General features: G+C 71.3%; 87 protein-coding genes, 2 tRNA genes and 4 pseudogenes (2 of these 93 running past the window's edge). 45 read left to right on the top strand and 48 right to left on the bottom strand.

Annotation, left to right across the window (positions count from 1 at the left end; all coding sequences use genetic code 11):
* From AC3CH1_RS12150 to lanKC, 4 genes are all read right to left on the bottom strand, one after another.
* On the bottom strand, positions 1 to 1,171 hold the 5' portion of the coding sequence (locus AC3CH1_RS12150; RefSeq protein WP_488462910.1) for an ATP-binding cassette domain-containing protein. 602 nt of this gene lie to the left of the window's left edge; only the first 1,171 of its 1,773 coding nucleotides appear in the window; its start codon is at positions 1,169 to 1,171; the stop codon falls past the left edge of the window.
* 62 nt (positions 1,172 to 1,233) lie between these two features.
* Positions 1,234 to 2,994, bottom strand: a complete 1,761-nt coding sequence (locus tag AC3CH1_RS12145) for an ABC transporter ATP-binding protein (RefSeq protein WP_488462909.1) — start codon at positions 2,992 to 2,994, stop codon at positions 1,234 to 1,236.
* Between the two features lie 334 nt (positions 2,995 to 3,328).
* Positions 3,329 to 3,442, bottom strand: coding sequence for a SapB/AmfS family lanthipeptide (locus tag AC3CH1_RS12140; RefSeq protein ID WP_488462908.1), 114 nt, complete (start codon positions 3,440 to 3,442; stop codon positions 3,329 to 3,331).
* A 90-nt stretch (positions 3,443 to 3,532) separates the two neighbouring features.
* Positions 3,533 to 6,160 carry a class III lanthionine synthetase LanKC gene (lanKC, locus tag AC3CH1_RS12135; protein ID WP_488462907.1) on the bottom strand — a complete coding sequence of 876 codons (2,628 nt, stop codon included), beginning with the start codon at positions 6,158 to 6,160 and terminating at the stop codon, positions 3,533 to 3,535.
* Positions 6,161 to 6,415: 255 nt separating this feature from the next.
* On the opposite strand from lanKC, the gene AC3CH1_RS12130 reads away from it, so the two are divergent.
* Positions 6,416 to 8,974: an FtsX-like permease family protein gene (locus AC3CH1_RS12130; protein ID WP_488462906.1), complete on the top strand. Its 2,559-nt coding sequence runs from the start codon at positions 6,416 to 6,418 to the stop codon at positions 8,972 to 8,974.
* Between the two features lie 210 nt (positions 8,975 to 9,184).
* Here the strand turns inward: AC3CH1_RS12130 and AC3CH1_RS12125 are convergent, their stop codons facing one another.
* The 6 genes and pseudogenes from AC3CH1_RS12125 to AC3CH1_RS12100 form a co-directional block, all read right to left on the bottom strand.
* Complete coding sequence (locus AC3CH1_RS12125) at positions 9,185 to 10,402, bottom strand: sensor histidine kinase (protein ID WP_488462905.1); 1,218 nt, start codon at positions 10,400 to 10,402, stop codon at positions 9,185 to 9,187.
* Between the two features lie 275 nt (positions 10,403 to 10,677).
* Positions 10,678 to 11,949: a TIGR02679 family protein gene (locus AC3CH1_RS12120; RefSeq protein WP_488462904.1), complete on the bottom strand. Its 1,272-nt coding sequence runs from the start codon at positions 11,947 to 11,949 to the stop codon at positions 10,678 to 10,680.
* Entirely contained in the window at positions 11,946 to 16,193 is a 4,248-nt protein-coding gene (locus AC3CH1_RS12115; protein ID WP_488462903.1) for a TIGR02680 family protein, read from the bottom strand. Before AC3CH1_RS12115 ends, AC3CH1_RS12120 begins: the two co-directional genes overlap by 4 nt.
* A 52-nt stretch (positions 16,194 to 16,245) precedes the next feature.
* On the bottom strand, positions 16,246 to 17,577 hold the full coding sequence (locus tag AC3CH1_RS12110) for a TIGR02678 family protein (RefSeq protein ID WP_488462902.1): 1,332 nt from the start codon (positions 17,575 to 17,577) through the stop codon (positions 16,246 to 16,248).
* Positions 17,574 to 19,298: a TIGR02677 family protein gene (locus AC3CH1_RS12105; protein WP_488462901.1), complete on the bottom strand. Its 1,725-nt coding sequence runs from the start codon at positions 19,296 to 19,298 to the stop codon at positions 17,574 to 17,576. The genes AC3CH1_RS12110 and AC3CH1_RS12105 overlap by 4 nt, the downstream gene beginning before the upstream one ends.
* A gap of 208 nt (positions 19,299 to 19,506) precedes the next feature.
* Positions 19,507 to 19,743 (bottom strand): annotated as a pseudogene (locus AC3CH1_RS12100) (DUF5635 domain-containing protein); the annotation flags it as partial.
* Positions 19,744 to 19,842: 99 nt separating this feature from the next.
* Between AC3CH1_RS12100 and AC3CH1_RS12095 the strand changes: the two are divergent.
* Positions 19,843 to 21,072 carry a damage-control phosphatase ARMT1 family protein gene (locus AC3CH1_RS12095; RefSeq protein ID WP_488462900.1) on the top strand — a complete coding sequence of 410 codons (1,230 nt, stop codon included), beginning with the start codon at positions 19,843 to 19,845 and terminating at the stop codon, positions 21,070 to 21,072.
* Between the two features lie 382 nt (positions 21,073 to 21,454).
* Positions 21,455 to 21,700 (top strand): hypothetical protein, encoded by a 246-nt coding sequence (locus AC3CH1_RS12090; RefSeq protein WP_488462899.1) that lies wholly within the window; start codon positions 21,455 to 21,457, stop codon positions 21,698 to 21,700.
* Between the two features lie 43 nt (positions 21,701 to 21,743).
* Here AC3CH1_RS12090 and AC3CH1_RS12085 read toward each other — a convergent pair whose 3' ends face one another.
* The 3 genes from AC3CH1_RS12085 to AC3CH1_RS12075 form a co-directional block, all read right to left on the bottom strand.
* Entirely contained in the window at positions 21,744 to 23,141 is a 1,398-nt protein-coding gene (locus AC3CH1_RS12085) for a DNA-binding protein (RefSeq protein WP_488462898.1), read from the bottom strand.
* Between the two features lie 630 nt (positions 23,142 to 23,771).
* Positions 23,772 to 24,260 carry a DUF6650 family protein gene (locus AC3CH1_RS12080; protein WP_364985974.1) on the bottom strand — a complete coding sequence of 163 codons (489 nt, stop codon included), beginning with the start codon at positions 24,258 to 24,260 and terminating at the stop codon, positions 23,772 to 23,774.
* 107 nt (positions 24,261 to 24,367) lie between these two features.
* Positions 24,368 to 24,847 carry a hypothetical protein gene (locus AC3CH1_RS12075; RefSeq protein WP_488462897.1) on the bottom strand — a complete coding sequence of 160 codons (480 nt, stop codon included), beginning with the start codon at positions 24,845 to 24,847 and terminating at the stop codon, positions 24,368 to 24,370.
* An 88-nt stretch (positions 24,848 to 24,935) separates the two neighbouring features.
* On the opposite strand from AC3CH1_RS12075, the pseudogene AC3CH1_RS12070 reads away from it, so the two are divergent.
* A pseudogene (locus AC3CH1_RS12070) lies at positions 24,936 to 25,942 on the top strand (site-specific integrase).
* Positions 25,943 to 26,037: 95 nt separating this feature from the next.
* Here AC3CH1_RS12070 and AC3CH1_RS12065 read toward each other — a convergent pair.
* From AC3CH1_RS12065 to AC3CH1_RS12055, 3 genes are all read right to left on the bottom strand, one after another.
* Positions 26,038 to 26,111, bottom strand: a tRNA-Pro gene (locus AC3CH1_RS12065).
* A gap of 28 nt (positions 26,112 to 26,139) precedes the next feature.
* Complete coding sequence (locus AC3CH1_RS12060; RefSeq protein ID WP_488462896.1) at positions 26,140 to 26,916, bottom strand: Pr6Pr family membrane protein; 777 nt, start codon at positions 26,914 to 26,916, stop codon at positions 26,140 to 26,142.
* Positions 26,917 to 27,333: 417 nt separating this feature from the next.
* Positions 27,334 to 28,272 (bottom strand): metallophosphoesterase, encoded by a 939-nt coding sequence (locus tag AC3CH1_RS12055; protein WP_361873840.1) that lies wholly within the window; start codon positions 28,270 to 28,272, stop codon positions 27,334 to 27,336.
* Positions 28,273 to 28,371: 99 nt separating this feature from the next.
* Between AC3CH1_RS12055 and AC3CH1_RS12050 the strand changes: the two genes are divergently transcribed.
* Complete coding sequence (locus tag AC3CH1_RS12050) at positions 28,372 to 28,836, top strand: GatB/YqeY domain-containing protein (protein WP_488462895.1); 465 nt, start codon at positions 28,372 to 28,374, stop codon at positions 28,834 to 28,836.
* 126 nt (positions 28,837 to 28,962) lie between these two features.
* On the opposite strand, the gene AC3CH1_RS12045 is transcribed toward AC3CH1_RS12050, so the two are convergent.
* Positions 28,963 to 31,209 (bottom strand): transglycosylase domain-containing protein, encoded by a 2,247-nt coding sequence (locus AC3CH1_RS12045; protein ID WP_488462894.1) that lies wholly within the window; start codon positions 31,207 to 31,209, stop codon positions 28,963 to 28,965.
* A 740-nt stretch (positions 31,210 to 31,949) separates the two neighbouring features.
* On the opposite strand from AC3CH1_RS12045, the gene AC3CH1_RS12040 reads away from it, so the two are divergent.
* The gene (locus AC3CH1_RS12040; protein ID WP_488462893.1) at positions 31,950 to 32,300 is read left to right on the top strand and encodes a WhiB family transcriptional regulator; all 351 of its coding nucleotides are present in this window, start codon (positions 31,950 to 31,952) and stop codon (positions 32,298 to 32,300) included.
* A gap of 109 nt (positions 32,301 to 32,409) precedes the next feature.
* On the opposite strand, the gene bagB is transcribed toward AC3CH1_RS12040, so the two are convergent.
* On the bottom strand, positions 32,410 to 33,873 hold the full coding sequence (gene bagB, locus AC3CH1_RS12035; protein ID WP_488462892.1) for an ATPase BagB: 1,464 nt from the start codon (positions 33,871 to 33,873) through the stop codon (positions 32,410 to 32,412).
* On the bottom strand, positions 33,870 to 34,844 hold the full coding sequence (bagA, locus tag AC3CH1_RS12030) for an ATPase BagA (RefSeq protein WP_488462891.1): 975 nt from the start codon (positions 34,842 to 34,844) through the stop codon (positions 33,870 to 33,872). The genes bagB and bagA overlap by 4 nt, the downstream gene beginning before the upstream one ends.
* A gap of 72 nt (positions 34,845 to 34,916) precedes the next feature.
* On the opposite strand from bagA, the gene sp36 reads away from it, so the two are divergent.
* The 4 genes from sp36 to AC3CH1_RS12010 all read left to right on the top strand — a co-directional run bounded on the left by sp36 (position 34,917) and on the right by AC3CH1_RS12010 (position 37,578).
* Positions 34,917 to 35,075, top strand: a complete 159-nt coding sequence (gene sp36 / locus AC3CH1_RS12025; protein ID WP_003967454.1) for a Sp36 family protein — start codon at positions 34,917 to 34,919, stop codon at positions 35,073 to 35,075.
* Positions 35,075 to 35,545: a RidA family protein gene (locus AC3CH1_RS12020; RefSeq protein ID WP_007450324.1), complete on the top strand. Its 471-nt coding sequence runs from the start codon at positions 35,075 to 35,077 to the stop codon at positions 35,543 to 35,545. Before sp36 ends, AC3CH1_RS12020 begins: the two co-directional genes overlap by 1 nt.
* A 264-nt stretch (positions 35,546 to 35,809) precedes the next feature.
* Complete coding sequence (locus tag AC3CH1_RS12015; RefSeq protein WP_488462890.1) at positions 35,810 to 36,745, top strand: NUDIX hydrolase; 936 nt, start codon at positions 35,810 to 35,812, stop codon at positions 36,743 to 36,745.
* A complete protein-coding gene (locus AC3CH1_RS12010; protein WP_488462889.1) occupies positions 36,742 to 37,578 on the top strand; it encodes an MBL fold metallo-hydrolase in 837 nt (278 codons plus the stop codon). Before AC3CH1_RS12015 ends, AC3CH1_RS12010 begins: the two co-directional genes overlap by 4 nt.
* A 118-nt stretch (positions 37,579 to 37,696) precedes the next feature.
* On the opposite strand, the gene AC3CH1_RS12005 is transcribed toward AC3CH1_RS12010, so the two are convergent.
* Complete coding sequence (locus tag AC3CH1_RS12005) at positions 37,697 to 38,371, bottom strand: Crp/Fnr family transcriptional regulator (RefSeq protein WP_003967450.1); 675 nt, start codon at positions 38,369 to 38,371, stop codon at positions 37,697 to 37,699.
* A 370-nt stretch (positions 38,372 to 38,741) separates the two neighbouring features.
* Between AC3CH1_RS12005 and nth the strand changes: the two genes are divergently transcribed.
* The 3 genes from nth to AC3CH1_RS11990 all read left to right on the top strand — a co-directional run bounded on the left by nth (position 38,742) and on the right by AC3CH1_RS11990 (position 41,887).
* The gene (gene nth, locus AC3CH1_RS12000; RefSeq protein ID WP_488462888.1) at positions 38,742 to 39,722 is read left to right on the top strand and encodes an endonuclease III; all 981 of its coding nucleotides are present in this window, start codon (positions 38,742 to 38,744) and stop codon (positions 39,720 to 39,722) included.
* 103 nt (positions 39,723 to 39,825) lie between these two features.
* On the top strand, positions 39,826 to 40,590 hold the full coding sequence (locus AC3CH1_RS11995; RefSeq protein WP_488462887.1) for an NUDIX hydrolase: 765 nt from the start codon (positions 39,826 to 39,828) through the stop codon (positions 40,588 to 40,590).
* 91 nt (positions 40,591 to 40,681) lie between these two features.
* Entirely contained in the window at positions 40,682 to 41,887 is a 1,206-nt protein-coding gene (locus AC3CH1_RS11990; protein WP_488462886.1) for a MarP family serine protease, read from the top strand.
* 80 nt (positions 41,888 to 41,967) lie between these two features.
* Here AC3CH1_RS11990 and AC3CH1_RS11985 read toward each other — a convergent pair whose 3' ends face one another.
* From AC3CH1_RS11985 to acs, 5 genes are all read right to left on the bottom strand, one after another.
* Positions 41,968 to 42,171: a hypothetical protein gene (locus tag AC3CH1_RS11985; RefSeq protein ID WP_488462885.1), complete on the bottom strand. Its 204-nt coding sequence runs from the start codon at positions 42,169 to 42,171 to the stop codon at positions 41,968 to 41,970.
* Positions 42,172 to 42,286: 115 nt separating this feature from the next.
* Complete coding sequence (locus AC3CH1_RS11980) at positions 42,287 to 43,291, bottom strand: alpha/beta fold hydrolase (RefSeq protein WP_488462884.1); 1,005 nt, start codon at positions 43,289 to 43,291, stop codon at positions 42,287 to 42,289.
* Positions 43,288 to 43,842 carry a phage holin family protein gene (locus AC3CH1_RS11975; protein ID WP_488462883.1) on the bottom strand — a complete coding sequence of 185 codons (555 nt, stop codon included), beginning with the start codon at positions 43,840 to 43,842 and terminating at the stop codon, positions 43,288 to 43,290. The genes AC3CH1_RS11980 and AC3CH1_RS11975 overlap by 4 nt, the downstream gene beginning before the upstream one ends.
* Positions 43,843 to 43,882: 40 nt before the next feature.
* The gene (gene nhaA / locus AC3CH1_RS11970; protein WP_488462882.1) at positions 43,883 to 45,298 is read right to left on the bottom strand and encodes a Na+/H+ antiporter NhaA; all 1,416 of its coding nucleotides are present in this window, start codon (positions 45,296 to 45,298) and stop codon (positions 43,883 to 43,885) included.
* Between the two features lie 284 nt (positions 45,299 to 45,582).
* Positions 45,583 to 47,580, bottom strand: a complete 1,998-nt coding sequence (acs, locus tag AC3CH1_RS11965) for an acetate--CoA ligase (protein ID WP_488462881.1) — start codon at positions 47,578 to 47,580, stop codon at positions 45,583 to 45,585.
* A gap of 446 nt (positions 47,581 to 48,026) precedes the next feature.
* Between acs and AC3CH1_RS11960 the strand changes: the two genes are divergently transcribed.
* The gene (locus tag AC3CH1_RS11960) at positions 48,027 to 49,568 is read left to right on the top strand and encodes a polysaccharide deacetylase family protein (RefSeq protein WP_488462880.1); all 1,542 of its coding nucleotides are present in this window, start codon (positions 48,027 to 48,029) and stop codon (positions 49,566 to 49,568) included.
* Between the two features lie 189 nt (positions 49,569 to 49,757).
* On the opposite strand, the gene AC3CH1_RS11955 is transcribed toward AC3CH1_RS11960, so the two are convergent.
* Positions 49,758 to 50,753, bottom strand: coding sequence for an ATP-binding protein (locus AC3CH1_RS11955; RefSeq protein ID WP_488462879.1), 996 nt, complete (start codon positions 50,751 to 50,753; stop codon positions 49,758 to 49,760).
* 108 nt (positions 50,754 to 50,861) lie between these two features.
* On the opposite strand from AC3CH1_RS11955, the gene AC3CH1_RS11950 reads away from it, so the two are divergent.
* Positions 50,862 to 51,689, top strand: coding sequence for a Fic family protein (locus tag AC3CH1_RS11950; RefSeq protein ID WP_488462878.1), 828 nt, complete (start codon positions 50,862 to 50,864; stop codon positions 51,687 to 51,689).
* Positions 51,690 to 52,332: 643 nt separating this feature from the next.
* Here the strand turns inward: AC3CH1_RS11950 and AC3CH1_RS11945 are convergent.
* The gene (locus tag AC3CH1_RS11945) at positions 52,333 to 53,178 is read right to left on the bottom strand and encodes an HAD family hydrolase (RefSeq protein WP_003967438.1); all 846 of its coding nucleotides are present in this window, start codon (positions 53,176 to 53,178) and stop codon (positions 52,333 to 52,335) included.
* A 501-nt stretch (positions 53,179 to 53,679) separates the two neighbouring features.
* Here AC3CH1_RS11945 and ssd point away from each other — a divergent pair.
* The 7 genes from ssd to AC3CH1_RS11910 all read left to right on the top strand — a co-directional run bounded on the left by ssd (position 53,680) and on the right by AC3CH1_RS11910 (position 59,361).
* The gene (gene ssd, locus AC3CH1_RS11940; RefSeq protein WP_488462877.1) at positions 53,680 to 54,816 is read left to right on the top strand and encodes a septum site-determining protein Ssd; all 1,137 of its coding nucleotides are present in this window, start codon (positions 53,680 to 53,682) and stop codon (positions 54,814 to 54,816) included.
* Positions 54,813 to 55,961: a TadA family conjugal transfer-associated ATPase gene (locus tag AC3CH1_RS11935; protein ID WP_488462876.1), complete on the top strand. Its 1,149-nt coding sequence runs from the start codon at positions 54,813 to 54,815 to the stop codon at positions 55,959 to 55,961. The genes ssd and AC3CH1_RS11935 overlap by 4 nt, the downstream gene beginning before the upstream one ends.
* Positions 55,958 to 56,881 (top strand): type II secretion system F family protein, encoded by a 924-nt coding sequence (locus AC3CH1_RS11930; protein WP_488462875.1) that lies wholly within the window; start codon positions 55,958 to 55,960, stop codon positions 56,879 to 56,881. Before AC3CH1_RS11935 ends, AC3CH1_RS11930 begins: the two co-directional genes overlap by 4 nt.
* A complete protein-coding gene (locus AC3CH1_RS11925) occupies positions 56,878 to 57,720 on the top strand; it encodes a type II secretion system F family protein (RefSeq protein WP_488462874.1) in 843 nt (280 codons plus the stop codon). The genes AC3CH1_RS11930 and AC3CH1_RS11925 overlap by 4 nt, the downstream gene beginning before the upstream one ends.
* 180 nt (positions 57,721 to 57,900) lie before the next feature.
* Complete coding sequence (locus tag AC3CH1_RS11920; protein ID WP_398064836.1) at positions 57,901 to 58,167, top strand: DUF4244 domain-containing protein; 267 nt, start codon at positions 57,901 to 57,903, stop codon at positions 58,165 to 58,167.
* A 94-nt stretch (positions 58,168 to 58,261) separates the two neighbouring features.
* Positions 58,262 to 58,627, top strand: a complete 366-nt coding sequence (locus AC3CH1_RS11915) for a TadE family type IV pilus minor pilin (RefSeq protein WP_488462873.1) — start codon at positions 58,262 to 58,264, stop codon at positions 58,625 to 58,627.
* 101 nt (positions 58,628 to 58,728) lie between these two features.
* The gene (locus tag AC3CH1_RS11910) at positions 58,729 to 59,361 is read left to right on the top strand and encodes an Rv3654c family TadE-like protein (protein ID WP_488462872.1); all 633 of its coding nucleotides are present in this window, start codon (positions 58,729 to 58,731) and stop codon (positions 59,359 to 59,361) included.
* On the opposite strand, the gene AC3CH1_RS11905 is transcribed toward AC3CH1_RS11910, so the two are convergent.
* Positions 59,324 to 61,792 carry a DEAD/DEAH box helicase gene (locus AC3CH1_RS11905; protein WP_488462871.1) on the bottom strand — a complete coding sequence of 823 codons (2,469 nt, stop codon included), beginning with the start codon at positions 61,790 to 61,792 and terminating at the stop codon, positions 59,324 to 59,326. The genes AC3CH1_RS11910 and AC3CH1_RS11905 overlap by 38 nt on opposite strands.
* A gap of 79 nt (positions 61,793 to 61,871) precedes the next feature.
* On the opposite strand from AC3CH1_RS11905, the gene AC3CH1_RS11900 reads away from it, so the two are divergent.
* From AC3CH1_RS11900 to AC3CH1_RS11845, 12 genes and pseudogenes are all read left to right on the top strand, one after another.
* Positions 61,872 to 62,225: an STAS domain-containing protein gene (locus AC3CH1_RS11900; RefSeq protein WP_003967428.1), complete on the top strand. Its 354-nt coding sequence runs from the start codon at positions 61,872 to 61,874 to the stop codon at positions 62,223 to 62,225.
* Between the two features lie 199 nt (positions 62,226 to 62,424).
* Complete coding sequence (locus AC3CH1_RS11895) at positions 62,425 to 62,895, top strand: ATP-binding protein (protein WP_488462870.1); 471 nt, start codon at positions 62,425 to 62,427, stop codon at positions 62,893 to 62,895.
* Positions 62,896 to 63,441: 546 nt separating this feature from the next.
* A pseudogene (locus tag AC3CH1_RS11890) lies at positions 63,442 to 65,870 on the top strand (sodium-translocating pyrophosphatase).
* 325 nt (positions 65,871 to 66,195) lie between these two features.
* Positions 66,196 to 66,843 carry a small secreted protein gene (locus AC3CH1_RS11885; protein WP_488462869.1) on the top strand — a complete coding sequence of 216 codons (648 nt, stop codon included), beginning with the start codon at positions 66,196 to 66,198 and terminating at the stop codon, positions 66,841 to 66,843.
* 195 nt (positions 66,844 to 67,038) lie between these two features.
* Complete coding sequence (locus AC3CH1_RS11880; protein ID WP_488462868.1) at positions 67,039 to 68,565, top strand: DUF7059 domain-containing protein; 1,527 nt, start codon at positions 67,039 to 67,041, stop codon at positions 68,563 to 68,565.
* Positions 68,566 to 69,102: 537 nt separating this feature from the next.
* Positions 69,103 to 69,300, top strand: a complete 198-nt coding sequence (locus AC3CH1_RS11875) for a hypothetical protein (protein ID WP_488463482.1) — start codon at positions 69,103 to 69,105, stop codon at positions 69,298 to 69,300.
* A 281-nt stretch (positions 69,301 to 69,581) separates the two neighbouring features.
* The gene (gene topA / locus AC3CH1_RS11870; protein ID WP_488462867.1) at positions 69,582 to 72,488 is read left to right on the top strand and encodes a type I DNA topoisomerase; all 2,907 of its coding nucleotides are present in this window, start codon (positions 69,582 to 69,584) and stop codon (positions 72,486 to 72,488) included.
* A 252-nt stretch (positions 72,489 to 72,740) separates the two neighbouring features.
* Positions 72,741 to 76,115 (top strand): dTMP kinase, encoded by a 3,375-nt coding sequence (tmk, locus tag AC3CH1_RS11865; RefSeq protein ID WP_488462866.1) that lies wholly within the window; start codon positions 72,741 to 72,743, stop codon positions 76,113 to 76,115.
* Between the two features lie 147 nt (positions 76,116 to 76,262).
* Entirely contained in the window at positions 76,263 to 77,468 is a 1,206-nt protein-coding gene (locus AC3CH1_RS11860; protein ID WP_488462865.1) for a DNA polymerase III subunit delta', read from the top strand.
* A 79-nt stretch (positions 77,469 to 77,547) separates the two neighbouring features.
* Complete coding sequence (locus tag AC3CH1_RS11855; protein ID WP_488462864.1) at positions 77,548 to 79,077, top strand: alpha/beta hydrolase; 1,530 nt, start codon at positions 77,548 to 77,550, stop codon at positions 79,075 to 79,077.
* A 124-nt stretch (positions 79,078 to 79,201) separates the two neighbouring features.
* Positions 79,202 to 79,275: transfer RNA gene (locus AC3CH1_RS11850), tRNA-Thr, on the top strand.
* Positions 79,276 to 79,543: 268 nt separating this feature from the next.
* A pseudogene (locus AC3CH1_RS11845) lies at positions 79,544 to 79,961 on the top strand (transposase family protein); the annotation flags it as partial.
* Between the two features lie 119 nt (positions 79,962 to 80,080).
* On the opposite strand, the gene AC3CH1_RS11840 reads toward AC3CH1_RS11845, so the two are convergent.
* The 5 genes from AC3CH1_RS11840 to AC3CH1_RS11820 all read right to left on the bottom strand — a co-directional run bounded on the left by AC3CH1_RS11840 (position 80,081) and on the right by AC3CH1_RS11820 (position 84,373).
* Complete coding sequence (locus AC3CH1_RS11840; RefSeq protein WP_488462863.1) at positions 80,081 to 81,133, bottom strand: 3-oxoacyl-ACP synthase III family protein; 1,053 nt, start codon at positions 81,131 to 81,133, stop codon at positions 80,081 to 80,083.
* A gap of 52 nt (positions 81,134 to 81,185) precedes the next feature.
* The gene (locus AC3CH1_RS11835; protein WP_488462862.1) at positions 81,186 to 81,998 is read right to left on the bottom strand and encodes an arylamine N-acetyltransferase family protein; all 813 of its coding nucleotides are present in this window, start codon (positions 81,996 to 81,998) and stop codon (positions 81,186 to 81,188) included.
* Between the two features lie 26 nt (positions 81,999 to 82,024).
* Positions 82,025 to 82,837, bottom strand: a complete 813-nt coding sequence (locus AC3CH1_RS11830) for an arylamine N-acetyltransferase family protein (protein WP_488462861.1) — start codon at positions 82,835 to 82,837, stop codon at positions 82,025 to 82,027.
* 6 nt (positions 82,838 to 82,843) lie between these two features.
* The gene (locus tag AC3CH1_RS11825) at positions 82,844 to 83,842 is read right to left on the bottom strand and encodes an amidohydrolase family protein (RefSeq protein ID WP_488462860.1); all 999 of its coding nucleotides are present in this window, start codon (positions 83,840 to 83,842) and stop codon (positions 82,844 to 82,846) included.
* 126 nt (positions 83,843 to 83,968) lie between these two features.
* Entirely contained in the window at positions 83,969 to 84,373 is a 405-nt protein-coding gene (locus AC3CH1_RS11820) for a YybH family protein (RefSeq protein ID WP_488462859.1), read from the bottom strand.
* Positions 84,374 to 84,590: 217 nt separating this feature from the next.
* Here AC3CH1_RS11820 and AC3CH1_RS11815 point away from each other — a divergent pair, with 217 nt between their 5' ends.
* Together AC3CH1_RS11815 and AC3CH1_RS11810 are read left to right on the top strand one after the other, a co-directional pair.
* Positions 84,591 to 85,271, top strand: coding sequence for an NAD(P)H-dependent oxidoreductase (locus AC3CH1_RS11815; protein ID WP_488462858.1), 681 nt, complete (start codon positions 84,591 to 84,593; stop codon positions 85,269 to 85,271).
* A 356-nt stretch (positions 85,272 to 85,627) separates the two neighbouring features.
* The gene (locus tag AC3CH1_RS11810; RefSeq protein WP_488462857.1) at positions 85,628 to 86,326 is read left to right on the top strand and encodes an NAD(P)-dependent oxidoreductase; all 699 of its coding nucleotides are present in this window, start codon (positions 85,628 to 85,630) and stop codon (positions 86,324 to 86,326) included.
* An 81-nt stretch (positions 86,327 to 86,407) separates the two neighbouring features.
* Here AC3CH1_RS11810 and AC3CH1_RS11805 read toward each other — a convergent pair whose 3' ends face one another.
* Both AC3CH1_RS11805 and AC3CH1_RS11800 read right to left on the bottom strand, forming a co-directional pair.
* Positions 86,408 to 87,376: a 3-oxoacyl-ACP synthase III family protein gene (locus AC3CH1_RS11805; protein ID WP_488463481.1), complete on the bottom strand. Its 969-nt coding sequence runs from the start codon at positions 87,374 to 87,376 to the stop codon at positions 86,408 to 86,410.
* A 330-nt stretch (positions 87,377 to 87,706) separates the two neighbouring features.
* Entirely contained in the window at positions 87,707 to 88,369 is a 663-nt protein-coding gene (locus AC3CH1_RS11800) for a TetR/AcrR family transcriptional regulator C-terminal domain-containing protein (RefSeq protein ID WP_488462856.1), read from the bottom strand.
* 239 nt (positions 88,370 to 88,608) lie between these two features.
* On the opposite strand from AC3CH1_RS11800, the gene AC3CH1_RS11795 reads away from it, so the two are divergent.
* The 6 genes from AC3CH1_RS11795 to AC3CH1_RS11770 all read left to right on the top strand — a co-directional run bounded on the left by AC3CH1_RS11795 (position 88,609) and on the right by AC3CH1_RS11770 (position 96,026).
* Complete coding sequence (locus AC3CH1_RS11795) at positions 88,609 to 89,259, top strand: NAD(P)-dependent oxidoreductase (protein WP_488462855.1); 651 nt, start codon at positions 88,609 to 88,611, stop codon at positions 89,257 to 89,259.
* A gap of 733 nt (positions 89,260 to 89,992) precedes the next feature.
* A complete protein-coding gene (locus tag AC3CH1_RS11790; RefSeq protein WP_488462854.1) occupies positions 89,993 to 91,246 on the top strand; it encodes an IS701 family transposase in 1,254 nt (417 codons plus the stop codon).
* Between the two features lie 264 nt (positions 91,247 to 91,510).
* On the top strand, positions 91,511 to 92,683 hold the full coding sequence (locus tag AC3CH1_RS11785) for a 3-deoxy-7-phosphoheptulonate synthase (protein ID WP_488462853.1): 1,173 nt from the start codon (positions 91,511 to 91,513) through the stop codon (positions 92,681 to 92,683).
* Positions 92,684 to 92,727: 44 nt separating this feature from the next.
* Positions 92,728 to 93,498, top strand: a complete 771-nt coding sequence (locus AC3CH1_RS11780; protein WP_488462852.1) for a 2,3-dihydro-2,3-dihydroxybenzoate dehydrogenase — start codon at positions 92,728 to 92,730, stop codon at positions 93,496 to 93,498.
* 33 nt (positions 93,499 to 93,531) lie between these two features.
* Positions 93,532 to 94,155, top strand: coding sequence for an isochorismatase family protein (locus AC3CH1_RS11775; protein WP_488462851.1), 624 nt, complete (start codon positions 93,532 to 93,534; stop codon positions 94,153 to 94,155).
* The gene (locus AC3CH1_RS11770) at positions 94,152 to 96,026 is read left to right on the top strand and encodes an anthranilate synthase family protein (protein ID WP_488462850.1); all 1,875 of its coding nucleotides are present in this window, start codon (positions 94,152 to 94,154) and stop codon (positions 96,024 to 96,026) included. The genes AC3CH1_RS11775 and AC3CH1_RS11770 overlap by 4 nt, the downstream gene beginning before the upstream one ends.
* 89 nt (positions 96,027 to 96,115) lie before the next feature.
* Here AC3CH1_RS11770 and AC3CH1_RS11765 read toward each other — a convergent pair whose 3' ends face one another.
* The 11 genes from AC3CH1_RS11765 to AC3CH1_RS11715 form a co-directional block, all read right to left on the bottom strand.
* The gene (locus AC3CH1_RS11765; protein ID WP_488462849.1) at positions 96,116 to 97,510 is read right to left on the bottom strand and encodes a nitrosuccinate lyase; all 1,395 of its coding nucleotides are present in this window, start codon (positions 97,508 to 97,510) and stop codon (positions 96,116 to 96,118) included.
* Positions 97,507 to 99,474, bottom strand: a complete 1,968-nt coding sequence (locus AC3CH1_RS11760) for an FAD/NAD(P)-binding protein (protein WP_488462848.1) — start codon at positions 99,472 to 99,474, stop codon at positions 97,507 to 97,509. The genes AC3CH1_RS11765 and AC3CH1_RS11760 overlap by 4 nt, the downstream gene beginning before the upstream one ends.
* Complete coding sequence (locus tag AC3CH1_RS11755) at positions 99,471 to 100,658, bottom strand: FAD-dependent oxidoreductase (RefSeq protein ID WP_488462847.1); 1,188 nt, start codon at positions 100,656 to 100,658, stop codon at positions 99,471 to 99,473. Before AC3CH1_RS11755 ends, AC3CH1_RS11760 begins: the two co-directional genes overlap by 4 nt.
* Positions 100,655 to 102,238 carry a class I adenylate-forming enzyme family protein gene (locus AC3CH1_RS11750; protein WP_488462846.1) on the bottom strand — a complete coding sequence of 528 codons (1,584 nt, stop codon included), beginning with the start codon at positions 102,236 to 102,238 and terminating at the stop codon, positions 100,655 to 100,657. Before AC3CH1_RS11750 ends, AC3CH1_RS11755 begins: the two co-directional genes overlap by 4 nt.
* A 124-nt stretch (positions 102,239 to 102,362) precedes the next feature.
* Positions 102,363 to 102,917: an SRPBCC family protein gene (locus AC3CH1_RS11745; protein ID WP_488462845.1), complete on the bottom strand. Its 555-nt coding sequence runs from the start codon at positions 102,915 to 102,917 to the stop codon at positions 102,363 to 102,365.
* A gap of 200 nt (positions 102,918 to 103,117) precedes the next feature.
* Positions 103,118 to 104,104, bottom strand: coding sequence for an NADPH:quinone reductase (locus AC3CH1_RS11740; protein WP_488462844.1), 987 nt, complete (start codon positions 104,102 to 104,104; stop codon positions 103,118 to 103,120).
* Between the two features lie 139 nt (positions 104,105 to 104,243).
* Complete coding sequence (locus tag AC3CH1_RS11735) at positions 104,244 to 104,648, bottom strand: GntR family transcriptional regulator (protein WP_488462843.1); 405 nt, start codon at positions 104,646 to 104,648, stop codon at positions 104,244 to 104,246.
* A gap of 45 nt (positions 104,649 to 104,693) precedes the next feature.
* Positions 104,694 to 105,668, bottom strand: a complete 975-nt coding sequence (locus AC3CH1_RS11730; RefSeq protein ID WP_488462842.1) for an ABC transporter permease — start codon at positions 105,666 to 105,668, stop codon at positions 104,694 to 104,696.
* The gene (locus AC3CH1_RS11725; RefSeq protein ID WP_488462841.1) at positions 105,665 to 106,609 is read right to left on the bottom strand and encodes an ABC transporter ATP-binding protein; all 945 of its coding nucleotides are present in this window, start codon (positions 106,607 to 106,609) and stop codon (positions 105,665 to 105,667) included. Before AC3CH1_RS11725 ends, AC3CH1_RS11730 begins: the two co-directional genes overlap by 4 nt.
* A 96-nt stretch (positions 106,610 to 106,705) precedes the next feature.
* On the bottom strand, positions 106,706 to 107,350 hold the full coding sequence (locus tag AC3CH1_RS11720) for a LuxR C-terminal-related transcriptional regulator (protein WP_056701592.1): 645 nt from the start codon (positions 107,348 to 107,350) through the stop codon (positions 106,706 to 106,708).
* Between the two features lie 8 nt (positions 107,351 to 107,358).
* A complete protein-coding gene (locus AC3CH1_RS11715; protein ID WP_488462840.1) occupies positions 107,359 to 108,738 on the bottom strand; it encodes a sensor histidine kinase in 1,380 nt (459 codons plus the stop codon).
* A 134-nt stretch (positions 108,739 to 108,872) separates the two neighbouring features.
* Here AC3CH1_RS11715 and AC3CH1_RS11710 point away from each other — a divergent pair, with 134 nt between their 5' ends.
* The 3 genes from AC3CH1_RS11710 (at position 108,873) to otsB (ending at position 113,288) form a co-directional block, all read left to right on the top strand.
* Positions 108,873 to 109,676, top strand: a complete 804-nt coding sequence (locus AC3CH1_RS11710; protein WP_488462839.1) for an ABC transporter ATP-binding protein — start codon at positions 108,873 to 108,875, stop codon at positions 109,674 to 109,676.
* The gene (locus AC3CH1_RS11705; protein WP_488462838.1) at positions 109,670 to 112,252 is read left to right on the top strand and encodes an FtsX-like permease family protein; all 2,583 of its coding nucleotides are present in this window, start codon (positions 109,670 to 109,672) and stop codon (positions 112,250 to 112,252) included. Before AC3CH1_RS11710 ends, AC3CH1_RS11705 begins: the two co-directional genes overlap by 7 nt.
* Before the next feature lie 184 nt (positions 112,253 to 112,436).
* Positions 112,437 to 113,288: a trehalose-phosphatase gene (gene otsB / locus AC3CH1_RS11700; RefSeq protein ID WP_488462837.1), complete on the top strand. Its 852-nt coding sequence runs from the start codon at positions 112,437 to 112,439 to the stop codon at positions 113,286 to 113,288.
* Between the two features lie 245 nt (positions 113,289 to 113,533).
* Here the strand turns inward: otsB and AC3CH1_RS11695 are convergent, their stop codons facing one another.
* Positions 113,534 to 114,946 carry an alpha,alpha-trehalose-phosphate synthase (UDP-forming) gene (locus AC3CH1_RS11695; RefSeq protein WP_488462836.1) on the bottom strand — a complete coding sequence of 471 codons (1,413 nt, stop codon included), beginning with the start codon at positions 114,944 to 114,946 and terminating at the stop codon, positions 113,534 to 113,536.
* 64 nt (positions 114,947 to 115,010) lie between these two features.
* Positions 115,011 to 115,343 carry the 3' portion of a glucosyl-3-phosphoglycerate synthase gene (locus tag AC3CH1_RS11690; RefSeq protein ID WP_488463480.1) on the bottom strand. It continues 618 nt past the right edge of the window, so the window shows 333 of its 951 coding nt (coding positions 619-951); its start codon lies beyond the right edge, outside the window; its stop codon occupies positions 115,011 to 115,013.

Raw genomic sequence — 115,343 nt, 5'->3', positions numbered from 1 at the left:
CGGCCAGGGTGGACTTGCCGATTCCGCTCGGGCCGACCACCACGAGGTGTCCTCCTTCCTCCAGTAGGAGGTCGAGGTCACGGAAGACGGGATCCGCGTGCGGGCCGTAGCCGAAGGTGACGGCGGTGAGCTCGATGGCGTACGCGATGCCGTAAGCGATGTCGCGGGTGGGGGGATCGGGGGAGGCCGCATGCGGCAGCCGCCGCCCGTCGGCGGTTGCGCGGAGCACCGGCCCGGCGGGTGCGGCCGGCCGTGGCGACGCCTCGTGGATCCGGCGCAGGGCCACCGCCAGGCGCAGGCCGCTGCCGCCCAGGCCCTGGATGAGCGAGCGGACCGCGGGTTGCAGCCCGCCGGTCACGTAGGTCGCCGCGCCCAGTATGGCGCCGGTGGTCAGGCCGTCCGCGCGGAGGCCGGGCGCCGCCGCCAGGAGCAGGATCAGCGGGAGCCAGCCCGCGACGGCCAGGCACAGCACCCGTACCGGCATCAGGGCGGCGAGGCGCCGGGCGGCGGACTCCTGGGCGCGGACGCGGTCCGACAGTTCCGCCCGTACCCCGTCCTCGGCGCCGCAGGCCACGATGTCCCGGCCGGCCGAGTGCGCGGCGCCCGCCGCCTCCGCGATGTGTTCGTCCGCGACGATGACATCCCGCTGGGCCGAGCACATGCGGCGCAGCAGCACCAGGAAGAGACCGAGCCCGGCCAGGAACGGCGGTACGACGAAGAGCAGGGCGGGCGGGGCGAGGAACACCAGGCCGAAGAGGGCTCCGCCCACGGTCAGGAGAAACCCGCGGACGACCATGAGCACGCCCGCGTACGCCTCGCGCACCATCTCGACCTGGAGGGTGAGCCGGGAGACGCCCGACGCGTCGACGGGCCGGCCCGACACCGCCTGGTCCAGGGAGCTTTCGGTGACCTGGCGCACCAGGTCGTCCCGGAAGGGTTCGACCACGTCGGCGAGGAGCGGGTACGCCTGCCGGGTTCCCCACGCGCCGACGAAGATGCCGACCCCCATCACGGCGAGCCAGGCAAGGCCGGTCAGCGGGGCTTCGGCGGCGAAGCCGTGATCGACCGCGCGGGCCACGAGATGACCGGCGAGCAGGGCGGGAGCAGCCTCGACCAAGGACCACAGCACCAGGCTGACCAGGAGGCCGGGGCGGGCCGTGAGGGGGGCCACGAGGAGGGGGATCAGCGCCCCACTCCGGGTTCGGTTCCCCGCTTCCTCCCGGGGCTCCCTTCTCAACGGGGCACTTCCCCGGCCGCGGTGGCGCCGCGGAAGACCAGCCGGTAGTCCGGTTCCGTGCGCCAGAGTTCGCGATGCGGCCCGATCCGGCGCACCCGGCCGCCGTCGAGCCATGCGACGGTGTCCGCGCGGGCCGCGGTCGCCACGCGGTGAGCGACGACGATCCGGGTCCGGTCCCGCAGGGCTTCGGCGATCACTGTGCCGACGCGGTGCTCGGTGACCGTGTCCAGGCTGGATGTGGCGTCGTCGAGGACGAGCAGCCGTCCGGAGTGCGCGAACGCCCGGGCAAGACCGATGCGCTGCGTCTCGCCTCCCGAGAGGGCGACCTCCGCGAGAGGGGTCGCATAGGCGTCCGGCAGCCGACGGACGAAACCGTCCACGTCGGCGGCGCGTGCCGCGAGCATCGTCCGGGCGGCCGGCACGCCGTGTGCCGTCCGGCCGGTTCCCCGCGCGATCGCGTCGCCCAGCGTCTCCCCGAAGAGGACCGGCCGCTCGAAGGCATGGCCGACGGCAGCCCGCAGGTCGTGATGGGTGAGCCGGTCCAGCGGTACGCCGTCGAGAACGACCGTTCCGGCCTCCGGGTCGGCCAGACGGCCGGCGACCGCGGCGAGCAGTGTCTTCCCGGAGCCCGATCTGCCGACCAGTGCCATGCACGAGCCTCCCGGGACCGTCAGGTCGACCCCGTCCAGGACACGTCGGCCTCCGGCGGTCACCTGGACATCCCGCAGTTCCAAGTGGCCCGGCCCCGGTCGCAGTCGCAGGTCGCCGTACTCCATGGCGGGCTGTTCCAGGACCCCCCGGATCCGCTCCGCCCCTGCCCGGGCCCGCGCCAACCTGCCCAGGAGCATCGTCGTCATGCCCAGGCCGCTCCCGATGGCCACGTACTGTGCGGCGGCCAGCATCTCGCCCACGGTGATGCGCCCGCCGGAAAGGGCGAAGCCCGCCACGGACAGGACCCCGATCTCCAGGAGCGGGGTGATCACGGCGGACCGTCCGGCCACCTGGGTCTGGGCCTGCCACGTCCCACGGCCCAGTCGGCCGAGTTCGGGCAGTACGCGCAGGACTCTGTCCACCTCCGCCTGCGCCGTGCCGGCGGCGGCGATGGTGCGGCGTCCCGCGAGGGCTTCCAGAAGAGCGGTCGCGAGGCGCCCCTGCGTCTCCAGGTACCGGGTGGACACGTCGGAGATGCGACGGGTGAACGTACGCAGGAGCCAGATGACGGCCGGAAAGCCGAGCAGGAAGGCGCCGGCGAGCCAGGGATCGATGAGCCAGAGGGCGACGACACTGCCGACGGCGGGCACGACCGACAGCGCCGCACGCACGAGCACGGCGGCGACGCCGCCCGCCTCCCCCGCCGCCCCCACCAGGCGGTTCACCATGTCACCCGTGGTGGTGCGAGGCCGTCCGGGGCCGGTCCAGGTGAGCAGAGGCCCGAGCAGCGACTGCCGCAGCCGGGCCGTGCCACGTGCGGCGGCGATTCCGGCGGCCCTTTCGAAAAGGGCGTCGGCCAGGACCATGGAGGCGATGGTCACGGTGCAGGCGGCCACCCAGCCGCCCGTGCCGTTGTCGGAGAGTGCGGAGTCCAGGGCCTTGCCCAGGAGGGCCGGGAACAGGATCTGCGCGGCAGTGGAGACGACGGCCGTGACGAGCAGGACGACAGTCCAGACGCCGCCTTCCCGGGCGGTCCGCAGCAGAACGCGGTCTGCCGCGCGGTCCGGTCCCCGGGATACGGTGGGCGTCGGATGACTCGCGGTCAATGCTCTGCTCCCTGGAGGAGGACCGAGGTGTCGCTGGACGGAACACGGCCCGGCCGGCGGGTGATTGCGACACCCGCCGACCGGAACCGCTCACGGCCCACAAGCCGTGCATGACGTTCTCAGCCCGCTGTGCACGGGCCCGGGACGGCTGGGTTTAGCAGAAGACCCAGCTGGCGTCGGAGCAGTGCTGGCTCTGGCCGCTCCCGAGCAGTTCCGCCTCGGGAGACTCGACGGGCAGTTCCATTTCCTGGAGGTCGAGCACGGACATGATGCTTCCTTTCGTCGATGTTCATCGGATTCGAGGTGGGCCGACGAGCCGGCCCGATGTGCCGGTTCAGCAGAAGACCCAGCTGGCCTCGGAGCAGTGCTGGCTCCGGCCGCTCCCGAGCAACTCCTCCTCCACGGAATCGGTGGGGAGCTCCATCTCCTGCAGGTCGAGCAGAGACACCTTCGAATCACCTCCTTTCGGCGCGGATGCGCGTGCCCGCGTGGCGGGCGCCCTCCGTCATCGGCGGGCAGGTCCGGGTGGTGCGGGGGTTCAGACGGCCCGGTCGGCGGCGTCGGAGCCGACGCCGCCCGTCTGGCGCGGGCGGAGGAACGGCAGGTGGACCGGGTTCGTGTGAAGTGCCGACCCGAGCGCGAGGAGCACACCGGCGGATCCGGTCGCCAGGTCCATCGAGAGCCTCAGCAACTGCTCTCCGGGGAAAGCGAGATGACCCTGGTACTCCAGCGCGTGCCAGTTCAGCGCGTCGATCTGTGCGGCTACGAGCGGATCGGCGGCGGGCGTGGGCCCCGGTGACACGGCGGCGAGATGGGCGAGGATGCCCGCGCGGCCGTTGAAGAGGCCCGACTGGACGTAGAACTGGGAGGCCGACGAGATCAGCGCGCCGGACGCCGCCGTCCGGAAGCGCTCGTCGTCCCGATGGGCGAGGTACTCGTGCACCGCCATGGCCACGCCCGCGCTCCCCCCGGCGAGGTACGGCAGCGAGCGCCAGCCCTCGTTGACGTGGAGCGCGCCGTCGTCGCGTACCACGCAACGGCGGAGGTCCTGGCGGAGCGCCGTCGCCGCGAGGTCGAGGAACCTCTCCTCACCGGTGGCTTCGTAGCAGCGGACGAAGAGCAGGGCCGGGCCCGACGAACCGTGCATGAGGCCCGCTCTCGGGTGGGGCCCGCCGCTCGTTTCGGGAACGTCCGTCTCCGAGCCGATGCGTTCCGCCACGGTGCCGGCCACGTCGAGGGCGGCGTCCCGGAGAGTGGTGTCGCCCGTAACCGCCGCGAAGTGGAGGAGGTTGAGTCCGACCCCGGCCAGGCCACTGAAGAGGTCCGTGCCGAGGCGTTGCCACTTCTCGGCCGTACACCGGTCCAGAACGCGCCGGGCGTCGTCGCGGTGTCCCAGGTGGTCCAGGGCGAAGGCCACCCCGTGAAGTCCGTCGTAGAAGCCGATCCTGGCCCGCTGTTCCCTGCGCAGCGCTCGTTCGAGAAGCCATCTCCCGTGCTCGGGCCGGTGGTCGGCTCCGGTGACGTCGAGCGCGTACAGGACGCCCGCCGCGCCGTGGGCCATGTTGAGCGCCCCGGTGGTGAACTGCGCGATGTCACCGGGGAACAGACGGTCGTCGCGGTCCACAGTGGCACTGGCCAGAATTCCCGCCGTCAGTGAGTCGCGTACGGAGGGCCAGCTCTCCCGGTCGGCTCGGGGGCGGGGCGACCGGGAGAGCCGGCCCGTGACGCCGCCGTGGACGCCCTCGTCGGCGTCCGCGGCGGAGCTCGCGCCGAGGATCTTGCGGACAGCGGAGTCCAGGAACTCCCTCGGCACCGGGAACCGTGCGGCGATCTCGTCGGCCAGTTCCGCGGCCTTGCGCAGGTCGTGCCGGAGCAGCGCGGTCAGCGGCAGGAACACCGCGAGTTCGATACAGCCCAGGGCGTAGGTGTCCGCCGCGAACCCCTCACGGTCCCGGGGCGCGGCGTACGCGGGGTGCCCCAGCATCCGGGTCGCTCCCGCCTCGGCCGGAGCCGCGACCTCGAAGTCGATCAGCCCCACCCTGCCGTCGTCGCCCACGATGATGTTGTACGGATGCAGGTCGCCGAAGACGATGCCGCGCTCGTGCACCGAGACGACCGCGCGTTCCACGGCCCGGCAGACGGCCATCGCCCATTGCGTGTACGCGGCGAGCTCCGCCGGATCGGCCCGTGGTCCGGTCTCCGGATACTTCAGGCCGAAGAACTTGCTCAACGGGCGTCCCTCGATGAGCTCCTGGGCGAGGAAGTGGTGGCCGTCCACCGTGAAATAGCCCAGCACCGCCGGAACGGCGTCGAGGCCGGCCAGTTGCTCCAGGACGTCCCGCTCCTGCTGGAGCCGGCTGACCGCGTCCCTCCCGTCGGCGGTCAGCCCCGCGTACGGGCGCGCCTCCTTGAGGATGACCTCTCTGCCGGTGCGGGTGTCCTCGGCCAGGTAAACACCGCCCCCGTTGGAGAAGTGCACCGGGCGGCGGACGGTGTACGGCAGGTCGGCCAGAGAGGTGGCGCGCCGGGCCTCGGCGTGCGGCTCCAGGAACTCCGGCAGGGTCACCCAGTCCGGGACGTGGAATCCGGGAAGGCGGCGATCGGGTACGAGCGTGCCGTCGGGCCGCTCGATGGCGGGCTCCAGGACGCCTTTCCCGGAGACGACGTGGCGCTCGACGAATCCGCCGTAACGCACGTACAAGGGGCCCTGGTTCCAGCGCAGATCGCTCAGGATGTACGGGCCCGGCTCGCCACCGACCACGGTGTCGATCCCGTCGAGCACCTCACGGAGCTCCGCCTCGTCCGCCGGGTAGATCGTGACCAGCTTGCCGCTGGCTCCCCGGGTCGCGTACTTCATGTTCCGCAGCTGCAGGATGTGCCGGCCGCGCAGGAACTTGAAGGGAATGCCACGGGGGACGCAGTGGTTCCAGACGGCGTCGAGGATCTTCTCGGCGTTGTCCCTGTGCCCGGAGGCGTGAACCTTCCAGCCCTGGGCCGGCCGGCGTGCGCCCTCCGGCGTGCAGACGAGCCAGTCGTCCTGACCGGCCCTCCGCCACCCGTGGGGGAGTTCGCGGCCCGCGGCGGTGAAGGCGTGTCCGTCGTCCTGCGCCGTCGAGGGCGAGTCGAAGAACGTCCGGTCCACCATGCAATACGCCTCGTACCGCATTTCCGCATCCCCCGTATCTCTGGCACCTGCATGCGAAGTCACCTGCATTCGATTTACTCGAACGACTTGAAATCTGTCATGGGTGAAATGGCTCCGCCAGTACACAACACACAATTCAAACCGTGAAGAACGCATGGTCCGGAGTGATGGAATCAGCCAAATCCCATGGTCCACAAGGGGGGTTGATGAATATGCTCACGGGCTTCGGTAGGCTACCGCTACCCGGATCGGGAGAATCCATTTTTGCCTCGAGAGGTGTCTGTGTTCCGACTCGCATGGCGGACCCTTTCGGGCCGCAGGGCAAGCTGGGTGGCGAGTTTCGTTGCTCTTGTCCTCGCGCTGGTCATGACGACGGCATGTGCCGTTCTCCTTGAGTCGAGTACGCGCGGAAGCTCTCCCACCGAGCGGTATTCGGCGACGGACGTGGTCGTGTCCGGGCAGCCCTTCGTACCCCGGGCCGAGCAGCTCGGTGCGGCGCTGGAAGGGCTGCCGGGCGTCGAGCGGGCCGTGCCCGAGCTGTCGTTCCCCACCACGGCGGTGGACGGATCCGGTGAGCTGGTCGAGGCGCCGTGGGGCGGCCCCTCCCTGGGGCACTCGTGGGACAGCGCGGTCCTTGGCTCCTTCGCCCTCCGGCAGGGACGGGCCCCCGCCGGGGACGAAGAAGTCGTGCTGGACGGCGCCCTCGCCGAACGCCTCCGTAGCGGCATCGGGGACTCCGTGCGGCTGGCCGGCCCCGACGGGCCACACGTGTACCGCGTCGCCGGTATCGCCGACCCACCGGGCCGTCTCGCCCGCCAGTACGCCGTGTTCCACGCGCCCGGTGCGGCGGAGCGGCTCGCGGACTCCGCCGAGCCGGTCCGTGCCGTCGGCGTCCTCGCGACCGCGTCGACGGATACCGAAGCACTCCGGCTCCAGGTGGAACAGCAGGTCGACCGCTTCTACGGGGACAGCGGCGCGGGTGTCGTGGTCGCCTCCGGGGCGGACAGGGCGGAGGCGGAGTTCTGGAACGTGCCGGACCCTGGGTCGGTACTCTCCTCCCTCGTCGGGACGTTCGGGGCGCTCGCGCTGTTCGTGGCGGGCTTCGTCGTCGCCGGCACCTTGTCGCTCGCCGTCGCCGGCCGGATGACCGAGATCGGTCTGCTGCGGGCCGTCGCGGCCACCACGGGCCAGATCCGCCGGATGATCGCCGCCGAGGCGCTCCTGGTGACCGTGGCGGCGGCACTCGTCGGCGTACCGGGCGGCATCGGTCTCGCGCTGCTCCTGCACCGGCTCTTGGTGGACGGAGAGGTGCTGCCCCCTTCGTTCGCCCTGTCCGTGGGGCCGGTCGCCCCCTGGCTGACCCTCGCCCTGACCGTGATCGTCGCCCAGATCGCGTCGCTCGCGGCAGCCCGGCGCGCGTCCCGGGTGCGCCCGGTCGAGGTGCTGCGTGAGTCGGCCGCTCCCGTGTCGGCGGTCGGGTGGCGGCGTGTGCTGGCCGGGGTGTGCGTGCTCGCCGCGGCGGCCGGCGCGCTGGGCGCGGTGGCCACCGGACGCCTGGACGGTGACGGCGGCACGGCCGAGAGCATGGTCCTGGTCCTGATGGTCGGGGTGACGCTCCTGGCACCCCCGATCTGTCGGGGCGCGGGCGCGGCGCTGCTTGTTCCCGTACGTCCGTTCCTGCCGAGGGAAGGCCGCTGGGCGGTACGGAACCTGCGGGGGCAGAACGCACGGCTCACCTCCACCGTGTCGCCCCTGGTGCTCGCGGTCTCCCTCACCGGAACGCTGCTCTGTGTCCCGCTGATCACTTCACAGAGCGTGGAGCAGGCGGAACGGCAGCGTCTCCTCGCCGACCATGTCGCGACGTCGACGGGCCAGGCGATCGCACCGGAGTTCGCGGAGCGCGCCGCCCGGATTCCCGGAGTGGCAGCCGCCTCGGGGCAGCTGTCCGTGGACGGCGCGCTGCGGCGCGCGGACGCCGACGAGAGCGACGCCCGCTCCGTCATCGGCGGCCGGCTGGTCGCGATGCGCACCGATGCCGTCCCGCGCCTGCTCGACCTCGGTGTCCGTACGGGCTCGATCGACCGGATCGACGCGAAGTCCCTGGCACTCGGGGCCGGCGCGGCCCGGGACCTGGGTGTCGGGGTCGGTGACAGGGTCCGTGTCGACTGGGACGACGGCGCCCATGACACGTTCCGCGTCGCCGCCGTCTACTCCCACGACCGTGGGTTCGCCGACGCACTGCTCCCCCGTGCCTCGGCGGTACGGCACGCGGCAGCCCCCCTGGAGGACACCGTCCTGGTCCGCACCGCGGCGGGCGCCGACCGGGGTGGCGTCGAGCGGCGGCTGACGGCCCTGGCGGCGCAGTACCCGGGGGTCCGGGTCGACGACGGAACAGGACAGACCCCGTCGAGCGCGGACGGCGACGCCGGGGCCGCCGACCTGTTCGTCCTGCTGCTGCTGATGATGATCAACGTGTTCACCGCCATCGCCGTCGTCAACACCCTGGGCATGGCGACGGCGAACCGTCGGCGGGAGTTCGCCCTGCTGCGGCTGGCCGGCGCGCAGCCGGCCCAGGTCCTGCGCATGCTCGCCTGGGAGGCCGTGCTCACCTGCGTCGTCGCGCTGGCGCCGGCCGCGCTGATCTGTGCGGCGGTGCTGGTCCCTCTCAGCCTCTCGCTCACCGGCTCGGCTGTTCCGGCCCTGGCCGGATGGCCGTTGGCGGCGCTGGTGACCGGAGCGCCCGTGGTGACCGCCGCGACAGCCGTATGCGTCGGGAGGGCGGTCATGCGGCGTGTTACGACCGCACCCGGCGGGCTGGCCAAGGCCGTCTCCTGACCGGGGGCCCTGTGCAGGCCCTCGACCGGGAGGAACCTCGGGCAGGGACCCTGCCCGAGCAGGGTCGACCGGGAGGAACCTCTGGCAGGGGGGCGCAGCAGGGTCGACTGGGTGGGACCTCTGGCAGGGGGGCGCAGCAGGGTCGACCGGGTGGGACCTCTGGCAGGGGAGGGGCGCAGCAGGCCGTGCTGCGGCGGCCCCATGCCTCGGTCACCCCTGTCTGGACACCCCGTCCGGCCTCATGGCCCGGGCGCCGAGGCCGCTGTCGGGACGCGCGTCCTGGCTCGTACGAGGCAGCGTGACCGAGAGCCGGAACTCACCGTTCCCGTCCGCCCCGGCGGTGAGCAGGCCTCCCTGCTCCGCTGTCCGCTCACGCAAGTTGCGCAGGCCGCTTCCGCCAAGGCCCTCGGGCAGGGCGCTGCTGGGCGCGACGGGCCCCTCGCCGACGGGGGCCCCGTCGTTGGAGACCTCCAGACACACCCAGCCACGGTCGTGCAGCCCGTCGCCGACGGTGAGGCGAATACCGCAGTGCCGGGCCTTGCTGTGCCGCAACACATTGGTGACGGACTCCCTCACCACGATGGCCAGCATCTCCCAGGCCTCCCCGGACATGGGGCTCCGGGCCAGGTCCACATCGACGGCCACACCGAAGGATTCGAGCAGTTCGGCCGCCGACCGCGCCTCCCGCTCCAGGGACAGCACCCGGTACCCGGCGGAGACGGCCCGCATCTCGGAGAGTGCCTGCCGCGCGAGATCCTGCGTCCGGATCAGCTCCTTCTCGGCACGATCGGCATCGCTGCGGACGAAGCGCTGGATCCCCTCGCACTGGAGGGCGACGGCCGTGAGCGAGTAGCCGCCCAGATCGTGCAGATCACGAGCGAATCGCAGCCGTTCGTGGTCGACGGCTCGCTGTGCCAGTTCGGACCGGGCGGCCTGCAACTCCTCGGCCAGGTCCGCGAGACGCGCCACTCCGAAGAGGGCCAGGCCGCCAACGGCGTGGGACACCGCCGCGTTGAGGCCCTGGCCCACGGTCTCTCCCAGCGCGAGAGTCAGCGGAGCCTGGAGACACACGAGCGCGCCGAACCCAGTCCATGCGTGAGGCAGGGGTGTGGTCAGAAGGACCGCGGCGGCGAAGGACCCCGGGATGCCGACCCAGGTGTCCTGGAAGAAGAAGTACGGGGCATAGGTCACGATTCCATGGGCGACGAGCGACCAGGGCCACCACGGTTTCCGGCGGCGGACGGTCACGCGGGCGGAGTGTCGCAGATGAAGACCCAAGGTCGCCGCCAGAATGGCCGAGGAGGCCACCAGCGGCCCGAGCCCCTCCCTGTTGGCGGCCGTCGCCGCCACCGCCGCGATGCAGAAGCCGACAGCGACCAGGCACACGATGACCCGCGCAAGCCGCGGACTGTTCCCGTCCTCCAGCACGTTTCCCCCTCGGCGTTCCCTGCCGCAACACTGGCGAGGATACGCAACGAGGCCTGACGGTCAGCAGAGGTTGAACAGGCTTATATCTGAGGGGCGTTCCTCGTCTGTGGGGCCGTGGCGGCCCGCATGGCGAAGACACTCCGGCCCGCGCCGGAGGCGATGTCGGAAGGGAGCGGGACGGTCGTCGCGGCGTGGCGTCGTACGCCGGGGACGGCGAGCACGCCGATCACCGCCGGCGCGAGCGGGACCGGCCCAGGCCGGCCACTTCACCTCCCCTACGGGGCGCCCCGTAGATCGCTCACCAGCAGGTCGAGCGTCGCCTCCTCATGGAGCGCCACCCCGAGCGCCGCCATCACAGGGGCGAGCCCCGCGTCCCAGACCGCGCTGACGGGGTGACCGACCAGCGGCAGCCGGGGGATTCCCCCGGCCCGGCTGCGCGTGGCCAGGTGCTCGTAATCCTCGGCGCCCATACGCCACGGCCGGGCTCCGTAACGGCGCATGATCCGGTTCGCCAGAGCGATGCCCGGCCAGTCGAAGTCGCCGTGGTAGGCGAAGCGACAGTCGGTGGAGGCGAGAACGTCCAGCAGGGTGAGGACCACCGTCGCGGCGCTGCCGGAGGTGCAGACCAGGGGGTGCGTACAGCCCGCGTCCGCTGCGGCCTCCACCACACGTGGGTTCTCGCAGATGTGCACGGTCGTACCGGCTGGCAGGCGAAGCCGCACGTCGAGCAGGTCCCGGGCCGTCAGGTGGGTCTCCGCACGGTGCTCGGCCCGCTCCCGCAGCGACCTCGCCCGCCAGTCCTCGCCGAGGGGCCGGAGGCCGTACGTCAGCACGGTGCTGGACACCTCGTCCGGGGTGACCGAGACCAGCCGCCACAGTGCCCGTCGGCCGGCCGCGTCGCCGGGAAGGTCCGTGTCGTGGGCCAGGGCGATGCCGCGCTGGACGAGGCGGGCGAGCCAGGTGCCGTCGTCCAGCCCGTGCGCCGAGCCCGTGACCGAAGCGGCCAGCTCGCCGCGGCCCTGCGCGTCGGTACGGTGGGGGTCGAGCAGCACGCCCAGCACCTGGACCGCCTGCTGGAACGTCCGTACGGCGGCTTCCGGTGCGACCCCTTTCGGGACGCCGGTGCGGCGCAGCACATCCGACCACCGTTCCACCCACTCCAGCCCGGCCAGCGGGGACGCGTCGAGGGATGAGGCGAGCGAGGCCCGGATACGCTGCCGCTCTGCCGCGTTCTCCTCGCGGGCCGTACGTCGGTCGACGAGCGGAGGGCCGAGTTCCTCCAGGACCTCCCTGAGCCCGAGCCCGGCGGCCGAGGACCGCAGCCGTTCGTCGAGGGCGTCGAGCCTCACGGTCACAGCCGTGCCCGTGAGGGGCTTGCCCAGCAGGAGTGACAGGTCGTTCCGTTCCTGGGCGCTCATCGCTGTCAGCCGGAGGGAGCCGGTGGACCGCATCCCGTTGCTCTCCAGGCGTTTACGCGCGCCACTCCAGAGCCGCCCGAGAGCGGGACCCGCCAGCCAGTCGCGGGTGGCGGGCGGAAGGGCGCTCATACCGACGCCGGACGCCGGTGGCGACCGTTCCACGTGTAGTGCAACGTGGCCACTCCGCGTACGTGAGGGTCGCGCAGGCACTCGTAGATGTGCAGGGAGGGGACCTCGGCCCAATTGCCCATCAGGCGCTCGCTCGTGAGCACGAAGTCCAGGTCCAGATCGACCAGAATGCGGCCCAGGCGCCCGTGCGTGGGTTCGTCGACCTTGGCGAAGGCGTCGTCCAGGAGAATCAGCCGGGGTGCGTGCGGGGCCGAGTCGGCGAGGCTGGTGAAGTGGGCGGCAGCGGCGGCGAAGAGCACGAGGTACGAGAGGACCCGCTGCTCTCCCTGGCTCAGGCCGGTGCGGCCGGTCAGCTTCCTTCTGCGCCCGGGGGCGGCGTCCTCGACCACGAAGGTGTGGAAGGTGAACCAGGAGCGGTAGTCCAGCGCGGTGCGGAGGTGGGCCGTGTAACCGGCCGACGGGTCGGCGCGTCGGGCGTCCTCGATGCGGCGTTGCGTCACGTCGCGGAGCTGCTCGGTCTGCTCGCGCGTCCGCAGGCTCGACGGGCTGCGCAACAGGTCGACGGCCACCCGCACGTCGGCGTCGGCGTCGTCGTTCAGTTTCCAGAGGAGCTCCACGCCGAGGCCGTGCGAGGTCCGTACGGTCTTCAGCGTGTCGTTGAGGGCCGCGACCAGGTTGGCCGCCGTGACGACCTGCTCGGAGAGGTGGTCGCCGAGCTCGCCGGTCAGGAAGCGCTGGAACACCTCGCTCTCGCGCTCGGTGAGCCGTCCTCGCGCCTCGGCGGCCTCCACGGCGATCCGCTCGCCCACGACCGCGACATCGTGCGAACCGTGGTCGTCGAGCAGACGGCACACCTTGATGCCGTCGTGTTCGTCGAGCTGTGCGTCGTAGCCGCCCGCCAGTTGATCGCGCAGCGTCGTGTGCCGTTTCAGGAGAAGGCTGTCGGACACCACTTCCCGGTCACGGCCGAGACTCCGGTCCACCGCTTCCGCCAGTGCCCGCAGCGCGCGCAGGCGGTCGCGTGTGTCGGAGCCCGGGTCGTCCGGTACCTGATCGGGGAGGGACGTGCGATCCAGCCCCGCTCCGATGACGACCTCCGGACGGTGGAGAGCACCGCGCAGAGCGCGGCCGGTCTCGATCACGGCTGCTTCCTGGTGTGCCAGTTCCTCACGCAGGCGCCCCTCGTTCTCCTCCGCCCGCACACGTTCGTCGCGCAGTCCGTTGTGGTCGCGCTCTCTCGCCGGGATGGCGCCCACGGCGTTCGCGATACGGTCCTTGGCCGCCTGTTCGTCCGCGAGGATCTTCTCCTCGGAAGATCCGACGGCGGCCTCCCGGGTCCGCAGATCCTGCTGCGCGGTGTGCAGTTGCCGGTGGCGAAGCCGATAGCCCTCTTCCGCCTCCGTCCGTTTCTCGCGGGCCCCCGCGTACCGCCGGTCGTCCGCCCGGCTTCCGCCGAGCCGGGCGACCGTACCGTCGACCGCCCTGCGCAGGTGGCCGACGCCGGTGAGCAGCGAACCCAGCGCGGTGCGTACGCGGTCCAGTGCGACGGTGTCGGTGGGCAGGTCATGGGCGGTCGCGGTGGCGTCGGCATCGGAGCGCGTCGAAACGGCCAGAGCACGGGCCGCCTCCGCCCGGCGCGCCGCCTCGGCCGCCTCGGCGGAGAGTGCTCGCGCCGTCCGCTCCCGCGCGGCATGCGTGTTCCAGGAGTCGGAGAGCCGCTGCGCCCGGGGGAAGTCGCGCTCCGCTTGCGTCAGGGCCCGGCGCCGGGAATCGGCCGCGGCGAGTTCGGTACGGGCTGCGGCCAACTGTCGTTCCGTCTCCCCGAGCCGGTCGGCCAGCTCGGCCAGGGCCCGTCGCCGGGTCTCGGCCCGCACCGCCGCGCCCACGTACTCGGCGGCGGTCTTGCGGTGCCGGCCTCGGAGGACACCCAGCCGCCAGCTGCCGTCGAAGTGCACCGCACTGGCGGCCGTCGTCCCCGCGACCGGTGCGAGCACGATGGCTGACAGCAGGTGCTCCACCTGCTCGGACGTGATGCCGCTCTCCGGCCGTGCGACCGGGCGCAGGGCCGAGGCGAGGGTCTGCGCCACCGGCAGCGGGCCGTGGGCCGGAGCCGCATCGAGAAGGGCGTCCCCGGAGAGCGGATCGAGAAGGGCGCCGCCCGCGCTGACCCACGCGTCGAGAAGGCCGCTCGCCTCCAGGGCCGCCTCCAGACCGGCCCGGTCGGCGGGGGTCAGGTGCTCGGCGAAGTCCACCAACCGGTAGAAGGGTGTGCCGCCGACCGGGTCTCTCGTCGCGCTGCGGTGGTACGGGGCCGGAGGCTCGGGGTCCGTACGACGTTCCCAGGCCAGCCTCCGCTGTGCCAGGCGGTCGGTCTCCTCGCCGAGCCGGCCGACGCCGACCGCCAGGGTGTCGCGGTGCCGGGTGAGGGCGTCGGCGTACGGCTCCAGGACCAGGTGTGCCGTCTGCCGCGCGTGGGTGTCGACGCCGGCCGGGAGGGTGCGAACGGAGAACGCCGCGTCGGAATCGGCCGCGCAAGCCACCTCCGAGAGGACGGCGTCCAGCGGCGGGCACGCGGGTCCCGCCGCGGTCCGCGTCTCGCGCACCCACAGGGCGACCGCGTCGGCGTACCCCCGGCTCTCCTCGGCGACCTTCTGCCGGCTGACTTCGAGACGGGTGGCGGCCTCCTCCGCCTCGCCCTCCAGCCGTTCCCGTTCCTCGTCGGCCCGCACCGCGCCGCCACGCGCCTCGTCGGCCCGCGAGGAGAGCCGGGCCACGTCCTGCACCATCCGCTGTCGGTTCCGTACGACGGTCTCGGCGGCTCCCAACTGCCCCTGCCAGGACCGCAGCCCGGCCTCCGTCGCCGCCGTGTCCACGCGCACCACCGGGCGGTGCCGTACGGTCCGCGGTTCCCCGTCCGGGCCGGCCAGATCCGTCTCCGTCGACGCGGAACGAGCCGTGCGCGGCAGAGCGACCGCCTCGCCGAGATGCGCGGCGGGAAGTACCGCCCGCTCCGCCTGCACCAGTAGTTCCCGGTGCTCCGTGGCCAGTTCGGTGAGCCGGGCTCCCAACTCCTCGACGCCCTCGTCCAGCCGCTCGGCCGCGCTCTCCTCCGCCTCGTGCGCACCGCGCAACGCGGCGAAGGCGGTCATGGCCGTGGTGTGCAGGGCCTCCACCGTGCTGCGGCGCTCCGACAGCTCGCGCAGGCTGCGGTAGGCGTGGCTGCCGTGCAGAGCGGCGAGTTCGGTCCGGGCGGTCTCCTCCTCCTCGCGGAGGTCCCTCAGCCCCTCCTCCGATGCCTTCTCGCGCTCCTTCAGGAGGCTCGTGTGCTGGGCGGCGTCCCCGGCGTTCCGGCGGCGCTCGGAGAGAGTGTCCAGTTCCCGGCTCACGTCCCGGGCCGCCGAGCGCAGGATTCCGGCGAGGTAGCGGCGGTAGTCGGAGAGAAAGGTGCGCAAGGCCGCGTCGGTACGTTCCGTGCGCCCCAGTTCGGCCCGCACGGTGTCCAGATCGTGGAGGTTGCGGGCCACCTTCTCGACCACGTCCTCGTCGAGTCCGGGCAGGGTCTCACTCAGCAGGACGGCCAGGCCGCCGTGCTCGATGCGGTCCCCGACCGTGGGCCGCCGCAGCCGGTGGAGGAGCTGGGTGAGGTTGCGGTAGCGCGTCGCGTCCGTGATCCCGAAGAGGTCCCGGGCCACGCGGGCACGGTGTTCGACCGCTCGGTCCGTCCAGTCGCCGGAGCCGACGATCTCCTTGAGCCGGTCGACGGCAAGGGGTCTGCCCGCCTCGACCAGGGGCAGGTCCTCGCCGACGCGCAGCGGGGTGACGAAGAAGGTCGGCACCGCCTTCTGCGCCGACTTCGAGGCACGGATCGCGGCCCCGAGTGTCAGAAACCGCTGGTCGCCGGCCTCGTCGGTCCCACGGAACTCCACCCACAGATAGCCGAGGCGGTTGGTCTGCTCGAAACCGTCCAGCATCAGCCAGGCGAGCGTCGTCCGCCCGGTGCCGGTGGCATCGAGGGCCCGGGAGTCGCCGTCCAGGAGGTACGGGAGCAGCATCTCCAGGGCCTTGGACTTGCCCGCCCCGTTCTTGCCGCGCAGCAGCAGCCGACCGTCACCGAAGGCGAACTCCTGCTCGTCGTACTGCCAGACGTTCTGGATGCCCGCCCGGTGCAGCCGGAAGCGGGTGCTCGCCGTCGGCGCGTGCCCTGAACGCGGAAGCGGAACGAGACCACGGGCATCGGCGGTCATAGCGGCGACTCCTGCTGTGTGCGGAAGCGAACGAGACCACGGGCCTCGGCGGTCATAGCGGCGACTCCTGCTGTGCGTCGGTGCGTTCGTGTCGGCGGTCGGGCGCCCGCACGGTGACCCGGGTGGCGTAGCGGGCCGCCGAGGCGAGCAGGACCCAGCCCGCGCCGCCCTCGTTGGGCCGGGCCGCCCGGACGTCGGTGACCTGGCGTCCCTCCGGCAGCTCGCCGGCGTGCTGCTCCGGCAGCCCCGCCCCCTCGGATCGCAGCGGACCGGCCGGGGCGATCAAGCGCATGCGGGAGAGCAGGTCCAGCACGGCTTCACGCAGGGCATCGGGGTCTTCGAGGTAGCCGCGCTGCCAGTTGCCGCGCTGCCCGTACTCGGCGACCAGCTCGGCCAGAAGCCCGTCCACCGCACCGTCCGGAACGGCGACCCCGACGACGAGAACTCCGCCGGTCGCGGGGTGTCCGGGCTCCGCCGGGCGGAGCCGCTCCACCAGCCGTTCCACCAGCAGCAAAGCGGCCTGCGCGACCGTCCCCGTCCCGGGCAGGTGGATGTCGGTCAGCTCCTCCTCGGGGTCGACCAGGGCCACTCCCTCGGCGCGGATCTCCGTCTCCAGGCCGAGGAGTTCGAGGAACGCCTGGCCCTCCCGTCGCTGGCGGGTGCGGAGCCAGTCACGTTCGGAGTCGGTCAGTTCGTCCAAGTGGACGACAGGGGTCTCGACCAGCATCCGGCGCACGTAGGTGCGCGGCCCGCCGAACCCCGGGTCCGCCGCCCGCCGGACCAGGTCGGCGCCGTCCCGCGACTGGGCGAGCGGTCCGGCCACGATGACGCGGGCGAGCTCGCGGTCGACCGTGATCAGCGCCTCCCCGTCGGCCTCCTGGGCGATGACGCCCACGTGACCGTGGGTCTCGATCAGGACGCCCCACTCGACGAGCTGCCGCAGGGCCGCGACCAGCGTCCGCTTCCCGGCCGCCCGTCCGGTCTCCTCCAGCTCGACGTCCGCGTCGGCCGCCGCGGCCCGGATGTCGGCGACGAGCCGGGACAGCAGCAGCTGCTCCGGCGCGGTGACCAGCACGGACAGGGCCAGAGCCAGACAGGCGTAGGTGTGCGGGGTGAAGGGTGTGCCGGTGGACCGTAGGAGCCGGTGGCCCGACCGGGCTCCGAGCCCGGCCTTGAACAGCCGGGCGTAGGAGCTGTCGACCAGGAGGCGGTAGCCGAGCACCTGCTGGAACCGGCCGCGCAGCCAGTCGGCGTGCCTGCGGACCAGCGGAAAGAGGTCGGCGTGCGGGCCGTCCGACGTGACCAGCGGGTGGGCGAGCAACAGCCGTGCCGCGGTGCGGCGTTCGGTGGCAAGAGCCACGTCGTGGGCGGAGGGGAGCGTCATGACACGCTCACCTCCTTCCTACCGTCGGCGGGCGCACCGCGCGGCTGCGTGGAAGGCGCCTCGCTCCCGGTCGGCTCCCTTCCCTCCGGCGCGGCGGCCGTCCTGTGGACCACCAGCTCCAGGTCGTCCAGGAGCAGATCCCCGTCGGCCGAGTGGAGGAGCGTGCGGGCTCCCGCCGTACGGTGCACGGTGAGCCGGATGCCCAGGTCGGCGTCCTCGCTCCACGCGGCGTCCAGCCCGAAGCCCCGCTCCTCCTGCTCGCCCGCCCCGGCACGCCACCTGAGCTGCGCGTTCCCGAGCGCCGTGGCCAGCAGCTCCAACAGCAGGCTGAGCGCCGCCGAAGTGAGCCGTACGCCGTCGAAACGGGCGGACGCGCTGCACAGCTCGTCCGCCGCGGCGCTTCTGCCGGCGGCCCGCTGACGCGCCGCCTCCAGCAGTCGTTCCTTCTGGGCGGAGTGGTCCTCCACCGACGCCGTCCGGCCCCGCTGGGCGCGGCTTCCCCTCTCGCGCAGCGCGACCGGTACCTCGACCACCGGGCCCGTCCACCAGCTGGTGTAGGCGGGCACCACCTCGTCCGCGGCGGGAGGTATGCCCAGATGGCGCGCGCCGTACAGCCCGAAGGCGGCGACGGCGATGTCGTGCGCGTCCTGCGGGGCGGCCTCGTCGAACCACCGGGCCAGCCGCAACAGGTCCCGGCGCCGCGACATCTCGCCGGTCGCCGAGCGCAGCATCCGCTTGGCGTTGGCCAGCAGCGACTGAAGGGCCCGCAGGGTGGCGTCGCGCAGCTGGTCGACCTGGCTGCCCTGCCCGTCGGTGTCCCTGAACCAGCCCCGCAGCCCCTCCCAGTCCGCGAGCTCGCGACCCCGGCTGCGCTGCACACGGGTCTCCGTACGCCCCTCGCTCTGCGTGCGCCCCTCGCTCTGCGCGGGCAGCGTGGCGAGCCCTTGCGCGTGAGCGTCCAACTGGCTCAGCAGGCCCGGAAGATGGGGCCACAGCGCGTCCAGCGCCGCCGAGATGCGGGGGCCGCGGAAGGACACGTCCTCCGTGATCGCCTCGACGTAGTCCAGGAGGAGTTCCTTGAAGCCCTGGTACTCGCCGCTGTCCAGGTCGTACCGGGCGAGCACCTGGCCGAGATAGGCGTAGAAGTCCCGGACGGAGTCCGCGAACCCGGCGAACTGCACGAACAACGTGCTGACCCGCTCCAGCCCGTCCTGCGGTGCTGTGCCGCCCGGCCCGGCCACCAGCTCGGCCAGCTCCCGCAGCCCCCGCTCGACCAGGGCGAGCAACTCGTTGCTCACCTCGCGGGCGGCGTCGGCCTCGGCCAGCACCCCGTCGGCGTCCCGCTGGACGCGCTCGCCCAGCCGCGAAAGCTGGTAGCGGGCACGCGAACGCTGGTACTCCGTGATGCTCGAAGCCTTCACGGTGTGGCTGCCACGCAGCAGGTTCCCCCACTTCACCAGCTGTTCCAGCCGCGCCGTGAGAGGTTCGGCGTCGAGCCCGGCGGCGGTCCCGCCACCGTCCCGCACCTTCGCCATCACGTCCGGGACGGCCAGGTCGGCCAGGAGCGTGCCGCAGAAGACCCGCATGATCGTGAGGTACTCCAGCCGCTCCGGCGCGCTGAGGTACGCGTACGCGTCGAGGCGGCGGCGCGTCTCATAGGCGTCGGGTGCCGCGTGCGCGTCGCCGGGTTCCGGCAGTGTGCCGGGCGTGGGTTCCTCCATGTCCGCGAGGTTACGTGGAGGGTCCGACAGGCGATGCGGGGTGGCCGGAACTGGTTGCGGGGCCATCGCCGATTCAGCTACGGACGCACCGGGACAGGCGTGCGGACCGCACGTACCCCCGGCCGGGCCGGTACGGGGACGGGCCCCGGCAGCTGTCTCGCCGAAAGGCCGAACGGCTTCGTGACCCGGTGAGCGAGCGCTCTGGTCGTCACGCAGTACGGTCTGGTGCCTGCTTCAGACCGGGCCCGGCGATGAAGCGAGAGATGTGCGCGCCGCGTCGTCGAAGTTCGTCACGGTCGGTGACAACCTCTAGTGCTGCGACCGCAGCGTCCGAGAGAACCCAAACGTCCTTGTATTGGGCTAGAAGTGGTTCGTCGCCCACGAGGCATTCAGCTGCTGCCTCCAGGGCTTCGGCCGCCTCGTCCGAGCTTCTCCGAAGCACCCCGGCAAGGCGGGACGGGCGAGGTGCTGGCGGGGAGTGCGGCCGGCGTCGGCGCCCTGGGGATCACGGACACATGAGCACGAAACGAAGGGCTTGGACACCATGACAGAGAAGACCTCCCGTGCCTCGGGCGAAGGGGCGGCCCGGACCTCCGCGCCGGCCGCCGCGTCGGATGCTCCGGTCATCCTGAGCAACGAGCCCGGTTCGTTCGCCTGGGGTGTGCTGGCCAAGCGGCACCCTGCCCTTGTCCAGCAGGTGCGAGACGCCTTCCCGTACGGCCGGCCCCAGCACGAGGCCCTCGACGCCCTGCTGGACGAGATCACCAACGGCGTTGTCGAACAGCTCGCCCCCGAGGAACGCGACCACGAGCGCTGGGCGACCTCGGGGCGGGAGCACTTCGGCCGCTCCTGGTACGACGCTCCCTTCCTGTGGGCGGAGAGCTACTTCTACCGCAGGCTCCTCGGGGCGGTCGGGTACTTCGGCACCGGCCCATGGCAAGGAGTCGATCCGTTCGCGCCGTTCAAGAAGGCCGAACTGGGAGGCGAAGCGGTGGAAGAGGAGCTGCGCGCCCTGGACGCGCTCGCGAACGTGCCGGCCGAGGAGCGCGCCACGGCCCTGCTCCACGCCTCGCTCTGGGGCAACCGCGCGGACCTCGGCTTCCGCGTCGCGGCGGGGGAGCCGGAGGCCGGAGACACCGCCGCCCCCGCGTTGGTCGCCGATGACAGCGCCCTGCTGTGGCAGCTCCTGCCCGTCGGATCCGCCACCACGGTCGCCGTGGTGGCGGACAACGCGGGTCGAGAGCTGATCCCCGACCTGATCCTCATCGACCATCTCCTCGAACACCGCCGGGCCGACCGGGTCGTGCTTCACGTCAAGCCCTACCCCTACTACGTCTCCGACGCCATGACGGCCGACGTCGTCGACTGCCTCCGTCGCCTCATCGAGGCGCCGGGTGACGCCGGCCGGATCGGCGGCCGGCTGTGGAAGGCCATGGGGGCGGGATACCTGGAAATCCGCACCCACCCGTTCTTCTGCGCCCCGCAGCCGTACGGGGAGATGCCGGAGGACCTGCGCGGCGAGTTCGAGAGCGCCGCGCTCACCATCCTGAAGGGCGACCTCAACTACCGTCGCCTGGTGGGAGACCAGTTGTGGGACGCCACGGCGTCCTTCGCCGATCTCACCGCCTACTTCCCGGGGGCCGTGGCGGCGCTCCGGACCCTGAAATCCGACGTCGTCGCCGGCCTGGAGGAGGACACGCTGGACGCTCTCGAGCAGTCCGGGGACGCCTGGCGTACGAGTGGTACGCACGCGCTGATTCAGGTGCGACAGTAAGGAGGGCGAGGCACCCAACCGGTTGGCCCTCTTCTCGGACACTCACGGCCCCCGGACACGCTGGCTCCGCAAGCCGCTGAGGGCGCGGCCGGTCGCGCTCGGCAAAGGGCGGCGGGCCGGCCCGGCAGACCGCCCCGACGAGCACGTGGACGGCATCTCCGGCACTTCGGCACCTCCGGCGGAGCGGTGGTAACGCAGATAGACACAAACGCTGTGCGAGGAGAGCCAGTTGATCGCCTGCCGGGTGCCGGATGCGGTGTTCTCGTTACATCGCCCCCGCACCTCGTGGGGCACCATCCAAGGGAGGCGCCATGCAAACGCAGCTGGCGCCCCCGTCGCCACCGACCCGGTCACCGGACCGGTCCGTTCCCCCCGTGACATCGTGCCGGCGGACAACTGGGAGAAGCGGGTCTGCCTGCTGATGCGGGACTACCGGGACTACCCGTACGACTCCGTCATGGCTACCCGTGTCCTCGGACAGGGCTACGCCTACCTGCTCACCGCCATGTCCCTCCGGGGTCAGGGGCTGGGACTCGCCCCGAGGAAGCTGGCCGACATCGGCGCCCACGCGATCATCCTGGTCACCGTCGCCTACGCCGAGCTGTGCGACGAGGGGCGCGGGGCCTGATACAGGGCCCCGATCACGGCGGGCTGAGGGCCTCATAGGGCTCTCAGCCCGAGAGGGTCCGGAGCTCGTCCTCGCGCAGGCGCTGGTCCGGGTCGGCGGCGCCTCCGTCGAAGTGCACGCCTTCCCCGACCAGCACGGACAGGGCACTGTCCGTGCGCGAGGGATCAGGCCATCGGAAGCCGGAGCTGACCTTCCCCGCGGCCGTGAGGACGCGCCAGGGGTTGGGGCATCGGCCGCAGGTACTGAGGTGCTGGCCTATGGGGACGGCGTGGCTCCCGACCACCGCCGCCAGGTCCCCGTAGGTGGTCCACCGTCCGCTCGGGACTCCGCTCAGCAGAGTGTGCAGCCCGGTCCAGTCCTTGTGGGTGCCGCTGAGCTGCCTGGCCAGAGCGGTGAGGTCGGATCCTGCCAGCGTGGCCCATGCTTCGGGGTCGATGTCGGCGGGCACCTGGGTGGTGTCCACGTCCCACCACGTCGTTCCCTGTATACCGTCCACGCTGCGTCCGGTCACGCTCGTGAAGATGTGGTTGGCGAGCCCGGTAGGGGAGTAGGAGGTTCCGTCAGCGTCCCAGACCAGTGGCTTGGCGGTGTCATTGGTCCAGGTCGCGACAGCTCTGGTGGTGTCCTGCGCGACCCATGACCGGATCTCGGTGCGGATGGCATCCGTCACGCCATGGCGCGGTGTCATCAGCAGCCTGGTCCCGTCGGGCAGCAGACCCGCACCGATGAGCACATGGACGGCGTTGCGTGAACGCGAGCGCTCCTGCAACTTCTTGGCAGCCGCCTCGCCTTCGACCCGGGCCGGGGCGAGCGTGAACTCCTCGACCTCCGGCGTCGGATAGACCTTGGTGAACCCGGCGACGAGGCTGCCCTCAACCCGCCACAGACCGACCTGAACGAGGTCGATGTCGATGCCCATCTCCGACAGCCAGACCACGGAGTGGGTGACCTGCTTGGGGAAGTCGGCGGCGATGATCACCTGCCGGGGCCGCTGGAGCAGTTCCGGACTCCACTCCCCGTCCACGTGGTCGAGCAGCCGCTGCCTGCACCCGTCGATGTCGAGGGCCTGCCCCCTGCGCGACAGGAAGCCACGGTGCGCCTGGGCGAGGGTGTCGAGGTCGAAGCGGGACACCAGGGCGGCGTAGGTGATCGCCTGGAGGTGCACGTCCCGGTCGGCCGTCCCCCGCTTCAGCTCGACCACGACGAGGCGCCCGGTCGCATCCAACCCGAGCACGTCCAGCCGGTCGCGGGCCGGAACCCCCTCGGTGTCGGCCCACCGGTCGTACTCCGCGGTGATCACGAGTACCGACTCCCCGAGCACCTGGGGATGGGCGATCACCCACTCCTGGAGATGCTGCCGCTCCAGCAGGCCCTCGGCGGCGAGCCCGGTCCGCGATATCGGCGTGGCCGTCCGGCCGTCGACAGTGAACAGATGATCCACGGTGCCCCCCTCGTGCGCCCGGCGCGGTGGCGTCAGACGTCCAGAGCGTACGTGGGCGGGGTCACCCTACGAGAGCAATCGCGCCGAATCATCGCGACACCAAAAAGCTACGGGAGCTAACGGGGAGCCGGATTCCCGGGTTGGCTCCCAAATGGCTCCCAAGACACCCCCGGGAACGATTCAGGGGCCTGATCCACTAAGTGGATCAGGCCCCTGACCTGGTCTTACAGCTGTCGGAGTGGCGGGATTTGAACCCACGACCTCTTCGTCCCGAGCAACTTGGAACGCTCACCGTCCTCGGGCTGCTGCGGCCATCACCTGCACTGATTGGTCCGCTGACGTCCACGGTTGTTCGTGGTCGTGCGTCGCGGTTGTCACGCAGTTAGACACTCACCGTGTCGTGTGGGAGGAGCCGTGGTCGCAGCCCGCTGGAGGAACTGCCTGGGCATCGACTACCCACTCCGGGCATACGGCTGGGCATGTTCGCACTGATCTACACCTCGCACGACACCGCACGACACCGCACGACGCTGTGGGCCTTCGTGGGTGCCATTCTTGTCCTGTGGGCCGGCGCTTGGTACATCCGCCGCCGAGTCAGTTGAGAGTCCCCAATTGCTTGGCCGATGGGTCCTATTCGTCGTCGGTGTCGGACGCTGGAAGAATACTTTCCAGATCTTCCGACAGCTCGATCTTGTAGCGGGCAGCGATGACACCAAGCTGAATCCCGAAAACCGCGCGTAGTTCTCCCAGCGCCGCACCGAAAGTGGCGCTCTCGAAGCGGTTGTGAACGTCTCCCGAGTGGTTGGGGCCCGCAGCGTTTAGGAAGCGTCGGCAAGCGGCTCGCATTGCCTTCAGGTTCTCTGCCAGTTCGTCCCCAGCGTCAGGTTCCATCAAGATCTGGGTCAACGTCTCCCTGATCTGCAGGACTGATGCGACACAGTGCCCTGGCTCCTCGACTGCGTGGATGACGGCACGGGGCATTGTGAGGACTCTGCGGTCCTCCAGGTAGACAACAACCTTCTCGGCAACGGCCCGCTGGGGAACCGGTAGGTCCCAGTCAACGCCGCCCAGCGGTGTGCTGAAGCCTTTGATTCGTCGCATGATCTCCAGAACCTTCACGCTCGGCATCCTAGAGGCCCGAGAGCGGCTGAGCTCGAAACAGGTCGGGTGCCTCGAAGCAATAGCGCACGATCTACCGCTGTGTTGCTGTCCTGCCGGGCTGCGTGTCATCGTGCCGTGATCGACGCGGCCGCTCCAAGGTCAAGGCGCATGACGGTGCGGAGCTCGGCCAGGGCGGCATCGAACCGCTCCTCCAACGCCACATAGGCCGCGTCGTCGACCGAGGCACCTGCCACGAGCAGGTCTCGGGTGTCCCTCAGGACGACGAACGCTGATCGTGAGGCTTCCACGATCTCCGGTGGTGCGACGATGGCCAACTGGTGGCGGATCTCGTACGCACCAGGCGTCAGGAACACTTCACGGACTCTCCGCGGTCGCTCGGCGGCTGGGAGGTCCTCCTGGGCGCACTCATTGAGCGCTGTGCGGATCCGTGAGAGCGCAGCGGTGTAGTCGGCATACAACTGCCTTCGCACATTGAGGTCCTGGTCGGCACGGTCCCTGCGCCACCTGGCCCGATCGGCCAACAAGGTGGAGCCAACCCCGATTGCCGCACCAAGTGCCGTACTGACCAGCGGTATCCACTCCATGACAGGAGGCTAGAACCTTCGCCCGCCGGCCGCCCGGCAGTTATGACTCACCGCTGCCAAGACGGAGGCGAAGAACAAGCTCAAGGAGGTGCTGCGCGACCACGAAGACGGTCTGGCCATCGCGCCGACCAACTACACGGTGAAGGACGCCGTCACGGACTGGCTCTCCTATGGTCTGGCCGGCCTTGACCCGAGCACCGTCGCGACGACCACGCTCCTCAGCGAGAAGCACGTCATCCCGTCGCTCGGCGCCCGCAAGCTCCGCGATCTCAGCGCGAAGGGCGTTGACCGCTGGCTCGCCAAGAAGTCCAGGACGCTCAGCACCCGCACCCTCCAGGGCCTTCACTCCTGCCTGAACCGGGCGGTCAAGCGGGCCATGGCCCGGGACAAGGTCAAGCGGAACGTCGTGGAGCTGTGCTCGGTGCCTCAGGGGCAGTCCGGACGCCCCTCAAAAGCTCTCACCTTCGCCCAGGCGGAGGCCGTTCTCCGGGGAGCTGAGGGAACCTCGATGTACGCGTACATCGTCGTCGCCCTCCTGACCGGCGCTCGCACCGGGGAACTGCGGGCCCTCACCTGGAACCACGACTTCCTCAAGGGGCGGCCCGACCTGGTCCCGGCGCAGCCTCCGCACATCGCCGTGTGGCGGTCGGTCCGGCGGAGCGGCGACACCAAGACCCGCAAGTCCCGGCGCACGCTCGCCCTGCCGTCACGCTGTATCGATGCGCTCTGGCGGCAGTACGAGGATCAGGGGTGGGATCGGCTCGCCGCCGGTGACGAATGGGAGGAGCACGGGTTCGTCTTTTCCTCGGCCGTCGGCAAGCCGCTCGACGCCGCCAACGTCCGCCGCGCCTTCCGCCAGGCGCTCAAGGACGTCGACGGGGTCGACGCGGCCGAGTGGACGCCCGGGAGCTCCGGCACAGCTTCGTGTCACTGCTCTCCGACCGGGGCGTCCCCCGGGAGGAGATCTCCCGGCTCGTCGGTCACTCGGGGACGGCCGTGACCGAGGAGGTCTACCGGAAGCAGATCAGGCCGGTGATCCAGACGGGAGCCGTCGTCATGGACGGCATCTTCGGTGCGGACCCACGGAAGCCGTAGGCACGCAGGAAGCGATAGTCACGCAGATAGACACACAGCAACGTCAGAGGGCCCTTACCGATTCGGTAAGGGCCCTCTGACCTGGTGCTTAGCTGTCGGGGTGGCGGGATTTGAACCCACGACCTCTTCGTCCCGAACGAAGCGCGCTGCCAAGCTGCGCTACACCCCGATGTCCACCGGACTCCCGGCGACATCGATTACTTTAGCCCACCGGCGGCCGGAGGCGAAATCCGGTTTCTCCGGTGCTGGAACCGCCCCGCCACGTTCGGCCGGAGGTGGTCCGCGGTGGTGATCAGGACGCCCAGGGCGGCGAAGAGCAGGCCGAGGGCGAGGGCCTGGGTGATGGTCCCGCCGTAGCCGTACGTGTCGACGTCGAGGAACGGGTACGGGTAGCGGGCCGGGGCGTCGGGGGAGAGCAGGGCTCCGCGGGTCAGGACGATGCCCAGGTAGGCCGCGGGGGCGGACAACCAGAGGGGGATGTGGGCCAGGCGCAGGGTGCGGGGGGCGGTCAGCAGGAGCCAGTCCGCGGCGACGGCCGAGGGGGTCACCGTGTGGAGCAGGAGGCTCGCGGTGGTGGCAGTGGGCCAGTCGGCCCCCGGGTCCGGACCGGCGCGGGAGGCGCTCATCGGGGAGCCGCCGTGGTTCACCAGCACCAGGTGGTACATCAGGGCGGTGATCGCGGCGAGCAGGAGCACCCCGCCCGACAGTCTCGGCGACAGCGGCGGCCCGCCCCGCCAGGAACGTACCGCCGACCATCCGAAAGACCCCGCGATCAGCAGGTTCGCCAGGACCGTGAAGTGGATCAGCGCCGGCGACGCGTAGCCGGTCGCCAGGGCGATGACCGGGCCCGTGGCCGCCGCCCCGCACGCGGTCGCGCGCAGGGTCGTGGCCCACGGGCGGCGGGGCGCTGCGGGGTCCGGGAGCACCTCTGCCGCCCGGGGGCGGGGGAGCAGGGTGGTCCGGGGCGGGGTCATGGTTCGTACCGTAAGCGGGTGGGAAGACCCCCGCGATTCGTCCGCCCGCCGTGCGTGGCCCTCGCTCGGACGCCTCGGCGCCAGTGCCCCGGCCCCGCCTCGCGTCTGCCGCGCTGCGGCCCGGGGCCCCGCGTGCCCCCGCCTCGCGTCTGCCGCGCTGCGGCCCGGGGCCCCGCGTGCCCCCGCCTCGCGTCTGCCGCGCTGCGGCCCGGCCCCGCGTGCCCCGGCCCGGCCCCGCGTGCCCCGGCCCGGCCCCGCGTGCCCCGGCCCGGCCCCGCGTGCCCCGGCCCGGCCCCGCGTGCCCCGGCCCGGCACCGCGTGCCCCGGCCCCGCGAGGCGTGCCCCGGCCCCGCCTCCCCCCGCCCCGCGTCCGTCGCGCGCTGCGGGCCCAGCCCCGCTTGCCCCCGGGGCGCCTGCTCAGGCCTTCGGTGTCAGCGTCAGCAGGGTGACCTCGGGCGGGCAGGCGAAGCGGACCGGGGTGTAGCGGTTGGTGCCGCAGCCCGCGGAGACGTGGAGGTAGGCGCGTCGGTCGCCGACGGTGTGGCTGGACAGGCCCTTGACCCGGTCGGTGTCCAGGTCGCAGTTGGTGACCAGCGCCCCGTAGAACGGGATGCACAGTTGTCCGCCGTGCGTGTGGCCCGCCAGAATCAAGGGGTAGCCGTCGGCCGTGAAGGCGTCCAGGGAGCGCAGGTACGGGGCGTGGACCACGCCGATGGAGAGGTCAGCGCCGCTCACAGGGCCGCCCTGGACCTCGGCGTAACGGTCCCGCTTGATGTGCGGGTCGTCCAGACCGGTGAACGCCAGCTCCAGGCCGTCGAGCTTGAGCCGGCCCCGCGTGTTCGACAGGTTGAGCCAGCCCGCCTCGTCGAAGGCGTCGCGCATCGGCTCCCACGGGTTGTGGACGACGCCGACCGCGGGGGCGTTGCCGTTGAGGCCGTGCTTGCCCCGGGCCTTCTCCAAGAGATAGCGCGCGGGGTTGCGGAGCTTGGGGCCGTAGTAGTCGTTGGAGCCGAAGACGTACACCCCCGGGAACTCCATCAGCGGGCCGAGCGCGTCGAGCACCTCGGGCACGGCCTTCGGATCGGAGAGGTTGTCGCCGGTGTTCACGACGAAGTCGGGGCGCAGGCCGGCGAGCGACTGGAGCCAGGCGCGCTTCTTGCCCTGGCCGCTCACCATGTGGATGTCGGAGACCTGGAGCACGCGCAACGGACGTGCTCCGTGCGGGAGTACGGGGACGGTGACCCGTCGCAGGCGGAACGAGCGGGCTTCGAACCCGGCGGCATAGGCGAGTCCGGCGGCGCCGACCGCCGCGCCGACTGCCGTGACTTTCAGGGGTACTCCGTAGCGTGCGCGCATGCGCCCATCGTCGCAGAAGCGGAACCGTGAGCGGAAAGCCGGTGGGGCGGCCGGAAAACCGGTGGGCGGCCCCGGCCCCGTACCTGTCACAATCGCGGCATGACCACGCTCAAGTCCAAGCTCAAGGAAGACCTCCACACGGCCATGAAGGCGCGTGACGAGCTGACCTCGTCCACCCTTCGGCTCACCCTCACCGCGATCACCAAGGAAGAGGTCAGCGGCACGGCGGCGCGCGAGCTCTCCGACGACGAGGTGCAGAAGGTGATCGCCAAGGAGGCCAAGAAGCGCCGTGAGGCGGCCGAGGCCTTCGCCCAGGGCGGCCGGACCGAGCAGGCCGAGCGGGAGAAGGCGGAGGGCGAGCTGCTCGACGGCTATCTGCCCCAGCAGCTCTCCGACGACGAGCTGAACGCGATCGTGGCGTCCGCCGTCGAGGAGGCGAAGGCCGCCGGGGCCGAGGGGCCGCGTGCGATGGGCGCCGTCATGAAGATCGTCAACCCGAAGGTCGCCGGGCTCGCCGAGGGCGGCCGGGTCGCCGCCGCGGTGAAGAAGCTCCTCGCCGGCTGAGGCACACGCGGAGCAGACGCAGAAGACGCAGAAGAGGCAGAAAAGGGTGGGCGCCCCGGTCCTGGACCGGGACGCCCACCCTTTTTCTGTCCCTACGGGTGCGGGAGGCAGGGGTACGGATACGGGTCAGGGGCCGTTCTGGCCCCGCCCGCCGCCACCGCCCGCTCCGCCGACCACGCCGTCCGGGAGTTCGATGCCGGGGAACCGGTTGCCGTCGTCGCCGGGCTTGGCGTCCTCGCGGTCCTCGTCGTCGCGGTCGCGCTCCCGATCGCGCTCCCGGTCGCCCTTCTCCTTCTTCTCCTTGCCCCGGGGGACGGCGACCGGGTTGAACCCGGGAGTCTCCGCCGCGTCCAGGGCTCCGGTCATCGCGATGCGCCAGATCGGACCGGGCAGGCAGCCGCCGCAGACCTTGTCGTAGTACTGGCCGCCGATGGTGACACCGAACATCGAGCTCTTCTCGCCGACGTCGTCACCGACCCACACCGCGGTGGAGAGGTTCGGCGTGTACCCGACGAACCAGGCGTCCTTGCGGTCGTTGGTCGTACCGGTCTTGCCCGCGTTGTCCCGGTCGCTGAGTCCGGCCTGCGTACCGGTGCCGTCCTCCACGACGCCCTTGAGCATCTGGTTGATCGTGTCCGCGGTCCTCTCGCTCATCGCCCGCGAGCAGGACGTCTTCGGCACGGAGATCTTCTTGCCCTGCGGGTCCTTGATGGACTCGATGGCGATCGGCGTGCAGTAGGTGCCCCGGTTGGCGAACGCGGCGTAGGCGCCGGCCATGGAGAGCGGGGTGCTCACCTCACTGCCGAGGGTGATCGACGGGTTCTCGACGACCTTCTTGCCGTCGCCGCGCTCGTAGCCGACCTTCTTGGCCATCTCCACGGTCTCGCAGAGGCCGGCCTTCTGCTCCAGCAGCGCGAAGTAGGTGTTGATGGACTTGCCGAGCGCGCTCGTCATGTCCCAGGTGCCCTTTTCGGACTCCAGCTCGTTCTGCAGGGCCCAGTCCGCGTGACCGGCCGGGGAGCCGCTGCAGTTCCGGAAGTCCCGCTCCTCGAGCGTCATCTTCCAGTCCGTCGAGAACGTCGTCGCGGGGCTGATGCCCTTCTCCAGCGCCGCCGCCGCGGTGAACGGCTTGAAGGTCGAGCCGGTCTGGAAGCCGTACGTGCTGCCGCCCATCCTGTTGCTGACGGCGAGGTTCAGCACGGTCTCGTTCTGCTTCTGGTCCAGGCCGTACGGGCGGGACTGGCCCATGGACAGGATCTTGCCGCTGCCGGGCTGGACCTGCACCACGGACGCCGCGAACTTGTCGTCCTTGTTGACCCTCGCGGTGGCGGCCTCGTTGGCGGCCTTCTGGGCGCGCGGGTCCAGCGTGGTCCGGATGGTCAGACCGCCGAGGTTCCAGAGCTTGGCCCGGTCCTCGTCGGTCTTCCCGAAGGCGGGGTCGGTGAGGATCGTCTTGCGGACGTAGTCGCAGAAGAAGCCGGAGCCGCTGACGGCGGTGATGCAGCCGTTCTTCGGCCGGGAGACCTCCAGCTTGATGGGCGACTTCATCGCCTTGTCGGCCTCGGCCTGCGAGATGGTCTTGACCGCGGCCATCCGTGCCAGCACGATGTTGCGGCGCTTGGTCGCTTCCTCCGAGTCGTTGACCGGGTCGTAGCGGCTCGGCGACTGCACGAGGCCGGCGAGCAGCGCGGCCTCCTCCAGCTTGAGGTCCTTGGCGCGCTTGGAGAAGTAACGCTGGGAGGCGGCCTCGACGCCGTACGCCTGCTGGCCGAAGAACGTGATGTTGAGGTAGTTCTCCAGGATCTTCTTCTTGCCGAGCTCCTCCTCGACCTGGATCGCGTACTTCAGCTCGCGGACCTTGCGGCCGAGCGTCTGCTGCGTGGCCTGGGCGACCTTCTCCGGGTCGTCGCCCGCCTCCTCGACGAAGACGTTCTTCACGTACTGCTGGGTGAGGGTCGACGCACCCTGCGCGGCCCCGCCCGCCTGTACGTTGCGGTTCATCGCGCGGAGGATGCCCTTGAGGTCGACCGCGCCGTGCTCGTAGAAGCGGGAGTCCTCGATCGCGATGATCGCGTCCTGCATGTACGGCGAGATGTCCTTGAGCGGGACGACCGTGCGGTCCCGGGAGTAGACCGTGGCGATGGTGCCGCCGTCGCGGTCCTGGATCGTGGTCCGCTGACTGAGCGGTGGAGTCTTGAGGTTGGACGGGATCTCGTCGAACCCTTCGACCGTCCCCTTGGCGGCGAGCCCCAGCGCTCCGGCTGCGGGCAGCGCGATGCCTGCCAGGACAGCTCCGGAGAGCGCGGCGACACCGAGGAACTTGGCGGCCTGCTGGGTCGTGGTGAGACCCCCGCCCGAGCGCTTCTTTGGCATAGGGGGCAGCCTAATCCGTAGTGATGAACGTGTCGCAGGAGCAGGGCCCCTCGGAGCGTTCGGGTACCGGACCGTGACATCCGGACGGGTTCGCCGTGAGGTCCGAAGGGGCTGGCCGTGACATCCGGACGGGTTCGCCGTGATGTCCGAAGGGGCTGGCCGTGGCGCGTCCGTACGGTCGGCCGTGGCGTCTGTACGCGAGCCGTCGTGGCGTTCGAACGGGCCACGCCCCTGTCTTACGGGGCCTGCCGCGGCCTTCCGGCGAGAGTGTGCCGGGCGTCGTGGCACGGGCGCGCGGGCGCGGACCGCCTACGTTCTCATTCGCCGGACAGACGGAGAGGCCTTGGCCTAAGCTGCTCTCAACTGTCACAGCAGACCGGTTCCGTATCAAGCCCCCTGCAACCCCATGCGCATCTTCTGGTCATTCTTCACCCGGCGGATGAGCAACCGCATTGCTCTTCACGTAGCCATCGAGGCGCTCCCGAAATCGCCCCGTATGTCGCGAGAAGTCCCTTGCAACTTGAGTGCACTGTCCCCTTTTCACGGAGATAGTCGCGCATGTCCTCGGCTCACTCCCCTGGGTGATCTGCCGCATACGCATAGTCCGTTCGGACCATTCAAGATTGGGCCCGAAGGGGGTGTTGTGCTGTCCCCACCTTCCGTAACGTCCTCAACTGGCAGCGGTGAATATGCCGCTACCGCCGTGGGGGAGCCTCGATTCGGGAGAGGACGGCGCCGGGATGGGCTGGGTAACCGACTGGAGTGCGCAGGCAGCCTGCCGCACTACCGATCCGGATGAACTATTCGTACAAGGGGCAGCGCAGAACAGGGCCAAGGCGGTGTGCACCGGATGTCCGGTGCGGACCGAGTGCCTGGCCGATGCGCTCGACAATCGCGTCGAATTCGGCGTGTGGGGTGGGATGACGGAGAGGGAGCGCCGCGCACTGCTGCGGCGCCGGCCCACCGTCACGTCCTGGCGCCGACTGCTGGAGACCGCGCGCAGCGAGTACGAGCGGTCCACCGGTGTTCTGCCCGGGGGCATCGGGCTGGAGGACGAGGAGCTGCACGAGCCGTACGCGGCCGTCGGGTAGGTGCCGGCACGGCCTGGTCGGCCTGTATGCCGCCAGGCCCGGCGGGTGGCGTCTACGCGCTCCGGCAGAGGTTGGGATGTCTACGCCGTTCCGGCAGGGGTCGGGGTGTTTACGCCGCTCCGGCGGGAGTCGGGGTGGAACCGTCCGCCAGGCGGTCGCCGATGGCCCGGAGGCCGTTCAGGTCGTGTACGTCGCCGGGCAGCGCCGCCACGGCCGTCACCGGCACCTCGGGGTGCAGCGCGGTGAAGCGGTCGCGGGTGCGGTGCTCGCGGGCGACGATCTGCATGCGCTCGGCGTGCAGACGCAACAGACCCGACGTCAGTTCCTCGACGCCCACGGCCTCGTCGGCGATCGCGTCGGTGGAGTCGGACGTGTCCGCGGGGCTCGTCGCGTCGTCCGGGCTCGTCGCGTCATCAGAAGTGTTCGCGGATGTCGCGATGTTCTCGTAGGGCGGTTCGTTCTCCGTCGTGTCCTCGTGCTCGGCTGCGGGCTCGGGGCCGGACGCCTGCCCTGCCTCGGGGGAGAGGGGCGGCTCGGTCGGTCCGGAAGCGGTGACCGCCGGGTCGGGGGCTTCCTGGTCACCAAGGCCAGCTTTCCCGGCCCTCTGATCCACAATGCGGGTGTCGTCAAGATTTTCTGCGGCGGCCAGTGCCTGCTCGGCGGAGAGCCGTGAAGCCTCGCTGCCGTGCACACGGTTGAGGACCAGACCGGCCAGCGGCATCTTCTCGGCGGCCAGCCGCTCCACGAAATAGGCCGCCTCACGCAGCGCGTCCTGCTCCGGCGTCGCCACCACGAGAAAGGCCGTGCCGGGCGCCTGGAGCAGCTTGTACGTGGCGTCCGCGCGGCTGCGGAAGCCGCCGAACATGGTGTCCATCGCGGCGACGAACGTCTGGACGTCCCGCAGGAACTGACCCCCGAGCAGTTTGCCCAGCGTTCCGCTCATCATCGACATGCCGACATTGAGGAACTTCATCCCGGCCCGGCCGCCCACCTTCGCGGGCGCCATCAGCAGCCGGATGAACTTCCCGTCGAGGAACGATCCGAGCCGCTTCGGCGCGTCCAGGAAGTCCAGCGCGGAGCGCGAGGGAGGCGTGTCGACGATGATCAGGTCCCACTCGTCGCGCGCCCGCAACTGCCCGAGCTTCTCCATCGCCATGTACTCCTGCGTACCGGCGAACCCGGCCGACAGGGACTGGTAGAAGGGGTTCTCCAGGATCGCCCTGGCCCGTTCGGCGTCCGCGTGGGCCTCGACGGTCTCGTCGAAGGTCCGCTTCATGTCCAGCATCATGGCGTGCAGTTCGCCCTCGCCGTCGATGCCGTCGACCCGCCTCGGCACGTTGTCCAGCCGGTCGATGCCCATGGACTGGGCGAGCCGACGGGCCGGGTCGATGGTGAGGACGACGACCTTCCGGCCGCGCTCGGCCGCCCGTACGCCCAGGGCGGCGGCGGTCGTGGTCTTGCCGACCCCGCCGGAGCCGCAGCACACGACGATCCGGATGCCCGGGTCGTCCAGCAGCGCGTCCGTGTCCAGCCCCGCCACGGACGGGCCCCCACCGGCTGTGTTCGCCGTCATGCCTCTCCCTCTTCCCCCGCGCCCTGCTTACGGAGCTCCGTGGCCAGGTCGTGCAGCGCGGCGAGGTCCACCCCGTCGCCGATCAGCGGCAGCTCCGCCGCCGGCAGGCCGAGGCCGGCCAGCACCGCGCGCTGCTCCCGCTCCAGGCCGACCCGCTCGGCGTGCTCGGCCGCCTGCTCGACCAGGGGCCGTACGAGCGCCGCGGAACCGGTCACTCCGGCCCGGGTCAGCGCTTTGGCGATCTCCTTGCGGCGGCCGCCCGCGGCGGTGCGCAGGGAGTCCTCGTCGAGGAGATGCGGGCGGACCATGTTCACGAACACGCTGCCCACGGGCAGTTCGGCGGCGCGCAGCTCCGCGATGCTGTCCGCGGTCTCCTGGACCGGCATCTCCTCCAGGAGGGTCACCAGATGGACGGCGGTCTGCGGGGACTTCAGGACCCGCATCACGGCCTGGGCCTGGTTGTGTATGGGGCCGATCCGGGCCAGCCCGGCGACCTCGTCGTTGACGTTCAGGAAGCGGGTGATCCGGCCGGTCGGCGGGGCGTCCATGATCACGTGGTCGTAGACGAACCGTCCCTGCTTGTCCTTGCGGCGTACGGCTTCGCACGCTTTGCCCGTCAGCAGGACGTCCCGGACGCCGGGAGCGATGGTGGTGGCGAAGTCGATCGCGCCGAGCTTCTTCAGCGCCCGGCCGGCGCTGCCGAGCTTGTAGAACATCTGGAGGTAGTCGAGGAGCGCGCGTTCGGCGTCGATCGCCAGCGCGTACACCTCGCCGCCGCCCGGCGCGACGGCGATCTTGCGCTCCTCGTAGGGGAGCGCCTCGGAACCGAAGAGCTGGGCGATGCCCTGCCTGCCCTCGACCTCGACGAGGAGGGTGCGCCTGCCCTCGGTCGCGAGGGCGAGCGCGAGGGCGGCGGCGACCGTGGTCTTACCGGTGCCGCCCTTGCCGCTGACGACCTGGAACCTGCTCACGTATTCGAGCCTAACCAGTCCGGCCCCGGGCTACGCACGGGACCGTACGTGCCAGGCGTTACAGTCGGGCCCATGACCAAGTGGGAATACGCGACCGTGCCGCTTCTCGTGCACGCGACCAAGCAGATTCTGGACACCTGGGGCGAGGACGGCTGGGAGCTGGTCCAGGTCGTTCCCGGCCCGAACAACCCCGAGCAGCTCGTGGCCTACCTGAAGCGGGAGAAGGCGTAGTGGCGGGCGCCGTCGAGGCGCGGCTCGCCGAGCTGGGCCTGACCCTGCCCGCCGTCGTGCCGCCGCTGGCCTCGTACCAGCCGGCCGTGCGGTCCGGGGTGTACGTGTACACCTCGGGCCAGCTGCCGATGGTGGACGGCAAGCTCGCCGTCACGGGCAAGGTCGGCGCCGAGGTCACGCCGGACGAGGCGAAGGAGCTCGCGAAGACCTGCGCGCTCAACGCCCTGGCCGCCGTGAAGTCGGTCGCCGGCGATCTGGACCGGATCAAGCGGGTCGTGAAGGTCGTGGGCTTCGTCGCCTCGGCCTCCGACTTCACCGGCCAGCCCGCCGTGATCAACGGCGCCAGCGAGCTGCTGGGCGCGGTCCTCGGCGACAAGGGCGTGCACGCCCGCAGCGCCGTGGGCGTCGCCGTGCTGCCGCTGGACGCGCCGGTCGAGGTCGAGGTCCAGGTGGAGCTCGACGACGCCTGAGAAACCCTTCTCGCCCCGCCTTTCGATCCCGCCCGGTCCCCGCGACCGGGCGGGATCGTCTGTGTACCGGGCTTGGCCGGCGTGTACGGGCGTGGCGGGCGGTTTCGGGGCACGGCCGGCGTGTACGGGGCTTGGGTGGCATGTACGGGGCTTGGGCGGCGTGCACGGGGCTTGGGGGGCGTGTACGGGGCGGGTGGGTCACCGCGACGATGCGGGGGCCGGGAGCCCCTCGAACATCGGCGCGGTTCCGGATAGCCTCCGGCCATGTCCCAAGGTCAGTGGTACCCCCCGGAATGGCCCGACCGGATCCGGGCCCTCGCCGCCGGTGAGCTGACGGCCGTGACACCCCGGCGGGCCGCCACCGTGATGCTGCTCCGCGATCCGGGCGGGCACGAGGCGGGCGGGACGGGCGGCGATCCGGGCGGGACGGGCGGCGCGTCCGGTGGCCCTGTCGTGCACATGCTTCGCCGCCGGACCTCCATGGCCTTCGCCGGGGGCGCGTACGCCTATCCGGGTGGCGGGGTCGATCCGCGCGACGACGACCGGCTGATCGGGTGGGCCGGGCCCCCGCTGGAGGAGTGGGCCGCCCGGCTCGGGGTGGCGACGGTCACCGAGGCGCAGGCCGTCGTCTGCGCGGCGGTGCGCGAGACGTTCGAGGAGGCGGGCGTCCTCCTCGCCGGGCCGACCGCCGACACCGTGGTCGGCGACACGACCAGGGACGACTGGGAGGCCGACCGGGAGGCGCTGGTCGCCCGGGAGCTGTCCTTCGCGGAGTTCCTGGACCGGCGCGGCCTGGTGCTGCGCTCGGACCTGCTGGGCGCGTGGGCGCGCTGGATCACGCCGGAGTTCGAACCGCGCCGGTACGACACCTGGTTCTTCGTCGCCGCGCTCCCCGAGGGGCAGCGCACCCGGGACGTCTCCACCGAGGCCGACCGCACGGTGTGGATCGCCCCCGCCGACGCGGCCCGCCGCTACGACCGGGGCGAGCTGCTGATGATGCCGCCCACCGTGACCACGCTGCGAGCCCTCGCGCCGTACAGGACGGCCGCGGAGGCCCTCGGGGCGGCCTATGGGCAGGACATGGCCCCGGTCCTCGCGCAGGCCCGTCTGGAGGGCGGCGAACTGGTGCTGACCTGGCCGGGGCACGACGAGTTCACCAAGCACGTACCCGCGGCGGGCCCGGCAGGCGGTGGAGCGTGAGCGACGCGGCAGCCCTGCCCGGACAGCCGCGCGGAACCGTGGCCTCCGGCCCCGCCACCACCCGTACGGTCAACATCCTCGCGCCCAACCCGTCCGCGATGACGCTCGACGGGACGAACACCTGGATCGTGGCCGAGCCGGACTCCGACCTCGCGGTCGTCATCGATCCCGGGCCGCTCGACGACGTACACCTGCGGGCCGTGATCGGGGCTGTGGAGCGGTCCGGGCGGCGCGTGGGCCTCACGCTGCTCACCCATGGCCACCCCGACCACGCGGAGGGCGCGGGCCGGTTCGCGGAGCTGACGGGGACGAAGGTGCGAGCCCTGGACGCCGCGCTGCGGCTGGGCGACGAGGGCCTCGCGGCGGGCGACGTGATCACCACCGGCGGCCTGGAGCTGCGGGTCGTACCGACGCCCGGGCACACCGCGGACTCGCTCTCGTTCCATCTGCCCGCCGACCGGGCGGTGCTGACGGGCGACACGATCCTCGGCCGCGGCACGACGGTGGTCGCGCATCCGGACGGGCGCCTCGGCGACTACCTGGCCTCGCTCAGGCGGTTGCGGTCGCTGACGGTCGACGACGGCGTCCACACGGTGCTGCCGGGCCACGGCCCGGTGCTGGAGGACGCGCAGGGGGCGGTGGAGTTCTACCTGGCCCACCGCGCGCACCGGCTCGCCCAGGTGGAGACGGCGGTGGAGGCCGGGCACCGTACGCCGTCGGAGGTGGTGGCGACGGTGTACGCCGACGTGGACCGCTCCCTGTGGCCGGCCGCCGAGCTGTCGGTGCGGGCGCAGCTGGAGTACCTGACCGAGCACGGGCTGATCCAGAGCTGATCCGGGCCCCGCGCGGCGAAGGGCCTCGCGCGGCGAAGGGCCTCGCCGACGGACGTACCGGAGTGCGTACTCCGGTACGTGCCCCGGTCGGCGGGGCCCTTCGCGTACGGAAACGAGGTCAGCGCGAACGCTTCGCCAGCCGCTCCACGTCCAGCAGGATGACCGCACGGGCCTCCAGGCGCAGCCAGCCGCGGCCCGCGAAGTCCGCGAGCGCCTTGTTGACCGTCTCGCGGGAGGCGCCTACCAGCTGAGCCAACTCCTCCTGGGTGAGGTCGTGCACGACGTGGATGCCTTCCTCGGACTGGACGCCGAAGCGGCGCGACAGGTCCAGGAGGGCGCGGGCGACACGGCCCGGCACATCGGAGAAGACCAGGTCGGACATCTGGTCGTTGGTCTTGCGCAGTCGGCGGGCGACCGCGCGCAGCAGCGCGGTGGCCACCTCGGGCCGGGCGTTCAGCCAGGGCTGCAGGTCGCCGTGGCCGAGGCCGAGGAGCTTGACCTCGGTCAGCGCGGAGGCGGTCGCCGTACGGGGGCCCGGGTCGAAGAGCGACAGCTCCCCGATCAGCTCGCCGGGGCCGAGCACGGCCAGCATGTTCTCGCGCCCGTCGGGTGAGGTGCGGTGGAGCTTCACCTTGCCCTCGGTGACCACGTACAGGCGGTCACCCTGGTCGCCCTCGTGGAACAGCGCGTCTCCGCGCGCGAGGGTCACCTCACTCATCGAGGCGCGGAGCTCCGCGGCCTGCTCATCATCGAGCGCCGCGAAAAGCGGGGCGCGCCGCAGAACGTCGTCCACGAGTTCTCTCCTTGTCGGCCTGTTCAGGGAACCGTGGTCCCCATCATGCCGGACGGTAAAACAGTGCGATCAATCACAAACCAGTTTGACGCACGGGCGGGCCGGACCCTACGGCAGGGGGCCGATCGGGGGCGGATACGCCGTGACGGCGGTGGTTGTCGGTGCCTGGCTCTAGGCTGGCCGGGTGTCCAGAACGCCGGGGAGAGCGCAGGCCCAGGGGGCTGAAGCGGCCTTGCAGGGCAGCGATTCCGCTGTGGGCGAACAGCCCTGGCCGCGCCCGAAGAATGCCGCGAATGGCCCCCTCGGAGGGGCGCACGGCTTCCCCGGCGAGCCGGGGGAGTCGCTCCGGAAGTCGGCCAGGAGGTCCGCAGTGTCATCGTCGTCATCGCCAACGCCCGCCCAATCCGCCCAACCCGGCGAATCCAGCAAATCCGGCAAATCCGATAAAAAGGCCAAGCCTGCCACGGGGCGCGAGGCGGCCAAGGCCACGGCTGCCACGGCTGCCACGGCTGCCACGGCGCGGACGGCTGCCACGGCCAAGGCGGCCACGGTACGCAAGGCGCCCAAGGCGGCCAAGGCGCCGAAGGCGGAGTCGCACCTCGCGATGGTCCGCCGGGCCCGCCGGATCAACCGGGAGCTCGCCGAGGTCTATCCGTACGCCCATCCCGAGCTGGACTTCCGTAACCCGTTCGAGCTCCTCGTGGCCACGGTCCTCTCCGCCCAGACCACGGACCTGAGGGTCAACCAGACCACCCCCGCGCTCTTCGCCGCCTACCCCACCCCCGAGGACATGGCGGCGGCCGTGCCGGAAGAGATGGAGGAGATCATCCGGCCGACCGGGTTCTTCCGGGCGAAGACCAAGTCGCTGCTCGGCCTCTCGACCGCCCTCCGGGACGAGTTCGGCGGCGAGGTCCCGGGGCGGCTGGAGGACCTGGTGAAGCTGCCCGGCGTCGGCCGCAAGACCGCCAACGTGGTCCTGGGCAACGCCTTCGGCGTCCCCGGCATCACCGTCGACACGCACTTCGGGCGTCTGGTGCGGCGCTGGAAGTGGACCGACGAGGAGGACCCGGTGAAGGTCGAGGCGGTCGTCGCCGGGATCTTCCCCAAGAGCGAGTGGACGATGCTCTCGCACCGGGTGGTGTTCCACGGCCGCCGGATCTGCCACGCCCGCAAGCCCGCCTGCGGCGCCTGCCCCATCGCCCCGCTCTGTCCTTCGTACGGAGAGGGCGAGACCGATCCGGAGAAGGCCGGGAAGCTCCTCAAGTACGAGATGGGCGGCTATCCGGGCCAGCGGCTCAGCCCGCCCGCCGACTACCCGGGAAAGCCCGCCCCCGCGCTCGGGGCGGGGTGAGGGCGACGCCCCGCGCACGCCCCCCCCGCACTTCACCCCTCAGGACGGAACGGCTCGGAACGAAATGGCCGATGACAGGCGTTGTGACTCGACGGGGGTGCCTATGACGCACGCGCACACGCACACACACGGCACGACGCACGCCGGGAACGACCTCGCCGAGGGGCCGGGTCGCGGCGTTGGCGGCCGCGCTCCCGACCCGGCCGTCGCCATCACCACGGACGGCCTGCCCGCGTGGCTCGACCCCGTCGCGGCGGCAGCGCGCAGCGTCCAGCCGCAGCAGCTCAGCCGCTTCCTGCCGCCCGAGAGCGGGGTGGGCCGGCAGTCCGCCGTCCTGGTCCTGTTCGGCGAGGGGGAGCGCGGGCCCGAACTGCTGCTGATGGAGCGCTCCGTGACCCTGCGCTCCCACGCCGGGCAGCCGTCCTTCCCCGGCGGCGCGCTGGATCCCGAGGACGGCGACCAGGCCACCACCGGGCCCCTGCGGGCGGCGCTGCGCGAGGCCGAGGAGGAGACCGGGCTCGACCCCCGGGGCGTACAGCTCTTCGGCGTGCTGCCCCGGCTCTACATCCCGGTCAGCGGTTTCGTCGTGACGCCCGTGCTCGGCTGGTGGCGTGCGCCCAGCCCGGTCGGGGTGGTCGATCCAGCCGAGACGGCCCGGGTCTTCACGGTCCCCGTGGCGGATCTCACGGACCCCGCGAACCGGGCCACGGCCATCCACCCGAGCGGGCACAGCGGCCCGGCATTCCTGGTCGAATCGGCCCTGGTCTGGGGTTTCACCGCCGGAGTGATCGACCGGATTGTGCACTACGCGGGATGGGAACGCCCCTGGGACAGGGCCAGACAGGTGCCGCTCGACTGGCGCGCATGACACGCTGGCTGTCCTGCTGCGCTGTTCCGGGCCCGGCCCGGACCCCGTCACCACCGACGGGCCAGGTGACGAAACTGCGAGGCTACAGACGGTGAACGTGCTGGACATCCTGCTGCTGCTGGCTGCCGTGTGGTTCGCGGTCATCGGCTATCGCCAGGGTTTCGTCGTCGGCATCCTGTCGGTGATCGGCTTCCTCGGGGGCGGTCTCGTCGCCGTCTACCTGCTGCCGGTCATCTGGGACCGGGTGACCGAGGACGCCGAGGTCTCCACCGCCGTCGCCATCGGCGCGGTCGTCATCGTGATCGTCTGCGCCTCGGTCGGCCAGGCCTTCACCACCCACCTGGGCAACCGGCTCCGCCGGTACATCACGTGGTCGCCCGCGCGCGCCCTGGACGCCACCGGAGGCGCCCTGGTCAACGTGGTGGCCATGCTGCTGGTGGCCTGGATGATCGGCCTGCTGCTGGCGGGCACCTCGCTGCCGACCCTCGGCAAGGAGGTCCGCAACTCCTCGGTGCTGCTCGGGGTCGACCGGGTGATGCCGGAGCAGGCGCCCAGCTGGTTCCAGGACTTCTCCTCCGTCCTCGCGCAGAACGGCTTCCCGCAGGTCTTCAGCCCGTTCGCCAACGAGCCGATCACCGAGGTCAAGGCCCCGGACCCGGCGCTCGTGGGCAGCCCGGTGGCCGCCCGCGCCAAGAAGTCGATCGTCAAGGTCGTGGGCACGGCCCCGAGCTGCGGCAAGGTCCTCGAAGGCACCGGCTTCGTCTTCTCCGAGCGCCGGGTGATGACCAACGCCCATGTGGTCGGCGGTGTGGAGGAGCCCACCGTGCAGATCGGCGGCGAAGGCCGGCTGTACGACGCGAAGGTCGTCCTCTACGACTGGCAGCGCGACATCGCGGTCCTGGACGTCCCCGATCTCCGGGCCAGGCCACTGCAGTTCACCGGCCCGGACGACGACGCGGAGACCGGCGACAGCGCGATCGTCGCGGGCTTCCCCGAGAACGGCGCGTACGACGTGCGCTCGGCCCGCGTCCGCGCCCGCATCGACGCCGACGGCCCGGACATCTACCACCGGGGCACGGTGCGCCGCGATGTGTACTCGCTCTACGCGACGGTGCGCCAGGGCAACTCGGGCGGCCCGCTGCTCACTCCGGACGGAAAGGTGTACGGAGTGGTGTTCGCCAAGTCGCTGGACGACCCGGAGACCGGTTACGCGCTGACGGCCGACGAGATCCGCGAGGACATCGAGATCGGCCGCGAGGCCAACCAGCAGGTCGACAGCCAGGGCTGCGCCCTCTAGGGCCGGAACGAGCACTCTAGGGCGTGTCCGACATCCCTGCCGGACACCCCTGGCGTCCGGCCCGGCCGGGCCGGTGAGGGTCAGTTACGGGGGTGTCGGAGCCGTGCCGAGACCCAGCGGGCCCGACGGCGGAGGATGCGCGGAATCCCGAGGCGGGAACGGTGAAGGTCATGCACACCGTGCACCCGGCCCCGGAGGCCGCCCCCTTCATGAGTGCTCACACCGGCTGACGCGGTGGAGCGGCGGTTGCGTGCTTCGTCAGTGAAGTCGTGCGTCCAGCCCATACCCCGACGTCTGCCCGTGACCCAAGGTCGGTAATCGTGCGAGAGTCAGCCAATTGGCCTATGCGGCGGGCAATTGGCTGTTCGTCGGACACGCGTGCCCGTGACGGGCGGGCGGCTACCGGTCGGGCTCGGGGTCCTTGAGCCAGTTGATGAGTTCGGTGGAGAAGCCGATCGGATCCTCCTCGTGCGGGAAGTGCCCGACACCGTCGAAAAGTCGCCACCGGTAGGGCGCCTCGACGTACTGGCCGGACCCGGCCGAACTACGGGTGCGGACCGCCGGATCGAGCGACCCGTGCAGGTGCAGCGTGGGCACCCGGACCGGACGCTTCATCCGCCGGTTGAACTGGATCCCGTCCGGACGCGCCATCGACCGCACCATCCAGCGGTACGGCTCGATCGAGCAGTGGGCGGTGGAGGGGATGCTCATGGCCCGCCGGTAGGCGTCCAGGGTCTCCTCGTCGGGAAAGTCCGGGGTGCGGGGGCCCGCCCAGTCCTGGATGAGGCTCCCGACCAGCGCCGCGTCGTCCGCGAGGAGCTGACGCTCCGGAAGCCACGGGCGCTGGAAGCCCCAGACGTACGAACCGGCCCGCGACTGCGCGAAGTCGGACAGCATCGACGAGCGCCAGCGGCGGGGGTGCGGCATGGAGGAGACGGCGAGCCGGCGGACCAGCTTGGGGCGCATCACGGCGGCCGTCCAGGCGAGGTAGCCGCCGAGGTCGTGGCCGACCAGGGCGGCGTCGGGCTCACCCAGGGAGCGGATCACCCCGGTGACGTCGAGGGCCAGGTTGGCGGGGTCGTAACCGCGTGGTGTTCGGTCGCTGCCGCCCACCCCCCGCAGGTCCATCGCGACCGCCCGGAACCCCGCGTCGGCGAGCGCCGGCAGCTGGTGGCGCCAGGTCCACCAGAACTGCGGGAAGCCGTGCAGCAGGAGCACCAGCGGCCCCTCGCCCATCTCCGCGATGTGGAACCGCGCACCGTTGGCCGCCACGTCGCGGTGGGTCCAGGGGCCGTCGAGGCGCACCGGGCCACCGGCGGCGGCCCGGCCCGCGGGGCTCGTGGCCGGTTCGGCCGGGGCTGCCGGACCCATCGGGCCGAATGCGCTGGAATCGGGAACCGTCATGTGGACGAGCGTGCCACAACGGCGGCCCTGCCCTTACCGGTGTTCTTACCGGCGTCCTTCGCGGAGCCGCTCTCGACGCTCTTCCTCGCCAGGCTGCTGCCGGAGCGCTCGATGATCGCGTCGGCCGCGATCGACGGGCGCGGGTGCGGCTTGGCCTTCTGCAGGACGGCGGCGGTCTGCTTGGCGGAGGCGATGGACTTCTCCGGCGGCTTGATCTTCTTGAACTTCCGCAGGCCGATGAATCCGATCAGGGCGGCCAGGATGATGAAGGCGCCCGCCACGATCAGGAAGGACCACGCCAGGCCCAGGCCCAGGTTGTGGATCCCGTACGCGGCCGCGAAGCTCAGCATCGGCATCGTGAACAGCAGCAGTACGCCCGCGGCGATGAACGCCGCGCTGCCGATCGCCCCGCGCTTGACGTCCTGCCGTACCTCCGCCTTGGCCAGGGCGATCTCGTCGTGCACCAGCGCGGACATCTCGGCCGTCGCCGTGGCGACCAACTGCCCGATGCTGCGGTCCGCACTGCCCGCGTAGTTGCCGGGGTCGCTCATCCCTGACTCCCTCTCCGTCTTCGACACGTCCGATGTCAGATCATGCCGGACTGTTCGTCTCGTCGCGCGCTGCCCCCGCCCGCTCTTCGGCGAGACGGCGGTGTTCTGCCGCCTTCCGCTCGTGGATGGCGGCCATCCGCAGGTGATATTCCGGATCATCCTGCTCGTAGACGTCGGGTACCCCGGATTCGTCCTCGTCCAGCTCCTCGGCCTCGTACAGCTCCTTGTACCTGCGTACCCGGAGTTTCAGCAGTACGCAGGCGAGCAGGGCCGCGATCAACGAACCGAGCAGTACAGCGGCCTTGATCTCGTTGATCATCTCCGGGTCGCCCTCGAAGGCCAGCTCCCCGATGAGCAGCGAGACGGTGAACCCGATGCCGGCGAGCGAGGCGAGTGCCAGGACATCCGCCCAGGCCAGGTCCTTGTTCAGCTCCGCCTTGGTGAAGCGGGCGGCGAGGTAGGTGCCGCCGAAGATGCCGACGGTCTTGCCGACGACGAGACCGAGGACGACGCCGAGCGTTTCGGGCCGGGTGAAGACACCGGCCAGCGCCTCACCGTTCAGCGCGACCCCGGCCGAGAACAGGGCGAACAGCGGGACGGCGATCCCGGCGGACAGTGGGCGGACCAGGTGTTCGATGTGCTCGCCCGGGGAGTGCTTCTCTCCCTCGCGACGGGTGCAGCGCAGCATGAGTCCCATCGCGACCCCGGCGATGGTGGCGTGGATGCCGCTGTTGTACATCAGGCCCCAGATGACCAGGGCGAGCGGAACGTAGACGTACCAGCCCCGGACGTCGAAGCGGAGGAGGAAGTGGAAGACGACCAGGCCGAGGACGGCCCCGCCGAGCGCCAGGAAGTTCAGGTCCGAGGTGAAGAACACCGCGATGATCAGGATCGCGAAGAGGTCGTCGACGACGGCCAGGGTCAGCAGGAAGGCCCGCAGTGCGGACGGCAGCGAGGTGCCGATCACCGCGAGGACGGCGAGCGCGAAGGCGATGTCGGTGGCGGTGGGGACGGCCCAGCCGTTCGTCGAGCCGCCGCCGACGACCACGGTGAGGAAGTAGACGAGGGCGGGCACCGCCATGCCGCACAGCGCCGCCACCACCGGGAGGGCCGCGGCCTTCGGATCGCGGAGTTCGCCCGCCACCAGTTCGCGCTTGAGTTCGACGCCGGCCACGAAGAAGAAGACCGCGAGCAGCCCGTCCGCCGCCCAGTGCGCGACGGAGAGGTCCAGGCCGATGGCGTCGATGCCGAAGTGGAACTTGCTGACCGCTTCGTACGAGTCGCCGAAGGCGTTGGCCCAGACGAGGGCGGCGACCGCCGCGGCCAGCAGGAGCACCCCGCCGACCGTCTCGGTGCGGAGCGCTTCCGCCACGTAGTTCCGCTCGGTGAGCGAGAGCCGGCCGAGCAGCGGGCGCCGCGGCGGGACGGGCGGCGCGGGCGGGTTGGGCGGTGCCACGAGAGGACCTCCAGGTCAGGGGCGGCATGAGGGCATGGCTGATGGACATGCCGACCAGACTTCCCGGCGCCCCTGTGGAGATGTTCTCTGCAGTTGTGTGAAGCGCCCACTCTACCGGGGGCGTGAGGAGTGGGACCGTATGAGGTGATCTTCAGACTAAATGCCCGATGGGCACCCGGCGCGTTGCCGGATGCCCATCGGAGCCGTACTCCGTAGCTCTGTGCCTGTGTAGCCCTGTGTCTGTTCTGCGCCTGCTCTGTTCTGTGCTGTCGGTTCTGTCGGTCCTAGTCCTCGGACGAGGAGGACGGCAGCTGGGTGGTGATCAGGTCCATCACGGAGGAGTCGGTCAGCGTGGTGACGTCGCCCAGTTCGCGGTTCTCGGCGACGTCGCGGAGGAGGCGGCGCATGATCTTGCCGGAGCGGGTCTTGGGCAGCTCGGCGACCGGCAGGACCCGCTTGGGCTTCGCGATCGGACCGAGGGTCGTGCCGACGTGGTTGCGCAGGTCGGCGACCAGTTCGTCCGAGGCTGTGGCGGTGCCGCGCAGGATCACGAACGCCACGATGGCCTGGCCGGTCGTCTCGTCCGCGGCGCCGACCACGGCGGCCTCGGCGACCGACGGGTGGGAGACGAGGGCGGACTCGACCTCGGTGGTGGAGATGTTGTGCCCGGAGACGAGCATGACGTCGTCGACCCGGCCGAGCAGCCAGATGTCGCCGTCCTCGTCCTTCTTCGCACCGTCGCCCGCGAAGTACTTGCCCTCGAAGCGCGACCAGTAGGTGTCGATGAACCGCTGGTCGTCGCCCCAGATGGTGCGGAGCATGGAGGGCCACGGCTCGGTGAGGACGAGGTAGCCGCCCCCGCCGTCCGGCACCTCGTTGGCGTCGTCGTCCACGACGGTGGCGGCGATGCCCGGCAGCGCGCGCTGGGCGCTTCCCGGCTTCGTCTCCGTCACACCGGGCAGCGGCGAGATCATCATCGCGCCGGTCTCGGTCTGCCACCAGGTGTCCACGATGGGGCACGTGTCGGCGCCGATGTTCTTCCGGTACCACATCCACGCCTCGGGGTTGATCGGCTCACCGACCGATCCGAGGACGCGGAGGCTGCTCAGGTCGAACTTCGCGGGGATGTCGTCGCCCCACTTCATGAACGTACGGATCGCCGTGGGGGCGGTGTAGAGGATCGTGACGCCGTACTTCTGCACGATCTCCCAGAACCGGCCCTGGTGCGGGGTGTCCGGGGTGCCCTCGTACATGACCTGCGTCGCACCGTTGGCCAGCGGCCCGTAGACGATGTACGAGTGCCCGGTGACCCAGCCGATGTCGGCGGTGCACCAGTAGACGTCGGACTCGGGCTTCAGGTCGAAGACCGCGTTGTGCGTGTACGACGCCTGGGTGAGGTAACCGCCGGAGGTGTGCAGGATGCCCTTCGGCTTACCCGTGGTGCCCGAGGTGTAGAGGATGAAGAGCGGCTGCTCCGCCTCGAAGGCCTCGGGGGTGTGCTCGGCGGACTGCCGGGCGGTGATCTCGTGCCACCAGACGTCGCGGCCCTCGGTCCACGCCGTGTCCTGGCCGGTGCGGCGGACGACGAGGACGTGCTCGACGCTCTCGAACCGCGAGACGGCGTCGTCGACCGCGGGCTTGAGCGCGGAGGGCTTGCCGCGGCGGTAGCCGCCGTCGGCCGTGATGACGACCTTGGCGTCCGCGTCCTTGATACGGGCGGCGATGGCGTCGGCCGAGAAGCCGCCGAAGACCACGGAGTGCGCGGCGCCGATGCGGGCGCAGGCCAGCATCGCGATGGCGGCCTCGGGGATCATGGGCAGGTAGACGGCGACTCGGTCGCCCTTGCCGACGCCCAATTCGGTCAGGGCGTTGGCGGCGCGGGAGACCTCGTCCTTCAGCTCCGCGTAGGTGATGGCCCGGCTGTCGCCCGGCTCGCCCTCGAAGTGGATGGCGACCCGGTCGCCGTTGCCCGCCTCGACGTGGCGGTCCACGCAGTTGTACGCGACGTTCAGCTTGCCGTCCGCGAACCACTTCGCGAAGGGCGGGTTGCTCCAGTCGAGGGTCTCGGTCGGCTCGGTGGCCCACGTCAGGCGGCGGGCCTGCTCGGCCCAGAAGCCCAGCCGGTCCGCCTCGGCCTGCTCGTACGCCTCTGCGGTGACGTTGGCGTTGGCGGCCAGAGCGGCAGGCGGAGCGAATTTCCGCTCTTCCCGAAGCAGATTGGCCAGGCTCTCGTTACTCACGACTTCTCCCAGTCCCAGGGTGTCCGTTGTGTCCCGGGGCATAGCTCATCAGGCGCGGGGCCAGGTGACAAGGGCCTGCCGGGAATTGGTTTAGACCTGTGTCTTCGTGTATGGGGCCATGATCCCGCCCCGCGGTCGAGGGTCGCCGCGCGACGCGTGGCGCGGTGCAGTTCCGTCCCCGTCGGGGCGCGTCGAGGCGTGCCGAGGCGTCCGGTCTGGCGAGGCGGTCGGCCGTGTCGGTCGGGTGTGGCGGGTGGGTGTGATGCGTGGGTGTGGCGGGTGCGATCCGGATCGGGGTCGCACGGTTGCACGGGCCCGGGGCGCGTCCGGTTCAGACCGAAGGCATTCGGGCTATTTGATGACTCTTGATGGTGAATAAGCAGCTTTTCATTCGGTATGTCGCCCGCGCCGTGCGGAACCGTGTGCGAATTTGGCCGCGCCGTGTCGGCACTTCAACGCAAATAACCTGCAAGGAAGAGGGTGGGCGGATGATGGCCGCCACGAAGAGGATCACCTTGGGCGTCATGTCCACGGCCTTGGTCGCCGTGCTCGCGGGCTGTTCCGGAGCCGGATCCGGAGGGTCCGCGTCAGGGGGCGCCGGAGCCGACACGGAGAAGGGCGCTCACGGCGCCAAGGAGAACCCCCCGGCCGCCGCCCCGAAGAACGCGGTCAAGCTCATCGGCGACGGGTCCACCGCCTTCACCGGCGCCCAGCCGAAGATTCCGGCCGTCGAACGCCTGGCGCCCGGCGAGAAGCCTCCCCAGTTCGTGGTCTTCTCCTGGGACGGAGCCGGAGAGGACAGCCAGAAACTCTTCTCGCACTTCCGCGGCGTGGCCAAGAAGTACAACGCCAAGATGACGTACTTCCTCAGCGGCGTGTACCTGCTGCCGGAGGAGAAGAAGGACCTCTACAACCCGCCCCAGCACGCGCCGGGCCGTTCCGACATCGGCTTCAACGACACCGAGGGCATCCGCGACACCCTCAACGAGGTGCGTGCCGCGTGGCTGGAAGGCAACGAGATCGGCACCCACTTCAACGGCCACTTCTGCGGCAAGGACGGCGGCGTCGGGACCTGGTCCGTCGATGAGTGGAAGAGCGAGATCAGCCAGGCGAAAGCTTTCGTCAAGGGCTGGAAGACCAACACTCCGGAGCTGAAGGGCGAGGCCCCGCTCCCCTTCGACTACGACAAGGAACTGGTCGGCGCCCGCACCCCGTGCCTCGAAGGCCAGAAGAACATGGTCGCCGCCGCCCGGACCATGGGCTTCCGCTACGACTCCAGCGGCGTCGGCAACCAGGTCTGGCCCAAGAAGAAGGACGGGGTCTGGGACATTCCGCTCCAGCTCGTCCCGATGCCGGGCCGCGCCTTCGAGACCCTCTCGATGGACTACAACTTCATGGTCAACCAGTCCGGTACAGCCACCCAGGGGGACCCCTCCCAGCACGAGTACTGGGGCAACCAAATGCGGGACGGGCTGCTTCAGGCCTTCGACCGCTCGTACAACGGCAACCGGGCACCTCTGATCATCGGCAACCACTTCGAGTCCTGGAACGGCGGCACCTACATGCGCGCCATCGAGGAGACCATCGCGCAGGTGTGTACCAAGGAGGGCGTGCGCTGCGTGTCCTTCCGTCAACTCGCCGACTGGCTGGACGCACAGGACCCGAAGACGCTGGCCAAGCTCACCACGCTCGGCGTCGGCGAGGCGCCCAAGACGGGCTGGTCGTCCTACCTCGGCACCCAACAGGCCGCCGCCCGACCCGAGGACAAGGGCGCGGACAAGGACCGGGGCGAGGACAAGGACCAGGGCAAGGACCAGAGCCAGGGCAAGGACCAGGGCCAGGGCAACGGTCAGGGCGAAGGCAAGGACCAGGCCCCGGCCGAGGGCGCCGGAGAGGCCCCTGACCAGGCACCGGACCAGGCTCCGGGCGGGGATGCCGGAGAGACCCCTGACCAGGCCCCGGATCGGGCTCTGGGCACTGCCTCGGGTCAGGGTGACGCGGGTTCGGTTCCAGCCGGAGCGACTGGCTGAAACGCCGAGGGAACGCCGGCCGAAGCATCGGCCGATCGCGCCCGCTGCATCGTTCGCTCCCTCGTCGGCCACCGAGAGGCGGCCGGCGAGGGGACCGACGAAAGGCGGCGGACGAAGGCGGCGGACGAAAGACGGCCGACGAAAGACTGCCGACGAAAGACTGCCGACGAGGGGGGCCCGTGCGATGAGTCAGGCGGGTGCGGTCACGCCCGCTTCTGCGTGGCGTTCGTCGAGCACGAAGGCGGGGTCGACCTGGGCGGCCAGGTCGGCACCGGTCTTCTCGTTGCCCCAGCTCTCGGCGTTCTTCAGGTGGAAGTGCACCATCTGCCGCGTGTAGCGCTCCCAGTCACGCGACCCGTACGAGTCCTCGGCCGCGTCCTGCAGCGTCTGCAGAGCCATCCGATTGTCGGCCTCCAGCAGCTCGAACCTGGACGGCAGCCCCTTCTCCATCGACCGCACCCAGTCGGAGTGGCCGATCCCGATCAGCAGGTCGTCGCCGACCTCCGCACGCAGGAACTCCAGGTCGTCCGGGCCCTGCACCTTGTTCCCGACGACCTTCAGGGCGACGCCGAAGTCGCGTGCGTACTCCTTGTACTGGCGATAGACGGACACCCCCTTACGGGTCGGCTCCGCAACCAGGAACGTCATGTCGAAGCGCGTGAACATACCCGAGGCGAACGAGTCCGAGCCGGCCGTCATATCGACCACGACGTACTCGTCGGGGCCGTCGACCAGGTGGTTGAGGCAGAGCTCCACGGCCCCGACCTTCGAGTGGTAGCAGGCCACTCCGAGATCGGACTCCGTGAAGGGCCCCGTCGCCATCAGCCGGACGCCCCCGTCGTCCAGCCGAACCGGGCGCGCGCAGGCCGAGTAGATCGGGTTGTCCTCGCGGACCCGCAGCAGTCGGGAGCCCTCGCCGGGCGGAGTCGTCTTGATCATCGTCTCGGCGGAGGCGATACGGGGGTTGGCGCCCCGCAGGTAGTCCTTGATGAGCGGGAGGTGCGCCCCCATGGCGGGCAGCGCGGCGGCTTCTGCCTCGTCCAGGCCGAGAGCGGCCCCCAGGTGCTGGTTGATATCGGCGTCCACGGCGATGACGTGGGCTTCGTTGGCGGCGAGGTGGCGGATGAAGAGCGAGGACAGCGTGGTCTTTCCGCTGCCGCCCTTCCCGACGAAAGCGATCTTCATGTTCACCTAGGGTAGCGGGTTCATTGCGTTCTGCTGTCACTGTTCGTGAAGAAGGCCACTTGCGGGTGGGGGTGGTACGGGCGTGGTGGGCGCGTAGCCTCGCTACTTATGAGTACGACTGCCTCTGACCCGCTCGCCGCGCTCGGTTCCCTGCCCGGCGTCCCCGATGCCGTGGACTCCGTGCGCAAGGCCGTCGACCGGGTCTACGGTCATCGCGTCATGCGACGCCGCAGCACTGAGGTCACGGCCGAAGCCGCACTGCGGGGTTCGCGTGGTTCGGCCGCGCTGGCCGGTGCCGACTGGAACCTCGAGGAGGTGCGTCGGCGTACCGACTTCAGCGGTGAGGACGAGGCGCGCATGGTCGGCGCCGCGCTGAGGCTCACCGCGGAGGCTGGGCAACTCCTTTCCATCTGGCGACAGTCACCCCTACGGGTGCTGGCTCGGTTGCATCTGGTGGCGGCCGGCGGAGCGACTCCCGACGACGCGGTGGTGGGGCGCCCTCGACTGGCGGGTGAATCCGTCGACGAGCCGCTGATCGAGGCACCTGTTCCCGGGGCCGAGGAGGTCGCCGGACGGCTCGAAGGGCTTTCGCGGCTGATCATTGCGGGCGGCAGCGCCCCCGCGCTGGTCACGGCCGCCGTGGTGCACGGCGAGCTGCTGGCGTTGCGTCCGTTCGGCTCGCACAACGGTCTGGTGGCCCGGACCGCCGAGCGCATCGTGCTGATCGGCAGCGGGCTCGACCCGAAGTCGATCTGCCCGGCCGAGGTGGGACACGCGGAGCAGGGCCGGGCGGCCTATGTCGCGGCGTTCGAGGGCTATACGGCCGGGACCCCGGATGGCATGGCGGCCTGGATCACCCACTGCGGGCGCTCCGTCGAGCTGGGTGTGCGCGAGTCGACCGCGGTGTGCGAGGCGCTTCAGCGCGGCGCAGCCTGAGGAGCCCTGCCGCTGCCCGGGGGCCCGACGCCGACTCGGACCGGTAGCGGATCGGGCCGATGCCGGATCGGGCCGATGCCGGATCGAGGCCCGCGGGATCGAGGTCGACGCGGCCTCCGGAGCGCATGTGGCCGCAACGCTCAACGCTCGACGTGTCTTCGGTCGAAAGTGGCCCAAGGGGCCGATGCCGCGGCCGTCGGAGGGTGCGAGTGGCGCGGAGGGCGCCGCCGGGTGAGGCAGTCGAATTGCGGGCGACCGTGGGCTGATGGCCGGGGCAAGGGTTGCGGCGGCACCGATGTGCGGTACCGCCGCTGGCACGTCCGCCCAGTTACCAAGCGTCCTCGTAGTTTGCCCATCAGGTCGGGTACTTTGCCCGTCACCTGGTGCGGCTGGCCCGTAATCGACGGGTCGACGTCGCGTGGGTGCTCGGCTTTCGTGCGCGGTCCGTGGGGCCGTTATGCGTTTCAGGTCATCCTCGCGGATGTCCTTGGTCTCGCGGGCCGTTAAATCCTTTGTACTCCAGGACCAGAGGAAGGGATACCCCTGGCCCCGCTTCTTTACTTTTAGGTTCAATCAAGGGCGAATCGGGCGAAGGTGTCACTCCGGTGGCGTCCTTGCTCACCTGGCTGAGCCCCGCCCCGTCTCACCCGGGCAGGGCGGCGCCGGCGGTACGCCGACGACTGGCGTACCAGACCAGTCCGGCGGTGACGGCCGCCGCGCCGACCGCGGCCGCCGCCACGAGAGCGGGGCGGGGCGGCATCGAGAAGGCCGGCAGCCGCTGCTTGAGTCGGACCGGGCGGTTGAAGACGAGAATCGGCCACTCGCGAAGGGTCGCTTCGCGGCGCAGCGCGCGGTCGGGATTGACCGCGTGCGGGTGGCCGACCGACTCCAGCATCGGTACATCGGTCGCCGAGTCGCTGTAGGCGTAGCAGCGCGAAAGGTCGTACCCCTCCGAGACCGCGAGCGCCTTCACGGCCTCGGCCTTGGTCGGTCCGTAGGCGTAGTACTCGACCTCTCCCGTGAAGCACCCGTCGTCACCGACGACCATGCGCGTGGCGACGACGCGGTCGGCGCCGAGCAATTCGCCGATGGGCTCGACGACTTCGGCGCCCGAGGTCGAAACGATGACCACATCGCGCCCCGCCGTGTGGTGCTCTTCGATGAGGGTGGCGGCCTCGTCGTAGATGATCGGGTCGATCAGGTCGTGCAGGGTCTCGGCGACGATCTCCTTGACCTGCTGGACGTTCCACCCCTTGCAGAGCGCGGAGAGATATTCACGCATCCGCTCCATCTGGTCGTGATCTGCGCCCCCGGCGAGGAACACAAACTGTGCGTACGCAGTGCGCAGTACGGCGCGGCGGTTGATCAGTCCGCCTTGGTAGAAGGACTTGCTGAAGGTCAGCGTCGAAGACTTCGCAATGACCGTCTTGTCCAGGTCAAAGAAGGCTGCTGTGCGCGGCGAGAAGCAGTTTTCCACAACGCTGAGCATAGGGGCCCACCATTCGGCGTAAACTCCGGCGCGTGGGTTTGCCTGAGAAGGCCCTCGGGTACACCATGGAAGTCACGGATCGTTCGCGACCGTGCTAACCCGGTCCGGCTCCTCCCCCCCCCGAGTCGGCCGTGGGGACGACCCCCGCTCTCCCCCCCGGCGGGGGTCGTCGCATGTCCGGACGCGTTTTAGGGGTGGGAACCACCTGAGCCTCCCGTCTGGCCGCCCGTCGGCCTGATCGCGCGAGTCGGGTGTCGTGCGACTCGTCTCGTCACAGTGTGTAGCCAGAAGGCCGCGCTCCGGAAGTCGCTGGTTCGGGTTACGAAGTTATTCACAGTCTCGAAGTTGTCCACAATTTTTCATCAAGATCCACATGATTTTCCGAGGTGCTGCACGTTGATTCCACCCGCGAAGTCCGCGGGTGCCGGAATCGCGCATCTCGGAACGCTCCGAGAACACCGCGAACCGCACTGAAGGGGCAGTGAGAAGGGGGCGGAGATCGTGGCTGGATCCATCGCAGGAGAGGGAACGGCGGTCGACGGGGGCCGGCGCGGTGGCCCGCTGATCGTGACGGAGGACGTGGAACTGCTCGACGACCTGCTGCGGCTGTGCGCGGCGGCCGGAGCCGAGCCGGAAGTTCATCACGGGCCGCCCGGGCACCGGGGCGGCTGGGAGCGGGCTCCGATGGTGCTGGTGGGAGACGACGCCGCCGCGCGTTGTCGCGGTGCCGGTCGCAGGAAAGGGGTGATGCTGGTGGGACGGGACCAGGACGACCCCGACGTGTGGCGGCGGGCGGTGGAGATCGGGGCCGAATATGTGCTGCGCCTGCCCGATTCCGAGGCCTGGCTCGTCGATCAGATCGCCAACGCCGCCGAAGGCGTCGGAAGGCCTGCTTTCACCGTCGGTGTGATGGGCGGCCGGGGCGGCTCCGGCGCATCGACGCTGGCCTGCGCCCTCGCCGTGAGTGCGGCGAGGTCCGGCAGGCGGACGATGCTGATCGACGCCGACCCGTTGGGGGGTGGGATCGACGTCCTGCTCGGCGGCGAACGGGCCGAAGGCATGCGATGGCCGGATTTCGCGCAGTCGAAGGGCCGTCTCGGGGGCGGAGCCCTCGAGGACTCGCTGCCCGCCCTCCACGGGCTGCGGGTGCTGAGCTGGGGTCGGGACGACGAGGTGGTGATCCCGCCGCAGGCGATGCGTGCGGTGCTGGCCGCCGCGCGACGACTCGGCGGGGCGGTGGTGGTGGACCTTCCGCGCCGGGTCGACGAGTCAGTCGCCGAAGCACTGGCGCAACTCGATCTGGGCCTGCTCGTGGTGCCGGGCGAACTGCGCGCGGTAGCAGCGGCCAGGCGCGTCGCGGCCACGGTCGGCATGGTGCTGGACGACCTGCGGGTGGTGCCCCGGGGGCCGTACGCGTCAGGGCTGGACGGGCGATGGGTCGCCCAGGCCATCGGTCTCCCGCTCGTCGGCGAACTCCCCTTGGAAGCGGGCCTTCTGGTCTCCCAGGACGACGGCACCCCGCCCGGAGCCGACGCGCGGGGGTCGCTCGCCCGGTTCTGTTCCGCCTTCTGGGAACAGGCAGCGGCGGCCGGTGACGCAAGCTCCGTGACCGGCCTGCCCGGGGGAGGGGCGGCATGACGGACGAACTGCTCGACGCCGTACGCCAGCGGCTGGCACGCAGCGGTGCCGCTCCCACCCCGGCCGGCGTGGCCGCTGCACTCAGGGCCCAGGGGCGGTTGCTGGGTGATGCCGAGGTGCTCGGGGCGGCGGCGGAGTTGCGCGGCGAACTCGTCGGCACGGGAGTGCTGGAGCCGTTGCTCATGGATCCGGAGGTGACCGATGTGCTGGTCTCCGCACCGGACCGGGTGTGGGTGGACCGGGGCGGTGGGCTCCAGCTGACGGGCGTCTCCTTCCCTGACGCGGCGGCGGTGCGGAGGCTGGCCCAGCGTCTCGCCGCGGTGGCGGGCAGAAGGCTCGACGACGCACGTCCGTGGGTGGACGCACGACTGCCCGACGGCACACGGATGCACGCCGTGCTGCCTCCGGTGTCCGTCGGCTCGACCTGCCTCTCCCTGCGCGTGGTGCGGCCGCGGGCCTTCACGTTGGCGGAGTTGGTGGAGGCGGGCACGGTGCCGCCGGGCGGAGATCGGATCCTGCGGGCGCTCGTGGAAGCGCGGATCTCCTATGTGATCAGCGGTGGCACCGGAGCGGGCAAGACGACCCTCCTCGCCAGTCTGCTGGGCGCGGTCGGTCCGAACGAGCGGATCGTGCTCGCCGAGGACTCCGCCGAACTGCGGCCGGACCATCCGCATGTGGTCCGTCTGGAGTCCCGTCCGGCCAATCAGGAGGGGGCGGGCCGGGTGACGTTGCGGGATCTGGTGCGGCAGGCACTGCGCATGCGGCCCGACCGCCTGGTGGTCGGTGAGGTGCGAGGAGCTGAGGTCACGCAGTTGCTGGCCGCCCTGAACACCGGACACGAAGGGGGGTGCGGCACCGTCCACGCCAATGCCGCCGAGCATGTTCCGGCCCGACTGGAGGCTCTGGGCACCGCAGCCGGTCTCGACCGGGTTGCGCTGCACAGCCAGTTGGCGGCCGCGCTCTCTGTGGTCGTGCATCTCGTGCGGGACCGCGCGGGGCAACGGCGAGTCGCCGAGGTGCACGTCCTGGAGCGGGACCCGGCAGGACTGGTCCTCACGGTTCCGGCCCTGAGCTGGGGCGTCGGCGGATTCGTCCCGGAGCGCGGATGGGAACGTCTGCGGTCGCTGATCGGGGGTGCGCTGTGACGGGGGCGACGTCCGCGTACGCGGCCCATGGGGTGGCTCTCTGCGCGGGTGCAGCGGTGTGGCTCGCGATGGTGCGGGACGCGGGCGTTCGGCGGGCGCGAGTGTTGTTCGTGCACGCTCCCGCCGAGTCGGATCGGCCATGGAGCCGATGGCGGCCACACCTGCTCAAGGCGCTGGGGCGTGTGGGGGAGTCGGCCCGGGGGCGTCGGGAGTGGTGGTGCGTTCCGGTCGCGGTGCTGCTTGCGGTGCTGGGGGGTTCGGTGCTGCCGCTGGTCGCGGGGGCCGTGGCGGTCCCGTTGGCGCGCCGGTGGTTGCGGCGGCGGGCAGGGGCGCGGAAGGCGGAGCGGGCCGAGACCGCGGTGGCGGCGTTGTGCGGAGCCGTGGTCGGGGAGCTGCGGGCCGGCCGCGAGCCGGGGCAGGCGTTGCTGGTCGCGCTGCGCGAAGGTCCGGCGGAGGCCGGCCCATCGGCGCCGCCCACTTCAGGCGGCCGGCTGGGGGAGGCGGAGGCCGCGGTGCTGGCGGCGGCGCGGTTCGGCGGCGATGTGCCGGCGGCGCTGCGGCAGGCTGCGGAGGGCCCGGGGCTCGGGGGCCTGTCCGGAATGGCCGCGTGCTGGCGCGTGGCCGTGGACGGCGGGGCCGGGCTGGCGACCGGGCTGGAGCGACTGGAGGCGGCGCTGCGGGAAGACCGGCGCACACGGGAGGAGCTCCGTGCGCAACTGGCGGGAGCGTGGTCGACGGTCGTGGTCCTGGCACTGCTCCCACTTGCGGGTCTGGGGCTGGGAGCGGCACTCGGAGCCGAACCCTTGCGTGTACTGCTGCACACCCCGGGCGGCCTGGCCTGCCTGGCTGTTGGGGTGTTCCTGGAGGCGGCCGGGCTGTACTGGGCCTGCCGGATCGTGCGTGGAGGGGAGGCGGGGTGAACGTGGCGGACGGAGGGCTTCTCCACAGCCTGGGGATGTCGGCGGCGGTGCTGGGCGCGGCGGTGCATCTGGCAGCCGTGATCGCCGCCGGATTTCGGAAGCGAGCGGTGCGCGGGCGGGGTGCGCTGTTGCTGGGGACGGTCATCGCGGCACGGCCCGGCAGGGGGAGCCGGCTGGTCGAGCCGTTCCGGGCGGGCGGTGGTTTGAGTCTCTTCGAGTCCGCCCGGTGTTGGGCGGCCCCGGCCGGGGCCTGGTTGGCCGGATGGTTTCTGGTCGGCGGCGCGATGGGCTGCGCGGTCGGTTCGGCCGCGGCGTACGGGCTGTGGCGGTGGCGGCGAAACCGGCCCGTCGCTCGTCCGGGCGGTGCCCACCGGGAGCGGGCCGTGATCGCCGGGCAGCTTCCGCTGGCCGCGGATCTGCTGGCGGCCTGTATCGCGGTCGGGGCAGGTCCGCGGGAGGCGGCGGCGGAGGTGGGCGAATCCATCGGCGGACCGGTCGGTGATCGGCTCGCCCGTACGGCCGCGGAGATCCGCCTCGGCGGTGAACCGGCCGAGGCGTGGGGCCGGTTCGGGGAGATACCGGGGGCCGGCCCGCTGGCCCGCTGTCTGCACCGAGCGGGTTCGACGGGGGCTCCGGCTGCGGAGCCGGTCGCCAGGCTGGCCGAGTCGATACGCGCCGAGCGAGCCGCCGCGGCGGTGGCGCGGGCGCAACGGGCCGGGGTGCTGATCACGGCGCCGGTAGGCCTCTGCTTCCTCCCCGCCTTCCTGTCGGTCGGGGTGGCGCCGGTGATCATCGGCCTCGCCGGCGACCTGCTCGCGACCGGCCGTCCGGGCGGGTGAGGCTGCGTGGGCCAGTGGGCCGTCTGGGCTGGTGAGGCTGCGTGGACCGGCGGGCCCACCGGGCTGGTGAGCCCGCCGGTTTTCGTGGCCGGCGCGACCTGGCGGCCATTCATTTTCGCTGTCACTAACGGGTGTTCCCTTCGGGCGCCCGCTCGTCATCGATGCTCATCGGGGGATGAAATGGAAACGAAGTTCTGGGGCCGGGCCGTCGACGTTCTGCGCGGAGGCCGGCTGTCCGAGGGTGTGCCGGACCGGAGGGCGAAGTGGGCCGCCCGGTGGGCGGGGCGGCTCGGTCGATCCGACCGGGGGATGACCACGTCCGAGTACGCGGTGGGAACCATTGCCGCGTGCGCCTTCGCGGCGGTGCTCTACAAGGTGGTGAACAGCGGGCCGGTGCTGTCGGCGTTGCAGTCGCTGGTCGAGGACGCGCTCGATGCGAAATTCTGAGACCCCGCCGGGGCATTGCTCGGGCGAGGGGCCCGTGGCATCCGGCCGCAGCCTTCCCCGGAGGCGACGGCGGGGACCGCACGGGGGCCCGGCCATGCGCGGCGACGGGAGCGGCGACCGGGGCGCTGTGACCGCGGAGGCGGCCGTGGTGATCCCGGTGCTGGTGGCCTTCACCATGGCGCTGCTGTGGGCGTTGATGGCGGCCTCGGACCAGATCCGTTGTGTGGACGCGGCGCGCGCGGGAGCGCGGGCGGCGGCCCGCTCTGAGCCGGAGGCGGCGGTACGGGCAGCCGCCCGCGACGCGGCACCCCACGGCGCCCAGGTCGAGGTGGGGCGGGCAGGAGACCTGTGGCGCGTCCGGGTGGAAGCCCCGACCCCGGGGCCGGGCGTGCTGGCCCTGACCTTGAGCGCCGAGGCGGCCGCCCTGGCGGAGGACACGGTCGGGGACTCCGGGCCGTGAGGGCGAGGGAGAAGGAGATCCGGGGCCGCCGCCGAGTGCCGGGCGGGCGTCGTCACCGTCGTCGGTGGGGCAGGTATCCCGCGGTCGGGGCGAGTCGGGCGATGCGGCTCGGGGCGGGTCGGGGCGGGGAGAGAGACGAGGGCGAGAGCGAGGACAGAGGTATGAGCTGGAGGATGGGACGGGGCGCGGACCGGAGAGCGGGGCGGGGAGCGGGACGGCGAACGGATCGCATCGCAGCCAGGCTCGGGGCCCGGATTGCGACCCGGCTCGGGAGCCGCCTCAGGGGCCGGATTGCAGGCCGGATCGCGAACCAGCGTGCGGGTCTCGGTGCGGACCGAGGTGTGGCGACGGTGTGGGTGGCTGTCACCGCGACCGGGCTCTGCACCGTGTTCGCCGTGGTGCTCGCGCTGGGGCAGGCCGTGGCTGCCCGTCACCGGGCGGGCGGGGCCGCGGATCTGGCCGCCCTCGCGGCTGCGGACCGGGCGCTGGAAGGGACGGTGGCCGCGTGTGGGGCGGCCCGGCGAGTGGCCCTGGCCCAGGGGGCCGTGCTCCTTCGCTGCGTGGTGCACGGGGAGATCGCTGATGTGACCGCCCGCTCGGGATTCGGCCCCTACCTGCCCGCTGTCAGGGCCCGGGCCGGCCCTCCCGCGGGCCCTCCCGCCGACCCTGGGGCCGGATCTCCGGGCGATAGCCGGGCTATACCGGGTCGTTCGGTTCCGGGGGTGCGGCCCTGAGGAGTTCGGTGAGCAGGCGTACGGCTCCGCGCTTGTGCAGGGGCTCGTTGCCGTTGCCGCACTTGGGAGACTGGATGCAGGAGGGGCAGCCCGCCTCGCACTCGCAGGACGCGATGGCCTCCCGGGTCGCCGTCAACCACGTACGGGCGGTGTGGAAGGCCCGCTCGGCGAATCCGGCTCCTCCTGGGTGGCCGTCGTAGACGAAGACCGTCGGCAGCAGGGTGTCGGGGTGCAGCGGTACGGACACGCCGCCGATGTCCCAGCGGTCGCAGGTGGCGAAGAGCGGCAGCAGGCCGATCGACGCGTGCTCGGCGGCGTGCAGTGCGCCGCCGAGGATCTCCGGATTGACGCGGGCCGCGTCGAGCTGGTCCTCGGTGACCGTCCACCACACGGCGCGGGTGCGCAGGGTGCGGGGCGGCAGGTCGAGCTTCGTCTCGCCCAGGACTTCCCCGGTGATCAGCTTCCGGCGGAGGAAGGAGACGACCTGGTTGGTGACCTCGACGGAGCCGTAACAGAGCCGCCCCTGGCCCCAGGGGATCTCGGTGTCGGTCTTCAGGACGGTGATGGCCGTGGTGTCGCGGGCGACCGTCGAGTACGGCGGATCGGCCTGTTCGACCAGGGCGACGGAGTCCTCCAGGTCCAGTCTCCGGACCAGGTGGGTGCGGCCCTGGTGGAGGTGGACGGCACCCTCGTGGACGGAGGTGTGGGCGGCGGCCTCGTCGACGGTGCCCAGCAGGCGGCCGGTGCCCTCCTCGACGATCTGGACGGGGCGGCCGCCCCCGCCCCGGATGTCGGCCAGGTCGGCGGCACGCTCGCGGCGCGTCCAGTGCCAGCCCGACGCTCGTCTGCGCAGCAGCTTCGCCGCCTCCAGTTGCGGCAGCAGCTCGGGAACGGCCGGGCCGAAGAGGGCGATGTCGGGCTCGGTCAGGGGTAGCTCGGCGGCCGCGGCGCAGAGGTGGGGGGCGAGGACGTAGGGGTTGTCCGGGTCGAGCACCGTCGACTCGACGGGCTGCTGGAACAGGGCCTCGGGGTGATGCACCAGGTACGTGTCCAGCGGGTCGTCCCGGGCCACGAGAACGGCCAGGGCGCCCTGCCCGGAGCGGCCGGCCCGGCCCGCCTGCTGCCAGAGGGACGCCCGTGTGCCCGGGTAGCCGGAGATGACGACCGCGCCGAGGCCGGAGACGTCGATGCCCAGTTCCAGGGCGGTGGTGGCCGCCAGACCGAGCAGCTCGCCGGAGTGCAGCGCCCGCTCCAGGGCCCGGCGCTCCTCGGGGAGGTAACCCCCGCGATAGGCGGCGACCCGTTTCGGCAGCGAGCGGTCGACCTCCGCGAGGCGCTCCTTCGCGATCACCGAGATCAGTTCCGCGCCGCGCCGGGAGCGTACGAAGGCGACCGAGCGGACGCCCTGGAGGGTCAGGTCGGTGAGGAGGTCGGCGGTCTCGGCCGTCGCGGTACGGCGAACGGGTGCGCCCTTCTCGCCGTGCAGATCGGTCAGCGGGGGCTCCCACAGGGCGAAGACCAGCTCACCGCGCGGGGAGGCGTCGTCGGACACCTCCCGGACCGGCAGACCCGTCAGACGCCCGGCTGCGACCGCGGGATCGGCCGCCGTGGCCGAGGCGAGCAGGAAGACCGGATCGGCCCCGTAGCGGGCGCACAGACGGCGTAGACGGCGCAGGACCTGGGCGACGTGGGAGCCGAAGACGCCCCGGTAGGTGTGGCACTCGTCGATCACGACGTACCGCAGGGCGCGCAGGAACGAGGCCCAGCGGGGGTGGGAAGGCAGGATTCCGCGGTGCAGCATGTCGGGGTTGGTCAGGACGTAGTTCGCGTACTGCCGCACCCATTCGCGTTCCTCGACGGGGGTGTCGCCGTCGTAGACCGCGGCCCTGACGGCGTTGCCGAGCGGGGCCGCGAGCGCCTTCACCGAGCGCCGCTGGTCGGCTGCCAGGGCCTTGGTGGGGGCGAGGTACAGGGCGGTGGCCCCGCGGCCGTTGGGGGCCTCCGAGCCGTCCAGGAGGGTGCTGAGGACCGGCGCGAGGTACGCGAGGGACTTCCCGGAGGCCGTGCCGGTGGCGATCACGACCGACTCGCCGTCCAGCGCGTGTTCCGCCGCGGCCGCCTGATGGGCCCACGGATGGGCGATCCCGGCCTTTTCGATTGCCGAGATCACTTCTGGCCGGATGCGATCCGGCCAGATGGCATGGGTTCCCGATCGCGGGGGCAAGTGCTCCGTATGAGTGATGCGCGCGGCCCGGCCCGCCCCCGCGGCGAGCCGGTCGAGGATCATGGCGGGAGAGGGGCGCGAGCCTCCACTCTCGGGTGGTCGTCCGGGACGGTGATTCTTGGCCATCGGCACCGAGTGTGTCACTGGTGTGACGGACAATGGTCCCAAGGCGTCGTGCATGGCTGCTGGTAAGTGATTGAATGCCATCGCGGCTGGCGATCCGTCCCCTGGCCTCCGTCGGGGAGACCGAGGGGCGACCGCTCGATAGCAAGGTGCTGGAGGATCCGTGGACCTGTCCCTGTCGACTCGCAATGTGTCCGGGCCTGGTGGCGACCGTACGGTCGTCGAGGTCGGTGGCGAGATTGATGTGTATACCGCGCCCAAGCTGCGCGAGCAGTTGGTCGAGTTGGTGAATGACGGCAGCTACCACTTGGTTGTCGACATGGAAGGCGTCGACTTCCTCGACTCCACCGGCCTCGGCGTGCTCGTGGGCGGCTTGAAGCGTGTCCGGGCCCATGAGGGCTCGTTGCGCCTGGTCTGCAACCAGGAGCGCATTCTCAAGATCTTCCGGATCACAGGTCTGACCAAGGTGTTCCCGATTCACACCACGGTCGACGAGGCTGTCGCCGCCACCGACTGAGGTCGGAGCGGACCGGCCCCCGGGCCGGTCGGCAGGCAGTGAACAGGCCGGCAGCGGCAGCGCGTGGGCCGTGACGGGCAGGCGGTCGACCCTTGGGTCGGCTGTCGGCTTCGTCGGCTTCCGGAGGAGGAGAGCAGGGGTGCCGGGCGATATGCCCGGGGCCTCTGAGGCGTACGCCCGAACGTTCGAGGGGGATGTCATGGCCACCGTTGAACTCCGCTTCAGCGCCCAGCCTGAACATGTCAGGACGGCCCGCCTGGTGGCGGCCGCCGTGGCGCGCAGGGCCGGCGTCGACGAGGCGGTGCTCGACGAGGTCAGGCTCGCCGTCGGGGAGGCGTGCAGCCGCGCGGTCGGGCTGCATCGCAGTCACGGCATCACCGAGCCGGTCAGCGTCGCGTTGACCGAGGAGGAGAAGGCGTTCTCCATCGAGGTCGGGGACAGTGTTCCCGGCCCCGGCGGGGGTCCCACCGCGTCCGGGGAGCGCAACGGTTCCGGTGCTTCCGGAGCGGGGCCCGACCGGCCCGATCCAGAGATGGACGGTGAGGGCGAGGACGAGATGGGCCTCGCGGTCATCAGCGGTCTCGTCGACGACGTGGAGGTTCGCTCCGGTGCGGCCGGCGGAGTGATCCGCATGAGCTGGCCGACGGCCGACGCCGCAGTGCGCCGCTGAGGACCGCGCCCACGCCTTGAGGACCCTGCGCCTGCCTCTGTGGGCCCGCGCCCGCGGGGCTTGAGGGCCCTGCGCCCTCTGGGGCCCGTACCTGCGCCTGAGGGCCCTGTGCCCGTGCATGTTGCTCGCGTGTGCCCGTGGCCGCGCGGTCTGTGTTCCTGCCCCGTACCCCGTGGCACCTCCGTGTCCGTGCCGCCGTTCCTGCGCCTCTGAACGTGATTCCGGGCCGGGAGAGAGTCACGTGTCGACGTGCCGAGGTGCTGGGATCCGGCCTCCGATCCCATGCGTCGAGGATCGCGGGCGTTGAGCCGCGCGGATGATGTGCGGATGATGTTTCGTTTTTCCAGGCCCTGCTGATCAGGGCCTTTTTTCGTGAGTGCCCTCGCGTAATGCGCCTGCCTCATTACTGCATTCGAGGAGAATCTCTCCGCTGATCTTTCGGCGTTGGGGGGAGAGCGATCAATTCTCTTCCCACCCACTGTTTTGATCAGGTTCCGCTCCCTACAATCCGTCCACGACTTGAGCGCTGAGCGTCAAGGAGGACGTATGGCGGAGTTCTTCACCACCCCAATGGCAGCACTGACGCAAGAATCCGCACTTTCCGATCGGCCCGTCTCCCTCGCGGCGGCGGTACTCACCGACGGCAACCGGCTGATCGTCGTCGTGGTGGCGGTCGTCGCCGTCGCCGCGCTGGTCGTCGCCCAGCTGCTCGTCCGCCAGGTCCTGGCGGCCGGCGAGGGCACCGAACGCATGAAGGAGATCGCCGCGGCGGTCCAGGAGGGCGCGAACGCCTATCTGTCCCGACAGCTGCGCACGGTCGGTGTCTTCTCCATCGTCGTGTTCTTCCTGTTGTTCCTGTTGCCGGCCGACAACTGGTCGCAGCGCGCGGGTCGTTCCCTCTTCTTCCTGGTGGGTGCGATTTTCTCCGCGGCGACCGGATACATCGGCATGCGGCTCGCGGTACGGAGCAATGTGCGGGTGGCCGCAGCCGCCCGTGAGGCGACCCCAGCGGAAGGCGAGCCGGAAAAGGATCTCACCGCCGTCTCGCACAAAGCGATGAAGATCGCTTTCCGTACCGGTGGCGTGGTCGGAATGATCACTGTGGGACTCGGCCTGCTCGGGGCCTCCTGCGTGGTGCTCGTCTATGCTGCCGACGCGCCCAAGGTGCTGGAAGGGTTCGGTCTCGGCGCGGCGCTGATCGCCATGTTCATGAGGGTCGGCGGTGGGATCTTCACCAAGGCCGCGGATGTCGGGGCCGACCTGGTGGGCAAGGTCGAGCAGGGCATTCCGGAGGACGATCCGCGCAACGCCGCCACCATCGCCGACAACGTGGGCGACAACGTCGGTGACTGCGCGGGCATGGCCGCCGACCTCTTCGAGTCGTACGCCGTGACGCTCGTCGCGGCGCTCATCCTCGGTACGGCCGCGTTCGGCGACTCCGGTCTCGCCTTCCCTCTGATGGTCCCGGCGATCGGCGTCGTCACAGCGATGATCGGGATCTTCGCGGTGGCCCCGCGCCGCGCCGACCGCAGCGGCATGACCGCGATCAACCGCGGCTTCTTCATCTCCGCGGTGGTCTCGCTCGCCCTGGTGGCCGTCGCCGCCTTCACCTATCTGCCCTCCTCGTACGCCGAGCTGGACGGGGTCACCGACGAGGCGATCGCCGGACACGGCGGCGATCCGCGGATCTTCGCCCTGGTCGCGGTGGCCATCGGCATCGTCCTGGCCGCGCTCATCCAGCAGCTCACCGGCTACTTCACCGAGACCACCCGCCGCCCGGTCCGGGACATCGGGAAATCCTCGCTCACCGGCCCGGCCACCGTGGTGCTGGCGGGCATCTCCATCGGCCTGGAATCGGCCGTGTACACCGCGTTGCTTATCAGCCTGGGCGTCTACGGGGCGTTCCTGCTGGGCGGCACGTCGATCATGCTGGCGCTCTTCGCGGTCGCGCTCGCCGGGACGGGGCTCCTCACCACCGTGGGCGTCATCGTCGCCATGGACACCTTCGGACCGGTCTCGGACAACGCCCAGGGCATCGCCGAGATGTCCGGGGACGTCACGGGGCCGGCGCCCAGGTGCTCACCGACCTGGACGCGGTCGGCAACACGACCAAAGCGATCACCAAAGGCATCGCCATCGCCACCGCCGTCCTCGCTGCGGCGGCGCTCTTCGGGTCCTACCGCGACGCCATCGCCACGGCGGTGGACGAGGTCGGGGCAGGGGCGGGCGAGCTGGGGCTGAGCCTGGACATCTCGCAGCCCAACAACCTCGTCGGCCTGATCCTGGGCGCCGCGGTCGTCTTCCTGTTCTCCGGGCTGGCCATCAGCGCCGTCTCCCGGTCCGCCGGGGCCGTGGTCTACGAGGTCAGGCGGCAGTTCCGCGAGCACCCCGGGATCATGGACTACTCGGAGAAGCCCGAGTACGGGCGCGTCGTCGACATCTGCACGCGCGACGCCCTGCGCGAACTGGCCACACCGGGACTGCTGGCGGTCCTGGCGCCGATCGGGGTCGGCTTCACCCTCGGCGTCGGCGCCCTCGGCTCGTACCTCGCCGGCGCGATCGCCACGGGCACGTTGATGGCCGTGTTCCTCGCCAACTCCGGGGGCGCCTGGGACAACGCCAAGAAGCTCGTCGAGGACGGCCACCACGGTGGGAAGGGCAGCGAGGCCCATGCCGCGACCGTCATCGGCGACACGGTCGGAGACCCGTTCAAGGACACGGCGGGCCCGGCGATCAACCCGCTGCTCAAGGTGATGAACCTGGTCGCCCTGCTCATCGCCCCGGCGATCGTGCAGTTCAGCTACGGAGCGGACGCCAACCCCTGGGTGCGGGCGCTGGTGGCGGTCGTCGCCATCGGGATCATCGTCGTCGCGGTCTACGTCTCCAAGCGGCGCGGCATCGCCGTGGGCGATGACGACGCCCCGGGCGGCGGCAGCCCCTCGGTTCCCGCGCCGGATCCAGCGGCGGCCCCATGAGCCTTGCGTAGCGAGGTGTGCCGGGCGCGCGCTGCGGTGTGCCGTCGGCTCAAGGAGCGGGCGGGCGGCTCGTCTTGACGTGCCGTCCGCCCGGCCGCCGCTACCGTCCGCTCCCTCTCCGCCTCCCGCTCCCCTCCGGATGACCGGGAGCAGCCTTTCGGATGAGTGACCGATCGTGCGTCCGATTCTTGGCGCGAGTGGCATCTCCCTCATTTCCCTTGGTGCAAATGGCTTCAAAAGCGTGCACACCGGATGACCGGCACCCGGCTGTCGTCCCCTCGGCGTGTAAGTTCCGGGGCCGAGAGCCTTGGAAGGGACCAATCCGGTGAACAAGAAGCTTGCAGCCGCACTGTCCGGCGGTGCGGTACTCGTACTGACGCTGTCGGGCTGCAGCGACGACAGCGACAACAAGGTCAACGACTGGGCCAAGAAGGTCTGCGACCAGGTTCAGCCGCAACTGCAGAAGATCGCCAACGCCAACGCCTCCATCCAGCAGCAGACCGCGGACAACAGCAAGCCCGCGGACGTCCAGAAGACGGACTCGGCCGCCTTCCAGCAGATCTCCCAGGCGTACAAGTCGCTGGGCACCGCCGTGGACTCGGCCGGGCCGCCGCCGGTCGACGGCGGCGAGACCACGCAGAAGGAAGCGGTCAAGGAGCTCAACGCCTCCTCCAAGGCGTACGCCGACCTCAAGACCGAGGTCGATGCGCTCGACACCAAGGACCAGGCGAAGTTCGCCGACGGGCTGAAGGGCATCGCCGACGAGCTGAACAAGATCAGCACCAGCGGTGACCAGGCTCTGAAGAAGCTCCAGTCCGGTGAGGTCGGCGTCGCGATGTCGAAGCAGAAGGGCTGCCAGAAGCCGAGTGCCTCGACCGGCCCCTCCGGCTCCGCGGCGGCCGGCTCCGACGCGTCCCCGGCGGGCACGGACGCAGACAAGAACGACGCGACGGAGAAGGACTCGACGGAGTAGGGACTCCGCGGACAAGGACTCGACGGAGTAGGGACTCCGCGGACAAGGACTCGACGGAGGAGGGACTCCGCGGGCAAGGACCCTGCGGACAAGGACTCCGCGGAGAAGAAGGGCTGAGCGCCGTTCTTGCGGCCCGGACACCCGGCGGGTGTCCGGGCCGCTGCCGTTGTCGGTGGGAGCGGACACAATGGGTGGGTGAGTAAGAGCAGCCTTCCCGCACCCGACCACGCCGCCGCCCTCCGTGAGGCCCTGCTCGCCGCGGACTTCACCGCGGACGGGCTCCTTGACCGCCTCGGCGCGCCCGCCTATGCCGCCCTCGCCCGCAGCGAGACGGTCCCCGCCCTGCGGGCCACCCGGGGTGACACCCCGCTCGACACGCTGGTGCGGCTGTTCCTGTTGCAGCGTCCCGTCGCCGAGGAGCAGGCACGTGCCGCCCTGCCGCTCGCCGAGTGCCTCGCGGACGGCTGGGTGAGCCACGCCGACGGGAGGGTCCGTGCGGGCGTCGACGTACGGCCGTACGGGGGGCCGGACGGCGAGGACTGGTTCATCGTGTCCGACCTCGGGTGCTCGGTCGGCGGTGCGGGAGGGATCGGCTCGCGCGAGGAGGGCGTCGTCCTCGGGGTAGGCGGGGCCTCCACCACCCTCGCCGGGATCACGGTCCGGGCACCGGTCGCCTCGGCCCTCGACCTCGGTACGGGCTCCGGCATCCAGGCACTGCACGCCGCCCAGCACGCGAGCCGGGTCACCGCCACCGACCTCAATCCCCGCGCCCTGGAGTTCACCCGGCTCACCCTCGCCCTGTCCGGCGCCGCCCCCGCCGACCTGCGCGAGGGCTCCCTCTTCGAGCCGGTGGGCTCCGATACGTTCGACCTGATCGTCTCCAACCCGCCCTTCGTCATCTCGCCCGGCGCCCGCCTCACCTATCGGGACGGCGGCATGGGCGGCGACGACCTGTGCCGGGCGCTGGTGCAGCAGTCCGGCGCCCATCTGAATGAGGGGGGCTACGCCCAGTTCCTCGCCAACTGGCAGCAGGTGGAGGGCGAGGAGTGGCAGGACCGGCTGCGCTCCTGGGTGCCGTACGGCTGTGACGCCTGGATCGTCCAGCGCGAGGTCCAGGACGTCACGCAGTACGCCGAGCTGTGGCTGCGGGACAGCGGCGACCACCGCAGCGACCCCGCCGAGTACACCGAGCGGTACGAGGCGTGGCTCGACGAGTTCGAGGCGCGGGGCGCCACGGCCGTGGGGTTCGGCTGGATCACCCTGCGCAAATCCGCCGCGGCGGCGGCCGGGAACCCCTCGGTCGTGATCGAGGAGTGGCCGCACGCGGTGCGGCAGCCGCTCGGGCAGGCCGTCCAGGAGCACTTCGCCCGCCAGGACTACCTCCGCGACCAGGACGACGCGGCGCTGCTCGCCGGCCACTTCGTCCTCGCCGCCGAGGTCGTGCAGGAGCAGGTCGGCCTGCCGGGTGCGGAGGACCCCGAGCATGTGGTGCTGCGTCAGCACCGCGGCATGATGCGGGCGACCAAGGTCGACGCGGTGGCCGCCGGGTTCGCGGGCGTGTGCGACGGCTCGCTGCCCGCCGGGCGGATCCTGGACGCCATCGCGCAGTTGATGGCGGAGGACCCGGTGCTCCTGCGCGACCGCACCCCGCAGGCGATCCGGCTGCTGGTCGAGGAGGGCTTCCTGGAGCCGGCGCCCGGCGCTGTACCGCGGAGCCAGTAGGCCGCGGAGGGTGCGGGAGGGCCTCGGCGAGTGCGGTGTGCGTGAGGGCCTCAGCAAGTGCGGAGTGCGTGGAGGGCGCGGCGAGCGCGGCGTGTGCCGAGGCCGCCGAGGGCGCGGCCGCGGGCGAACTGGAGGCCGTCTCCGTACGACGGTGTGGGCTGGAGGCCGTGTCCGTAGGACAGTGACCGCGGCCGCCTTCCGGTACGGGGTGGGGAGGGCTCCCCGGTCGGGCGGTGCCGCCCTTGTCACCAGTGCGTTTCTGCTCCGCGCGCTCTCCGGCGCCGCCGGGCCGTGCGTTCCGGTCGGGTGATAGCCGTCCGATCCGAATCCGGCCCGAATCCGGCTCGAATCCGGCCCCTACGCGATGCGTATGCGGCCGATGGGGTTCCGCTGGTCGGCGGGGGAGTGCTGTTCACCCGGGGTTCGTGTGGGCGATGCCCCGGGGTGACAACCTCCCCGTGCCGGGCCGTCGAGGTCCGGCTCCGGGACCGGCCGGCCCGCCCCGGGCGGTTCGCCACGACGGTCCAGGAGTACGACATGGAGAGCGTCTCAGCAGTCTTCGCCGGTACGGCCCTGGCGCTGTTCGGCACCGCCCTCCTGATCTGGACAGGGGCGCGAGCCCTGCACCGCGCGCCGGTGGCGCACGGTGTGAGCCCCGTCGCCTCCACCGCACTCACGACGCTCTTCGGCGTAGTTTTCCTCGGCCTCGGCGTGTGGTGCTTCACGCTCGTCTGATCCCCGCCCCCGGCAGTGCGGCGCCCGGGCCGACAGGTTGCCCGGCGGACACCGCGACCACCTCCGAAAAGACACCGGCCAAGCCTCCGCGCGGCGCGGACCCGGCGGTCCGGGCGGCAGGAATGGCGGAAGTCGGGTTACCGTTCGAGTGGCCGTTGCGGGCTTTTGCCGTTTGACACGGGGGCGGGTTGTACCGTCACACTCCGCAGCGACAGCACCGCGGGCAGCGTCATGACGCTGCCCGGATGCCCATCGAGTGTCGACCGGAGAGAAGAGCGAAGTTGTCCCCGACCAGCGAGACCGCACAGGGCGGCCGCCGACTCGTCATCGTCGAGTCGCCTGCCAAGGCGAAGACGATCAAGGGCTATCTCGGCCCCGGATACGTCGTCGAGGCGAGCGTCGGGCACATCCGCGACCTCCCGAACGGCGCGGCCGAGGTCCCGGACGAGTACACCGGCGAGGTACGCCGCCTCGGGGTGGACGTCGAACACGACTTCCAGCCCATCTATGTCGTCAACGCCGACAAGAAGGCCCAGGTCAGGAAGCTCAAGCAGCTGCTGGCCGAGTCCGACGAACTCTTCCTCGCCACCGATGAGGACCGCGAGGGCGAAGCCATCGCGTGGCACCTCCAGGAAGTGCTCAAGCCCAAGGTCCCGGTCCACCGGATGGTCTTCCACGAGATCACCAAGGACGCGATCCGGGCCGCCGTCGCCAACCCGCGCGAGCTCAACCAGCGCATGGTCGACGCCCAGGAGACCCGCCGCATCCTCGACCGCCTCTACGGCTACGAGGTCTCGCCGGTCCTGTGGAAGAAGGTCATGCCGAAGCTCTCGGCGGGCCGCGTCCAGTCGGTCGCCACCCGGCTCGTCGTCGAGCGGGAGCGCGAGCGCATCGCCTTCCGCTCCGCCGAGTACTGGGACCTGACCGGAAAGTTCGCCACCGGCCGCACCGGTGACGCCTCCGACCCCTCGACCCTCACCGCCCGCCTCAGCGCGGTCGACGGCCGCCGTATCGCCCAGGGCCGTGACTTCGGCCCCGACGGGCAGCTGAAGGCCGGCTCCGCCCAGACCCTGCACCTGGACGAGACGAACGCCCGCGCCCTCGCCGCCGCGCTCGCCGACTCCTCCTTCGCGGTCCGGTCCGTCGAGTCGAAGCCGTACCGCCGCTCCCCGTACGCCCCCTTCCGGACCACGACCCTCCAGCAGGAGGCGAGCCGCAAGCTGGGCTTCGGGGCGAAGGCGACCATGCAGGTGGCGCAGAAGCTGTACGAGAACGGCTTCATCACCTATATGCGTACGGACTCCACGACCCTCTCGGACACCGCGGTCTCCGCGGCCCGGGCCCAGGTCACGCAGTTGTACGGGGCGAACTACCTCCCCGAGAAGCCGCGTACGTACGCCGGGAAGGTCAAGAACGCGCAGGAGGCGCACGAGGCGATCCGCCCCTCCGGCGACCGCTTCCGCACCCCCGCCGAGACCGGCCTCACCGGCGACCAGTTCCGGCTCTACGAGCTGATCTGGAAGCGGACCGTCGCCTCCCAGATGAAGGACGCCGTAGGCGACTCCGTCACCGTCAAGATCGGTGGCCGGGCGAGCGACGGCCGGGACGCCGAGTTCTCCGCCTCCGGCAAGACGATCACCTTCCACGGCTTCATGAAGGCGTACGTCGAGGGCGCGGACGACCCGAACGCCGAGCTGGACGACCGTGAGCGCCGGCTGCCGCAGGTGGCCGAGGGCGACGCGCTGTCCGCCGAGGAGGTCACGGTCGACGGGCACGCCACCAAGCCCCCGGCCCGTTACACCGAGGCCTCGCTGGTCAAGGAGCTGGAAGAGCGCGAGATCGGCCGCCCGTCGACGTACGCCTCGATCATCGGGACCATTCTCGACCGCGGCTACGTCTTCAAGAAGGGCACGGCACTCGTCCCGTCCTTCCTGTCCTTCGCCGTGGTCAACCTGCTGGAGAAGCACTTCGGCCGGCTCGTCGACTACGACTTCACCGCCCGCATGGAGGACGACCTCGACCGCATCTCGCGCGGCGAGGCCCAGTCCGTGCCGTGGCTCAAGCGCTTCTACTTCGGCGCCCAGCCCGGTGACGACATCGCGGGAGTCGGCGCGGCCTCCGACGCCGGCAACGGCGACGGCGACCACCTCGGCGGCCTGAAGGCACTGGTCACCGACCTCGGTGCGATCGACGCCCGGGAGATCTCCTCCTTCCCGGTCGGCAATGACATCAAGCTCCGCGTCGGCCGCTACGGCCCGTACATCGAGCGGGGCGAGAAGGACGCCGAGGGCCATCAGCGGGCCGACGTCCCCGAGGACCTGGCACCCGACGAGCTGACCGTCGAGCTCGCCGAGGAGCTGCTGGCGAAGCCCAGCGGCGACTTCGAGCTGGGCGCCGACCCGGTCAGCGGCAACCAGATCATCGCCAAGGACGGCCGCTACGGCCCGTACGTCACCGAGGTGCTGCCCGAGGGGACGCCGAAGACCGGCAAGAACGCGGTGAAGCCGCGGACCGCCTCCCTCTTCAAGTCCATGTCCCTGGACACGGTCACCCTCGCCGACGCCCTCAAGCTGATGTCGCTGCCGCGCGTCGTCGGCGAGGACGCCGAGGGCGTCGAGATCACCGCGCAGAACGGCCGCTACGGCCCGTATCTGAAGAAGGGCACCGACTCCCGGTCGTTGACCTCCGAGGACCAGCTCTTCGACATCACCCTCGAAGAGGCCCTCGCGATCTACGCCCAGCCCAAGCAGCGCGGCCGGGCCGCGGCCAAGCCGCCGCTCAAGGAGCTGGGCACCGACCCGGTCAGCGGTGCCCCGGTCGTGGTGAAGGACGGCCGCTTCGGCGCGTACGTCACCGACGGCGAGACCAACGCGACGCTGCGGACCGACGACAGCGTCGAGGACATCACGCCGGAGCGTGGCTACGAGCTGCTCGCCGAGAAGCGCGCCAAGGGGCCCGCGAAGAAGAAGACGGCCAAGAAGGCACCGGCGAAGAAGGCGACGGCCAAGAAGACGGCCGCCAAGACGACGACGGCCACCAAGACCACGGCCGCCAAGAAGACCGCGGCGAAGAAGACGACGACGGCCAAGAAGGCGACGACCGCCAAGACGGCCGTCAAGAAGACGACGGCGACAGCGAAGAAGACGGCGTCCGCCTCTGCCTCCGCCGCCGCCCCGTCGGACGACTGACCCCGCCGTCGCGCGGATCGCCCCGCGCACGCCGACGCACTACCGCCCGGTGCCTCGATCCCTGTGATCCAGGTGCCGGGCGGTCGTGCGTCGGCGTGCGGGGTGGTGTGCGCAAGTGCGCCGGGCGGCGGCGCGAAAGAGTGCGCGGCGGTGGTGCGCAAGAGGGTCTCGCGCACCATGGCCGAAAGTTGTTTACGTCCATATGTTCGGACGGGCCGACGTTCACCGCACCGCTGCCGATAGGCTGGGCGGATGACGCGAGCCGAGCAGCCAACGGTCGTGAGCCCCACCTCCGACACACTTGCCGCAGACTCACGCGAGCGCGCCGTACGGGCCCTGTTGCGTATTCCCCCGCTGAAGCGGTTGTGGAGCGCCCAGCTCGTCGGCGGTATCGGCGATGCACTCGCCCTTCTCGTGCTGGTGCTGCTGTCGCTGCAAGCGGCGGTCCTTGAGGGCTCATTCGGCACCGGATACCGCGGGGCGGCCTTCGCCGTCGCCGCCGTCTTCGGTGCCCGGATCCTTTCCACCCTGTTCTTCGGAGCCGTACTCCTGGGGCCCTTGACGTCCCTCACGGGGCCCGGCGGAAAGCTGGACCGGCGATGGCTGATGATCGGGGTGGACGGGCTGCGCCTGGCGCTCCTGGTCGTCGCCCCGCTGTGGATCGACTGGACGCCCGACAAGGCGCTCATGATGATCCTCATCACCGTCTTCGTGACCGGCGCCGGTGAGCGCCTGTGGGCCGTGGCCAAGGACAGTGCCGCCCCGGCGCTGCTGCCGGCCCCGCCCCTCGAAGGCGCCGCCGTACGCCCCCTGCCCGACCACCTCGACGCCCTGCGCCGCCTCTCGCTGCGCACGAACTTCCTCGCCGTGCCCGCCGCCGCGCTGGTCCTGCTGGCCGCCACGCTGGTCGGCAACCTCCTCGGCTCGGGCCTGGAGTGGTTCTCCTTCCACCAGGCGGCCCTGGGGTCCTACGTCGCGGCCGGGCTCTTCTCGGCCTCCATCTCCATCCTGTACTTCCTGCAGTTCCCGGCCACGCAGACGCCCCGGCCGCGCTCCCCGCTGGAGGGGCTGCGCCGCCCCGCCACCGGCAACGGACCCGACAAGGGCCGCACCGGCGCCGTCCCCCTGCTGGTCGCGGTCTGCGCGGCCCTCGCCGGAGCCGTCGCCGCGGCCGCCGCCGTCTCCGCACCGCACGCCTACGACCTCGGAGGCGGGCCCGCGACGTTCGCGCTGCTCGTCCTCGGACTGACCGGTGGCACCGCCCTCGGCATCCGTACCGCGCGCCATGTGCTGCCCACCCTGTCGCGCCGCCGTCTGCTGGCGCTGGCCGTCATGGTCACCGGGCTCGCGCTCCTCGCGCTCGGCCTGGTGCCGGACACCGCGACCGGGATCGCCATCGCCCTGCTCGCCGGTTACGCCGCCGGGGTCGCCGCGAACACCGGGCACACCCTGATCGACCAGGAGACCGAGGCGTTCCGCCAGGCCCGGACCACCGAGCACCTCCAGGCCGTCGTCCGTGTGCTCGTCGCGCTCGGCGCGGTCGCGGGCCCCCTGCTGGCCGCCGCGATCGGGCGGCACCGCCTGGTGGCCGGCGACTTCGTCTTCGCCCACGGCGGAGCCGCGTTCGTCCTGATGCTGCTCGGCGCGCTGCTGCTGCCCGTCGCCGCCCTCGTCCTCGCCAAGACGGACGACCGGGCGGGCGTGCCGCTGCGCCGGGACCTGCGCGAGGCGCTGCGCGGCGGCGACCCGGCGGTCGCGCCCGCGGCCACCGGCTTCTTCCTCGTCCTGGAGGGCGGCGACGGAGCGGGCAAGTCCACTCAGGTCGAGGCGCTCGCCGACTGGATCCGGTCCAAGGGCCACGAGGTCGTCGTGACCCGCGAGCCCGGGGCCACCCCCGTCGGCAAGCGGCTGCGGTCGATCCTGCTCGACGTGTCCTCCGCCGGCCTGTCCAACCGGGCCGAGGCCCTGCTGTACGCCGCCGACCGCGCCGAGCACGTCGACTCCGTGGTCCGCCCGGCGCTGGAGCGCGGCGCGATCGTCATCTCCGACCGTTACATCGACTCCTCCGTCGCCTACCAGGGCGCCGGCCGGGACCTGGCCCCGACCGAGATCGCCCGGATCTCGCGGTGGGCGACGAGTGGCCTCGTACCGCATCTGACGGTGCTGCTGGACGTGGATCCGGCGACCGCGCGGGAGCGGTTCACCGAGGCGCCGGACCGGCTGGAGTCGGAACCGGTCGAATTCCACGAGCGGGTGCGGTCCGGGTTCCTGACCCTCGCCGCCGCCGACCCGACGCGCTATCTGGTGGTGGACGCCGGCCAGGAGCCGGAGTCGATCACCACGGTCGTACGCCACCGGCTCGACCACCTCCTGCCGCTCTCCGAGGCCGAGATCGAGGCCATCGAGGAGGCGCGCCGCCAGGCCATCGAGGAGGCCCGCCGCAAGGCGGAGGAAGAGGCCGCCCGCAAGGCCGAGGAGGAGCGCCTGGAGAAGGAGCGCCAGGAGCAGCTCGCCCGGCTGCGCGCCGAGGAGGAGGAGCGCAAGCAGCGCGAGCTGGAGGAGGCCCGTCGCCGCGAGGCCGAGCGCCAGGCGGAGGAGGCCCGGCAGCGCGCCGAGGAGGCGCGCCGCCGCGCCGAGGAGGACCGGCTCCGGCTGGAGGCCGAGGAGCGGGTCCGCGAGGCCGAGCAGGAACGCCTGCGCAAGCAGGCCGAGGAGGAGGCCCGGCTCCGCAAGGAGGCCGAGGCACTGCGGCTGGAGAAGCAGCGCAGGGCCGAAGAGGCCCTGATGCGCGCCGAGGAGGCCCGCCGCCGGGCCGAGGCCGAGGCAGCCGCCCGTACGGAGGCGGCGCGCGCCGAGGCCGAGCGTGCGGAGGCCCGGCGTGCGGAAGCCCGGCGTGCGGAGGCCGAGCGTGCGGAAGCCCGGCGTGCGGAGGAGGCGCGGGCGGAGGCACGGCGTGCGGAGGAGGCGCGTGCGTCGCGTACTTCCCACGACTCCCGTACGGAGACGTCGTCGCAGTCGTCCGCGTCGTCGTCCTCACGGTCCTCGGAGTCGGAGGGCCCGTTTGTTCCGGAGAACGAGCTCACGGTGCCCACACCGATCGTGAACCCGAACGAGATCACGCAGCCGGTCCCGGCGGTCCGACCGGAGGACGACCGTCCTTCGGGATCCGGTACGGGTACGGGCAGGGGTGCACGTTCAGGGGCCGCTCTCGGGGACGACGAGACGACGATGCTGCCGCGCTTCTCGGACCAGGGGTCGGCCGACCAGGGTTCGGCGGACCGGCGGCCGGGGGACCGGCGGCCGACCCGGGACGCGGACGAGACGGCGGTGCTGCCGCCGGTCTCCGCCGACCGGCCCTCCGACCGGGTGCCCCAGGGCTTCTTCCGGGACGAGAACCAGGCGACCTCGCCCGCGGAGAGCGAGAACGAGCGCACCCGGGAACTGCCGCAGGTCGAGGACCCGAACGCCGGGGCGACGCCCGACCGGCAGCAGGGTCGCCGCAAGCGCCCCCGTTCGGACTGGGCGGAGGAGACCCCGCTGGACGATCTGCCGACCCTGGCGGACGAGCTGCTCGGTGGCCAGGAGGACGACGGCCCCAAGGGCCGGGGACGTCGCCCGCGCGGCTGACGCCCCATCGCCGACGGTGAAGTCCCGGCCCGTCCGTCCCTCCGGGGGCGGGCGGGCCGGACTGTCAGTGGCGTCCCCCACAATGGGAAGCCACGACGCACCGCGGTTCCGCGGCACCGCACGACACCACCGGAAGGGCGGTGACCCATGACCGTATGGGACGACCTGGTCGGACAGACCCGCGTGCAGGAACAGCTCGCCGCCGCCGCCAAGGACGCCGACGCCCTGGTCACCGCCGTGTCCGACGGCAAGCCGCTGGACCAGGGCTCGAAGATGACGCACGCCTGGCTGTTCACCGGGCCGCCCGGCTCCGGCCGGTCCACGGCGGCCCGGGCCTTCGCCGCCGCGCTCCAGTGCACGAGCCCGGACCGGGCGCTGGGCGGCGCTCCCGGCTGCGGTTTCTGCGACGGCTGTCACACCAGCCTGATCGGCACGCACGCCGACGTCCAGGTCATCCGTACGGACCTCCTCTCCATCGGCGTGAAGGAGACCCGCGACCTGGTCCGGCGCGCCCAGCTCTCCCCGGCGGTCGGCCGGTGGCAGGTCATCGTGATGGAGGACGCCGACCGCCTCACCGAGGGCGCGGGCAACGTCCTGCTGAAGGCCGTCGAGGAGCCCGCGCCGCGCACGGTCTGGATGCTCTGCGCCCCCTCGCTCGAAGACGTCCTGCCCACGATCCGTTCCCGTTGCCGGCACCTCACCCTGAGCACCCCGCCGGTGGAGGCCGTGGCCGACGTCCTGATCCGCCGCGACGGCGTCGACCCCGAGCGGGCGCACTCCGCGGCGCGCGCCACCCAGGGGCACATCGGCAGGGCCCGCCGTCTCGCGACGGACGAGCGGGCGCGGGCACGGCGGGCGGCGGTGCTGAAGGTTCCGCTGCGGGTCGCCGACGTCGGGGGGTGCCTCAAGGCGGCCCAGGAGCTGATCGACACGGCTACCGACGACGCCAAGCAGATGGCGGAGGAGGTCGACGTCAAGGAGACCGAGGACCTCAAGGCGGCGCTCGGCGGGGTGGCGGGGGGCCGGATGCCGCGCGGCACGGCGGGGGCGATGAAGGAGCTGGAGGACAAGCAGAAGCGCCGCAAGACGCGTACGCAGCGCGACAGCCTCGATCTGGCGCTGACCGAGCTCACCGGGTTCTACCGCGATGTGCTGGCGCTCCAGCTCGGTTCGAGGCTGGCGATCGCCAACGTCGATGTGCAGGACTCCCTCGACCGGATCGCGGAGTCCTCGACGCCCGCGCAGACCCTGCGCAGGATCGAGTCGGTGATCGCCTGCCGCGAGGCGATGGACCGCAACGTGGCGCCGCTGCTCGCGGTGGAGGCGATGACGATGGCGCTGCGGGCGGGCTGAAGGCTTCCACGGCGGGTCCCTGTTCACCCGAATGAGCAGGGAATCGGACGACTCGTCACCCGGCGGATACGCTCCCTCAATGGATACCAGGCGGCTGCTCCGCACCTTCGCCATCGGGATCGGCACTGCCGGCCTCCTCATCTCCGGCTGCAGTGGCAGCGGCTCGTCGCCGAGCGCTTCGGCCACCGGCACGGCGGCCCCCGAGGGGCTGTCGTCGTACTACGCGCAGAAGCTGAGCTGGCGCGACTGCGGGGTGGAGGGGTTCGAGTGCGCGACGATGAAGGCGCCGAAGGACTACGACAAGCCGGATGACGGCGACATCGACCTCGCCGTATCCCGCAAGAAGGCCACAGGACCGGGCAAGCGGATCGGCTCCCTCCTGGTGAATCCGGGCGGCCCCGGCGGCTCCGCGATCGGCTATCTCCAGGGGTATGCGGCTCTCGGCTATCCGGCCCAGGTGAGGGCCCGCTACGACATGGTCGCGATCGACCCGCGCGGCGTGGCCCGCAGCGAGCCCGTCGAGTGCCTCACGGGGCCGGAGATGGACGTCTACACCCAGGTCGACCAGACGCCCGACGACGCGGCGGAGGTCAAGAAGCTGAGCGCGTCCTTCGAGAAGTTCGCGGCGGGCTGCGAGAAGCGGAGCGGTGAGATCCTCCCGTACGTCTCCACCGTCGACACGGCCCGCGACATGGACGTCCTGCGGGCGCTGCTCGGCGACGAGAAGCTGAGCTACGTCGGAGCGTCGTACGGGACCTTCCTGGGCGCCACCTACGCAGACCTCTTCCCGGCACGGGCCGGCCGCCTCGTGCTGGACGGGGCGATGGACCCCTCCCTGAAGGCCATCGACATGAACCGCGACCAGACGGCGGGCTTCGAGGGGGCCTTTCAGTCCTTCGCCGCCGACTGCGTCGGGCAGCCGGACTGCCCGCTCGGCACCACGTCCACCGCCGACGCGGCGACCGCGCTGAAGCAGCTCTTCAAGGACCTGGACGCCAAGCCGATCCCGACCGGTGACGACCGCCGGCTGGGCGAGTCCCTGGCCACCACCGGCGTGATCGCCGCCATGTACGACGAGGCGGCCTGGCCGCAGCTCCGCGAGGCGCTGGAGGGCGCGCAGCGCAGCGACGGCTCCGGCCTCCTGTCCTTGGCCGACGGCTACTACGAGCGCGGGCCGAACGGGAAGTACGCGAACCTGATGTTCGCCAACGCCGCCGTGAACTGCCTCGACCTGCCGCCCGCCTTCGACGGCCCCGACGCGGTCGAGAAGGCGGTCCCGGACTTCGAGAAGGCCTCCCCGGTCTTCGGGCGCGGCTTCGCCTGGGCCTCCCTGAACTGCGCCTACTGGCCCACCGAGGCCACGGGCACCCCGCACCGCACCGAGGCGAAGGGCGCCGACCCGATCGTGGTCGTCGGCACCACCCGCGACCCGGCCACCCCGTACAAGTGGTCCGAGGCCCTCGCCGAGCAGCTCTCCTCCGGCACCCTGCTCACCTACGAGGGCGACGGCCACACTGCTTACGGCCGAGGCAGCGACTGCATCGACACGGCGATCAACACCTACCTCCTGGAGGGCACCGCGCCCACCGACGGCAAGAAGTGCACCTGACCCCCTGCCCCTCCGACCTGCCCTGACCAGCGCAAACGCCTCGGGGGATGCCGTGTGCGGAGCACCGCTGGAAACTGTGTAGACTTGGCCCCGCTGCTGATCGCACCATGGTGCGACAGGGCGCGCCGCCTTAGCTCAGTTGGCCAGAGCAACGCACTCGTAATGCGTAGGTCTCGGGTTCGAATCCCGAAGGCGGCTCAGAAGAACCCCAGGTCACATAGTCTGTGACCTGGGGTTTTCTGTTGCCCGGGGTGGGCGTGGCGCGTCACACGGTCGAGTTGCCGTGACGTTGCTTGCGTGAGCGGAGCCGCTCGGGGCCTACTTCTTCGGCTTCTCCCGCTGGGTCTTCTCGGCGGCCTAGGCGTATTGAGCACGAGCGTTGTCAACGGTTTCCGGGTCTTGATCATGGCGAAGACCTCCGGTGTGGTGGAGGTGTCTAGGCTCCACACCACGTACGGAGGTCTTCGTGTCCCACCGTCACGCCTGGCTGACGGTTCATGGCAGGCGGATTCTGGTCGAACGCGTCCAGTCCGGCCGTGTGTCTCCCGGCCCACCGCCCACAAGTGGGTTCGTCGCTGGAGGACCGAAGGCGAAGCCTGTGTGGCCGGCCGAGCAGGCCACACACAACCCCGCACCGCACGCCTGCCACGGTCGGGGCCGCGGTCTGCCGTCTCGGGCCGACCGGAAGCCTGGGCCTGCCGGCCTCGACAGCCCACCTGGTCCTGGTCCGCCACGGTCCGAACCGCCTGGCCTGGCTGGACCGACTCACCGGCCAGCCGGTCCGCAGCTACGAGCGGGACAGGCCCGGCGAGCTGGTCCACGTCGCCATCAAGAAGCTCGTCAACATCCACGACGCCGGTGGCCACAGGATCATGGACCGCCGCTGTCGGTCGCGGGGTCGGACGCCTCCACTTCCCGGCCGTCCTTGCCGAGTTGGGAGGCGACGGCGACGGCGAGGGAGCGGGTGGCCGGCAGGCCCTGCCGTCGTACCGATTCGGGGACGTCACTTCTCTCCGGGGCGGGCCATTCCGGGGACGTCCGCCGCGACGAGGTCCGCCGGGAGCCGGAAGACGAGCGAGCCGAAGAGGAAGCCCGCCCCGATCGCGCCGAGCACGATGACGTCGCCGCGCCGTGCCCGGCCCTCGACGGCCAGCCGCCACAGTGCCGTCAGCGGTGAGGCCGCGGCGGTGTTGCCCAGGGTGTCGGCGGTGACGGGGACCCGGTCGGGTGCGGCACCGGCCATCCGGCCGATCCGCCTCACCAGCTTGGCGTTTGCCTGGTGGACGGCGAAGCCGCTCACCTCGTCCACCGTGACGCCGGCCAACGAGAGCGCCGAGCCCAGGGACTTCGGCACCTGGGTCATCGCCTCGCGCAGCACCACGTTGCCGTCCATGAAGATGTACGGCGACCGGGGGGTCTCCGTCGTCGACGTCGGCACCTTCTGGTCCACCCGCCAGGCTGTCGCCATCCGGACGCCGTCCGAGTAGACGTTGCCGAGGTCGTAACTGAGCAGGCCGTCCTGGCCTTCCGTCTTGCGGAGCACCACGGCCCCCGCGGCATCTCCGAAGAAGATCCGCGTGAGGCGGTCCTGCGGATCGGTGATGCCGGAGCCCCGCTCAGCGCAGACGACCAGCGCGGTGTCCAGCCCCGGTTCCTGCAGGAGGCAGGAGGCTGTGTGGATCCCGTACACGGACGAGGCGCACGCATGCTGTGTCAGGTCGAGGATCCGTGGGGTCTTGATGCCGAGGCGCGCGGCGAGGCTCACGCCCAGGGACGGCATGATCCAATCCGGGCTCGTGCACGCGACCACCAGGACGTCGATGTCGCTGGCTTCGACGTCGGCCGCCGCCATGGCCTTCTCGGCCGACTCGACCGCGAGGTCGAGGACGGTTTCGTGCGATTCGAGGAACCGCCGTTCCAGAATTCCTGTCTTCTCCTCGATCCACTCCGGTGTGGTGTCCAGGGTTTCGCACAGCTCCGCGTTCGTGACGATCCTCTCGGGTAACGCCAGGGCGATGCTGCGTGGACTGACGGGTGCGAGTTCCCATGTGGGCATGACGAAGTCCTCCTCGGTGCCGGATTCGGGGTGGTACGGGGTGTCGCGGCGCCTACTTCTCCTCGAACGCCATGCGTACCGAGCTCTTCAGGTAAGGGCTGGGCCTGGGGCGCTCGTCCAACGTGATGCCGAACCACTTCTCGTACGCGTTCAGCACCGCGGCATCGTCGGCGAGCTTCTCGGTCACCGTCTCCTCTCCGCGCGTGATAGTCAGTACGTCATCCTTGAGCAGAACCGAGCCGTCCTCGGTCGGAAGGGAGCAGAACATGTTCTGCAGGAGCATCGAGTCCGGGTGGGTCCGGTACCAATAGATCGCCTGATCGAAGTCCGACAGGGCCGTCGGATCGTCGTAGACGCGGTACTGGGGCTTTCCGTCACGGAGGACGTCGGTGGCACGGTCGTCGACCTTCCGGATGGAGAACGCACCGTGCGGGTCCTCCTGCGCCTCCTGCGTGTCCAGGGGGATGGGATACCTGCTGCCCTTGCCGAACCCGACGTCGACGAGCCAGTGCCGGCCGTCGACATCCACCGTGAGCAGCATGTGGTTGTACGGATCGCGCAGCCGGCCGCCGATCCAGACGCGTCCGTGCCGGAGGTGCACGGTGAAGCCGAGGGACTGCAGAAGGAAGGAGAAGGCGCTGTTGAGCTCGCCGCAGGTGCCGCCGCGGCGCTGGTGCACGATCTTCTCGACGATCCGTTCGTCCTTGTAGTAGATCTCCTTGCCGAGGTGGTAGTCGAGGCTCTCGAAGGGCACCGACAGCACATGCCGCTCGTGCAGGTGGCGCAGCGCGGCGAGGTCGGGCCGGTCCGGCCGTTCGGCAGAGATGCGTTTCAGATAGGCGGCCGTCGTTGATTCATCCAGCATGCCGTCTCCCCTGTTGTTGTGGGATGTCAGTTGCTGTCGAACGAGAAGCGGAGCGAGTCGTTCGTGTACGGGGTCGGCACGGGGCGTTTCTCCAGCTTCATGCCGAACCACTTCTTGTACGCCGCCAGTACCGCTGCGTCGTCGGCGAGTTCCTCGGTCTGCTTCCGGTCTCCGGAGACGACCGTCAGCAGGTTGTCCCGCAGGATGACCCAGCCGTTCTCCAGGGGAAGCGAACAGACGAGGGTCTGCAGGAACGGGGAGTCCGGGCTGGTCCGGTACCACCACATCGTCTGGCGGAAGTCGGTCAGTTCCACCGGATCCTCGTAGAGGATGTACTGCGGGGCCCCGTTGCGGAGCACCTCGACGGACCGCCCGTCCAGACGCCGCACGGCGAACTCGCCGTGCGGATCCGGTTGGGGCCTGTCGCGGTCCAGCAGGAGGGGGCGGCGGCTGCTCTTGCCGAAGCCGATGTCGGCGATCCACCGGGAGTCGTCGACGGCCACCGTCATCACCACGTGATGGTACGGGGCGGTAGTCCCGCCTCCCGGAACGTGTACGCGGCCCTGATGCAGGGTCACGTCGAACCCCATGGACTTGATCAGGAGGTAGAACGCGGTGTTGATCTCACCGCACAGCCCCCCGCGGTGCTGGTGGACGATCTTGTCGACGGCCCGTTCGTCCATCCGGATTTCGGCACCCCGGTGGTAGTCGAGGTTGTCGAAGGGCACCGACAGCACATGCCGCTCGTGCAGGTGCCTCAGCGCGTCGGAGTCAAGGCGTCTTGGGCGGTCGGCTGAGATGCGGTCCAGATAGGCGGAGACCGTCTTCTTGTCCAACACGGCGTCTCACGCGTCCTTTCCGTTGAATCGCGGGAAGAGTGCCTCGGCGTTGGCGTGCTCCAAGCGGGCCCGCTCCTCGGTGCTGAACCCCCCGTGTTCGATGACGCGGTGGCCGGTGCCGAGCGTGTAGTGCTCGGGCATGAGCGGGAAGTCCGAGCCGACCAGGATCCGGTCGGGCGGGGCGAAGGACCGCAGGGCCGCCAAGGCGTGCGGGTCACCCGCCATGGCGATGTCGACGTAGAGCCGCCGCAGTGAGCCGACGGGGTCCTCGGGCAGCCGGTCCGCGAGGGGCGCGCTGATCAGTCCGCCGCAGGCGAGCCGGCCTGCGTAGAAGGGGACGCCACCACCGCCGTGCGGCAGGATCACCGGCAGGTCGGGGTACCTCTCCAGCGCCTGGTTGTAGAGGAGTTGGGCGGCCACCCGCACCGACTCGAAGGGGAACTCGTACAGCGAGGCGGGCAGGCCGAAGTCCGGCTGACCGGTCGACGGGGGAACCGTCGGGTGCACGAACAGCGGACTGCGCCGCTGGGCGGCCGCCGCGAAGAGCGGGTCCATCGAGCGGTCGCCCACGTACAGGCCGCCGTAGTTGCTCACGAGCCCCACGCCGTCCAGCCCGAGCGTGTCGACGGCGTACTCGAACTCCTCCAGAACGAGGTCCATGTGAGGGAAGGGGAGCGTGGCGAACGCACCGAAACGGCCGGGGTGCGCGGCGACCAACTCGGCGAGGTACTCGTTCACCCGGCGCGCGAACCGTCGGGCCGGCTTCAGTTCCAGGTTGGCCGGCACTCCCGGCCAGACGCTCACCACGGCGGCACGGATGCCGTGCCGGTCCATCATGGCGAGGCTGTCGTGAGCGCTCCAGGTCGGTCTGTCGACTCCTGGAAGAATGGTCGCGACGCCCATCCGAGCCAGTTCGTCGAGATAGAAGTCCGGCAGGATGTGGTGATGCACGTCGATGGCCCGCGACCACGGCTTTCCGGCGGGCGCCTGCTTGCTGTCCGGCATCGATCGTCCTTGGGTCGGGTCGGGTCTGGCTGGCCTGGTTGGAGGAGACGCGGCGGAGCACGGGGAGCGCAGGCAGGCGCCGGGCCGGCGCCACCCGGGCCCGGGTGGCGCCGGGCGGGTTGCTGATCAAGCCCGGGTCGTGCCGGGCGGGTTGCTGATCAGGCACCTCCAGACGCCGTCGGTGCCGCGGCGGAGGATGTCCGCGGCCGTGCCCTCGACGCGCTGGTGCGTCCCGTCCGGCCCAGTGCCCTCGTGTACGTAGTCGCAGATCATCAGTGCCGTGTCGCCGACCGTGTAGATGTGCCGTACCGACAGCTTGACCGGGAGGCGGTCCGGCAGCGTCTGCTCGGCCGACCTCCACATCTCCTCGCCCGTCAGATACTGGCCAGGTGCGAGAACACGCATGGCGTTCGGTTCGAAGAGCTGCTGGACGGCCTGGAGACTGCCCGCGTTGAAAGCCTGCTCGAATGCCGCCGAAAGCTGCTCGGGTTCGGTGGGAAGGGTGATCTGCACGTCTGTGGAGTTCGACATGAACACAGAACAGTGCACCGCCGCGGGGCGCTCAACCCGCTACCGGTCAGTTTGTCAGGTCCGGCGAGCGCTGGGGCTCCGGCCGTGACGAGCTGTGCGCGGACCTGACGAACTATCCGGCGCAGGTCTGGGCAGAGTGTGCGCAGGGCCGTGAGGATGACGCTTCGTATCCGGGGATGACGCATTCCCCGCAACCACGAATGTCGAGGGATTCTCCATGGTCAAGGTAGCCATTATCTTTCATTCCCGGAGCGGCAACATCTTCCAGCTGGCGACCGCGGCGGCCGCCGCGGCGGAGAAGGCGGGTGCCGAGCCGAAATTGTTCAAGGTCCCCGAGCTCCCGGACCCCATGGTGCTGGACAAGGAGGCGTACGCCGAACTGGAGGCCGTCACCCGTGACATCCCGGTGGCCACGCTGGACGACCTGGTGGCGGCGGACGCGATCATGATCGGCACGCCTGTCCATTTCGGTCTGCCGGCCCCACAGATCCTGAACTTCGTCGACCGCTCGGGTCCGGTCGCCATTCCGGGGAAGCTGGCGAACAAGGTCGCGACCGTGTTCGCCTCGGGGTCCGCCGCGCACGCCGGCCAGCAGACGGCGATCCTCGCCCTCCACAACGTGCTGTGCCACTGGGGATGCCTCATCGTCCCCAACGGTTCGAGCGTCGAGATCCTGGCGTCCGAGCACAACGGATCGCCCTACGGCACATGCAGCATCTCGCGGCACGCACCGAACAACGTGCACGAGGACAACCGGAAGGCGATCGAGTACCAGACCCTGCGCCTGGTGGAGGTGGCCACGGCCTATCAGACCGGACTCCAGCAGCAGGAGTCCGCCATCGATTTCATCGACTTCGACTTCCTCATGAAGAAGTTCCCGCGCCTGTCCGTGGACTGACGTCGAGCGGACCGACCGGCGCGTCGGCGAGGCAGGAACGCAGAGCACCCGCGGTGTCCCAGGGCCGCGGGTGCGACGCATGTCAGCGGGCAGTTCCCGCCCTCGGACGTGTTATCGGTCGTGGTACATTGATCCGGTACTGGATCAACGTTCGAGTGCTCGATCGGTGTCCGTCACTGAGCCGTCTCCCAAGACGACAGGCGGGGACCGGCGGGGGCCGGGAGGGCGGCGGGACGCCCGCTGAGCGGCGGGTCTCCTAGTGCGTCGCGGACGCGCGGCCCCCCTGCCGCACACCTCCCCTGGCCCCATGGACATGCGCGCGGGCACACCATGTCGTCCCCGCACAGGAGGAACACGTGAAACTGGTCATCTTCGGCGCCAACGGCCCGACGGGCCGGCTGACCACCGAACAGGCACTGGCCGAGGGACACGAGGTCACCGCCGTGACCCGTCAGCCCGACGCGTTCCCGCTGAGCGACGCCCGGCTGAGCGTGGTCAAGGCGGACATCCTGAACCTCGATGAGGTGCACAGCGTGGTGGCCGGCCATGACGCGGTCGTCTCCACCGTCGGCGTGCCATACACCAAGGAGCCGGTGACCGTCTACTCGGAGGGCACCGCGAACGTCATCAAGTCGATGCAGGCCCACGGCATCCGTCGGCTGGTCTGCGTCAGCTCGATCGGGGCCAACTACGAGGACGCCCCCGGCGAGGCGTTCTTCTTCCGCAAGGTGATCGTGCCGATCCTGCTCAAGATGGGCCGCCCCCTCTACGAGGACACGAGCCGCATGGAGGAGATCGTGAGCGCCAGCGGCCTGGACTGGACGGTCGTCCGGCCCGCCGGCCTCTTCGACGCCACGACCACCACGGACTACGTCGTCAGCAAGTCCCGTCATCCCGGCTGGTTCACCTCGCGCAGGGATCTCGCGGACGCGCTGGTACGTGAGGCGGTCGACAACATCAGTGTCGGCTTCCGCGTCGAGGTCATCACCACCAAGGGCGTTCCCAGCTACTTCCAAGTCTTCGCCAAGGAGGCGCTGCACATCGGCAAGAAGTGAGCCACACGAGGAAGGCCCGGCCCCCTGGATGACGGGGCCGGGCCTTCTGCGTGGGCGCCCGAAGCCGGACCTGCCCGGCGGTCAGACGGAGCGCAGCAACGTCAGCCCCATGGACATGCCACCGCCGAACGCCGCCAGAAGCGTCAGGTCACCCGGGGCGACGGCACCCGAACGGGCCAGGTGGTCGAGGGTTATGGGGACCGAGGCCGCGCCGGTGTTGCCGTACCGCGTCACCGTGGTGGCCATCCGGGCGGAGGGGATGCCCAGCCGTGCGGACATGTTCTCCAGGAGCCGTCCGTTGGCCTGGTGGGGCACGAAGTGCGCGATGTCGTCCTGGCTCACTCCGTTGTCCTTGAGGAACTCCTGGATGTGGGGGACCACTTCGTCTTCGACGAACTCGGCGACACCCCGGCCGTTCATCGAGAAGTAGTGCATTCCGTCGCGCAGCACCTGTTCGGTCGCCGGCATACGGCTGCCTCCGCCGGGTACGCCGATCAGCTCACGCGCGGAGGCGAAGCTGGCCAGCCTGGTGGAGATCAGCCGCTGGCGGCCGCCCGGGCCCAGCACGACAGCACCGGCACCGTCCCCGAACAGCACGATCGTGCGGCGGTCCGTGGGCGAGAGGATGCGTGAGTACACGTCAGCGCCGATGACCAGGGCGTAGTCGGCCGAAGCGCTGGCGAGCATCTGATCGGCGATCGTCAGGGCGAACGTGAAGCCGCTGCAGACCGAGTTGACGTCGAAGGCGGCGGTGCCGTTCCCGGCGCCCAGTTCGTCGGCGACGACACAGGCCGTCGCCGGCTGCGGGGAGTCCGGTGTGGAGGTCGCCACGATGATGAGACCGAGCTCGGAGGCACTGATCCCGGCCTGCTCCAAGGCCGCCCGGGCGGCGGCGACGGCGAGATCCGAGGTCGCCTCCTCGGGCTCTGCCCATCGCCGCTCCCGGATGGCGGTCTTGCGCAGGATGGCCACTTCGGACACCCCGGCCAGGGTGCTGATGTCCTTGTTGCTCATCACGCGACTGGGTACGTAGGACCCCGTCCCGAGCATTCCCCGTGCGTCCTGGGCGGCATCGCATGTGATCATGGTCTGCTCCAATGTCGTCCTGACTGGTACCGGCCATACGTCCGCGCCGACCGCGACGGGGAACGGGGCCCGAAGACCCCGCCGTCCGTGTGCCATGCTGCCCACCGCGCTCATCGCGGCCAGGTCCCCTGAGGCTCTGGCGCCGTGCGGAAGCACAGCGCGCCGGGTACGGCGGATCCGTATGAGATCAGGACAGTCGGTGCTCGATCCGCGGTCCAGCGGGCTCCGGCGGATCTGTCAGGTGAATGGGCGCCGATCGAAAGACTGCGGCCATCTCGCGGCCGGGAACGGCCGTCAGCCGGAGGCGGGGAGCTGAGCTTCCAGGCCGTCGAGAACGAGCTTCACGCCCAGGTGGAAGTTCTCCTCCCAGCCCTCGTCGAGCATGTACTCGTACTCCACGAGCGTCGGGTACTGGTCCTGCTGCCGACGCAGCTCCTCCTGCGCCGCCGCGCGGTGGGCCACCGACCACTGGAGGTTGGACTGACTCGCCGCGGAGCCCAGGACGTGGTTGTACAGTAGCCAGCAGGAGGCCTGGGTTTGCTGTGCCTTGAATCCGGCACGCGACAGTGTTGCCTGCAGGAACTCCAACCACGTGAGAAAGTTCGGCCCGATCGACGGGCGCTGACGCAGCGGCAGCGCCGCGGACCATGGGTGCCGCAGGAGCATGGTGCGACATCCGGAGAGGAGGGCTACGACGTTCTCCTGCCAGTTCTCGGCATGCCCGTCGGGGAGCGGGGCCTCGGCGAAAATGGCATCGGTCGCCAGGTCGACGACGTCGTCCTTCGTGTCGACGTGCCAGTACAGCGTCGTGGCGCCGATACCGAGACGCTCCGCCAGGTGGCGCATGGTCAGCCGCTCCATGCCCTCCTCGTCCAACAGGGCGATCGCCGCCTCGGTGATGCGATCCCTGGTCAGCGGCGGCTCGTTGCGCGGCGCAGGCGACTGGCGCAGCCACACACTCTGTCCAGAGCCCGAGCCCGTACGACCGTTCCCCCGTGACTTGCCCACGCTGATACACCAACCTTTCCGGTCCATCGTACGCGGGAGAAGCCACGGTAGTACATTGATCTATGTGCTCGATCATTGTTCTAGGACTGGACCATTGTTCGAGTCCACGTTCGACACCCTCCCTCGCGTGTGTCCCCCGCCGCATGCAGACCGCCCTGCCGCTAGGCCCGTCCGCCAGGAAGGTACGCATGAAGTTGGTCGTATTCGGCGCCCACAGTCCCACGGGGCGTCTCGTCACGGCGATGGCCATGACCGCGGGGCACACGGTCACCGCGATCACCCGGCGGCCCGCCGACTTCCCCTTCTGCGACCAACGGGTGCAGGTCGCCACCGCGGACGCGATGGACGCCGACGCGGTGGACTGGGTCGTGCGTGGTCATGACGCGGTCATCTCGGTGATCGGCGCGCCGTCCTCCATGAAGCCCCTCGCGGTCTGCTCCCAGATTGCCTACAACGTCGTCAAGGCGGCGATCAGCCACGGTGTACGGCGCCTGCTCTGCGTCGGCTCCGCCGCGCTCGACGCAGCCGATCTGTCCCGCGCCGCCCTCCTCCGCCAGCGTGCGACCCGCCCGATGGTCCTCGCGGCCAGTCGCGCCGTTCAGCAGGACGTGCGGTGCATGGAGAAGATCGTCCGTGGGAACGGGCTCGACTGGACCCTGTTCCGGCCGGGGCGCCTCGTCGGCTGGAGCGACGTGACGGACTACCGGATCGCCACGCGCCCGGTGCCGCGCCTGCTTACCTCCCGGGCCGACCTCGCCCACGCCCTCGTCCACGAGATCACGCACTGCGACTACGTGGGCGAGACCGTCTACGTCGCCACCGCGCGCCGCGTCCGGTGAAAGGCGCCCCGAGCTCCGCGTTCACCCGGAGCTGACGAGCGGAGCAGGGGGATGCCTCACGTGGCTGGCCATTGATCCAGCGCGATGCTGGGCTGTCGGTGTTGATCTGTCGCGTCGGCTCGTGCTCGACGGGCCGGGGGAGCCGGCGGCTCCGATGCTGGGACGTCGGCGATCCTCGACTGCGCCCGTCCGCGTGAGGACGAACCTCCTCCCCGCGGAAAAGGGGGAGCCGCCGACTGGGTCGCCCCCGGTTGATCGCGGCAGTAAGGGCAGCGAGCCGCACGTCCCGTCCGACGGCCGGGGCCGAACGCCTCGGCCGTCACCGATGGAGGATCGGACGGTCGATCGGCTGGATTTTCGGCCACCATCGACTTACCGGCCGATATGAACGAAATGCAGCCACTTCTCGCCTTCCCTGGTATCGCCGCAGCCCTCGCCTGCTAAAGCAAACCGACCAAGTCCATCAGGTGAGACGATTTCTCGTGCCGACCGGGGCGACAATTTTGGTGTGCCATCCATCTTTCTGTGGTTTCCGGGCGAGGCTGTGGAGTCGCCGGTGGGCTGCTGCCCGCACTGCTTCTGTTCATCAGTGGGGTAGGTGACATATCTGTGGCTGGTGTGGTGGTGCACTAATGAGCTAGTCGATAAAGTGATGTCTCGTTTGGACCGGATTAGTTCTATCGACCGTTCGTGGGCGAATCCGCCTTGCGTGACAGCTATTCGGGGGTCAATCTTGAGTGCAGCCGAATTTTCGCTGGCCAAGACAGGTAAACAAAAAAGGGACGCGGATCGATTATTTGGCGAGAATGTTGTGCCCGATGACCTGCTGCGCGAGTTATCGACCTCGCTCTTCGCCTCCTTACCGCGTGCCGACCAGCGCAAGAAGGGCGTCGAGTACGTCAGAGGCATCCTGGAGGTTCCAGGGCGCAAGTCGATCAGGAACATCGCGAGCCTGACCGGAGGCCGGGCGGCCGATCAGAGCCTGCACCATTTCATCAGCGGGTCGACGTGGGACTGGACACCGGTGCGCCAGGCTCTGGCCCGCTACCTCGTGCCCCGTCTGCCGGTCGAGGCCTGGGTGGTGCAGGACACGATGATCCGTAAGGCGGGGCAGCACTCGGTCGGCGTGGACCGCCGGTTCGTACCGGCCGAGGGGCGGGTGCTGAGCGCGCAGCAGGCGATCGGTGTCTGGGCGGCTTCCGGCTGCCGGAGCAGCCCTGTCGACTGGGGGCTCCATCTGCCTCCGACGTGGATCGACGACCGGTCGCTGGGCGGTGGGCCGACGATGGGGGACAGTGCCGAGGCGGACACCCTGTCCGACCGGGCTGTCAGGCTCTGCGCCGGCATGGTGTCGGAATGGGGGATGCCGGTGCGGCCGGTGGTGCTGGACGCCGGTTCCCTGAACCTCAACATGCTCTTCGACCGTCTGGGTCGCAAGGGGTTCCCCCTGCTGGCACGGGTCGACCAGTCGGTACCCCTGCTCGTCTCGGACCCGGCGCTGACAGGCCACCGCGGCTCGGCGAGCATGCTGGCCGGTGATGCCATGCGCGCGGCCAGCGGCACCCGACAGCCGGTCCAGTGGCGCGAGTTCGGCAGGGGTGGTGGGGTGCGGTCGGGTCTGATCGCGAGCGTGGCCGTGCGACTTTCCCAGGGGAGAACCGGGAGGATGCGGGCAGGTGGCAGCCGAAGGCTTGCTCTGATCGGACTGGCCGAGACCGGGCAGCAGAACGCGCCACAGTTGTGGCTCACCAACCTGACCTCACATCATCCCAAGTCGCTGCTGACGTTGTTCACCCTGGTGGAACGGGTGCGGGACGACTACCGCGAGGTCGCCAAGAACGTGGGCATCGAGGACTACGTGGGACGTTCGTTGGACGGATGGCACCGTCACATGACTCTGGCCTCGGCCGCCCACGCCATCGCCGTGCTGACCGGCCCCGGCCAGATGTGGAACGGGCGGATGGGGAGAGCGGCACCCGGCACCTGACGAAGTGAACCGCGGCGTGTTGTCGCGGTCTGCTCCCCACTACAGGATCGGACAGGCGGCTGCCCCACCGGCCGTAGGGCCGCACCTGTCCGGGCGTTCTTCTGTCATGTGCCGGCCAGGGCCCGGAAGCGGCGTGTCCGTCGGGCCGGCGGTGGGGTGAGGGGCGTCCGGCTCCCGCACGGTGCGCGCGGCATCTCACGCGACCTGGTCCTACGGCGCTCGTGGGACGTACCAGACCGATCATCCGCAAGGGGAGAGGCTTCAGTGGACAACCCTGTGCTCGACATCGGATCGAAACCGGCCCGGCAGCAGCCGGGGTGGGACGGTGCGGAGAGTGTACGGCGTGTGCGTCGCGAGCTCCTGGTCTCACCAGGGCTCGTCGACCCCGAGGACGTGCGCACGTTGCGCTCGATGCTGGCCGTCGTCGCCGCCGGAGGTGCTCACGTGGTTCAGGCCGGCGACTGCGCGGAGGACCCCGCGGAGTGCACCGAGGCTCATGTCGCCCGTAAATCGAGTCTGTTGGACGTACTCGCGGGCACGCTGAAGAAGATCACCCACCAGCCGGTGGTCCGCGTGGGGAGGATGGCGGGTCAGTTCGCCAAGCCCCGCTCGAAGCCGACGGAGTGGGTCGGCGACCTCGAACTCCCTGTGTTTCGCGGACACATGGTCAACAGCCCCGAGCCCCACCCCCTGAGCAGGCGGCCGGACCCTCAGCGCATGCTGGCCTGCTACCGCGCCTCCAGCACGGTGATGCGCCATCTGGGCTGGCGCCCCGGCCCGGGGGAGCCGGGCACCGAGCCAACGGTGTGGACCAGCCACGAGGGCCTCGTACTCGACTACGAACTGCCTCTGGTACGCAGGAATTCCAACGGTGTCCCGGTCCTCACCAGTACGCACTGGCCATGGATCGGCGACCGTACCCGGCAGCTGGACGGCGCTCATGTCGCGCTGCTCTCCGCGGTGGCCAATCCGGTCGCCTGCAAGGTGGGTCCCGGCATGACCGTGGAGGAACTGCTCGCCCTGTGCGAACGCCTCGACCCCGAGCGCGAGCCCGGCCGGCTCACGCTGATCGCCCGCATGGGGGCGCAGCTCGTCGGGCACCGGCTCCCGCCGCTCGTGGCGGCGGTGCGGGAGGCGGGGCACCCGGTCATCTGGCTCTCCGACCCGATGCACGCCAACACGGTCACCACACCGGACGGGCACAAGACCCGCTACGTCGAATGGATCACGAGGGAGGTACGGGACTTCCGGTCCGCGGTGCTGACCGCCCGGGGGATCGCCGGCGGACTGCACCTGGAGACCACTCCGGACGACGTGACCGAATGCGCCCCGAGCCCCTCGGCCACCGATCGGGTCGGCGACCGCTACACGAGCTTGTGCGACCCGAGGCTCCGCCCGGACCAGGCCGAATCCGTAGTCACGGCCTGGGGGGCCTGAAAGCCGTCCGCACGAACCAGGAACCGTACGAAGGAGGACCGCACATGGAGGGCAAGATCGCCCTGATCACGGGGGCAGCAGGGGGTATAGGCGTCGCGGTGGCCCACGCGCTCGGCGGGCGCGGCGCCACGGTGGCCGCCGTGGACCGCGACGCGGACGGACTCTCGCGCACCGTGCAGAAGCTGACCGCCGACGGCGTGATCGCCGAGGCGTTCCCGGCCGACATCACCGACCGTGCCGAGGTCGGCAACCTTGTCGACTCGGTCGAACAGCGGCTGGGCCCGGTGGACTTCCTGGTCAACGCGGCAGGAGTGCTGCATCTGGCCGAGGCACGGCACCTGACCGACCAGGACTGGGACGCCACCTTCGCGGTGAACGCCACGGGGGTGTTCGTGATGTCACGCGCGGTCGTCAACCGGATGGTGCCGCGCGGTCGGGGCGCCCTTGTCACCGTGGCCTCGAACGCGGCCGGCACGGCACGTACACAGATGGCCGCGTACGCCGCCTCGAAGGCCGCCGCCACGATGTTCACCAAGTGCCTGGGCCTGGAAGTGGCCCAGCACGGCATCCGGTGCAATCTGGTGGATCCCGGCTCCACCGACACCCCGATGCTCAGCTCCATGTGGCACGACGGGAGCGGTCGCCGGAGCACGCTCGCGGGCCGGGCCGACGAGTACCGGGTCGGCATTCCGCTCGGCAAGCTGGCCATGCCCTCGGACATCGCCGACGCCGTGGCCTTCCTGCTGTCCGACCAGGCCGGACACATCACCCTGCACAGCCTCACGGTGGATGGCGGAGCCACCCTCGGTGTGTAGGAACGGCGCGATCAGACGAGGCGGAGAGAAGACATGAGCGGGATACCTCCCATCGAACCCTACGAACTGCCCCGGGCGGGCGAGCTGCCCGCACCCGTTCCGTCGTGGACCGTCGATCCCCGGCGCGCGGTGCTGCTGGTGCACGACATGCAGCGCTACTTCCTCCGGGCACTGCCGGAGCCCCTGAGGGAGCAGTTGCTGTCCAACACCGTGCTGCTGCGCACACGCTGCGCCGAACTCGGCATCCCCGTCGCCTACACGGCGCAGCCCGGTGCCATGGACGACGCGGAACGCGGTCTGCTGAAGGACTTCTGGGGGCCCGGTATGCGGCGCTCCCCCGCAGACCGCGAGATCACGGCGGAACTGGCGCCGACGCGGGACGACTGGATGTTCACCAAATGGCGGTACAGCGCGTTCTTCCGCTCCGGTCTGCTTGAGCGGATGCGCGCGCACGGCCGTGACCAGCTGATCATCTGCGGGGTGTACGCGCATGTGGGCGTGCTGATGACCGCGGTCGACGCGTTCACCCACGACATCGAGACGTTCCTGGTGGCCGACGCGGTCGCAGACTTCTCCGCTGCCGACCACAGGCTGGCGCTCGACTACGCGGCGCGCCGCTGCGCCGTCGTCTCCACGGTCAAGGAGGTCGTAGCGTGACATCCGATCTGCTCGGCAGGGTGCTGGCACCCGACCCGCCGCCCTTCGCGCTGCTGCGGCGGCCCACGGCGGACGGCGGCGGGCAACTGGAGGTGCTCGTCGGCGAGGTGCTCAGGTGGCCCACCCTCGAATCGATTCCGCTGCCGGAGTCGCCGACGGCCGACGGCCGCGCCCACCACGACGTACTGGCGCTGGTGCCCTACCGGCAGATCCGCGAGCGCGGCTACGTCAGCGTCGACGACGGCGCGCCGCTGCTCGCCCTGCATGTGACCGCCCAGGAGACGGTGCCCCTGACCGAGGCTCTGCCACGGATCGTTCGTACGCCGACCCGACTGGTGGACGGGCACTTCGCACCCGACGACGAGACGTACGCCGCCACGGTGCGGAAGGTGATCGCGAACGAGATCGGCATGGGCGAGGGCGCGAACTTCGTCATCAAGCGCTCGTACCGGGCGCGGATCGGCGACTACACCCTGGGCGGCGCACTGTCCTTCTTCCGTAATCTGCTGGAGACCGAGTCCGGCGCCTACTGGACCCATGTGGTCCACACCGGCAGCCGTACCTTCGTCGGTGCCTCGCCGGAGCGGCACGTGAGTCTGTCCGGCGGCACGGTGGTGATGAACCCGATCAGCGGCACCTACCGCTATCCGGCCTCCGGCCCCGAACTGTCCCAGGTGCTGGGGTTCCTCGCCGATCCCAAGGAGACCGACGAGCTGTACATGGTCCTCGACGAGGAACTGAAGATGATGGCCCGCGTCTGCGACACCGGAGGCAGGGCGGTCGGGCCGTATCTGAAGGAGATGGCCCGGCTCGCGCACACCGAGTACCTCATCGAGGGGCGCAGCACCCGCGATCCGCGGGAGATCCTGCGGGAGACGCTGCTCGCGCCCACGGTCACGGGGAGCCCGTTGGAGAGTGCCTGCCGGGTGATCGCACGCTACGAACCCGAGGGCCGCGGCTACTACAGCGGCGTCGCCGCCCTGATCGGGAGGGACGAACAGGGCGCCCGCGCGATGGATTCCTGCATACTCATCCGCACCGCGGAGATCGACAGCGGAGGCCGTGTCGAGATCGGGGTCGGTGCCACCCTCGTGCGCCACTCCGATCCGGCTTCCGAGGCCGCGGAGACGAGGGCGAAGGCGGCCGGGCTGCTCGCGGCCCTGGAAGGAGGGCGGACGGCCGGCTTCGCCGACCATCCGCACGTGCGTGCCGCGCTGGCCGAACGCAACTCCACCATCGCCGACTTCTGGCTCGGCGGGAGTGACACGCGGGCCCCTGTGGTGCCAGCGCTGGCCGGGGTGCGCGTGCTGGTCATCGACGCGGAGGACTCCTTCACCGCCATGCTCGGCCACCAACTGCGCGCCTTGGGCATGACGGTGACGGTACGCCGCTTCGACGAGGAGTACCCGCCGCTCGACCACCACCTGGTGGTGCTCGGCCCCGGCCCCGGGGACCCCCGGGCCGCCGGGCATCCGAAGATCGCGCGGCTGGGGGCGGTCGTCGACACGCTGCTGGCCGAGCGCCGCCCGTTCCTCGCCGTGTGCCTCAGTCACCAGGTGCTCTGCACCCGGCTGGGGTTCGAGTTGGCGCGCCGGGAGGTGCCCAACCAGGGGACACAGCGGGAGATCGATCTCTTCGGGGAACGCGAGAAGGTCGGTTTCTACAACACGTTCTCCGCGCGGTCCTCCGATGACAAGGTCGAATGCGAGGGCGTGGGCCCGGTGGAGCTGAGCCGGGACCGGGAAACCGGCGAGGTGCACGCACTCCGCGGACCGCACTTCGCGTCCATGCAGTTCCACGCCGAGTCGGTGCTCACCCGGGACGGCGTACGCATCCTCGCCGAACTGCTGACGGGCCTCATCCGCGGGTGACGGCCGGGGCGGGCGACGTCGAGCCGGCTGTGCGGGGGCGGAAGCCTCCCGCACAGCCGGCTCGGTGCGCACGGCCGTGGGGCCGCGGTTCAGGGGCGGGCGCGCAGCGCGCGGTCGACGAGCCGGCCGGCGGCACCGGTGTAGCCGACGGGATCGCACAGCACCGCCAACTCAGCCGCCTCCAGGCCGAGTCCGTGTACGTCGCCCAGCACCTGGGCCAGGGTGCGTCCGGTCTCCTCCACCTCCTGCGACGCGTCGTCGAGCAGTTTCCTGGCGGCGTCGCCGCCCAAGCGGGGCGCGAGCACGGAGACGATCCGCTCGGCGCTGGTCCGGGACCCGGTCAGCTCCAGGTTCTGCCGCATCCGCTCGGGCCGCACCCGCAGCCCCTCGGCGAGCTGTACGGCTGTGTGGGCGGCACCCCCGGCCAGGCGCAGGCATTCGCGCAGCGGCTGCCACTCCGCGTGCCAGCCGCCCGCCGACCGCTCGTCCTCGGACACCAGGCACTGCGTCAGGATCGAGGCGATCGGCGGGACCTGGATCGCCGCGCTGCGCAGGAGTGTGGCCAGGACCGGATTGCGCTTGTGGGGCATGGCCGAGGACCTGCCCCTGCCGGGCGCGGCCGGTTCGGCGACCTCGCCGACCTCGGTCCGGACCAGTGACTGCACGTCGACGGCCATCTTGCCCAGCGCCCCGGCGGTGAATGCCAGGGCCGAGGCGAGATCGGCCACCGGGGAGCGCAGTGCATGCCAGGGCAGCACCGGCTCGGCGAGCCCGGTCTCCTCGGCGAAGGCCGCGATCAGCCGGTCGGGATACGCATCGGCCGCGGCCCCGGTGAGGGAGGCAGCGGCGACATAGCCGGCCAGGGTGCCTGCCGCTCCGCCGAGCGACACGGGCAGGGCCGCGTCCACCGCGCCGAGCCGCTGGGCGGCGTCCAGTACGAGCTGGCGCCAGCCCGCCGCCTTCAAGCCGAAGGTCGTGGGTACCGCGTGCAGCGCCAGCGTGCGGCCCGCCATCGGCGTGTCCCGGTGCTCGGTCGCCAGGCGGGCTAACGCGTCGGCGGTGGTGTGCAGATCCGCCCGGATCGGCCGCAGCGCGCGGCGCGCGACCAGCATGGCCCCCGTGTCGAAAACGTCCTGGCTGGTGGAGCCCCGGTGCACGTACTCGGTAGCCTTCGGGTCCAGGGCCCGCACCGCTTCCTTGAGTGCCGCCACCATTGCCACCACCGGGTTGGCGGTCTCCCGTGCCGAGACGGCGACCGCCCGCAGGTCGAACAGTTCGGCGCGGGCCGCCCGGGTGATCACCTCGGCCGCGAGGGGCGGCACCACACCGAGCCGGGCCTGTGCCCGGGCCAGTGCGGCCTCCGCGTCCAGCATGGCCTGCAGCCAAGCCGTGTCGCACACGGCCGCCTCGACGGGTGTCCCCGCGCGCACCGGTGAGAGCAGCCCCGCGTCGAGCAGCCCCGCGTCGATGAGGGCGCCGCTCACACGATCATCCCCGTGAACCGGCCGCTCCCAGCCGCGGCCGGTCGCGCGGGTGCTTGCCCGGCGGGGCCCAGGGCGAGGACGGCACGGGCGATCGCGTCGGCGTCGCCCAGCGTCACCGAGTCCACGCCGGGGCGCACTCCGGCGGCGGTGACCCAGTGCACCGACTCGGTCGGAACGCCGTAGGCGAACCGGCGCGGGTGGGGTCGGCCCTGCCCGTCGACGACCCGGCACGGCCGCTCGGTGACGGCCAGGCCGCCCGTCCCGTAACTGACGCCGCATTCCCCTTCGACGCGATAGGGGCGGCACTGCTCGGTGACGAGCAGATGGCGCAGCAGCGGGTCAGCCGTGCGCCGTACGTCGGGCAGGGGCAGGCGGGCCTCGATCAGATACCGGGATCGTACGGACGGGCCGGGCACGACGGTCGAACGGGCGACGAAGGCGGGTCGTTCGGTGTCGACGCTGATCTGTGTGCCGGGGCCGGTGAGCTCCAGGATTCCCGCCTCGATCAGAGCGATCATCTCCTCGATGCGGGAGACCGGGGGGCCGATGGAGAGGAACGCGTTGAGCGGGGTGTACCAGCCCTCCAGCTCGTCGAGGTGCGAGCCGCCTTCGAGGCCGCCGTGGTCGACCACGAGGCGGACCTCGTTGCGCAGGTCCCGCAGGACGTCCAGCGCCGCCTTGAGCGGGCCGCGGACGTTCCCCGTCCGCGCCTCACGCACGTCCCGTTCCAGGTACGCGAGCATCCAGCCGCGGAAGTCCTTCCGGTCGGCGAAGGTTCGCCCGTCGCAGGGCCGGGAGAGGCGTTCCCAGTCCCAGCGGTCGGCGAGGGCAATGCCGTGGTCGTCCAGGAGCGGCGCCCGCTGCGCTGGCGACGCGGACAGGTAGCGGTGGACGAACTCCTCCGACTCGGCCCCACGTGAGGTCAGCAGCGTCCCGTAGTAGACGCCTTCCACCTCCGCGGCGATCATCGGCCACACGTCGGTCCGGAAGCGCACCCGCTCGCCGTGGTCGGACCGTCTGCGCAGGGCGGCGATCACCTCGGGGGTGAGCAGACGCGGGGTGTGCCTGCCGGACGCACCCTTCTCGTTCTCTCCGCGCGCGTGGTGCGGCACGCCGCGGCGGGAGCTGGCGTGGAGCCGCGGCTCGCGGCCGGAGGGACGGTATACCAGCCGGCCCCCGACACGGTCGAAGACGCCGCCCCGCCCGACGGTGAACAGCGCCATGTGGTCGAAGAAGTTCAGGCCCAGGCCGCGCAGCAGCACCGGCTCGCCCGGCTCCACTGCGCTCATGTCCACATCGGCCGGATTGGTCGGCGGGGTGTAGGTGAGGCGGTGGATGCGGGCCAGGCTGGCCGTCCGTTCCTGACGTGGCGACAGTTGGGCGGGGAGATGTCCCTGCGCGAGGACCACTGCGTCCAGGTCGTGGACCCTGGTCCCGTCCTCCGTCCGGACCCCCTGTGGACCACCGGGGACTCCGTGGGTGTCCGCCATCGCGACGGCGCGCGAGCGGTGTACCGCGACGGTGACGTGCGCCGGAGCCCGCTCGACCACCTGGTGGAAACAGTCCCGCAGGTAGTGTCCGTACAGGGCGCGGGTGGGATAGGAGTCCGGCCCCAGGGTCCGGGCCTCGCCGAGTACGGACTCGTCGTACCCGCCCGGTCCCCCGAAGCGGGCCAGGTCGGCGGCCCACTCGTACAGACTGGGGCCAGGTTCGATCGGTCCCTCGACTCGCGTTTCCGCGTCGGTGAACACGGTGATCTGGGACGCCACGGTGTTGGTGAGCAGGTGGCGGGACTGGTCGGTGCGCCAGACGGCACCCGCGCCCGGCGCGGCCGGGTCGACGACGTGCACGGTGACGGACTCGTGGGACGGCGCCGCACGCTCGTTGGCGCAGAGCCGCTCCAGGAGGCACAGCCCGCGGGGGCCGGCGCCCACGAGGCACACCACCAGGTGCCCCCCGCTCATGCCCGGGCTCCGACGGCACCGAACTCGCGCGCTCCGTGCATCCAGGCCACGTGGTCGTGCAGATCCGTGCCGGACAGGGCTGACAACATCTCGTTCCTCGATTTCGCTTCGGCTCCGGCCGGGTGCCACAGCCGGGTCGTCGCCCGGGCGGCGTGGGTGATCCGGGCGGTGCGGTCGTGCCGTTCGGCGTTGTACTTCTCGAACCGGTCGGGGATCGCGTCCGTGTCGTCGAGCAGGTCGCCCAGCACGACCGCGTCCTCCAGGGCCTGGCAGGCGCCCTGGGCGGCGTAGTGCAGCATCGGGTGTGCCGCGTCGCCGAGCAGCGTCACCCGGCCGTCGGTCCAGAGGTCCACCGGATCCCGGTCGATCAGCGCCCATGACTTCCAGTCCTCGCCCAGGGCGATGAGCCGCTGTGCCGTTTCGTCCAGGGCTGTGAACGCGCTGCGCACCCGCTCCCGGTCCACGGGAACGCCGGCGAACGACTCGGTGACTCCGTTCTCGACGCTCGGCGCGAGATTGAGGTACCGGCCGCCGGCGATCGCGTAGTGCACGAAATGGCGGCCCGGCCCGGCCCACCAGGTCACGGCATTCCACCGCAGCTTCTCGGGGACGCGTTCCATCGGGACGACCGTGCGGTACACGGTGATGCCCGAGACAAGCGGTTCGCCGTCGCCGACGAGCTGGCGCCGGATCGCCGAGCGGATGCCGTCGGCGCCGATCACCGCGTCCGCGGTGACCCGCCCCCCGCCGTCCAGGAGTACGGTCGCGCCGGAGCCGTCCTGGCTGTAGCCGGTGGCCCGGCTGCCGGTGCGCAGTTCGATCGCAGCCGACCCGCGGCAGGCGTCCAGGAGCAACCGGTGCAGCTCGCCGCGGTGGACCACGACATACGGATTGCCGAACCGGCGCCGGTAGGCGCCGGTGAGCGGCATGCTCGCCACGTGCGCACCGGTCACGCCGTCCATGAACCTCAGTTCGTCGATGTGCACCGCGCGGGCGCGCACGGCGTCGCCGAGACCGAGGAGGTCGAGGGCGTGGAGCCCGTTCGGCGCCAGCTGGATGCCCGCTCCGATCTCCGCGAACTCGTCGGCCCGCTCCAGTACCACGGACCGGTGTCCGCGTCTGGCGAGGGCGAGGGCAGCCGCCAGGCCGCCGATACCGCCCCCGACGATGACCGTCCTCGTCATGCCGTCCCCTGTTCGCCCGAACCGGCCGCGGTCAACCGCTGCGCCAGTTCGAGTCGCTTGATCTTCGTGGTGGCGGTCTGCGGCAGGTCCGTCAGACGCCACTGCACCGGCTCGGCCATCGCGGGCAGTCCGGCCACCGCCCTGCGCCACGCCTCCCGATCGAGGGGCTTGTCGTCTCTGGTGCACACGACGGGAACGGCGGTGCCGTCCGCGCCGGGGATGATGATCACTTCGGTGAGCTCGTCCAGCTTCGCGAAGAGGGCGTCTTCGACGGCGAGCGTGCTGCCGAACCCGGGGATCAGATCGACTTCGCGGTCGAGCAGGTGCAGACATCCCCACCTGCTTTGGTAGCCGACGTCGCCCATCCGCCACCAGCCGTCGGCGAGCTGCTGGGCGTAGCGCTCCGGCTCGCCCAGGTAGGTCTTGATCCGTCCGTCGCTGCGCACCTCGATATAGCCCGGGTTGGAATCCGAGGGAGGCCGTCCGTCGCGGCTGACCACCCGGATGGCGGTCATGCCGGGGAAGGACCTGCCGACACAGCGTCCGTCCGCGTCCGGTGCGAACCTCCTGGTGAAGGCGCGCACCGCCGTGGGGCCCACCTCGCTCTGGCCGTAGAGCTGCCCGAACAGCGGTGCCCTGCGGCGTGAGGCTTGGAGCAGCCGGTGCACGGTGCGCGGGTGGATGGCGTCGAACGTGCTGCTGAACAGCTTGACGTTGGCCAGCGGTGCGCGCGGATCGTCCGCCAGGCTCTCCCATCGCATGAAGGTGTTGGGATGTGCCTCCAGGATCCCCGGGCGGATACGGGCGAAGAGGTTGGCCGCCCGCACCGGGTCCGAGTCGGACAACACCACGATCGGGAAGCCCTTGAGTAACGAGATGGCCAGCGCGGTGAACAGCCGCGAGTGGACGAACGAGACCTGCATCGCGATGGCTTCCCGCTTGCGGACGACCGCCTCGATCGCCAGCCGCTGCGGACGGTAGCGGGCCTGCAGGGTCAACCCGGTGTGCACCGCCAGCTTGGGGATGCCCGTGGTCCCGGACGTGTGGGTGATCAGGGCCGGGTGATCGGCGGGCATGGTCACCGGAGCGACCCGTCGGACGCCGGCGAAGTCCTCCAGTTCCACGGCACGGTCATGGTGACCCGAGGTGAGCAGGACGTCCTCGGCCAGGTCGAAGACCGCCTCGGGCAGTGACTCGTCCAGTGTGGCCTGGTCGGTGATGAGGTGGGGCCGGTCCGCGCGGCGTATCAGTTCGGCCACGGTGTCGCCGTCGAGTTGGGACGAGAGCAGCACGGGCACCGCGCCGATGCGGCTGATCGCACAGGCGAGCAGCGTGATGTCGAAGCTGTTGGACTTGTGGACCACGACCCGTTCGCCGGGGCGGACCTTCGCCGCCCATAGCCGTGAGGCCTGTTCGGCCACCAGGTCCGCCAGCTCCGCCACGGTTGCCCTGCGGCCGAGGTCCGGCGCCAGGACCAGCTCGTGGTCGAGGATCAGCACGTTCGCCGGATGCCGGGACGCCGCGCGCTCGAAGAGCGTCCCCAACCGGATTCCACGGTTTCCTATGCGCTGAAGCAGCATCTTTCCGCCTTCCCGCTGGTTGCTGCAGAGAGTCAGGGTTCGGTTCGACAGTTCGTTGTCGGAGTGCGTACGGGTACGTGCGGGCTGCGCGTGGAGGTACGGGATACGGGGATCCCGGGTCAGTTCAGTTCTTCTCGATGACCTGTTTGATCCGCTGGACGGTGGCCGTGATGTCCGCCGTGAGCTTGGCCGTCCAGTCACTGAAGAACGCCTGCTTCTCCGCCGCGTCCATGAGGGCGGTGATGCCGCGGATACCTTCGGTGGGCCTGCCCATCCAGAAGCGGTGCACCAGGACACAGCCGTGCTCAGCGGCCCGGACCTCGAACGACCAGACGCTCTCCTGCCGCATGCCGGCGCGGTCACGGATCGCCCAGCGGAAGACCTGGCCCGGCTCGGCCTCGACGACCTCGGACTCGGTGGTCCACTCGCCGCGCACGACAGGGGCCCAGGCGACCACGTCCTCGGGGCGGTGGTTCTCGCCGCGGAAGACCGCGCCGACGGTCGCGGGAGCGCCGGAGATCCACTGCCCGCCGGTGCACTCGCTGCTCCACTCACCGCTGCGTGGCAGGTCGCTGACCGTGGCGTACACCTTCTCCGGCGATGCGGTGACCTGAGCTTCGGCGCTGACCTGGAAGAGGGGGGTGCCGGGCGGGGTGTTCTTGAGCTCGGTGTCCGTCATGGCCGGAAGCGTCGCCAACGGCGTGCGGCTGGGTCAACGGACGCCATGCGGGTCCGTCAAGTCCACGTGGTCGGGGCCTCGTCGACACGCGACCGGTGCGCGGGTGCGCCGAAGCGCCGCGCGGTGGGGTGCGCGGCTGGGTGAGTGGGTTCGGGCACGGCGGGGCCCGGGCTGAGCATCCGCCGTGCATGACGGTCGGTTCAGGCGTCGAACCCCGGGCGAAGGAGGACCCGCCTGCCGTGCAGTTGCCCCCGCTCCAGACGGGCGTGGACGTCGGCCGCGGCACTCAGCGGTGCCTCGTCGACCGTCCGGGCCCGCAGACGACCCAGTTCCAGAAGCCGGTTCAGGGTACGCGCGGCGTCCGCGAGTTCGGCGGTCGTGGCGCGGGAGATGATGAAACCGGTGACGGACCCATCCTTGAGGTACAGCGGGCCCACGGGGAGAACGGGACGTGACCGGAGGCCGGCGAGCACCACGACACGGCCGCGGAATGCGAGGAGGTCGACCGCGGCGTCCATGTCGTTCCAGCCGGCCGCGTCGACGACGAGGTCGAACCCCTGGGGGGCGAACGCGCGGCAGTGTTCCTTGAGTTCGGGCTCGTGATAGTCGGCGAACCCCTCCGCTCCGAGGCTGCGGCAGTGTTCCTCGTCGTGGGACCGGGCGGTGGCCATCACCCGTGCGCCGGCCTCGGCGGCCAGCACGACCGCCGCACTGCCCACGTTCCCGGCGGCCCCGACGACCAGGACGGTTTCCCCCGTGCGCAGCGCGCCGTGGGTGAACAGCGCGAGATACGCCGTGGCCGCCGGGTGCAGCACGGCCGCCGCGTCCGTAGGGGAGACCCGTTCCGGCAGGTGGTAGAGCCGGTCGACCGGCACCACCACCTGCTCCGCCGCCGCCCCCTGCCGTCCGCCGTGGCCGAGGCTGTTGCACCACACGACGTCCCCCACGGCGAATCCGGTCGCGCCCGCGCCGGCGGCGGAGACCGTCCCGACCAGGTCACGGCCGATGACGAACGGGAAGGTCACCGGGGTTCGCCATGCACCGGAGCGGACGAACGTGTCCACCGGATTGACCGTGGTGGCGATGACGTCGACCAGCACGTCCGTCGGGCCCTTCACGGGCGGGTGCAGTTCACCGAACCGAATGGCGTCCGCCGGCCCGAACCCCTCTATGTACGCTGCCTTCATGAGGCGCATGGTGCCACGGGGCCGACGCCGTACGCGGTTCGCGCCGACACACTTTGTCACAGGCGTACGGCAGCCCGCGAAGGTGCGGGAGCGGCAGTGATCAAGCTTCGTCGCGCGGCGGTCGGTCGGTCCCGGTCGGTCAGTCCGGCGCCGCGCCCGGGTACGCGCTCTCGAACGCCGCGTGGAACAGGGCCGTGACGTCCTGCCCGGTGAGGCCCTCGGCGCGGGCCCGGTCCAGCCATTCGGCGAGGGCGGAGCGCAGCGGTGAGCCGGGGCCGGACTGGGGCTGGGCGAGGGAGCGGGTGATGAACGTGCCCGCTCCCTGGCGCACCTCGGCGAGGCCCATGCGTTCCAGTTCGCGGTAGGCCTTCAGGGTCGTGTTCGGGTTGACCTTGGTGGTCGCGGCGACCTGGGCGGCGGTGGGGAGCCGGTCCCCCTCCTCCAGCGCGCCCATGCGCAGCGCCTGCTCGACCTGCCGGACGATCTGGAGATAGGTCGCCACTCCACTGCGCCGGTCGATGCGGAACACGACCACGGTCTTCACCTTCCGCTCGATAGCGACATTTTACGTAGGAGGAGAGGGCGATCTTCACAGCGGGCGGCGGCTGACCCGCCACAGGGTGAACGCCGTGAGCAGGGCCGTTCCGGCGAGCAGGATGCCTGCGGCGGTCCACTGCATCGGCGCCATCTGGCTGTACTCGAGGTATTCGATCACGTCGTTGACGATGCCGTGCTCCTTGATGCACGCGTTCTGCGCCTTCTCGGTCGCCTCGGCGCAGGTGCCCCAGCCGTACAGGGTCCCGTCGGCGCTGCCGACCCAGCGGTCCATCTCGTACGCCTCGGCGTAGCGGGCCGGGAGTTCGCTGCCCATCGGGTAGGTGAACACGTGCGTGTCGCCGAGGCGTCGGCGCACCTCGTCCCAGACGAAGAGGGTGGTGATCGCCGTGAAGAGGAACGTGACCACCATGGCCGGGAGCGTCCGGCGGATCAGGGCGCCGATGGTGATGCCGGCCGCGGTGAGGAAGAGGAGGAACGCGGGCAGGACGGGCCCGGTGTTGTCGAAGATGACGCCGTCGATCCAGTCGCTGGGGAAGACCGAGCGGTACGGCTTCCACCACCAGGTGAACAGCGCCGAGAGCACCACGCCGGAGACCAGCGCGAGGGTGTAGGCCAGGCCCAGCTTGGCGATCAGCCACTGGCGGCGGGTCGCCGACTGGGTGGTGACGAGCTGCGCGGTGCCGTTCTCCTGGTCGCCCGCGATCAGCGGGGCGCCGATGAAGACGGCGAGGATCAGGGGGAGGCCGCCGAGGATGGAGGTGATGTACTCGTATCCGCGGTTGTTCTCCAGTGGTTGGCCCGCGTCCTTCTCCGGCCAGCCCCTCGCGTCGAGCAGCTGGACCAGCGCATCGCGCTCGTACACGATCCAGAGCGCGGTCAGCAGCGTGAGGCCGAGGACGCAGACCAGCGCGGTCCGGTGCTGGCGTACGACGAGCCACGGCATCCCGCGCAGCAGGCGGCGTCCGGAGTCGGGTTCGGCGGGCTTCTCGGTCAGGGTGGTGCTCATGCGGCCTGGGTCCCTTCGGCCTCGACGCGGGCGCCCTGGGTGTAGAGCGAGGGCGCGTCCGGGGAGCGGAGATGGGCGAGGAGGACTTCCTCCAGGGAGGGTTCGGCGCTCTCCCAGTCGGCCGGGAGCGGAGCCTTCGGCCGGATCATCGCCTGGAACTGCCTTCCCTGGAGGCGGGTTTCGACGACGGTGTGGTCGGCCAGTTCGGGCGGCAGCGAGCCGTCCCGGGTCACCCCGGTGACCAGCGCGTGGGCCGGGACCAGCGCGTCGGCGTCACCGGCCATCCGGATCCGGCCCTCGGAGACGACCAGCAGGTAGTCGCACATGTCCTCCAGCTCGGTCAGCATGTGCGAGGACATCACCACCGTGGTGCCGCGCTCGACGGCCTCCGCCATCAGCAGGGTGCTCATCTCGTCGCGGGCCAGCGGGTCGAGGTCCGACATCGGCTCGTCCAGGAGCAGCAGGTCCGGCCGCTTGCCGAAGGCGAGCGCGAAGGCCACGCGGGTGCGCTGACCGCCGGAGAGCGTGCCGACCCGCGCGTGCGGCGAGATGTCTCCCGAGCGGACGATCCGCGTCGCCGCGGCCGCGTCCCAGGCGGGGTTCAGCTCGGCGCCCATGCGCAGGGTGTCGGCCACGGTGAACCGCTTGAACAGCGGCTTCTCCTGGCCGAGGAACGCGAAGGTGGGCAGCACGGCGGGGTCGTCGACCGGTACGCCGAAGATCCGCAGCTCGCCGGTGGTCGGCTGCACCTGTCGGGTCGCCAGGCCGAGCAGGGTGCTCTTGCCCGCCCCGTTCGGGCCGACCAGACCGCAGATGCGGCCGACCGGGATCCGGAAGGAGCAGTCGCGCAGTGCCCAGCCGCGCCGGTAGCGCTTGCCCAGGCCGCGGGCTTCCAGCGCCCAGCTGCCGGACGTCGCGTTCGGGATGCTCGTGTCTGCCACGCGCCTCGCCTCGATTCCATTAGTCAATTAATGGAATCATGGAGTCGTGAGGGAATGACTGTCAAGCCTGACGAGCGGGAGGGAGAAGGGGTGGGCTCAGCCGCGCAGGAACGCCAGGACCGCGAGCACCCGGCGGTTGGTGGCGTCCGAGACGTCGAGGTCGAGCTTGGCGAGGATCGACCCGAAGTGCTTGCTGACCGTGCCCTCGCCGACGTGCAGGGCCTCGGCGACGGACGCGTTGGAGCGGCCCTCCGCCATCAGCGCGAGCACCTCCACCTCGCGGGCGGTGAGCCGGGCCAGCGGGTCGCGGCGGCGCCGGATCAGCTGCCGCACGACCTCGGGGTCCACCACCGTGGCGCCCTCGGACACCCGGCGCAGCGCGTCGGCGAACTCCTCGACGTGGCCGATGCGCTCCTTGAGGAGGTAGCCCACCCCCGTACCGTCCGAGGCGTCCAGCAGGTCCTCGGCGTAGGTGCGCTGGACGTACTGGCTGAGCACCAGCACCGGCAGCCCCGGCAGCTTCTCGCGCAGCCCGACCGCGGCCCGCAGACCCTCGTCCGAGAAGCCGGGCGGCATCCGGACGTCGGTCACCACGATGTCCGGGCGGTGCTCCAGGGCGGCGGCCGTCAGCTCATCGGCGGTGCCCACCGCGGCGAGGACCCGGTGCCCGAAGCGTTCCAGCAGGCCGACCAGGCCCTCGCGCAGGAGCACGCTGTCCTCGGCCAGTACGACGCGCAGCATCAGGTCCTTCAATCCGCGGGCGGGCAGGGAACCTCCAGCCGGAACACCGTCGGCCCCCCGGGCGGACTGGACAGTAGCAGGGTGCCGCCCAGCACCGAGAGGCGATCGGCGACGCCCTGGAGCCCCGTCCCGCCGCCGCCCCCGCCCTCGGTGTCCTCGGCGTCCGCCGTCCCGCCCAGCCGCGCGCCCCCGCGCCCGTCGTCCTCGACCTCCACCGTCAGCCACTTCCGCACGGTCGCGCCGGTCACCGTCACGCGGCTCGCCCCGCTGTGCTTCGCCACGTTCGTCAGCGCCTCGCTGACCGCGAAGTAGACCGCGGTCTCGACGGCTCGGGGCAGCCGGCCCGGTACGGCCATGAGCACCTCGACCGGGACCGGCGAGCGGTCCGCCAGGTCCTCGACGGCGGCCTCCAGACCCCGGTCGGTGAGGATGTGGGGGTGGATCCCGTGGATCAGCTCGCGGATCTCCACCAGGGCGACCGACGCCTCCTCGTGCGCCCGGTCCAGCAGCCCGCCCAACGGTTCGGCGGGTCGCTCCAGCCGGGCGAGGCCCAACGTCATGGAGAGGGCCACGAGCCGCTGCTGCGCCCCGTCGTGCAGGTCGCGCTCGATACGGCGGCGTTCCGCCTCGAACGCGTCCACCAGCCGCGTCCGCGACCGGTCCAGCTCCGCGATCCGGGAGTCGAGCGCGGCGTCCGGCGGCGAGAGCAGCGCCCGGGTCAGCACGGCCCGGCCCCGGGCCACCACCCCCAGCGGCCAGGTCAGCAACGGCAGCAGCACCACCCCCGCCAGCAGGACCGCGAACGCCTCCGGCCAGGAGTCGGCGAGCCAGAGCTTCAGGACACGCGCCTCCCCGTCCCCGCCCGCCGCCATCATCACCGGCGTCCCGATCAGCCCGCCGCACACCAGCAGTACGCTCCCGACGGCCAGCGCCTCCAGCGGCCACAGGACGAACGCGAAGAGCAGCGCGTACGCCAACTCCCGCCAGGTGCACCGCTCCTGGAGCCGGGTCCGCAGCCAGGACGTCAGGCCCGGCGCGGGCGGTTCGCGGTGCGGGTCGAGGAGGGGCGCCGGGTCGATCAGCCGGAGCCTGCGCCGCTCCAGCGCGGCCAGCGGAATCCCGGCGAGGACGAGCGTCAGCAGCAGCGGCACCCCGATGACGAGGACGGTCAGCGCGCTGCCCACGACAGCCAGCAGGAGCAGTGCCGCCAGCGTCGCGACGCCGAGGGGCACGCTGGTCAGGAGGTAGAGCGCGGCACGCCACGGCCGGCCGCCGAGGAGCCGGCGGGACCGTGCCCGTGGCACGGCTCGGGGGAGGGCCATGCGGGTGGGCCGGGGGAGGGCGGGCCGGGGCTCCGGCGACGAGGGCGGCGGGCTGGGGGAGGGCATGCCGGGCACGCTACGAGACGGCTCCCCCGGGCGGCCACCCTGTTCTCTGCCCCTCCCATGGTGGAGCTGGCTCCACCATGGGAGCCCCCACTCGCTGCGATGTGCCGTGCGAGCGCCGCCGGTTGAGTGGACCCATGAATCCAGCAGCAAGCACCGACCAGGTACCGGCCGTTCGGCTCCGGTCCGTGACCCGCTCCTACGGCCGCGACGGCAGCACGGTGAAAGCGCTCGACGACGTCAGCCTGACCATGCGCCGCGGCACGTTCACCGCCGTCATGGGGCCCTCCGGCTCCGGCAAGTCGACGCTCCTGCACTGCGTCGCGGGCCTGGACCGGCCGACCGGCGGCCGGGTGCTGCTGGGCGACACCGATCTGACCGGGCTGAGCGAGGCCCGGCTGACCCGGCTGCGCCGGGGGCGGATCGGCTTCGTCTTCCAGGCGTTCAACCTGTTGCCCTCCCTGACCGCCGCGCAGAACGTGGCCCTGCCCCTGAGGCTCGCCGGCCGACGGCCGTGCAAGGCCGAGGTCCTCCACGCGCTGGACCAGGTGGGGCTGCGGGGCCGGGCCGGCCACCGGCCCGGCGAGCTGTCCGGCGGCCAGCAGCAGCGGGTGGCCATCGCCCGCGCCCTGGTGACCCGGCCCGAGGTGCTCTTCGGCGACGAGCCGACCGGGGCCCTGGACTCCACCGCCGGGCGCGTGGTGCTCGGCCTGCTGCGCGCGATGACCGACGAGGGGCGCACCGTGATCATGGTGACCCACGACCCGGTCGCCGCCTCCTTCGCCGACCGGGTCGTCTTCCTCGCCGACGGCCGCGTCCGGGACGAGCTGGACGCGCCCACGGCGGAGCGGGTCGCCGCCCGCATGGCGGCGGGCGCGGACCCGGCTTCCCCGACAGCCCCGTCGACTCCCTCTGCCGCCCAGGCGGTGGTCCCGTGCTGATGCTGGCACTGAGCGGGATGCGTACGCGCTGGGTCACCTTCGTCGGGTCGTTCGTCGCCCTGGCCCTGGGGGTGGGCCTGATCGCGGCCACCGGACTCGCCCTCGCCGCGACGTTCGAGGCCCCGGAGCGTGGGCCCGAACGGTTCGCCGCCGCCCCCGTCGTCGTCCGGGCCGCCGACCACCTCCGGGTCGACACCCCGACCGGGACCCGGAGCAAGCCGCTCCACCACCCCGGACCGGTCAGCCCGCGGACCGCCGACCGACTGGCCGCCCTCGGCCGCACGGTGGAGGACCGGACGTTCCCGGCGGACGTCACGGCTCCCCGTACCGGCCCTGGCACGACGGCTCCCCGTACCGGCCCTGGCACCACGGCTGCTCGTACCGGCGCCGACCCGAGGGGGCCGCGTACCGGCCAGGACGCCGACGTCCGGGTGGGGCACCCGTGGCCCGTCGCCGCCGCGGCTCCGTACCGCCTCACCTCGGGCCGCGCCCCCGCCGCCCCCGGCGAGATCGTCGTCACCACCCGGCCCGGCGGCGGCGCCCCGCTCCGTACCGGTGACCGCGTATCGGTCCGCACCCCGGCCGGGAACGCCCCCCGGACCGTCGTCGGCACCGTGGCCGGCCGGGACTTCGAGGACGCCGTCTTCTTCACCGACGACGAGGCCGCCCGGATCTCCCCGGGCATCGACGCCCTCGTCGTGCACGCCGACGCCACCGCCGTACGCAGGGCGCTCGGGCCGGACAGCGGCATGGACGTCCTCACCGGCCACGACCGCCGCCGCGCCGACCCCGACCCCGACCGGGACGCCCGGGCCCTGGTCTCCGTCAACGCCCTGCTCGGCACCGCCGCGGGCATCACCCTGTTCGTCTCCGCCGCCGTCGTGGCCTCGACCTTCTCCTTCGCCGTGGCCCAACGGCGTCGGGAGCTCGGCCTGTTGCGCACGGTCGGAGCGACGCCCGGCCAGATCCGCCGCACGGTGTGCGTCGAAGCGATCCTCGTCGGCGTCCTCGCCTCGGCCGCGGGCGTGTGGCTCGGAGCCGGGGCCGGGCCCCTGCTCGTCGGCCGGATGACCGAAGCGGGACTCGCACCGCCCTGGTTCGCCCTCGGCGACGCCTCTTGGCCGCTGCACACCGCCTTCTGGACCGGGGTGTTCGTCGCCACGGCCGCCGCGCTCGTCTCCTGCCACCGGGCCGGGCGCACCGCCCCGACCGAGGCGCTGCGCGAGGCGGCCGTCGACAGCCGCGTCATGCCGGCGAGCCGCTGGGCGGCCGCCGTCCTGGTGCTGCTCGCCGGACTGGGCCTGCCCGCACTGGTGTTGGCCGTCGACCCCGGCGACCTGCTCGGCCGCAAGTCCTACACCACCCGGCCCATGCTCCTCGTCGTCGGCTTCGCGCTCCTGGCCCCCGTCCTGGTGCGCCCCGCCGGCCGGCTGCTGACCTGGCTGCCCGCGCGGCTGCCCGGCGCCACCGGCGTACTCGTCCGGGAGAACACCGCCGCCGGGGTGCGCAGGACCGCGGCCGTCGCCGCGCCCGTCCTCATCACCGTCGCCCTCGCCGCCACCCTGACGGGCACCGTCGCCACCCTGGAGGAGGCCAGGGCCACCGAGGCGCGCACCGCCACGACCGCCGACTTCGTGGTGACGTCGGGACAGGAGGGCCGGCCGCTGCCGCCCGCCTTCGTGGAGCGGGCGCGGGCCGTCGAGGGGACCGTGGTCAGCGTCTCGCGGTCCACGGCCGTCACCGTCCTCGAAGAGGACACGGCCCTCGTGACCTCCGAGGCGCGCGCGGTCGACCCCGCCCGGCTGGCCGCCGTGTCGGAGCTGCCCGTGACGGCGGGCCGGCTCTCCGACCTCGACGACGGCGCGATCGTCGTCAACGAGGAGTGGCTGACCACACGGGTCGGCGACCGGGTCACCGTCTGGCTGGGCGACGGCCGCAAGGCCTCGCTGCGGATCGCCGCCGTCCTGGCCACCGGAACCGGCGACAACGGCGTCTACGTCACCCGGCGCAACGCCGGGGGCGCGGGCGTCGACCGGATCGACGTCAAGGTCGCCGAGGGCGCCGACCGGCGGGCCGTCGCCGCCGCGCTGCACGCCGCCGGGGCCGCCACCGGTACGCGGGTGGCGACCCGTGCGGAGTGGCTGGCCGCGAACGGCCCGGAGGCGAACGACCCGACCAGGACCGGGCTCCGGATGATCCTCGGCATCGCTCTCCTCTGTACGGCGACGGCCCTGGCCAACACCTTGGTCATGGCCACCTCCGACCGGGTCCGCGATCTCGCCGTGCTCCGTCTCGCCGGGGCCACCGCCCCCCAGGTCCTGCGGCTCGTCGCGGCCGAGGCGGTGGTGGCGGTCGGGGTGGGCGCCGTCCTCGGGGGCGCGGTCGCGGCGGCGAACCTGCTGGTGGTGTGGGGTGCGCTGGTGCTGCTGGGCGTCATGTCCGCCGTCGTGGTGCCCTGGGGAACGCTCGGCCTCGTCGTCGCGGCCGCCGCGCTCCTGGCCGCCGTCTCCGCCGTCCTGCCCGCGTCGCTCGCCCTGCGCACCCGGCCGGTCGAACTGGCCGGCGCCCGGGAGTAGTCGCCGCCGGCTGCTCACCGGCGCCCGCGGGGGTCGGCTGTTCATCGACGCCCGTGGGAATCGTCGTCGGCTGTTCACCGGCGCCCGGGAGTAGTCGTCGTCGGCTGCTCGCCGACGTCCGTGAGCAGCCGACGACGCCTTCACAAGGCTCGTGATCAACCCGTCCAGGGCATAGGCTCGCCCCATGGGCAGCCACTCCGCACATCTGCCGAACCCGACCACCCCGGCCGGCCGCGAGGGCCTCGACGCCGTCCTCGCCCGGCCCGACCGCGCGGTCGTCGCCCTCGACTTCGACGGCACGCTCGCCGACATCGTCCCGGACCCCGAGCAGGCCCGCGCCCACCCCGGCACGGTGGCCGCGCTCGCCGCACTCGCGCCGAAGGTCGCCGCCGTCGCCGTGATCACCGGCCGCCCGGCGGGCGTCGCGGTGCGCTACGGAGGTTTCGCGGGCGTTCCCGGACTGGAGCACCTCGTCGTGCTCGGGCACTACGGCGCCGAACGCTGGGACGCCGTGACCGGCACCGTGAACACCCCCGCCCCGCACCCCGGCGTCGCCGCAGCGCGGGCCGAACTCCCCGGTGTACTGCATGAGTTCGACTCCTGGCGCGGCACCTGGATCGAGGAGAAGGGTCAGGCCGTCGCCGTCCACACCCGCCGCGCCCAGGACCCGCAGGCGGCCTTCGAGACGCTGCGCGGGCCCCTCGCCGAGCTGGCCGCCAAGCACGGGCTGATCGTCGAACCGGGCCGCCAGGTCCTGGAGTTGCGCCCGCCCGGTATGGACAAGGGCGTCGCGCTCGGCAGGTTCGTTGCGGAGCTGGACGCCGAGTCCGTGATCTACGCGGGCGACGACCTCGGGGACCTCGCCGCGTTCGCGGCGGTGGAGAAGCTGCGGACCGAGGGCCCGGACGGCATCCCGGGCCTCCTGGTGTGCAGCGGCAGCACCGAGGTGCCCGAACTGGCCGAGCGGGCCGACCTGTCGGTGCCGGGCCCGGCCGCCGTGGTCGCGTTCCTGGCGGCCTTGGCCGAGCGACTCTGAGCCGAGCCGAACGACTCTGAGCCGACCCGAGCGGCTCTGAGCCGAGCCGAGCGGCTCTGAGCCGAGCCGAGCGGCTCCGAGCCGAGCCGAGCGGCTCCGAGCCGAGCCGAGCGGCTCCGAGCCGAGCCGAGCGACTCTGAGCCGAGCCGAGCGACTCTGAGCCGAGCCGAACGGCTCTGAGCCGACCCGAGCGGCTCTGAGCCGAGCCGAGTGACTCCGAGCCGAGTCAGGAGACCGGTGGTGGCTCACCCCTGCCGCAGCGCCTCCAGCTGGTCCAGGAACCACTGCTGGGGCGGCAGCGCGGTCGCCGCCTCGGCCAGTCGCTTCGTGCGGCCGGACCGCTCGTCGGCGCTCATCGTCAGCGCCTCGTGCAGGGCCTCGGCCGTGCCCACCACGTCGTACGGGTTCACCACGATCGCGTCCTCGCCCAGCTCCTCGTACGCCCCCGCCTCCCGCGACAGCACCAGCGCGCAGCCGTGGTCGGAGACGACGGGGACCTCCTTGGCGACCAGGTTCATCCCGTCGCGGATCGGGTTGACCAGAGCCACGTCCGCCAGCCGGTACGCGGCGAGCGAGCGCGCGAAGTCGTCCTTGACGTGGAGCACGACCGGTGTCCAACTCTCGGTGCCGTACGCCCCGTTGATCTCCGTGGCGAGGGTCTGCACCGCCGCCGTGTAGTCCCGGTAGACGGCGAGGTCCTGCCGGGAGGGGTAGGCGAAGGCGATGTGCACGACGCGCTCGCGCCACTCGGGGTGGGCGTCCAGCAGGGCCCGGTACGCGTGCAGGCCGCGCACGATGTTCTTGGACAGCTCGGTGCGGTCCACCCGGACGATGGTCTTCCGGCCCTCGCCCACCTGCTCCCGCAGCGCCGCCATCCGCTCGTCCACGTCGGCCTCGTGCGAGCGCCGGCGCAGGAAGTCCGCGTCGGCCCCCAGGCCGTGCACCCCGATCCTCGTCCGGCCCGTCCCGCCGAGGATCTCCGTGCAGCAGCCGATGAACGCGTCCGCCCAGCGACGGGTCAGGAACGCGGCCCGGTCCGCGCCGAGGATGCCGCGCAGCAACTGCTCCGCGATGTCGTCGGGCAGCAGCCGGTAGTAGTCGACGGGCGCCCACGGGGTGTGCGAGAAGTGGCCGATCCTGAGGTCCGGGCGCAGCTCCCGGAGCATGCCGGGGACCAGGGCCAGGTGGTAGTCCTGCACGAGGACCGATGCCCCGGGGCCCGCCTCCTCGGCGAGCGCCTCGGCGAAGGCCCGGTTGTACGTCTCGTAGGAGGCCCACCGGCGGCGGAACTCCGCGTCGAAGACCGGCTCCACGGGCGTCTGGTACAGCAGGTGGTGGACGAACCACAGCACCGAGTTGGCGATGCCGTTGTACGCGTCCGCGTGCACCTCGGCGTCGATGTCGAGCATCCGCACTCCCGCCTCGCCGACCCCGCGCCGCACCGCCTCGCGGTCCCCGTCGCCGAGGGCCGCGCAGACCCACAGCTTGTCGTCGACGGCGCTCAGCCCGGAGACGAGCCCGCCGCCGCCGCGCTTGGCGTCGAGCGTCCCGTCCTCCCCGAGCGTGTACGAGACGGGGCCGCGGTTGGACGCGACGAGGACCTGGGCGGTGGAGGCGGCCGCGGGTTCGGGTTCGTGTTCGGCGTGCTCGGAGACCATGTAGCGGAACCTAGCCCGTTCGGGAAGCCCCCAAACGCCTCAGGGCCTCATGCGGCCCACCGCCTCATGCCGCGTGGCGCTCCGCGTACTCCGCGATCTCCCGCATCGGCGGCCGCTCCTCCGTGTCCACCGCATGGGTACGGGGCACGAAGCCGTCCTCACCGCGCTCGAACTGGGTCAGCGCGGGCCGCACCAGATGGCCCCGGGAGAGCCGCAGCTGCGCCGTGCGGTAGATCGCCGCCGCCATCCGGCCCAGCGCCTGCCCGTCCTGGTGGCGGTGTCTCCGTACGCCGACGTCGACCTGGCCCAGCGCGTCCAGGCCCACCGTGTGCAGCGCGTCGACCAGCAGGCCCAGCTCCACTCCGTAACCGACCGGGAACGGCAGCCGCTCCAGCAG

This window comes from Streptomyces sp. MGP-P1 (genome assembly GCF_057766565.1).
This window is presented reverse-complemented; position numbering and strand designations above follow the sequence as displayed.

Bases quoted from the DNA above. Each gene is read 5' to 3' on its own strand.
- lanKC (WP_488462907.1), bottom strand. From the start codon at position 6,160: ATGCGGTACGAGGCGTATTGCATGGTGGACCGGACGTTCTTCGACTCG.
- AC3CH1_RS11710 (WP_488462839.1), top strand. From the start codon at position 108,873: ATGAATCCAGCAGCAAGCACCGACCAGGTACCGGCCGTTCGGCTCCGG.
- AC3CH1_RS11895 (WP_488462870.1), top strand. From the start codon at position 62,425: ATGGCCACCGTTGAACTCCGCTTCAGCGCCCAGCCTGAACATGTCAGG.
- AC3CH1_RS11840 (WP_488462863.1), bottom strand. From the start codon at position 81,133: ATGCCCACATGGGAACTCGCACCCGTCAGTCCACGCAGCATCGCCCTG.
- AC3CH1_RS11795 (WP_488462855.1), top strand. From the start codon at position 88,609: ATGAAGTTGGTCGTATTCGGCGCCCACAGTCCCACGGGGCGTCTCGTC.
- AC3CH1_RS11935 (WP_488462876.1), top strand. From the start codon at position 54,813: ATGACGGACGAACTGCTCGACGCCGTACGCCAGCGGCTGGCACGCAGC.
- sp36 (WP_003967454.1), top strand. From the start codon at position 34,917: ATGACCAAGTGGGAATACGCGACCGTGCCGCTTCTCGTGCACGCGACC.
- AC3CH1_RS11740 (WP_488462844.1), bottom strand. From the start codon at position 104,104: ATGAAGGCAGCGTACATAGAGGGGTTCGGGCCGGCGGACGCCATTCGG.
- AC3CH1_RS11995 (WP_488462887.1), top strand. From the start codon at position 39,826: ATGACGCACGCGCACACGCACACACACGGCACGACGCACGCCGGGAAC.
- AC3CH1_RS11715 (WP_488462840.1), bottom strand. From the start codon at position 108,738: ATGCCCTCCCCCAGCCCGCCGCCCTCGTCGCCGGAGCCCCGGCCCGCC.
- otsB (WP_488462837.1), top strand. From the start codon at position 112,437: ATGGGCAGCCACTCCGCACATCTGCCGAACCCGACCACCCCGGCCGGC.
- AC3CH1_RS11775 (WP_488462851.1), top strand. From the start codon at position 93,532: ATGAGCGGGATACCTCCCATCGAACCCTACGAACTGCCCCGGGCGGGC.
- AC3CH1_RS12110 (WP_488462902.1), bottom strand. From the start codon at position 17,577: ATGACGCTCCCCTCCGCCCACGACGTGGCTCTTGCCACCGAACGCCGC.
- acs (WP_488462881.1), bottom strand. From the start codon at position 47,580: ATGCCCCGGGACACAACGGACACCCTGGGACTGGGAGAAGTCGTGAGT.
- AC3CH1_RS11750 (WP_488462846.1), bottom strand. From the start codon at position 102,238: ATGCTGCTTCAGCGCATAGGAAACCGTGGAATCCGGTTGGGGACGCTC.
- AC3CH1_RS11910 (WP_488462872.1), top strand. From the start codon at position 58,729: ATGCGGCTCGGGGCGGGTCGGGGCGGGGAGAGAGACGAGGGCGAGAGC.
- AC3CH1_RS11730 (WP_488462842.1), bottom strand. From the start codon at position 105,668: ATGAGCACCACCCTGACCGAGAAGCCCGCCGAACCCGACTCCGGACGC.
- tmk (WP_488462866.1), top strand. From the start codon at position 72,741: ATGACGCGAGCCGAGCAGCCAACGGTCGTGAGCCCCACCTCCGACACA.
- bagB (WP_488462892.1), bottom strand. From the start codon at position 33,873: ATGACGGCGAACACAGCCGGTGGGGGCCCGTCCGTGGCGGGGCTGGAC.
- AC3CH1_RS12105 (WP_488462901.1), bottom strand. From the start codon at position 19,298: ATGGAGGAACCCACGCCCGGCACACTGCCGGAACCCGGCGACGCGCAC.
- AC3CH1_RS12040 (WP_488462893.1), top strand. From the start codon at position 31,950: ATGGGCTGGGTAACCGACTGGAGTGCGCAGGCAGCCTGCCGCACTACC.
- AC3CH1_RS11960 (WP_488462880.1), top strand. From the start codon at position 48,027: ATGATGGCCGCCACGAAGAGGATCACCTTGGGCGTCATGTCCACGGCC.
- AC3CH1_RS11875 (WP_488463482.1), top strand. From the start codon at position 69,103: ATGGAGAGCGTCTCAGCAGTCTTCGCCGGTACGGCCCTGGCGCTGTTC.
- AC3CH1_RS12050 (WP_488462895.1), top strand. From the start codon at position 28,372: ATGACCACGCTCAAGTCCAAGCTCAAGGAAGACCTCCACACGGCCATG.
- AC3CH1_RS11720 (WP_056701592.1), bottom strand. From the start codon at position 107,350: ATGCTGCGCGTCGTACTGGCCGAGGACAGCGTGCTCCTGCGCGAGGGC.
- AC3CH1_RS11755 (WP_488462847.1), bottom strand. From the start codon at position 100,658: ATGACGAGGACGGTCATCGTCGGGGGCGGTATCGGCGGCCTGGCGGCT.
- AC3CH1_RS12045 (WP_488462894.1), bottom strand. From the start codon at position 31,209: ATGCCAAAGAAGCGCTCGGGCGGGGGTCTCACCACGACCCAGCAGGCC.
- AC3CH1_RS11695 (WP_488462836.1), bottom strand. From the start codon at position 114,946: ATGGTCTCCGAGCACGCCGAACACGAACCCGAACCCGCGGCCGCCTCC.
- AC3CH1_RS11915 (WP_488462873.1), top strand. From the start codon at position 58,262: ATGCGCGGCGACGGGAGCGGCGACCGGGGCGCTGTGACCGCGGAGGCG.
- AC3CH1_RS12015 (WP_488462890.1), top strand. From the start codon at position 35,810: ATGTCCCAAGGTCAGTGGTACCCCCCGGAATGGCCCGACCGGATCCGG.
- AC3CH1_RS11805 (WP_488463481.1), bottom strand. From the start codon at position 87,376: ATGCTCGGGACGGGGTCCTACGTACCCAGTCGCGTGATGAGCAACAAG.
- AC3CH1_RS11905 (WP_488462871.1), bottom strand. From the start codon at position 61,792: ATGGCATTCAATCACTTACCAGCAGCCATGCACGACGCCTTGGGACCA.
- AC3CH1_RS12060 (WP_488462896.1), bottom strand. From the start codon at position 26,916: ATGACCCCGCCCCGGACCACCCTGCTCCCCCGCCCCCGGGCGGCAGAG.
- AC3CH1_RS11950 (WP_488462878.1), top strand. From the start codon at position 50,862: ATGAGTACGACTGCCTCTGACCCGCTCGCCGCGCTCGGTTCCCTGCCC.
- AC3CH1_RS12115 (WP_488462903.1), bottom strand. From the start codon at position 16,193: ATGACCGCCGATGCCCGTGGTCTCGTTCCGCTTCCGCGTTCAGGGCAC.
- AC3CH1_RS11760 (WP_488462848.1), bottom strand. From the start codon at position 99,474: ATGAGCGGGGGGCACCTGGTGGTGTGCCTCGTGGGCGCCGGCCCCCGC.
- AC3CH1_RS11815 (WP_488462858.1), top strand. From the start codon at position 84,591: ATGGTCAAGGTAGCCATTATCTTTCATTCCCGGAGCGGCAACATCTTC.
- AC3CH1_RS12120 (WP_488462904.1), bottom strand. From the start codon at position 11,949: ATGAGCGCCCTTCCGCCCGCCACCCGCGACTGGCTGGCGGGTCCCGCT.
- AC3CH1_RS11920 (WP_398064836.1), top strand. From the start codon at position 57,901: ATGGAAACGAAGTTCTGGGGCCGGGCCGTCGACGTTCTGCGCGGAGGC.
- AC3CH1_RS12075 (WP_488462897.1), bottom strand. From the start codon at position 24,847: ATGGAGTGGATACCGCTGGTCAGTACGGCACTTGGTGCGGCAATCGGG.
- AC3CH1_RS12055 (WP_361873840.1), bottom strand. From the start codon at position 28,272: ATGCGCGCACGCTACGGAGTACCCCTGAAAGTCACGGCAGTCGGCGCG.
- AC3CH1_RS11820 (WP_488462859.1), bottom strand. From the start codon at position 84,373: ATGTCGAACTCCACAGACGTGCAGATCACCCTTCCCACCGAACCCGAG.
- AC3CH1_RS11980 (WP_488462884.1), bottom strand. From the start codon at position 43,291: ATGACGGTTCCCGATTCCAGCGCATTCGGCCCGATGGGTCCGGCAGCC.
- AC3CH1_RS12095 (WP_488462900.1), top strand. From the start codon at position 19,843: ATGACAGAGAAGACCTCCCGTGCCTCGGGCGAAGGGGCGGCCCGGACC.
- AC3CH1_RS11745 (WP_488462845.1), bottom strand. From the start codon at position 102,917: ATGACGGACACCGAGCTCAAGAACACCCCGCCCGGCACCCCCCTCTTC.
- AC3CH1_RS11955 (WP_488462879.1), bottom strand. From the start codon at position 50,753: ATGAAGATCGCTTTCGTCGGGAAGGGCGGCAGCGGAAAGACCACGCTG.
- AC3CH1_RS11825 (WP_488462860.1), bottom strand. From the start codon at position 83,842: ATGCCGGACAGCAAGCAGGCGCCCGCCGGAAAGCCGTGGTCGCGGGCC.
- AC3CH1_RS11975 (WP_488462883.1), bottom strand. From the start codon at position 43,842: ATGAGCGACCCCGGCAACTACGCGGGCAGTGCGGACCGCAGCATCGGG.
- AC3CH1_RS11835 (WP_488462862.1), bottom strand. From the start codon at position 81,998: ATGCTGGATGAATCAACGACGGCCGCCTATCTGAAACGCATCTCTGCC.
- AC3CH1_RS11855 (WP_488462864.1), top strand. From the start codon at position 77,548: ATGGATACCAGGCGGCTGCTCCGCACCTTCGCCATCGGGATCGGCACT.
- AC3CH1_RS11860 (WP_488462865.1), top strand. From the start codon at position 76,263: ATGACCGTATGGGACGACCTGGTCGGACAGACCCGCGTGCAGGAACAG.
- AC3CH1_RS11985 (WP_488462885.1), bottom strand. From the start codon at position 42,171: ATGGGCTGGACGCACGACTTCACTGACGAAGCACGCAACCGCCGCTCC.
- AC3CH1_RS11945 (WP_003967438.1), bottom strand. From the start codon at position 53,178: ATGCTCAGCGTTGTGGAAAACTGCTTCTCGCCGCGCACAGCAGCCTTC.
- AC3CH1_RS11780 (WP_488462852.1), top strand. From the start codon at position 92,728: ATGGAGGGCAAGATCGCCCTGATCACGGGGGCAGCAGGGGGTATAGGC.